Below are 115,343 nucleotides of genomic sequence, written 5' to 3'. Positions count from 1 at the left end.
CTGGACAAGCGTTTTCCGTTCCTGCGCGAGGGCCACGGCCTGTTGCTGGTGTTGACCGCGCCGCCGGTCGAGACGGCACCCGGTGAGCCCGCCGTGGACAACGAGAGCGCGGTGGCCGAAGCCCTGGAAATGGTGGCGCGTCGACGTCCTGACCTGGACATCCTCTGGGCGATGGACCGGACGCCGCCCAGCACCTCGCCGGCCGAAGCGCTGCGCGCCTTCGCCAATGTGCACATCGCCGAAGTGGCCGACTACCTGGCCTGGATCCACCTGCTGGATCGCGCGCAACTCATCCTGGCCGGCCCGGGCCTGCCATGCGAAAGCCGCCTGCTCGGCAAGCCGGTGTTGTTGGCGCGCGAGGACGGCGACGGCGATGTGCTCGACGACCACGGTTGCACGGTGATCGGGGTCAGCCCGGTCACCATCGCCGGACGCGTTCTGAGTGTTCTGAGCAACGAGCCCGAAGCCCTCAACGCCATGCAGGTGGCGGCTGCCGAGCGCCCCACCGACACCAGCAGCGGCGTGCTCGATGCGCTGCTGCGCCTGCACGGTGGCGATGTCGCCGCCGAAGGCGAGAGCGAGCCGCATCCGCTGGCTTATGGCGTACGCCAGGCCTCCTGAACCCCTTTCGATTTTTCATGCAAGCAATGAGGTAACAACCCATGGCCACGCAACTGATGACGCGACCGCTGACACCGGCGCCGGAACTGTCGGTGACCCGCGATGACGACGTGGATCTGCCCACGCTGGTGGCGACCCTGGGCGAGAACAAGCGCCTGATCCTGTTGGGTACGGCCGGCTTCTTCCTGGCCAGCCTGTTGTATCTGGCCGTGGTCACGCCGACCTACGAAGCCAACGCCGTGGTGCAGGTGGAGAACCGGCCGGCGATTCCGCCGGGCGTCAACACCACCGCCGCGATGCAGGGACCGTTGCCGGTCGCCGCGCCGGGCACCACCGAAGTGCAGCTGCTGACCTCGCGCCGCGTGCTGGGCGAGGCCATGCAGCAGCTGGATTTGGACATCGACATCAAACCGGTGCGCCTGCCGTTGGTGGGTGACTTCATCGCCCGCCGTTACCAGGCTTCGCATCCGGGCACGCTGGCGTCGCCGTGGCTGGGCATGCAGGGCTATGGCTGGGGCGGCGAGGACCTGCAGATTGGCAAGTTCGAGGTGCCGCGCGATCTGATCGGCGCGCCGCTGTCGCTGGTCGCCGGCCAGGCCGGCCGCTACATCCTGACCACCTCCGACGGCCGCGTGCTGGTGCAGGGCAGGGCAGGCAGCACCACCCAGAGCAATGGCGTGACCCTGCAGGTGGAAAAACTTGCCGCCCATCCGGGCATGCGCTTCGACGTGACCCGCCGCGATCCCAACACGGTGATGGCGCAGCTCAAGCAGGACATCAGCGCCACCGAGCAGGGCCGCAACTCCGGCGTGATCAACCTGACCTACGCCAACGCCGATCCGGAGCGTGCGCGTCAGGTGCTGGATGAAGTTACCACCGCCTACGTGCAGCAGAACGTGCAGCGCACCTCGGCCGAAGCGGCCAGCCGGCTGAAGTTCGTCACCGAGCAGCTGCCCAAGGTCCGCGATGAACTGGCCAAGGCACAGGCGGCCTTGAATGCGTTCCAGACCCGCACCCAGACCCTGGACGTGGCGGTGCAGAACCGCGCCTTGCTGGATCAGTCGATCGCACTGGATTCGAGCATCCAGCAGCTTCGCATCCAGATGACCGAAGTGGCCAACCGCTTCACTCCGTCGCATCCGACCTACAAGGCGCTGCAGCAGCAGATCAACCAGTTCCAGGGCGAGCGCAATGGCCTGCAGGGGCAGATCAAGCATCTGCCGGATACCCAGCAGGGCCTGTTCCGCCTCAATCGTGACGTGGAAGTGACCAACGCCACTTACGCCACCCTGCTCGATCAGGCGCAGCAGTTGAACATCGCCAAGGCCAGCGCGGTCGGCAATGCGCGGGTGATCGATCCGGCCGCGGTCAATCTCAACAGTCCGGCCTGGCCCAAACCGATCCCGGTGCTGCTGGCCGGCACGGCGATTGGCGCGGTGCTGATGATCGCGCTGGCGCTGATGCGCCAGCTGTTCCGCCGTGGCGTGGAAGATCCGGTCGACATCGAGCTGCTCGGCCTGCCGGTGTACGCCTCCATTCCCTTCAGCGAGCGTGGTCGCGAACTGACCCAGAGCCGCCATCACCACCGCAAGGATCGCCGCCAGCGCCTGCTGGCCCTGAGCGCGCCGACCGATCTGGCGATGGAAGCCCTGCGCACGCTGCGCACCAGCCTGCATTTCGCGCGCATGAAGACCCGCAACAACCTGCTGATGATCACCGCGCCCAGCCCCGGCGTGGGCAAGACTTTCGTCTGCGCCAACCTGGCGGTGACCATCGCCCAGACCGGTCAGCGGGTGCTGCTGATCGATGCCGACATGCGCCGCGGCACCCTGCATGACGCCGTGGGCGTGCGCTGGGAAAACGGCCTGTCGGATCTGATCCTGGGCCGGATCGAACTGGACGAGGCGATCCGCAAGGTCCAGGGCGCCGAGAACCTGTCCTTCATCTCGCGCGGCGCGATTCCGTCCACGCCCTCGGAGTTGCTGATGCATGACAACTTCGACGCCATGCTCAAGACCGTGGCCAAGGAGTTCGACATCGTGCTGATCGATACCCCGCCGGTGCTGGCGGTGACCGATGCCGCGGTGATTGGCCAGCATGCCGGCACCTCCCTGCTGGTGGTGCGCTTCGGCCTGAACCAGCAGCGCGAGATCGCGCTGGCCAAGCAGCGCCTGGAACAGAACGGCGTGGAAGTGAAGGGTGCGATATTCAACGGCGTGGAGAAGCGCGGCGCCGGCACCTACGCCTACACCTACTACGAATACCTGCCTGCGCCGAAGGCGGCGCGGGCCCGCTGAAGGAGCCTCCATGCAGATCACGATGTCGCCGTACTACGGCAAACCGGACTTCTCGGACATCGCCGCCGGCAGTGGCCGGCAAATCGACACCGTCTCGGTGGCGGATTTGCTGCGCAACGCGTTCGTCTACCCGCCGCATTCAATCTACGAGGACGTCAAACTGGTGACCTTCGGCTTCAGTCCGCAGCACGACATGCGCTCGGAGCCGTTGTTCAAGTTCAAATGGCGCAATGCCGGCGAGGTGCCGGAAGTGGCCGCGCATCCGCAGGACTGGATCGCGGTCTATCACCAGAAGCTGGTGGATGCGATCCGCCACAGCTGCGCGTCGATGCAGTCGCCGTGGTTGCTGCAGAGCGGCGGCAAGGATTCCACCACCCTGGCGATCGCCCTGCGCGACGCCCGCCCGGACGTCACCTGCATCACCTATCTGGGCGGGCGCGAGGAAAACGAGATCGAATCGGCCAGCGCGGTGGCCGACAAGCTCGGCCTGCGCCACGAGGTGCTGATCTGCGATCCGGGACGCGCCTACGATCGTTATCTCAACCTGGTGGCCTCGATGCCGCTGCTGACCGCCGACTTCGCGCTGCTCTCGTACGCCGACCTGGGTACCGAGATCAAGCTGCACGGCGGCGATGGCATCATCGACGGCCTCGGCTCGGACAGCTATTTCGGCACGCCCACCGATCGGCAGCACTGGCTGCTGGCGCAACTGGCGCGCGGCCTGCGCATGCCGCTGGACATCACCGCCTTGCCTGGTTTGGAACGCAACTTCCAGCTGTGCTTCCTGCTGGGCACCTTGCAGATGCACCCGATCGAGCGGGTGTTTCCAGGCTCGCGCTTCAGCGACGCCGAGGTCGATGAACTGTTCGGTGCGCCGATGGCCGAGCGCTCGCACGCGCGGCTGGCGCTGTTCCGCGAGGAGATTGGTTCGGCCACCACCTCGTGGGAATGGCGCGACATGTCGATGTCGATCGCCGGTTCCGCCGGCGCCTTCGCCAAGGGCCTGTACACCTCGCACGCACTGGGGCTGGAGGCGGCCTACCCGTTCTGCGATCCGGACCTGCGCGAATGGGTGCACCACGAAGTACCGCGTCGGCAGAAGGTGGATCCGGAAACCGGGGTCAACAAGATGCTGATTCGTCGCCATATCGCCAGCCACTTCGGCGAGCTGCCGTACGTGCAGCGCAAGGGCAGCTTCCGTTTCGATGTGAGCGGGCTGGCGGCGCAGCGCTTCGACCAGGTGCGCGATTTCGCCGTGCGCCTGGACGATCTGCTGCCGGGCGCCACCCGTTGGCTGGATCGCAATCGCCGGCGCCTGGACAACAAGTACCACGCCTCCAAGTTCTATCTGCTGGCGATCGTGCTGCCGTGGCTGCTGGCGCGTCGTGCCGAGGCCGGTCTGGCGGCGGCGCACGCGCGGCACTGACGGCGCGGCATGCAGGCACCGCAGATGGATTCGCCCGGGCACTGGTCGCACCCGACCCAGCGGGATCGCCGCCGCATGCTGCAGATGCTGGCGCTGCTGCCGGCGCTGCCGTGGCTTGGCGCAGCTGCCGTCACGCCGTCGGCGCGACAGCGTGGCGCGGCGGTGATCGACGTGCGCAAGTTCGGCGCCAGCGGTGCCGGCCGCGACGATGAGACCCGCTTCCTGCAGGCGGCCATCGACGCGCTGCCGGAAGCCGGCGGTACCGTTCGTGTGCCGGCCGGTCATTACCTCGTCAATGCGCTGCGCAGTCTGAAGTTGCGTGATCGCATGCACCTGCAACTGGATCCCGACGCGTGGCTGGTCGCGATTCCCAATGCGGCGCCGCGTGCGTACGTGCTGTCCCTGCATGGGGTGGAAGACGTCGAGGTCTCCGGTGGGCACATCTATGGCGAGCGTGATCGCCATCGTGCGCAGACCGGCGAGTGGGGCCACGGGATCATGGTCAGAGGCGGGCAGCGGGTCACCCTGCGCGATCTGGACATCCAGCGCTGCTGGGGTGACGGCATCTCGATTGGTGGCATCTCCGGCGTGCGCCCGCAGCCCAGTCGCGATGTGCTCGTCAGCGGCGTGGTCTGCCAACGCAATCGCCGCCAGGGCCTGACCATCGGCCGGTCACGGCAGGTGCGCGTGCTGCGGTCCTCGTTTCTGGACACCGGCGGGGTGCTGCCCGGCTGCGGCATCGACGTCGAGCCGGATCCCGGCGACGTGGCCGAGGAGGTGCTGATCCAGGAGTGCCTGGCACGCGGCAATCACGGTGCCGGCATCCAGCTCTACACCCGCAGCCGCAAGGTGCAGGTGCGCGGTTGCCAGCTGCTGGCCAATCGCGGCGCCGGCCTGCTGCTGCAGGACGCGCACGACTGCGTGATCGAAGACAACGACATCCGCGACAATGGCCTGCGCGGCGTCGCCGTGCACGGCCGCAGCAGCCAGGTCAGGCTGGCGCACAACCGCTTCAGCGGCAACGCACCGACGCTGGCGAAACAGGCGCGTGGCGAGCGCGGCTGGATGCATGTGGATGTGGCGCGCAGCGCTTCGGCGATCCAGGTGGATCGGAGCAACCAGCTGCCCTGAGCGATTGCGCGGGCAGAAGGCCACGCTTTCCCGCGCTGCCGTAGAGCCCGTGTGCCGCGGCCATCTGAACTGCGCAATGCGTGCATGAGCCCGCCGCGATTTCGCGCGACGCTAACGTTTGAGCGGACTCGGCCATTTCGGTGGGTTCACTAAAAGCGCTGGATTTGCCGCGTTTCTGAATGTCATAAGCATGTGAATTTGAGCGAGTTCACAGTTAGACCAATTGGTCATCGTCACGCGCTCGTCATCCCCTATAGTTCGGTCCGTCGCGGCTTCCGTGACGTTCTCTTCATGTCCCCCACTTGGGGACTCGACCGACAGGGGTTTGAATCAGTGAACAGCAATGCACTCGTGTGCTCCTCACACGAGGCAGGGAAGCCTCGGCGCGATTTTCTGCGCAACACTTTGATGCTGGCCGTCCCGGCCGCCATGTACACCATCGGCATCCCGAAGGCGTTCGCCGCTTACACCCCCGCCGCACGTACCCGCGGCACCGCTTCGCTCAACGTGCGCAACTACGGCGCGCTGGGCAATGGCGCCAATGACGACACCACCGCCTTCCAGGCCGCGGTCAACGCGCTGCCGGCCGCCGGCGGCACGGTCGTGGTGCCGGCCGGCAACTACGTGATCGACCCGGTCCGCAATGTCCGCCTGCGCAGCAATATGCACCTGCAGCTGCAGCCGGGCGCGATCCTGCGGGCCAAGCGCAACAACCAGGAACGCGCTTACGTGCTGATGGTCTACAAGGTCACCAACGTGGAGATCTCCGGCGGCCAGATCATCGGCGACCGCGACAACCACCTGGGCACCACCGGTGAATGGGGCCACGGCATCATGGTCCGCGGTTCGACCAAGGTGACCGTGCGCGACATCCACATCTCCAAGTGCTTCGGCGATGGCATCTCCATCGGCGGCGCCATGGTGACCGGCGCGCCGACCATTCCCTGCGACGACATCATCATCGACAACGTGGTGTCCACCGGCAACCGCCGCCAGGGTCTGACCATCGGCTGCGCCACCAACGTCAAGGTGTACGACAGCGAGTTCAGCGCCAGCAAGGGCATCGCCCCTGAATGCGGCATCGATATCGAGCCGGATGCCAACGACGGCCGCAGCACCTCGACGGTGCATATCGAGAACTGCCTGATCCGCAAGAATGCCGGCAACGGCATCCTGGTCTACAAGCGCGTCGCCGGCGTCACGGTCAAGAGCTGCACCATCGAGTACAACGGTGGCAACGGCATCCTGACCATCGGCCCGGACGGCGGCACCATCACCGGCAACACGATCCGCCACAACTACCTGCTGGGCACCAACTTCGGCAGCGAAACCAAGAACTACCAGTTCGGCGGCAACATCTCGCGCAACAACAACACCCGCCTGCATGGGGTGAACACGGTGCTCAACCCGCTGGTCTCGATGACCGGGCTGGTCGCCGGCAACCAGGGCAACGGCGCGCATGTGGCCAAGGTCAGCACGGCAACCGCGATTACAGTCAACACCAACAGCTACGCCAAGTAAAAATCGCGACAAGCCTGTGTGACAGCAAGAAGAAAAGGGCGGCCCGAACGGGTCGCCCTTTTCATTTGTCTGAGCGTGGCGTCGGGGAAGTGGTGAGCGCGTGAACGGTTTGCGCGAGGGGCACGCCTAGAATCGGCGGAACGTCCCCCACGGCGCATTGCATGAAATTCATCCTGTTCGCTAACACCGACTGGTATCTGTACAACTTCCGTCTTTCCACCGCGCTGCAACTGCAATCCATGGGCATCGACGTCGTGATGGTGTCGCCGCCCGGTGACTTTGGCGGACGCTTCGAGCGCCACGGTGTGCGCTGGCTGCCGTTGCCGATGCAACGCGCCAGCCTCAATCCGCTGCGCGAAGCCGGCACGATGCTGCGGCTGGTGCAGTTGCTGCGCGAAGAACGTCCGCAGCTGCTGCACAGCTTCACCCTGAAATGCGCCGTGTACGGCGCGCTGGCCGCGCGCGCCGCCGGAGTGCCGGCCACCGTCAACGCGGTGACCGGGTTGGGGTATGTGTTCGCCAGCGAGCAACCCAAGGCGCGCCTGCTGCGTCCATTGGTGTCCGCCTTGATGCGCGGCGCCCTCGGCGGCGAACGCTCGCGGGTGATCCTGCAGAACCCGGACGATGCCGCCGCCTTCGAAAGCGCACGCCTTGCGCCGGCCCGACAGATCCGCCTGATCCGCAGCTCCGGGGTCGACATCGCGCGCTTCCGCCAACGCGAGACCGGCGGCCCGCGCAGGCCTTTGCGCGTGCTGCTGGCCGCGCGCCTGCTGCGCGAGAAGGGCATCCACGAATACATCGACGCCGCGCTGATGCTCAAAGGGCAGGGGCGCGACATCGAATTCCTGCTGGCCGGGCAACCGGATCCCGGCAATCCGCATTCGGTCGACGGCGCGGAAATCCAGAGCTGGCACGACAAAGGCGTGTTGAACTGGCTGGGCCATGTCGATGACATGCCGGCGCTGTTGCGCAGCGTGGATGTGATGGCCCTGCCCAGCTACTACCGCGAAGGGGTGCCGAAGAGCCTGATCGAGGCCGGTGCCTGCGGCGTGGCGCTGGTGACTACCAATCTGCCCGGCTGCCGCGAGGTGGTCAGTTGCGATGGCGATGACGGACTGCATGTGGAACCGCGCAGTGCGGCGTCGTTGGCGCGAGTGCTGGCGCGGCTGGATGATGATCGCGAACTGCTGGCGCGGCTCGGCGCGCGCGCACGCGAACGCGCCCTGGCTGATTTCGACGAGCGCGTGGTCATCCGCAAGACCTGTGATGTCTACGGCGAGTTGTTGCCCATGCCCACCCTGGAAGCGGCGTGATGCAGCGCGCAATGCCCATGCCCCTGCGCCCCGCGATGACTGCGCTGTCGTTGTTGTCGCTGGCCACTGCGGCCGGCGCGGCGATGGTGTTCCTTACCCAGACCTTGCTGGCGCGTCGCTACGGGCCGGATGACTATGGTCTGTTCGCTTCCTCGCTGGCGACGGTCACGGTGATTGCGCCGTTGGCCGGCTTCGGCCTGTCGCAATACCGGCTCAAGGTATTTGGTGCGGAGGGTTGGGCGGCGCAGCGCTGGCGCGTGGCCAGCGAACGTTTCATCACGCTCACCACCGCATTGACGCTGGCGGTGCTGGTGGCATGGGCGTTGTGGGGCCCGCCGGTGGATGCGCGCACGCGCGAGTTCCTGCTGGTGCTGTCGCCGGTGGTGTTGGGTTTGCTGGCGGTGGAACAGATCGGCAGCAAGCTGCGGCTGGAAGATCGCCACGCTGCGCTGGCGGGCTGGCAATTGCTGGTGCCCGGTGGGCGCTTGCTGGTGGCCTTGCTGGCCACGGCCTGGTTGGCGATGCCGCTGATTTCAGTGGCCTGGGCCTATGCCGTGCTGGCGCTGCTGGTGCTGGCCATGGCCGCCCCGCAGTGGATCGCGATGGCGCGCGGCCGCTGGTCGCTGCATGGGCATGGCGCCTCGCTGCAAAGCAGTGACGCGCCGAAGCCGGGCATCCGCGAACTGGCCTGGCAGGCCTGGCCGTACGGGATGGCGGCGGTGTTGTACCCGGTGTTCTTCCAGATTGGCACGGTGCTGCTGAAGTATCTGGCCGGCGATGCCGCGGCCGGCCACTTCGGCATCGCGCTGGCGGTGATGACCGCGATCTACCTGTTTCCCGCCACGGTGTACCAGAAGTTCCTGATTGCCAAACTGCATCGCTGGGCGGTGCACGACCGCGCACGCTTCGATCAGGTGTATCGCTGGGGCGCGATGGCGATGCTGGCCAGCGGGCTGATCGTCGCCGCGCTGCTGTATGTCGCCGCGCCCTGGGCCACGCTGGTGTTTGGCCAGGCCTACGACGGCCTGGAGTCGCTGTTGCGGCTGTTGGCGATCTGCGTGCCGCTGCGCTTCCTGTCCACGGCGGTGGGTTCGGTGCTGTTGACCGAGCGCCATATGCGCTACCGGGTGGCGGCGATGGCGCTGGCGGCATTGGCGGCGGTGCTGTTGAACCTGGCCCTGATTCCGGCGCTGGCCGAAACCGGCGCCGCATGGGCCACCGTCGGCGCCGAGGCGTTGCTGCTAGCGCTGATGGCGTACGGAGCGCGCCGCGTACGCAAAGGGGAGCTGCGCTGATGGACAGCTCTGGCAGCCCGCCGCGTTTGCAGGGACCGCGTTCGGCCTTTACCGGTTACTACGGCATGCGCAACTTTGGCGATGACCTGTTTGGCGTGATCTGCACGCAGGCAGCGCAGCGTTGGTGGGATGCGCCCGCCTTGCTGGTGGGGCCGCCGTTGACCGGCATGGCCGGGCGCAGCACCGTGCCGGCGTTCTATCCGCCCGACTGGTATGGCGCGATGGGCGCGCTGGGCAAGAGCAGTCGGCTGCTCAGTTTTGCCAGCGCCACGTTGACCTCGGATGTGCTGGTGATGGGCGGTGGCTCGGTGATCACCGCGCGCGAATCCTTCCGCAAGCCGATGATGCAGGCCGCGCGCCGTCATCGCGGCCTGCAGTTGGCGGCCGTGGGCGTATCGATTGGTCCTTTCAGCGAGCCTGCGCAGGAAGAAGCGGCCGCCTCGTTCCTGGATCGCTTCCAGTACCTGTCGGTCCGTGACCAGCGTTCGTTCGAATGGACGCGCCGGATGGGCCTGTCCGCGCAGACCCACGCCGGCTGCGATCTGGCCGCGCTGTTGCCGTCGCTGGAGGCGATTCCGAAACGCGAGCCGCGCCGACCCGGCGATCCGCTGCGCATTGGCGTGGCGCCGTGCAACTACAACGAAGCCGGCGCCTATCCCGCACCGTCCCAGGCCGCCTGGCAGCAGGCACTGGTGGACGTGGTGGCGCGCTGGTCGCGGCAGCGCGAAGTGGTGGTCGACGTATTCAGCCTCAACGAGCATCCGCAGCATGGCGACGCCGCCCTGGCCGATGCCCTGGCTGCACAGCTGCGCCAGCACGCCGTGCCGGCCAACGTATTGAACTACACCCGGCCCGATCCGCTGGCGATGGTCGCCGCGATCAACCGCTGCGACGCGATGATCAGCGCACGCCTGCACGGCGCCATCGTCGCCTGGCTGTGCGGGGTGCCGTTCGCGATCGTCGACTATCACCGCAAATGCCGCGACTTTGCCGATGACATCGGCCTGCCGGCGCATCGCCGCATCACCACCGAGCAGGGCGAATCCTTCAGCGACGTGATCATTGCCTTGCTGAAGGAACGCGAGGTGGGCGCCGCTTCACCCTCCGTATACACCCGCAAGGCGCAAGAGATCTTCCTGTGCGCGCCGTGGGCGCGGGAGCACGCCGACGCATGACCAGCCAGCCTTCCCGACGCATCGCCCCGATCAGCGTGGTCATTCCCTGCTATCGCTGCGGCGACACCATTGCCGCCTCGGTGGCGTCAATTGCCGCGCAGACCCGCCCGGTGGCGCAGGTGTTGCTGGTGGATGACGCCAGCCCGGATGACACCCTGGATGTCCTGCATGCGCTGGCGCAGCAGTATCCGGCCGGCTGGGTCGAGGTCATTGCCAGTCCGGAAAACGGTGGCCCGTCGCGCGCGCGCAACCTGGGCTGGGCCGCGGCCAGCCAGCCTTACATCGCCTTCCTCGACGCCGACGACACCTGGGTGCCGGAGAAAATCGATCTGCAGATGGCGGTGCTGGAGGCCGACCCCGAGCTGTCGTTGATCGCCCATCGCATGGCCGTGCGCGAGCGTACGTTGCCGGTGCCGCCGCTGCGCATGCCGATCAAGACCGTATCGATTGGACGCAAGCGCTTCCTGCTCAACAATCCGTTTCCGACCGCCTCGGTGATCCTGCGCCGGGATCTGCCATTCCGTTTCAATGAAGATTTCCGCCGCGTCGAGGACTTCCTGCTGTGGGCGCAGATCGGTTTCTCCGGCTACCGCTGCGCCAAGATCAATCAGGTGCTGGCGTACTGGCACAAGCCCACCTATGGTGCCAGCGGCCTGAGCGGCGACCTGGCCGCGATGCATCGCGCCGGTCGTGAAGTGCGCCACGAGCTGCTGCGCCAAGGCCTGGTGACCCGCAGCGAACACTGGTTGGCGCGTGGCTTCGGCATCCTGCGGCGTGCGCGCCGACGGCTGTTGCTGGCGATGCGATCGCAGCAGCCCCGGGAGGTGTCATGAGATCCGTGCCGGTCAGGGCCTTGCACGCCGCGCCGCCGCCGCACGTGCGCAATGCCGGCGAGGTGCAGGCCAAACGCTGGCTGGGGCTGTTGCTGGTGCTGGTGGTCGGCTTGTTCGGCTGCTGGCTGGTGGGCACGCGCTCGATCGAGACCGGCACCGATACCGAAACCTACGCCAACTTCTTCGACGCGCTCAACGGTGGACTGCCGGAAACGCGGCTGGAGCCGGGCTTCGTCTATCTCAGCTATCTGTTGAACCGCCTGGGCCTGAACCTGGTCGGCTACCAGATGGGCCTGTTCGCCTTGCTGCTGGTCGGCGTGGGCATCGCCATCCGCAACTACCGCCGCTATCTGGACACGCCGGTCAGCTGGCAGACCCTGTACTGCGCCAGCCTGATGCTGCTCTTCATCTCGCCAATGTTCACCAATGCGGCGATCAACGCACTGCGGCAGGGTCTGGCCGCACCGCTGGTGTTTGCGGCGTTGCTGGCCTTTCACCGCCGGCGCTGGGGCGGCTTCCTGCTGTGGGGCGCGGTTGCCACCAGCCTGCACCTGTCCTCGCTGATGTACCTGCTGTGCGCACCGGCGTTGTTGTTGAGTACGCGCTGGCTGCGCGTGGTCGCGGTGACCGCGTTCGCGCTGTACGTCTCCGGTGGCTCGATGCTGCTGGTGCGCGCGGCTTCGCCAGCCTTTTATGACCTGGTGATGGAATACACCGCCAATACCCTGTACCGCTCCGGTGTGCGGGTGGACTTTGCCGTGTTCACCGGCTTCTGGTACCTGCTGGTGCACATGCTGGCGCCACTGGTGCAGGCGCAATGGCGTCAACGCGTGCTGGACAGCGCCAATGTCTACCTGGTGATGGTGATGCCGTTCTTCATCATTGGCTGGGGCTATTTCTCCAACCGCTACCTGCTGCCGGGCTGGCTGGCGGTGTCGATGATCCTGGCGGCGGTGCTGTGCCATGCGCGCATCGCGCCGCTGCGCAATCCCTTGGTGCTGCGCTGCGGTTTGTTGTTCTCGTGCCTGGTGTTCTTCGTGTTTGTCACGCGGGGGATCGTCATATGATCGCCGTGGCGCTGCGCGAACTGATCGTCTCGTTGACCTATCCACCCAGCCTGACCCTGCTGTTGTTGGCGGTGGGCGGCTGCCTGCTGCTGCTCAAGCGCCGGCGACTGGCGGCCGGCGTGGCGGTGATCGGCGTGGCCTGGTCAGTGCTGTGGTCGTTGCCGGTCATCTCCGAAGGCGGGCGGCAGTTGCTGGAACGACGCTATCCGGTGGTGAAGGAGGCCAGCGCCTTGCCGACCGCCGACGCGATCGTGGTGCTGGGCGGCGGCAGTTCCTATCGATGGATGCACCGGCCGGACGTGGACGCCGAGGATCTGCAGTACAGCCGCCTGGCTGCCGGCGCGCGTGCGTGGAAGGCGGGCAGGGCGCCGGTGATCATCCTCAGTGGCGGCGGCAACAAGCAGGTGACCGAAGCCGAGCGCATGGCCGAAGCCATTACCCGCCTGGGCGTGCCGCGTTCGGCACTGCGGCTGGAAGAACACAGCAATGACACGCGCGACAACGCCACCAACTCGATGGCGCTGGCGGGCGGCCCGTCGCGGCATGTGCTGCTGGTGACCTCGGCGTTGCATATGCCGCGGGCGGCGATGCTGTTTCGCGAAGCGGGTGCGGAGGTGACCGCGGTGCCGGTACCGGAGGGGCGCTCGCGCAACGGCGTCATCAGCCGCTGGGTGCCATCGCCGCGCGCGCTCTGGCGCAGTGGACGGGCGCTGAAGGAATACGTCGCGCTGCTGGCGGTCTGTGTTCGCGATTGATCACGGGAACCATCCCAGCGAACTCGACGACAGCAATCGAAGCGCGAAAACCCCCGCATTCACCCGCCGTTTTGTGAATGCCATCGCGCTCTTCACGTCGTGCTTGCCACTCTGTCCCCGATGAGTCGCCACACACCGCAAATCCCCCGAAGGCAAAACAAGAGGTGCCTGGAGTGAAACTTCAACTGACGTCGCTGGCGTTGATGGCGGGCCTGCTGGCCGGCTGCGCCGGCCAGAGCATGACCCACAGCAGTGCCAGCGCAGGCGGTACCGTCGAAGGCAGCGATGCACGCATGATCGCGATCACGCCCGAACTGGTCGCCGCCCCGCGCACCGCGGTGAACCTGCCGCCCACGCTGGCCCAGTACAAACCGCAGGCCTACCAGATCCATCCCGGCGACACGATCCTGGTGACGGTCTGGGATCACCCCGAACTGACCACGCCCGCAGGCAACCAGCAGCAGGCCGTCACCAACGGTCGCCTGGTCCAGCCGGATGGCACGTTCTTCTATCCTTACGCGGGCAAGATCAACGTCAATGGCATGACCATCGAAGATCTGCGCAGCACCCTGGCCAGCAAGCTCGGCCAGTACCTGCGTTCGCCGCAGGTCGACGTCAACGTGGTGGGCTATGGCGGTCGCGTGGCGGTGGCCGGTGCATTCGTCGACACCTCACCGCAGGAATTCAATACCGTGCCGCTGACGCTGGCGCAGGCGGTGGGCAAGGCGCGCATTGATGTGGAGCAGGCCGACCTGGCCGGTTTCGTGCTGAGCCGCGATGGCCAGGACTATCCGCTGGATCTGGACGCGCTGAACCGGGATGGCAAGGTCGCGGCAGACATCTACCTCAAGCCCGGCGATCGCCTGTACCTGCCCTTCAATGATCGCAAGGAAGTGTATGTGCTGGGCGAAGTGATCCGCCCGCAGGCGATCAACTTCAAGACCACCGACATGAGCCTGACCCAGGCGCTGGGCCGCAGTGGCGGCTTGAATCCGGTCACCTCCAAGGGCAGCGCGGTCTACGTGATCCGCGGCATGGAAGATCTGCAGCGCGAGCCGGCGACGGTGTATCACCTGGATGCCGGATCGCCTGCGGCGTTCGCGCTGGGCGATCGCTTCCATCTGCGTCCCGGCGACGTGGTCTGGGTGGGTCCGGCCGGCGTGACCCGCTGGAACCGCTTCCTGTCCCAGCTGCTGCCGCTGTCGGGCATCATCAGCAACGCCGCGGCCGCGCAATACAACATGGATCGCTAGCCGGGCACGCAATCCTGCCCACTCCCCGGCGCGGGAGTGGGCCGGCAGGCGCAAGGGGAGGCGGAAAACAAAAGGCGATGTCCAAGGACATCGCCTTTTGCTCGACAAGGTGCGGAGAACCGAAGGTCATTCGATGAGACGACCGGCCGTCACACGGGCGAGAGCTCCCCGGTGTCGGTTCTCCCGTGGCGGCCGATGGTCAGACTTTCCACCCGGAAACTGCAAGAAACGGGTGTATCGAAATATCGGCGGGACCGGCGGTTCGTCAAAGGAGGGTAGGCCGGCGCCACGGGGACCACTGTGCCAGCGCGGACGAGAAAAGCAGGTGCACGCAGCGTCGAGTGTTTGTTATTCAGCGCGGATTTGACGATCTCAACACAGCCGTTACGGTATCAGTAAGCCCCGTCAGTCAAAGGAAGCTCTGCAAATGGGGATGTCACCGAATCTGCTCACTCGCGCGGGTTATCGCTGCGAAGTCGTCGACGTGCACGCGGAACTGAAGTACTGGAAGCAATGCGTGGCCGAGCATGCGTTCTACGAGGCCGGCACGCCGTTCTCGCGCTACGAGCCGCTGCTGCGGTTTTCCTACGATGCCTATCTGCGCTATTACGCGCAGCCGCTGGAAGAGGTGGTCGACTCGATCCGACACAAATACGTCGAGCAGTTCGACGAGTGGCACAACCCGCCGTGGGCCAAGGTGGAGCCGGTGCTGCAGGAAGTCTGGATGCGCATGGGCGCGCCGACCGGCGCCATCGGCAGCAGCTGGCGCAACGCGCGTCGCGAGGCCCACGTCGCCTGATCGGGCCAGTGTCGATAAGATGCGGGGCATGTCGATAGCCGAGACTGCCCTGACATGATGCGTTACCTGGCGTATGCCCTGTGCCTGCTGTTTACCGCGATCTCGCTCGCGCTGAGCCTGCGCTGGCCGGGTTGGGGCTGGTCGGCGGCGGTATTCGGCGCCCTGAGCGTGCTGGGTACGGTGGATCTGCTGCAGATCCGCAGTACCCTGCGCCGCAACTATCCGGTGCTGGCGCATTTCCGCTACGGCCTGGAGTCGGTCGGCCCGGAAATCCGCCAGTACTTCATCGAGGGCGACACCGCCGAAGTGCCGTTCTCGCGCCAGCAACGCTCGCTGGTCTACCAGCGCTCCAAGGGCGTGATGGACGTGGTGCCGTTCGGCAGCCAGCAGGACGTGTACGGGCTGGACTACGAATGGATCAACCATTCGATGGCGCCCACCCAGGTGGATTCGCACGACTTCCGCATCGTCATCGGCGGCGAGAGCGCGCAGCCGTATTCGGCCAGCGTATTCAACATCTCGGCGATGAGCTTTGGCGCGCTGTCGGCCAACGCCATCCGCGCGCTCAACGAAGGCGCGCGGCGCGGCAATTTCTACCACGACACCGGCGAAGGCTCGATCTCGCCGTATCACCGCGAAAAGGGCGGTGACCTGGTGTGGGAAATCGGTTCGGGTTACTTCGGCTGTCGCGACGAGCAGGGGCGCTTCGATGAAGCGCGCTTCGTCGAGAATGCATGCACGCCGCAGGTCAAGATGATCGAGATCAAGCTGTCGCAGGGCGCCAAGCCCGGCCATGGCGGCGTGCTGCCGGCGGCCAAGGTCAGCGCCGAGATTTCCGCCACCCGCGGCGTGCCGATGGGCCACGACTGCGTGTCGCCGTCTCGGCATTCGGCGTTCTCCACGCCGATGCAGTTGCTGGAGTTCGTCGCACGCCTGCGCGAGCTGTCCGGCGGCAAGCCGACCGGCTTCAAGCTGGCCATCGGCCATCCCTGGGAATGGTTCGGCATCGCCAAGGCCATGCACGAAAGCGGGGTGTTGCCGGATTTCATCGTCGTCGACGGGGCCGAGGGCGGCACCGGCGCGGCGCCGGCGGAGTTCATCGACCACGTGGGCGTGCCGATGCACGAGGCCTTGCTGCTGGTCCACAACACGCTGGTGGGACTGGGTCTGCGCGAGCGCATCCGGATCGGCGCGGCGGGCAAGATCATCAGCGCCTTCGACATCGCGCGCACGCTGGCGCTGGGCGCCGACTGGTGCAACGCCGGGCGCGGCTACATGTTCGCGGTGGGCTGCATCCAGTCGCAGAGTTGCCACAACGATCGCTGCCCGACCGGCGTGGCGACGCAGGATCCGAGCCGGTGGAAGCATCTGGACGTGGCGGACAAGTCGGTGCGGGTGCAATTGTTCCATGACAACACTTTGAAGGCGTTGCGGGACATGCTGTGTGCGGCGGGTCTGACCCATCCGCAGCAGTTGGGGCCGGAACATATCCTGCGGCGGGTGTCGCCGATCGAGGTGCGTTCGTTGGCGGCGTTGTATCGCTATGTCAATCCCGGCGAGTTGTTGAGTGGGGTGCCGGAGCATGCGGTGTTCCAGAACTTCTGGGCGGATGCGCGCAGTGATTCGTTTGCTGCTCCCTCCAAGGTTCGGGCTTTGCAGGAGAGCAAGAGCTGACGATCCGGGCATGAACGCATTCCACTCTGTCATGTGGATGCAGTAAATCCCTAACCAAATTTCCACATGAGCTCGCGTATCTTTCCCGCACGCCCCGCTATCGCTGCGACCGATACTTCTCTCCCATCGGTCGCAGCCATCGCGGGCGACCAGACTCTCCGACTCGCCTGGCCGCGTTCACCGCGACACCTTACGCAGGCGCAGTACGACCCAGCCAATCGATGACGCCGCGCGCCGCGCGGCGGCCGCTGGCATAGCTGGCGGTCAGCAGGTAGCCGCCGGTGGGCGCTTCCCAGTCGAGCATCTCGCCGGCGGCGAAAACGCCCGGCAGCTCGCGCAGCATCAGGTGCTCGTCCATCGCTTCCAGGCGGATGCCGCCTGCGCTGCTGATCGCTTCTTCGATGGGGCGTGGCGCGGTCAGCAGCAGCGGCAGTCGCTTGATGGTGCGGACCAGGGTGGCGGTGTCGTGCAACGCCGGCTTGTCCAGCACTTCATGCAGCAGGGCCACGCGCAGCGAATCCAGGCCGGCGTGGCGACGCAGGTGTTCGCTGAGGCTGCGCGAGCCCCGCGGCTTGCCGAGTTCGCGCTGCAGGCGGGCTTCGTCGCGGCCGGGGGCCAGGTCCAGGGTCAGTACGGCCTGGCCGTCGCGGCGGATGGTGTCGCGCAACATCGCCGACAAGGCGTAAATCAGACTGCCTTCGATGCCGTGGCGGGTGATCACGCATTCGCCCTGCAGCGACTGTGCGTGGCCGTGGGCATCGTGCCAGTGCGCCACCACCGGTTTGAGCGGAGCGCCGGCATGGCGCTCGGCGAGGAAGGGGCTCCAGGCGATGTCGAAGCCGCAATTGGCCGGTTGCAGGGGCGCGATGTCGACACCGCGTTCGGCCAGCGGCGCCAGCCAGTCGCTGTTGCCGCCCAGTTCCGGCCAGCTGGCGCCGCCCAGCGCGAGCAGGACGGCATCGGCCTGCACGGTGGTTTCGCCGGCAGGCGTGGCAAAGCGCAGCGCCCCATCGGGCTGCCAGCCGGTCCAGCGATACTGCACATGGAAGCGCACGCCCTGTTCGCGCAGGCGCCGCACCCAGCCACGCAGCAGCGGCGCGGCCTTGAGATCGGTGGGGAAGACCCGCCCGGAGCTGCCGACAAAGGTTTCCACGCCAAGGCCCGCTGCCCAGTCGCGCAGGGCCTGGGCGTCGAAATCCTGCAGCCAGCTCGCCACTTCGCCGGCGCGTTCGCGATAGCGGCTGGCGAACAGCGGCGCGGGGTCGGAGTGGGTCAGGTTGAGGCCACCCTTGCCGGCAATCAGGAAGCGCCGGCCGACCGAGCCCTGAGCCTCGTACAGATCCACGGCCAGCCCGGCCGCGCGCAGGGTTTCGGCGGCGAACAGGCCGGCGGGGCCACCGCCGATGACGGCGACAACCGGGGTAGGGGAGGCTGACATGCCGTCATTATGCCCGTGTCGCCGGCACCGACCCGGCGGCGGTGACAATCGGCACGGGGACGCAGGCGCCGGCCTGTCGTATGGTGGATGGTCGTGATCGCTTGCGGGAAGCCAAATCCATGTTGAAAGCCACGCGCGTCGGCCAGGCCGGCGCCCTGATGTTGTCGTTCGGCCTGTGCGTGTCGTGGGCCCGGGCGCAGGAAGCCGCCGCACTGCCGGCGCAGTTGCAGGACTTCGATGCCTATGTCGAAGCCGTGCGCAAGGAATTCGACGTGCCCGGCATCGCCGTGGCCATCGTCCAGGACGGCAAGGTGGTGCTGGAGCGCGGCTACGGCGTGCGCGAACTGGGCAAGCCGGCCAAGGTGGATCAGGACACCCTGTTCGCCATCGCCTCCAATACCAAGGCCTTTACCGCCACCTCGCTGGAGATGCTGGTCGACGAGGGCAAGTTGAGCATGGATGACCGGGTCATCGATCATCTGCCCTGGTTCCGCATGTCCGACCCCTATGTCACCCGCGAGATGCGCATCCGCGATCTGCTGGCGCACCGCAGTGGCCTGGGCCTGGGCGCCGGCGATCTGCTGTATTGGCCCACCACCAGCTACAGCAACCGCGAAGTGGCCGAGCGGCTGAAGGACGTGCCGCTGACCGGTGGCTTCCGCGCCCAGTACGCCTACGACAACATCCTGTTCGGCGTGGCCCAGTTGGTCATTGAGCAGGTGAGCGGGGTGAGCTACGAGCAGTTCCTGCGCACGCGCATCCTGCAGCCGCTGGGCATGTCGAGCACGCGTTTCAACAGCGACTTCCTCAAGCCCAACGACAACGTGGCCACCGGCCATGCCAAGGCCGATTTCAAGGATCTGCAGCCGGCCCCGCGCATGACCTGGTCGAACGTGGCCGGCGCCGGTGGCATCTACTCCAGCGTGCACGACATGGGCAAGTGGATGAACGCGCAACTGGCCGGCGGCGTCTACACCGATGCGCGCGGCCAGCAGCAGAAGCTGTTCACCCCGCAGCGGCAGCGCGACATGTGGTCGATGGTGACGCCGATTCCGGTGTCCGAATCGAAGATCGAAACCCTCAAGCTCGCCCAGCCCAACTACCTCGGTTACGGCGAGGGCTGGATGCTGTCCGACTACCGTGGCAGCAAGCTGGTCTGGCACACCGGCGGCTGGCCGGGCATGGTCTCGCGGGTGACGCTGGTGCCGGAAAAGAAAGTGGGCGTGGTCGTATTGACCAGCCAGGAAGTGGGCGCGGCCTTCAATGCGGTGACCCTGCGGGCGCTGGACGCGATGCTCGGCGCGCCGCAGACCGACTGGCTGGGCGCCTACGCCGAGGCGGTGAAGAAGCAGCACGACAACGCCGACGAAAGCTGGCAAAAGCATGTGGCGGCGCGCGATGCCAGCTCCCGGCCTTCCTTGCCGCTGGACAAGTACGCCGGCACGCTTCGCGACCCCTGGTACGGTGATGTGACGATTGCGCGCGAGGGCGACAAGCTGGTGCTGCGTTTCAGCAAGACCGCCGAACTGGTGGGTGATCTGAGCCACTGGCAGCACGACACCTTCGTGGTGCGCTGGCGCGAGCGCTGGTTGAACGCCGATGCGTTCCTCAACTTCTCGCTGACGCCGGATGGCGCGATCCGCGAAGCGCGGATGGAAGCCATCTCGCCGTTGACGGATTTCAGCTTCGACTTCCAGGATCTGCGGTTGGCGCCGGTCGCGCCGGTCGCGAAACGCTGATCAGCGCTGGATTGTCCATCTGCAGGACGTCGCGCCAGTGTGCGCGACGTCCGCAGCGTCGGTGACGAAGCCAACGCTATTCAGTGCGGCTTGACGTCCAGCAACTCCACTTCGAACACCAGCGATGCATTCGGCGGAATCACCCCACCACCCGCGCCGTCGCTGCCGTAGCCCAGGTTCGCCGGTATCAGCAGCGTGCGCTTGCCGCCCACCTTCATTCCGGCCACGCCTTCATCCCAACCGCGAATCACCTGGCCCGCACCCAGCAGGAAGGTGAAGGGTTCGCCGCGATCCACCGAACTGTCGAACTTCTCGCCACGCTGATCCGGCTTGCGCGCGTCATACAGCCAGCCGGTGTAGTGCACGGTCACATCCATGCCCGACGTGGCCACGGCACCGGTGCCAGCCTGCTGTTCGACGCGCTGCAGTTCCGCCACGCTGCCGCCCGGCGGCGGTCCGGGATCGGCGCAGGCGGTCAATCCGGCAATCAGGCAGGCAAGCAGTAGTCGGCGCATGGTGGATCCACGAAATTGGTGAGCCATCAGCTTAGCCGAAGCCTGCCATTGCCCGGCGCCGCGGCCCTCGCGTTGCCGCTGCACGTTCGACCCGGTGCGTCCGGCAGGCTAGGATCACGGCATGTCCAAACGTCTGTTCAATCTGCGCAACGTGCCCGCCGACGAGGCCGACGACGTCCGCGCCCTGCTCGATGAGGCGCATCTGGCCTGGTACGAGACCCCGCCCAGCCCCTGGGGCATCTCGCATGGCGCGGTGTGGCTCAAGCATTCCGAGGACTGGAGCAAGGCCAAGCAGTTGCTGGACGACTACCAGCGCCAGCGCGGCGAGGCCGCGCGACTGGCGCATGCGCAGGCCGTGAGCGAGGGCCGCGAGCCCACGTTTGCGCAGCTGCTCCGGCAACGGCCGGTGTTCGTGCTGGCCACGCTGGCGGCGATGGTGCTGATCGTGGTGCTGACCCTGGCCTTGCCCTGGTTCCTGCTGCGCTGAGCCAAGCCTGATCCGCGCGGCCGCGTCTCAGCGGGACGTGGGCGCGGACCGGCTAAAATCAGCGCCATGATCGTCAATATCGCCGCCTACCATTTCGTCACCATTGCCGAGCCCGCGCCGCTGGCCGAGCGGATCCTGGCGCGCTGCCAGGCGCTGGAACTGCGCGGCACCGTGCTGGTGGCGGGCGAGGGCGTCAATCTGTTCCTGGCCGGTGGCGACGCCGCCATTGCCGATTTCCTGGCCTGGCGGCGCGAAGACCCGCGCTTTGCCAATCTGGTGGTGAAGTTCAGCCGCAGTCGCGCGATGCCGTTCGCTCGGCTCAAGGTCAAGCACAAGCCGGAAATCATCAGCTTCCGTCGCGACGACGCTTCGCCGCTGCAAGGCCGCGCGCCCACGGTGGAGCCGGCCACGCTGGCGCGCTGGTTGCAGCAGGGCACCGATGACCAGGGCAAGCGGGTGGTGATGCTGGACACGCGCAATCACCAGGAAGTCAGCCACGGCACCTTCACCGATGCGCTGACCCTGCCGATCACCACCTTCACCGAGCTGCCGGCTGCGCTGGAAGCGCATCGCGAGTCGCTCAAGGACGCCACCGTGGTGAGCTTCTGCACCGGCGGCATCCGTTGCGAAAAGGCCGCGGTGTGGATGCGCGCCGACGGCATGGACAACGTGCTGCAACTGGAAGGCGGCATCCTCAACTACTTCGAGCAGGTCGGCGGCCTGGGCTACGACGGCCGCTGCTTCGTCTTTGATCAGCGCGTGGCGCTGGACCCGCAGCTGCAGCCGCTGGTCGATCCCGCTTGAGGCGCGCGTGCTGACGTTGCGCTACGACAACGCCTTCGTGCGCGAACTGCCCGGTGATGCCGAGCAGGGCGGGCGTCGGCGGGAAGTGCTGGGTGCGGCGTGGTCGGCGGTGGCACCGACGCCGGTCAGCGCGCCGCGCCTGCTGGCCTGGTCGCGCGAGATGGCACAGACCCTGGGCCTGAGCGAAGCCGACCTGCAGGATCCCGCGTTTGCACAGGTGTTTGCCGGCAACGCCCTGTGGCCAGGCATGCAGCCATTTGCGAGCAACTATGGCGGCCACCAGTTCGGCGCTTGGGCCGGACAATTGGGCGATGGCCGCGCGATCAGCCTGGGCGAGGTCATCGACGCACACGATCAGCGCTGGGAACTGCAGCTCAAGGGCGCCGGCCCCACGCCGTATTCGCGCACCGCCGATGGTCGCGCGGTATTGCGATCCTCGATTCGCGAATTCCTCTGCAGCGAAGCCATGCATCACCTCGGTGTGCCGACCACGCGCGCCCTGTGCCTGCTGGCAACCGGCGATGCGGTGGTGCGCGACATGTTCTACGACGGCCACCCCAAGGCCGAACCCGGCGCGATTGTCTGCCGCGTCGCACCTTCGTTCCTGCGCTTTGGTCACTTCGAATTGCCGGCCTCGCGTGGTGATACCGACCTGCTGCGGCAACTGGCCGACTTCTGCCTGCGCCGCGACTATCCGCAGCTGCTGGCGCTGCCGGAAGGCGAAGCCCGCTACGCGGCGTGGTTTGCCGAAGTCGCCCGCCGCACCGCCGTGCTGATGGCCGAGTGGATGCGCGTGGGTTTCGTGCATGGGGTGATGAACACCGACAACCTGTCCATCCTCGGCCTGACGATCGACTACGGCCCGTATGGCTGGGTAGATGACTACAACCCCGACTGGACGCCCAACACCACCGATGCCGGTGGCGGCCGCTATCGCTTCGGCTGGCAGCCCAAGATCGGCTACTGGAACCTGACCCGGCTGGCGCACGCCCTGTCGCCGCTGTTTGCCGAGGTGGAGCCGTTGCAGCAGGGCCTGCAGGTCTATGTCGACACCTATTACGCCGCCGAGCGGGACACCACTGCGCGCAAGCTCGGCCTGGGCGAAGCCGGCGAAGACGACATGGCGCTTGTGCGACGCCTGCACGAACTGCTGCAGGCCGGCGAAGTGGACATGACCCTGTTCTATCGCGCGTTGATGGACATCGACCACGCTGCGCCGAGCCTGGCGCCGTTCGAAGCCGCCTTCTACGACGCCGCCAAGCGCGACGCCATCGGCAACGACCTGCTCGACTGGCTGCGCGCCTACGCGGCGCGCATCGGCACGGATCCGCTGTCGCAGGAGGCGCGGCGCGAACGCATGCGCCTGGCCAACCCGCGCTACGTCCTGCGCAACTACCTGGCGCAGCAGGTGATCGACCGCGCCGAAGCGGGCGATGCCAGCGGCATCGCGGAACTGCTGGACGTGATGCGCCGGCCCTACGACGATCAACCCGGCAACGAACGCTTCGCCGAACGCCGGCCTGACTGGGCGCGCGATCGCGCCGGCTGCTCGATGCTCTCCTGCAGCTCCTGAGCCGCCCCGGCTAAGATGCAGCCTTCCCCCGGAGGCGCGCCGATGATCACCGTCCATCACCTCAACAACTCCCGCTCCCAACGCGTGCTGTGGCTGCTGGAAGAACTGGGACTGGACTACACGGTGGTGCGCTACCAGCGCGACCCGGCCACCATGCTCGCCCCGCCGTCGCTGCGCGCCGTGCATCCGCTCGGCAAATCACCGGTACTGGTGGACGCCGACAACATCCTGGCCGAATCCGGCGCGGTGCTGGAATACCTGGTCGAACGCTACGACGCCGCCCGCACCTTCGCGCCATCCCCCGGCACCGCCGAACACCTGCGCTACCGCTACTGGCTGCACTACGCCGAAGGCTCGGCGATGCCACCCATGCTGCTGAGCCTGGTGTTTGCCCGCATCAAGAAAGCGCCGATGCCCTTCTTCGCCCGACCCATTGCACGCTCCATTGCAGACAAGGCCCTGCGCGGCTTCGTCGGCCCGCAGCTCAAACTCCACCTCGACTACATGGAAGGCGAACTCGGCAAGAACCGCTGGTTTGCCGGCGAAAACTTCAGCGCCGCCGACATCCAGATGAGCTTTCCCATCGAAGCCGCCGCCGCCCGCGCAGGACTGCAGAACCACCCCCGCCTGGCCGACTTCCTGACCCGCATCCACGCCAGACCCGCCTACCAGCGCGCCCTGGAGCAGGGCGGCCCCTTCGATCTGTTGAGCTAGGCCGCAGAGAAACACCAGCGGCGACAACACCGCTTCAAAAAAGGCAGCGGCAATGCCCGGAGAGCGGGGACAGGCCCCTGGCGACAGGGACTGGAGCCCTTGCCGAGAGAGTTTCCGGTCGCACGAATGTGGATTCCAGGGCCTGTCGCCAGGGGCCTGTCCGCGCTCACACGCACACACACACAACGCCCAAATCTTTTCGGAATGGTGAATCCCGCAAATTCCCCTTCCATCACCCACCCACAGCCCCCAAGACGATCCCATCGTCTTGTCCGGACCCCCGAATGACTCCGTACTCCCTGCTGGACCTCGCCCCCGTCTGCGAAGGCAGCGACACCACCCACGCCTTCGCCAACATGCGCGACCTCGCCCAACACGCCGAACGCTGGGGCTACCACCGCTACTGGCTGGCCGAACACCACAACATGCCCGGCATCGCCAGCGCCGCCACCGCCGTGCTGATTGGCCATGTCGCCGGTGCCACCTCGCGCATCCGCGTCGGTGCCGGCGGCGTGATGCTGCCCAACCACGCACCGCTGCAGGTGGCCGAACAATTCGGCACCCTGGCCTCGCTGTATCCCGGCCGCATCGACCTGGGCCTGGGCCGCGCCCCCGGCACCGACCAACCCACCGCACGCGCCCTGCGCCGCTACTTCGACAGCGCCGAACAATTCCCCCAGGACGTGCAGGAACTGCTGCGCTACTTCGAACCCGCGCAACCGGATCAAGCCGTGCGCGCCGTACCCGGCGCCGGCATCGACGTGCCGGTGTGGCTGCTGGGCTCCAGCTTGTTCAGCGCGCAGCTGTCGGCGGCGCTGGGCCTGCCGTTCGCGTTCGCCTCGCACTTCGCCCCCGATGCCATGGACCAGGCGCTGATGGTCTATCACCGCGATTTCCGGCCTTCGGCGCGACTGGCGCAGCCGTACGCCATCCTGGCCTTGAACGTGGTCGGCGCGGAAACCAACGAAGAAGCGCGTCGACTGTTCACCACCCAGCAGCAAGCCTTCGTCAACCTGCGCCGTGGCAAGCCCGGACTGGTGCCGCCGCCGATCGACGACATCGAAAGCTTCTGGCTGCCGCACGAAAAAGCCGGCGTGGCGCAGGCGCTGGCGTGCTCGGTCATCGGCGATGTCGACACAGTGCGCAGCGGCGTGCGGGCGTTCGTGGATCGTCACCGTCCCGACGAGATCCTGCTGACCGCCAACATCTTCGATCACGACAAACGCCTGCGTTCCTTCGAACTGGCCGCGCAGGCCTTGTCCGCCAGCTGATCGATCGAGCGCAGGCTCAGACCGCCATGCCGGCGGCGTGGCCCGAGGCCCAGGCCCACTGGAAGTTGTAACCGCCCAGCCAGCCGGTGACATCGACCACTTCGCCGATGAAGAACAGGCCCGGCACGATGCGCGACATCATCGTGCTGGACGACAGGCCGTCGGTATCGACACCGCCCAGGGTGACCTCGGCGGTGCGATAGCCCTCGGTGCCGCTGGCGGTCAATGGCCAGGCCTGCAGCAGGGCCGACACTTCGCGTAGCTGCGGCTCGTTGTACTGGCGCAGCGGGCGGTTGGGCAGCCACACCTCGCACAGGCGCTGGGCAAAACGGCGTGGCAGCGCGTCGCCCAGCACCGTCTTGAGTTCGGCGGCGGGGCGCTGCGCTTGTTGTTCGAGCAGCCACGCATGCGCATCCTGGCCGGGCAGCAGATCCAGTTTGAGTTCTTCGCCCGGTTGCCAGTACGAGGAGATCTGCAGGATCGCCGGCCCGCTCACGCCGCGGTGGGTAATCAACATGAAATTGCGGAACGCCTGTTTGCCGTGGCGCGCTTCCACCGGTAACGCCACGCCACTCAAATCCTGCAGCCGCTCCTGATGCTTGCCACTCAGCGTCAACGGCACCAGCCCGGCGCGCAACGGCAGTACCGTGTGACCGAACTGTTTGGCCAACTCGTAACCGAAGCCCGTGGCGCCCATGCTGGGGATGGACAATCCACCGGTGGCCACCACCAGCGATGGCGCGGCAAAGTGCCCCTGCGAGGTATCCACGCGGAAACCCCCTTCGACCTGCTGCACCGCGTGCACCTGGCATTGGGTGTCGATGCGCACCTGCGCGGCGCTGCACTCGTCCACCAGCATCTTGACGATCAGCTTGGACGAGACGTCGCAGAACAGCTGGCCGAGTTCCTTCTCGTGGTAGGCGATGCCATGGCGCTCGACCAGCTCGATGAAGTCGGCCGGGGTATAGCGGGCCAGCGCCGATTTGCAGAAGTGCGGATTGGCGGAAAGATAGTTGGCCGGGGTGGCGCCGGTGTTGGTGAAGTTGCAGCGGCCACCGCCGGACATCAGGATTTTCTTGCCGACTTTGTTGGCGTGCTCGACCAGCAATACCCGCAGGCCGCGCTGGCCGGCGGTCAGCGCGCACATCAGGCCCGCGGCGCCGCCGCCGAGGACGATGACGTCGTGGCTGGGCAGCATCAGGCCACCAGGCTGGCCGACTGCTGGCGCGCGCGCGGATGCAGCGCCAGGGTGTTGCCGGACTCATCGATGATCTGCACTTCGCCGTCCTGGATCAGCACGTTCCAGCGGAAACCCCGCGCATGCCAGGCCGCCAGGGCGTCGGCCTGTTCGGCCGGCAGATCCAGCACGGTGAGATTGCGCAGGCGCGACAGCCCCGCGCCCAGCTTGTCCCACCACAGATCGGCGGCGCGGCCCCCGTAATTGAGCACCACCACCTCGCGAGCGCGCCCGGCGGCCTTGCGCAGGCGGCTTTCCTCGGGCTGGCCCAGTTCAACCCACAGGGCGATCTCGCCGTCGTATTCGCGGCGCCAGAGATCCGGGTCTTCATCGGTACTCAGACCGCGGCCGAATTCCAGGCGTTCATGGGCGAACAGGGCAAAGGCCAATACCCGCACCATCAGCCGGGTTTCGGTTTCGGAGGGGTGCTGGGCCAGGGTCAGCCCATGGCTGGCGTAATAACCCCGATCCAGGTCGCTGATCTGCAGTTCGGCCTTGACGATGGTGGCCTTGAGCGCCATGGGGGGAGTCCGGGAAAAAGGGGGGCGGTATCATAGACCGGCCGCGCCAGAAACCGTGCTGGAAACGGTTGCAGGGGCTTTGACCCCCTGAATCGGCGATTGACGGCGGAAAATTGTCGCTTTTGTGCGGCAAGCCTTGTACAGTGCCCGGACTGTGATTGCCAGGGTCACGGTGGATCGTGAGCCTGATGCGGTAGTTCCACTGCTACATCTTCCGCTTTACCAACGCCTGCAAACTCAGTCTCGGGCCGGAAATGTTTCCGGTATCCGCGATGTATCCCACCCAAAAAAATCTGTTTCAGGAGTTAGTAAAGATGTCTGAGCGTCAGACCGGAACCGTCAAGTGGTTCAACGATGCCAAGGGCTTCGGCTTCATCACCCCGCAGAGCGGCCCGGACCTGTTCGTGCATTTCCGCGCGATCCAGGGCACCGGCTTCAAGTCGCTGAAGGAAGGCCAGGCCGTCACGTTCGTGGCAGTGCAGGGTCAGAAGGGCATGCAGGCCGACCAGGTGCAGCCGCTGTAATCCAGCGCTGAACCCAAGGTTCGCATAAGACGCCGGAGCGAAAGCTCCGGCGTTTTTGTTTGCGCGGATGAAGCGCGCTTCTGCGCGCTCGCAATCAAATCCGCCGCACGCGGAAGTTGCGGCCCTTGATGCGTCCCTTGCCCAGCCGCTCGAGCGCCTGCGCCGCCTTGTTGCGATCCACCGAGACGTACGAGCGGGTGGGATAGATCGCGATCTTGCCCACGCTGGCGCCGGCCAGGCCGGCGTCGCCGGTCAATGCGCCCAGGATGTCGCCGGGGCGCAGCTTGTCGGTCTTGCCGGCATCGATACGCAGGGTGACCATCGGCGCCGGCGGCGCGGTCTTGCCGCGCGGTGCGGCAGGAATCTGCTTCTGCCAGCGCAGCGGCTGACCAATTCGCTCCTCGATGGCGGCGGTGCGCGGCACTTCGCGCGGCGTCACCAGGCTGATCGCCGCGCCGGTTCGTCCGGCGCGCCCGGTGCGGCCAATCCGGTGCACGTAGGTATCCACGTCGCTGGGCAGGTCGTAGTTGACCACCAGCGCCAGGTCTTCGATATCCAGGCCACGGGCGGCCACGTCGCTGGCGACCAGCACGTTGCAGCTGCGGTTGCTGAAGCGCACCAGCACTTCCTCGCGGTCGCGCTGTTCCATGTCGCCATGCAGGGCCAGCGCGGAAAAGCCGTAGTGCTGCAGCGAGACCGCCACTTCGTCCACGTCCTTGCGCATGTTGCAGAACACCACCGCGTTGTCGCTGCGTTCTTCCGCCAGCAAACCGGCGAGGGTGGGTTGCTTGCGCGCCGGATCGACTTCAAGGAAGCGCTGTTCGATCACCGGCGCCTGCGCGTGGCCTTCCACGGTCACTTCCACCGGCTCGCGCATCACGCTGCCGGCGATGGCACGGATGCCATCGGGGAAGGTCGCCGAGAACAGCAGGGTCATGCGCTTGGGCGGGGTCTTGCCGATGATTTCGCGGATGGGTTCTTCAAAGCCCATGTCGAGCATGCGATCGGCTTCGTCCAATACCAGCGTCTTGACGCCGCCCAGGTGCAGGATTTTCTTGCGCATCAGTTCCTGCACGCGGCCCGGCGTGCCGACCACCACGTGCGGGTCGTGCGCTTCCAGCGAGGCGATCTGCGGCGCGAGCGGCAGGCCGCCCACGAGCTGCAGGACTTTCAGGTTGGGCATGCCCAGCGCCAGCTTGCGGATCTGCTGGGCCACCTGTTCCACCAGTTCGCGGGTGGGGCACAGCACCAGCGCCTGTGCGCGCTGTTCGCCCAGCTCCAGTCGCTGCAGCAGGCCCAGGGCGAAGGCGGCGGTCTTGCCGCTGCCGGTAGGCGCCTGCGCGATGACATCGCGACCGTCCAGGATGGGCGGCAGGCTCTGGGCCTGGATCGGCGTCAGTGTGGTGTAGCCGAGGGCGTCGATGCCGGGGCGCAGGCCATCCGCCAGCGGCAGGGTCGAGAAGTCAGTCATGCGGGATCAGGTCGCGAAGCGGAACGGCGGAAGGGAACGTACGGGTGAACGCGCGCGGATTCGGCGCGGGTTCGGGCGCGGGTCACAGCGCGGCGGTCGCCATTGTCGCCGCAAACGGCTGCTCAGTCTTCCTCATCCAGGGCCACGAAGGCCCAGAAGGGTACGTTCTGGGCGATCCAGAACTGGCTGGCGTCCTCCAGCACCTCCAACAAGGTGTTGATGCTGGCCCCGTCGCGCCGGCGCAGGGCACGGGCGTCGTCGAGCAGCAGCACGTAGCCTTCGCCGCCCAGCCATTGCAGGTCGCGCAGGCGATCGGTCAGTGCATCCCAGTTGCGGCCGGTGCTGTCGGGAAAATCCAACTGGGTGGAGAAGCGCAGCAGCAGCGCATGCTTGCCTTCGCAGCCGGACAGGTCGACCCGGCGCACGATCAGGCCGGCATCGCGGCCGGCCGCGCCGAGCGAGTCCAGATCGCTGGGCGCGACGAAGTACACGCCGCCCTGGGCCGCATCGCCCAGGCCCAGATCAAAGCCACTGCCGGTCATCGTGCCTCCGGCAGGTCGTACTCGAAGCGGCGGAAGCTGTCGTAGTGATCGTCACTGTAATAGAACTCGGCGGGCGGATTGCCGCCGGTGACGATGCGGCGCGCACCGCGGTGACCCAGGTTCGGCGTATCCACCGTGTACTCGTGGTAGTAGCCCTTGGGCTGGCGGGGCAGGCGACCTTCGCGATTGCCGAACACGCTGCCGTCCTGGCGGTGCGGGTAAGGACCACCGCGCGCAATCAGTTCCAGCGTCTGGCGTGCTTCCGGCGGCAGGTAGGTGGGCAATGCGTCGGCGGCCGGAGCGCCGGCGGCCGAACGGTTGCCGGCGCTCGGGTTGGCTGCGGCTGGCGGCGGCAAGGTCGCTGGCGCCGTCACATCACCCGGCGCCGTGCTTTCCACCGGCGGCAGCGGCAGGCTGGCTTCGCTGCGGCCGTCACTGCTGATCGTCGCCGGCGCCTGCGCCTCCGGCGGGGCATCGCCGCGTCCGAACCACCAGTAGCCGCCGCCCACCAGCAAGGCCAGCACGACCAGTATCAGCAGCGGCTTGCCCCAGGCAGTGCCGCCACCACGGCGACGCGAACGACGCGGCATCAGGTTTACTCCGTCAGATAGCGACCACAGCCGCTGTAGGTTTTTTCATCCACCACCAGGCTGGCGGTGGCCGGAAAGTCTTCGCCACTCATCGCGTCCTGGCAGGTCTTGCGCTGCACGCTCAGGACGACATTGGCGCCTTCACTGCTGCGACCGGTCCATTGGCCGTCGCCGGCATCGGCCTGGGCGATATCCAGCACGCGGTCACCATAGTCCAGTTCCGCATGCACGCTGGGCGTGGCGCCCGCGCCCACTTCCACCAGCCAACCCGGTTCATTGCCGATGGCGCGGAAGGCCAGTCCGCGCGAACGCGCGGAATCCCACGGCGTGGCGGTGTCGATCTGCCGGCAATCCACGGCGGTCTTGCCGGCCAGGGTCAGGCGCGCTTCGCGGCCCTTGTTCCAGAATTCGTTGTTGAACTTGTCGCTGTAGCGCGCACCTGATGCCGAGGTGGTCTGGGTGAGCACCAGCGGTTGTTCGCCGAAGCTCAACGTGACCGTGTTGGCCGGTTCCGGATCAAAGCGCGCGGCCAGACGCTGCTCGCCGCACAGCCAACGCGTATCGGTCATGTGCGCGCGTGCATCGGCGGGCACCCGCACCAGCGTGACCTGCACCGGCGCGCTGCTGCCCGGGGTGGCGGGGGTATGCGTATCGGTGACGAACCACAGTCGGCCGTCGCCGTCGCGCAGGCTGGCATGCAGGCCGTATTCGCCATTGGCGCGCAGCTTGCCCGGCTCGAACGGCAGCTGGAAGGCAAAGGGCGGACCCTGCGTCGCCGGAATGTCGATGCTGGCCACCACGGCGGCAGGCGAGTCGGCCAGTTGCCGATCCACCAGTTGCACCTGCAGCTGGGATCCGGATGGCAGATTGATGCGCTCGCGATAGCTGGCGGTGCCCTCGATGAAGTTCTGCTGGCGGACCTGGCCGGCGCTGGCCGCTTCGGGAACCGGAGCAGGCGGCGTGGGTGGCGCAGGCTGACAGGCCGCCAGGGCGAGCGAGAAACAGGCAACGACAGTGGCTCGACGCATTGAGTGGTTTCCTCGCAAGGCGCGGCCAGAGTAGCCGCAGTGAGCTTCATGGATCGTGATGGATGCCGCCGCGGCGATCTTCTGCCGCGTACCGTCAGCGCGCTACAGTGCCGGCATCTTCGCCTTGGCAGGGAACATGAGCCAGCACGATCCGCGCATAGATGCCTATATCGCCCGTTCCGCCGAGTTTGCGCAACCCATCCTGGAGCGCGTGCGGGCATGGGTCCACGAGGCCTGCCCGCAGGTGGAGGAAACGTTGAAGTGGGGCATGCCCACCTTCGTCCATGCCGGCGCCATCCTGTGCGGCATGGCGGCGTTCAAGCAGCACGCCACCTTCGGCTTCTGGCGCCACGCGCAGGTGCTGGGCGAAGGCGAACCACGCGAAGGCATGGGCAGCTTCGGCAAGCTCACCCGGCTGTCGGACCTGCCGCTCAAGAAAGATCTGCTGCCTCTGATACGCAAGGCGATGCAGTTGAACGAGGCGTTGGCGCAGGGCAAGGCGCCACGCAAGAGCTCCACGGCGCGGCCGGCCTTGCAGGCGCCGGAAGATCTGCTCGCCGCCCTGGCCAGGAATGCCAAGGCGCAGGCGACCTATCTGGCCTTCAGTCCCAGCAAGCAGCGTGATTACATTGAATGGGTCACCGAAGCCAAGCGCGAAGACACCCGCCTGCGCCGCATCGCCGAGGCGGTGGCATGGATGGCCGAAGGCAAGAGCCGCAACTGGAAGTACGAACGCTGACCGCCGGTCTGGTCCGCTGTGAACGGTCTGGTCAGCGAACGGCGTTAGTATCGGAAAGACCGGCCATGACGGAGCTGCGTCACCGATGAACCGCGTTCTGCAACCGCTGGCATTCCGACACGCGACCGCCTGGCCGTACCTGGCCGGCAGCGGCCTGATTGTCGCGATCAGCCTGTGGTTGCTGGCGTGGGCGCCGGAGCAGGCCAGCGGTGCGATGGCCGGCTGGCGTGGTGGCGCTCTATGCGCCCTGGCGACTGCCTTGGGTGCGCTGCCGGTATTGGTGGTGCGCGGGCTGCCGCAGCGCCTGGCCGACGGTCTGCTGGGCTTCGGCGCGGGGGTGATGCTGGCGGCCACGGCCTTTTCGCTGGTGCTGCCGGGTTTGAATGCCGCGCGCACTGTGGGCTTCGACGCCTGGGGCGCGGCGGCGGTCATCAGCGGCGGTGTGTTGATGGGCGCGCTGGCGCTGCTGGCGCTGGATCGCGTACTGGTCGACGACCCGCGTGATGCACAGCGCCCTGGCGCGCCGCTGGTGCCGGCGCGGGTGCTGGTGTTCGTGTTCGCGATCATGCTGCACAACGTGCCCGAGGGCATGGCGGTGGGCGTGGCCGCGGGTGGTCACCTGGCCGGCGCGGAGGGCCTGGCCATGGGTATCGCGCTGCAGGACGTTCCCGAGGGCTTGGTGGTGGCGCTGATCCTGGCCGGCGCGGGCATGGTGCGGGCCAAGGCGGTGTTCATCGGTGCGTTCTCCGGCGTGGTGGAGCCGGTGGCAGCGGTGCTCAGTGCATGGGCGGTGACCGTCTCTGCCTTGTTGCTGCCATGGGGGCTGGCGTTCGCCGCCGGCGCCATGCTGACGGCGGTGGCGCACAGCGTCATTCCGGAATCGAACCGGAATGGGCATGGCGGTTATGCGACCCTGGGCCTGGCATTCGGGTTCTGCCTGATGATGACCTTGGATACCGCATTGGGCGGCTGACAGCAAAAAAGGGGGTCAGAGCCCCATTTTCGTCGCAGGAGATCCGGACGCAGCCTGATCCGCGTACTTGAAAACGTACTCTGACCCCTGTTTCTTAAAGTGCCTGGTCCACTCGGTACACGGGATACAGGTTGAAGCGCTCATCCCAGGAAGGATGCAGCCGGTAGAAGAACTCCAGGCGTGCATTGGGATCCTTGGCAAACGCCGGATCGGTCTTGAGCTTCTCGTCGAAGCGGGCCTTGATCGCGGGGTCATTCAGCATCTGCCGCGCCACGTCCTCGGCGACGTAATCTTCCATGTACTCCTTGCGTTCGAACGCCGCGTTGAACTCGCCCCAGGCGGCGAGGGAATCCGGCGCCTGCGGTTCCAGCAGCGCCATCACCAGCCGCGATTTGGCCTGCGCGATCGGCACGAACAGCGAGCCGGCCGGCAGATCGCGCGTGTCCGTCGACCATGCGCCTTCCAGCGTCAGGCGCTGGTGCGTTTCCACCGGCTGCGCGGCGAACTGGGTCTTGCTGGCGCGGAAACTCTGCACGCTGCTGTGCGGGTGCGCAGTGATGCGACGGAACTCGATGCCGTGCTGGCGCAGTTTCTCGCCCACCCAGACTGCGTGGGCGGCAGGCACCACGTAGCCGGCGGCGGGCGCGGGTACGGTCAAGGCAGGCTGGATGTCATCGCGCATCGGCACGGTCCAGATCTGCGGAGTCTTTTCGTCGTAGCGCGTCATCAGCGCACCGGACACGTCCGACGGCGTGCGCGTGTACGCATAGCCGCGGAACTGCACCGGGTGGCTCTTGTCGCTGGCGGCCCAGTTCAATGCCACGGGCTGGCCGCCGAGTTTGGCCGCGTCCACATCTGCTTGTTCGGCCAGGGCCAGCCATTGCTGGCCGTGTGCGGCGACCTGATCCAGCACCGAGACGATGGTGTTGCGGGTAATCCGCACGCGCACCGGATATTCCTTCCACGAGTGCGTTTCCACCAGCATGCCGATGCGGTTGCGCCACTGGAAGTAGCCGTGCGAGAAACGCGGCGGCGCCACGCTGTCTTCGAAGCCAGAGCTGGGATCGTCACCGACCACGAACGACGGGTAATACGGCAGCGGCAAGGAGCCTTGCTTGGCGAGGTCCGCAATCACGCCATCACGCAGGGCGACACCGGCGCCGCGCAGGTTCGCATCGCCCGCGTGCACGGGCTCGACCTGGATCGAGATGTCGTGTTCGAACTGGGCGCCATCGGTGGCGTGCAGATCCACGTAGACCAGCGGGTTCCAGTCTTGCACCAGACGCAGCATCGCCTGCATTTCCGGTGCGTCGGCCTTGACGTAGTCGCGGTTGAGGTTGAAGTTCTGCGCGGTCACGCGCCAGCCCATTTCTTCCGGGCCGCGCTGGTTGGGACGGTTCCAGGCGCCGAAGCGCTCGTGGCCATCGACGTTGAACACTGGCACGAACACCCATACCTGCTTGTCGAGCGCGCCGGCCGCGGCCTGGCCTGCCAGCACCTCGCGCAGCGCCAGGAAGCCTGCATCCTTGCCATCGATCTCGCCGGCATGGATGCCGCCCTGGATCACCACCACCGGCAGCTTGCGACGGCGCGCCTGATCGGCGGTGAGCGCGCCACTGGTGGAGACCACCAGCGCCTTCATCGGCCGGCCTTCGGGCGTGGTGCCGAAGTCGATGCAGCGCACCGCTTTCGGGTAGGCCTTGGCGTAGCGATTACACAGGGCGATGACTTCGTCGTAGCGGCCCGTGCGCAGGAAGCCGGATTGCTCGGACAGCGTGGTCAGGCCGGCAGTAGGCGCGGCCTGGGCGTGGGCGGGCAGGGTGAACGCGGCGTGGGCGCCGGCGATCAGCAGGGCAGCGCAAAGCGGACGAAGCATGGGCGCGGACTCGTGCAGGTGAAAGGAACGCATGATGCCTGCCTGAAGCCGCTGCGCACACCCTGACGGAGGAGGTTCGACCCCTCCGGGCGAATCCGGTACCCTTCAGCCAATTTGCCAGCGGAACACCGGATGAGCACTCCTCTTGAAGCCAGCGCGGGCAGGTTGCCGCGGCAGATCCCGTACATCATCGGCAACGAGGCCTGCGAGCGCTTCAGCTTCTACGGAATGCGCAACATCCTGGTGCAGTTCTTGACCAGCAGCATCCTGCTGGCCTACCTGCCCGAAGCCGAACGCGCGGGCATGGCCAAGGATGTCTTCCACAGCTTCGTCATCGGCGTGTATTTCTTCCCGCTGCTGGGCGGTTGGCTGTCGGATCGCTACTTCGGCAAGTACAACACGGTGCTGTGGTTCTCGCTGATCTACTGCGCCGGCCATGCCTGCCTGGCGGTGTTCGAAGGCGACCGCACCGGTTTCTATAGCGGCCTGTTCCTGATCGCGCTGGGCTCGGGCGGCATCAAGCCGCTGGTGGTGTCGTTTGTCGGCGACCAGTTCGACCAGAGCAACAAGGGCAAGGCGAAGATCGTCTTCGATGCGTTCTACTGGACGATCAACTTCGGCTCGTTCTTCGCCTCGCTGCTGATGCCGCTGATCCTGAAGAAATTCGGTGCGGCCTGGGCGTTCGGCATCCCGGGCATCCTGATGTTCATCGCCACCTTCATCTTCTGGCTGGGGCGCAAGCAGTACGTCAACGTGCCGCCCGACAATGCCGACCCGGACTCGTTCATGCGCGTGGTGTTGAGCGCCTTGCGCACGCAGCGCAGTGGCGAGGCCAGGCCGGGTTACCTGGTCGCGGTCGCCGGCGTGGTCCTGGCGGTGGCGATGCTGTTGGGCTGGGCGCTGACGGCGACCGGGCTGGTATCGGGAATCTGGCCGGAATCGTTCGGTTTCGTCATCACCGCCTGTCTGTCGCTGGGCGCGTTGATCGCCTTCGGCGGCTGGGGCGCATCGCTGCAGCTGGAACGTGCGCGCGGGCTGCATCCGGACGCGGCAGTGGACAGCGTGCGCGCCGTGCTGCGCATCCTGATCGTGTTTGCGCTGGTGACGCCGTTCTGGTCGCTGTTCGATCAGAAGGCATCCACCTGGGTACTGCAGGGCAAGGAGATGGTGATGCCGCACGACGCCTGGTGGTGGCCGAGCTGGCTGGTCAGCGAAGCCGGCCAGCTGCAGGCGCTCAACCCGGCGATGGTGATGCTGCTGATCCCGTTCAACAATCTGGTGCTGTATCCCTGGCTGCGCCGGCTCGGCTTCGAGCCCACGCCGTTGCGCCGGATGGGCTGGGGCATCGCGTTTTCCGGCCTGGCCTGGATTGTGGCCGGCGTGCTGCAGCTGTGGATGGATGGCGGCGATGCGGTGTCGCTGGCCTGGCAGATCCTGCCGTATGCCTTGCTGACCTTCGGCGAGATCCTGGTGTCGGCCACCGCGCTGGAATTCGCCTACAGCCAGGCCACCCAGGCCATGAAGGGCGTGATCATGGCGTTCTGGTACCTGACCAGTACCTTCGGCGGTCTGTGGGTGTTGCTGACCAATGCCGGTGTGCGCAACGAGACCGTCACCGCCCACATCGCCAGCACCGGCCTGAGCGAGAATGCCTTCCTGATGTTCTTCTTCGCCGGCTTCGCCTTCGTGGCGGCGCTGGCGTTTGCCCTGTATGCGCGGCGTTATCCGATGCAGGACAATTACCGCGTCGCCTGAGGATTCTTGATGCAAGCCCCGATTACCCTGTTGCTGATCGCCGTCACCACGATTGTCTCGCTGCTGGCGTTCAAGACGCCCGGTCTGGCGGGCCGGTTGATCCTGTGGCCGCCGGCGATTGACCGCAACAAGCAGTACGACCGCCTGGTGACCTACGGTTTCATCCATGCCGATTACTGGCACCTGCTGTTCAACATGCTCACGCTGTTCTTCTTCGGCCGTTTCATGGAGCCGATGATGGCGCAGCTGTCCGGCCACATCTGGGCGTTTCCGCTGCTGTACCTGTCGGCGCTGGTGGTGTCGATCCTGCCGACCTACCTCAAGCACCAGAAGGATCCCAACTACCGCGCGCTGGGCGCTTCCGGCGCGGTGTCGGCGATGTTGTTCGCGTTCATCCTGCTGCAGCCGTGGGCGCGCATCTACGTCTTCGTCATCCCGATGCCGGCCATCCTGTTCGCCGTGTTGTACGTGGCCTACAGCATCTGGATGGACAGGCGCGGTGGCGACAACATCGCGCACGGTGCGCATCTGGCGGGCGCGGCCTATGGCGTGCTTTTCATGCTGGTGATGCAGCCACAGGTACTGGGACACTTCCTGCGCGAACTCGGTATCGGCGGTTGAGTGGTGCGCATGCTCACTTGATTTGAAGATCGGCTGTGTTATCCACGGATGCAACGCAACCCGTGGAGCAGAGCATGGCAACACGCGCACGCAAGACGGCCGGTGGCAGCACCGGCGCAAAGAGCAAGTCCACCCGCAGCGCGACCGGCAAGGCCAACAAGCAAGCCGCACGCAAAGTGGCAGCGGTCAAGAAGGCAGTGAGCAAGGCCGCCGGCAAGGTGATTACGGCAGCCAAACGGGCGGTCGGCCGGGTCACCGGCAGTGCGACGAGCACACGCAAACCGGTCGCGAAGAAGGCGCCGGCCCGCAAGACAGCCGCTGGCAAGAACGCCGCCAAGTCGGCCGCCAGCAAGACCAGCACGCGCAAGAGCGCGGCCGGCAGCACGCGCCGCGCGCCGGCCAGGAAGGTTGCCGCCAAGCAGGCGACCAGGAAGACAGCGAAGAAGTCAGTGAACGCGTCGACGGCCAGGAAAGCGCCCGCCAGGAAGACTGCGGTCAAGAAGTCTGCGGTGAAGAAGGCGGCGGTGAAGAAGGCTGCAGTGAAGAAGACAGCGGTCAAGAAGTCTGCCAACAAGAAAACCACCGCCAGGAAGGCGGCTCCCGGCAAATCCGCCGTCAAGAAGACTGCCGTCAGGAAGTCACCCGCAACGAAGTCAGCCGCACGCAAAACCACACGAACGCCAGCGAAGAAAGCGGCGCCGCGCAAGGCCTCTCAGCGCAGCGGCGCGGGTCAGGCCACGCGCCGGTCAACCACGCATTCGGCACCGGCCACCCAGGTCGCGGCAACGACGCCGACTGCGGGCGTGACGGTCAAGAAGACCACCGCCAACAAGCGCGCGGGCCGTCGCGGTACGACGCGCAAATCGGTGACTCCGGCGCAGGCGTTGGCCAAGACCCAGGCACTGCTGGCCCGCAAGCGCCAGCATGACCGTGAGCCGGCGCCGTGGCAGCAGTTGGATCACGGTCACAATGCCGCTGCACCGAAAGAAAGCGGCGCACAGTCGCCGGCAGCGGCGAACAAACAGGTGGAATTGCATGCGGCCGAAAGCCGGATGAAGGCCATCCAGGGCAGCATGAGTGCGCGCGATCGCCGCAGTCAGGGCAAGCGCGATCATCGGGGAGACGAGTGAACCAGGACGCGGCATCCGCGGTGCGGGATTGCGCTGGCGAGTCCGGCGACCATGCCGGTCGCCGCTTGCAGCAACGTCATTGCGACCTCTCCGCCGCGGGGCGGGGAGGCCGGTGGGCGGTATCAGCCCACCATGCTCTTGGAAATCTTGGCGCTGCCGATTTCTTCCATGGCATAGCTGGACAGCAGACGCTCGTAAACCGCATTGTTCAGGCGTTCGAACTCCCAGTCCTGGGTATGCCCGGTCACGGTGAGCTGGAACAGGCCTTCGAGCAGCGTGGAATCGCTGGCGAGGGCCGCTTCGGGCGCTTGGTCGATGGCACTCATCGGGTGTCTCCGTACGTCAAGGGTCGTGCCCGTTACACGCAGGGACCGTGCCAACTTTCGAAAACCGTATGAACCATGTGAAAGCGAGTCGGACGTCGTCTTTTTGACGTGACCCAAAGTGACGTTACGCGTCGACTTCTGTCCGTTCAGGCAAAACCAACGCGAATTCAGAGGCTTAACAGCGTGACAGACATCACGATTCACCATGACTCCGCCGCCCGGCGCTTCTGGACTGAAGTGGAGGGAGAGCAGGCCGAACTCGTCTATCGGCAACTGCCGGACCGCATCAGCATTGACCATACCGGCGTTCCACCGGCGATCGGCGGGCGGGGCATCGCCGGCGCTTTGGTGAAAGCGGCCCTGGAGTATGCGCGGCAGCAGGGATGGAAAGTGATTCCGGCATGCTCCTATGCCGCTGATTATGTGCAGCGCCATCCGGAGTACGCCGACGTGCTTGCCTGAACCGGCAGCGCGCGCCATCTGGAGGGCTGCTGCGCTGCGCCATACACTGGCGCCGTGCCATTGGTGGACAAGGAGCCCCACATGCAAACGCATCTCCGCAACGCCGTGTTGATCGCCGCCATCGGCGTCGCCCTGACCGCGTGCAAGCGTGGCGACGACGCCGCGCCGGCGGCCACACCGTCAACTCCCGCGCCCGCCGCCACCACGCCGCCTGTCGCCGCGCCTGCGACCGGTACTCCCGTCCTGAAGGACGTGCTGGAAACCTCCGACCGCATGGTGGTGGGCATCACCTATCCGGTGGGTTTGGAACGCTATCCGGGCCTGGTCGAGGTGTTGGCCAAGTACTCGCAACAACGACGCGATGAGCTGAAGGGCGAAGTGGACGCCCTGGGCAACGACCGGCCCACCGTTCCTTACGACTTGACCCTGAGCTACCAGAAGCTCGCTGAAACGCCGGACCTGGTGGCCATTGCCGCCGACGGCGACCTCTATAGCGGCGGCGCCCATGGCCAGCCGCTGGTCATGCGCTATGTCTGGCTTGTCCGCGACAGCCGCCTGCTGACTGCCAGTGATTTGATCCCCACGGCGGCAGGCTGGACTGCGGTCAGCAGCTACGCGCGTGCGCAGCTGAAGATTGCATCGCAGGAGCGCGCCAGCCAGGACAGCGCATTGACGCCCGAGGAACTGGCGCGGGTTCTGAGTGACGACGCCAAGTCCATCGATGAGGGTGCAACGGCCAAGCCGGAAAACTTCGAGCACTTCGAACCGTTGCTGGATGGTAACCAGAAGATCCGCGGCTTGCGCTTCGTGTTTCCGCCGTACCAGATTGGTCCCTATGCCTACGGTGTGCAGAATGTCGATGTGCCGGCGTCGGTGCTGAAGCCGCATATCGCGCCAGCCTACCGCGATCTGTTCTCTCCCTAGCCAGGTCTCGTGCCATGCCTGACCGCGTCGCCCGGAAAGTCCAAGGACTGCTGGCCGAGGCGGATGTGCGGATTGGCCAGCAGCGGGACTGGGACATCCAGGTTCACGACCCGCGCTTTTACGGGCGTGTGCTGAGCCAGGGTTCGCTGGGGCTGGGCGAAAGCTACATGGACGGCGACTGGGATGCGCGCTCCCTGGATGGCGTGCTGTATCGCCTGCTGCGCGCGCATGTGGACGAGCGCGTCCGCGCAGGCGACCTCCTCGATGCGCTGTATGCGCGCTGGTTCAATCCGCAGACGCGCGCGCGCAGTCGTCAGGTAGGCGAGCGTCATTACGATCTGGGCAACGACCTCTATCGCGCCATGCTGGGCCAGCGCCTGGTCTACAGCTGCGCATACTGGCGCGATGCGCAGACGCTGGACGCGGCGCAGGAGGCCAAGCTGGATCTGGTTTGCCGCAAGCTGCAGTTGCAGCCGGGCATGCGGGTGGTCGACATCGGCTGCGGCTGGGGCGAAGCACTGAAGTTTGCCGCCGAGCACTACGGCGTAAGCGGCGTGGGCATCACCATCTCGCGCGAGCAGGCCGACTACGCGCGGGACCTGTGCGCTGGCCTGCCCATCGACATCCGCCTGCAGGATTACCGCGATCTGAGTGAGCGCTTCGACGCCGGCTTCTCGCTGGGGATGTTCGAGCACGTCGGACAGAAGAACTACCGGACCTATTTCGAAGTGATGCGGCGTTTGCTGCCCGCGCAGGGCTTGTTCCTGCTGCACACCATCGGCGGCAATGTCTCGGTGCGCCGCACTGATGCGTGGATCAACAAGTACATCTTCCCCAACTCCATGCTGCCTTCGGCAGCGCAGATCAGCCAGGCCAGCGAAGGCTTGTTCGTGCTGGAGGATTGGCACAGCTTCGGCGCCGACTACGACCGCACACTGCAAGCCTGGCGATCCAATGTGGAAGCCGCATGGGAGCACCTGGACGCGCGCTACGATGAACGCTTCCGGCGCATGTGGCGGTACTACCTGTCGGCGTCGATGGGAGGATTCCGTGCGCGGCGGTTGCAGCTGTGGCAAATCGTGTTTTCGCCGTCGGGTCGTGCCGGCGGCTACATCGCGGCGCGCTAGGCTGCGAGTGGGGTGTGCTGACTCTCGCGCCTAACAAGCACGCGCTAATGGACTCGTGGGAATGCGCGTCATGTAGCTTGCTGCTTGATGTATGTTATGCCTTCATCTGTCGTCTGGCGGAGTGCTCGTCCCATGTTGCAGGCAACAGCAGAGCTTGCGATCCTGAAATCAATTCCCGGCAGATACCTCTTGCTGGGGTTCCTCGGCACATGCGTCTTTACGTCCAACGCAGGCGCGCCGACATTTGTGCCCATCGAGCAAGTCTTCATGCACGCCGATAAGTACGATGGACAAATCGTCCAGGTCGCCGCTTGCTTGAATGCCACCCGGCATGGAATGGCGTTGGTTGCATGCAACGGCAACAGCACACAGGTGGAGTTCGAGGAAACGAAAGGGTTCGAAGCGGATTTCAAGAGAATCCTCGACCTCGGCTTCAACAATCTCGACAAGGACCCGGTGCGCTTGCGTGTCTCGCTTGAAGGCGTCTATCACCGAAGAAGCGAGGCGGGTCATGCGTGGCATGCCCTCGACGTACGCAGCGTTTCTCTGGCTGAAGTCAGGTAACGACCCATCGTCATCCCAGCAAAAACCATCACGCCACCCGAAGGTGGCGTGCTGGCTGTTGCGACGAGGAAGGTGACGCTTACTTGCCGGGTGCGGTCAGGCCGCGCTTTTCCAGCAGGGGCTCGATCTTGGGATCGTGGCCGGCGAAATCATGGAACAGCTTCATCGCGTCTTCGCTACCGCCACGCGAGAGCAGGGTGCTGCGGAAGTGGTCGCCATTGGCGCGGGTCAGCCCGCCGTGTTCCTCGAACCATTTCTGGCTGTTGGCGTCCAGCACTTCCGACCAGATATAGGCGTAGTAGCCGGCCGAATAGCCGCCCATGATGTGGCTGAAATACGGCGTGCGGTAACGCGGCGGCACCGGCTTGTAGTCGATCTTGTCGGCGGCCAGCGCATCGGCCTCGAACTTGATCACCCCGGCGGCGTTCGGAATCTTGTCCGCGCCGACCTGGTGCCAGCGCTGATCCAGCATGGCCGCACCCAGGTATTCGGTGGTGGCAAAGCCCTGGTTGAACTTGGACGCGGCAATCACCTTGTCCAGCAACGCCTGCGGCATCGGCTCGCCGGTCTTGTAGTGCTTGGCGTAGTTCTTCAGCACCGACGGCCAGTCGGCCCACATCTCGTTGACCTGCGAGGGGTACTCGACGAAGTCGCGCGGCACGTTGGTGCCGCTGAAGTAGGGGTACTCCACGTTGGAGAACATGCCGTGCAGCGCATGGCCGAATTCGTGGAAAGCGGTGGTCACTTCATCCCAGGTCAGCAGGGTCGGCTGGCCGGCCGGCGGCTTGGGAATATTGAGGTGGTTGGCCACCACCGGCTTGAAGCCGGTCATCGCCGACTGCGACACGTACGAGTTCATCCACGCACCGCCACGCTTGGAATCGCGTGCATACATGTCGGCGATGAAGATCGCCAGTTGCGTGCCGTCGGCGTTGTAGACGTCGTAGATGGTGGTGTCGGGGTGGTACAGCGGCAGGTCGGTGCGCTTCTTGAAGGTCAGGCCGTAGAGCTGGTTGGCGGCGAAGAACACGCCGTTCTCCAGCACGTTGGTCAGTTCGAAGTAGGGCTTGAGCTGGCTTTCGTCATAGCTGAACTTGGCCGCGCGGACCTTCTCGCTGTAGAACGACCAGTCCCAGGGCTCGAGCTGGAAGCTCGGCTGGCCCTTGGCCTTCTGTTCCTGGTCGATCACCGCCTGCAGATCCGCGGCTTCGCGCTTGGCGTTGGTCACCGCGGCCGGGGCCAGCTTGCCGAGCATGGCGTTCACCGCCTGCGGGGTCTTGGCGGTTTCGTCTTCCAGCACGTAGGTGGCGTGGTCGGGATAGCCGAGCAGCTTGGCGCGTTCGGCGCGCAGGGTCATGATCTTCGAAATCAGCTCGCGGTTGTCGAACTTGCCGCCGCGGCTGCCACGCGCCACCGAGGCCTCATGCAGGCGCTGGCGCAGGGCGCGGTCGGTGAGCTGGGATTCCGGCGGCTGGCCGGTGGTGTTGAGCAGGGTCAGCACGTACTTGCCGTCCAGCTTGCGCGCCTTGGCCACATCGGCAGCGGCGGCAATCTGCTGTTCGGTCAGGCCGTCGAGCTGCTTGACGTCATCGACCACGATGGCCGAGTCGTTGACCTCGGCCAGCACGTTCTGGCTGAACTTGGTGCCCAGATCCGCCAGTTGCGCATTCATCGCCTTGAGCTTGGCCTTGTCGGCGTCGGAGAGCTTGGCGCCGGCGCGGACGAAATCGGTGTGGTACTTCTCGATCAGGCGCACGCCTTGGGCGTCCAGGCCCAACTGGGCGCGCTGGTCATACAGCTTCTGCACGCGCGCGAAGAGTGCGCCGTTGAGGTAGATCGCATCGCGGTGGGCAGCGAACTTGCCGGAGTAGTCGGCCTGCAGCTGTTCGCGGGTGTCGTTGGTGTCGGTGCCGACCAGGTTGTAGAACACGGTCTGCGCACGGTCCAGCGTGCGGCCGCTCTTCTCCGCCGCCAGGATGGTGTTCTCGAAGGTCGGCGCGGCACTGTTGTTGGCGATCGCGTCCATTTCCTTCAACTGCTCGGCCATGCCGGCGTCGAAGGCCGGCGCGAAGTCGCTGTCCTTGATCTTGTCGAATTGCGGGTAGTGCAGCGGCAGCGGGCTGTCGGCGAAGAAGGGGTTGCTGGCCTTGGCGGCTTCGGTGGCCGCAGGCGTGGCGGCTTGGCTGTAGGCGGGCATGGCGATTCCAAGGGTCGCGGCAAGCGCGAGGGCAAGGCGGGTCATCAGTGCAACTTCCTTCCAGATAGGGCTCCGGGCAGGCTAACCCAAGCCCCGCCGATGGGGCGCGTGACGAATGGCCTATTGGGAGCGGGCCGGACAGGCGTTAGGGGCTCCGGCCGGGACGAGGCTCTGCGTGGCCGGGCGCCGCGGTTACAGGGTTTCGAATTCGCGCGCGATCCAGAGCCACTGGTAGAGCAAGGCCAGCACCGCGAACGTGGCGTGGTAGCGCGGGCTGCGGGTGATCATGGCGATCACGCAGCCGCCGATGTACAGCAGGTTGCGCAGCACATACTCCGGGCCAAAGCTGTGGAAGTAAGCCGGCCCCTTGATCCAGGTGTCGACGAAATCGACCACGAACACCAGCGCCAGCAGCCCGAAGAACCATTGCCGGCGCTGGTAGTAGTAGTCGCGGTAGTCGGCGTAGTCGTCCAGGCTTTCCGGGAAAATCAGCGCGCACAGCAGGTACAGCAGCAGCGCGAACAGCGCCACGAAGAAATACAGGTTGAAGTTCCAGTGCACCAGGTGCGAAAGCCGGTATTCCCACCACCAGAACCACAACAGGTACGAGAACATGAAGAGCGCCCACAGCAGGTGCACGCTGTAGACCTTGTAACGGCGCGGCCGTTCGATGATGCGGGCGAAGTGGCGCAGCAGATGGGTCAGGCCCAGGCCGACCACGAAGCCCATCAACACCCGCACGTGCAGGTAGACGGTGGCCATGGAGGCGGCGTCGGACGCATGGGGCGAAGGCTGCATGCCGCACTCCCGGTCGAAAGAATGGGCCAAGACTAATCCATGCCAGGGCCCTGTAGCGGCAGCTTCTTGTTTACCATGGCAGCCAATCCCCCCGGAGACCTGCCATGACCACCGCCTACGATTTTTCCGCCACTGATATCGATGGCAAGGTCCGGTCGCTGGATGAGTACCGCGGCAAGGCGCTGCTGATCGTCAACGTGGCGTCCAAGTGCGGCTTCACCCCGCAGTACGAGGGGTTGGAAAAACTCTGGCGCCAGTACCGTGACCAAGGGCTGGTGGTATTGGGCTTCCCCTGCGATCAGTTCGGTCACCAGGAGCCGGGCGACGAGGCGGAAATCAAGAACTTCTGCTCGCTCAGCTACGACGTGACATTCCCGATGTTCGCCAAGGTGGATGTGAACGGAGACGCCGCGCATCCGCTGTGGCAGTGGCTCAAGCAGGAAAAGAAGGGCTTCCTGGGCACCTCCGGGATCAAGTGGAACTTCACCAAGCTGCTGGTCGGTCGCGACGGCCAGGTGCTCGAGCGCTTCGCGCCCACCGACAAACCCGAATCGCTGGCCAAGGACATCGAGGCTGCACTGGCCTGATCCGATGTCGCACGTCCCCGAGTCGCCGTACCGCATCCGCTTCAGTTCCACCGACTTCGGCCTGAAGGCGCATGTGCAGGGCGTCAACGGCCGGCTCGACACCACGCTGGCCTATTGGCGCGAGATCGCCGATGAAGTCCGCCGCGTGCAGGCGCCCTGCCTGCTGGTGGTCGATGACATGGAAGGCGAGCCGCCGCCGCCGGAGCACTTGCTGGAATTCGTCCAGGCCATGCGCGGCCTGGGCATGGAGCAGGTGCGGGTGGCCTATGTGGAAAAACACCTGGAACAGATTCCGCAGGTGGAGCTGGCCAGCATCTTTGCCAGCGAACATGGCTTCCAGGGCCGTGTGTTCGCCGACGAGCGCAGTGCGGTGACCTGGCTGCGCTACGGCGAGCGCTGAGGCTTACTTCTCGACGAAGGCGCGCTCGAACACGTACTGGCCGGCGGTGCCGATGCGCGGCGCGGCGGTGAAGCCACGGCCATCGAGCAGGGCGCGGAAGTCGGCCAGCATCTGCGGGCTGCCACAGATCATGGCGCGATCATGTCCGGCATCCAGCGCAGGCAGGCCCAGGGTTTCCATCATCTGGCCGCTGGCCATCAGATCGGTCAGGCGCCCGTGGTTGGGGAACGCTTCGCGGCTGACCGCCGGGTAGTACAGCAGCTTGTCGCGGATCATTTCGCCGAGGAACTCGTGCTGCGGCAGTTCCTTTTCAAAGTAATCGCGATACGCCAGGTCCTGCACGCTGCGCACGCCGTGGGTCAGGATGACCTTGTCGAAGCGTTCGTAGGTTTCCGGATCCTTGATGATCGACAGCCACGGCGCCATGCCGGTGCCGGTGCCCAGCAGGTACAGGTTGCGGCCCGGATGCAGGTCGCTGATCAGCAGGGTGCCGGTGGGCTTGCGCCCGATCAGCACGCTGTCGCCGGGCTGGATGTCCTTCAGCCGCGAAGTCAGCGGGCCGTTCGGCACCTTGATGCTGAAGAACTCCAGCTGCTCTTCCCAGTTGGCGCTGGCGATCGAGTAGGCGCGCAGCAGCGGCTTGCCCTCGGTCTGCAGGCCAATCATCACGAACTGGCCGTTGTCGAAACGGAAGCCGTCATCGCGGGTGGTGGTGAAGCTGAAGTAGTCGTCGGTCCAGTGACGGACGTCCAGCACCGTCTCGGTGCCATAGGCGGATGACATGGGGGACGTAGGGGGATGGTGAACTCAGTCTCGCATTGTAGCGGAGCCGGCGGCGGGCGCCTGCGGAGCCGATTGTCGCAGCGCCGCGCCGGCGCCGCGGTCGCCGCGCCGATGGAAGTACAGCTGTTCGGCAAAACGCCGCAGCGCCGGGGTTTTCAGGGCCAGATTAAACACGGCGTCGGATTGCAGATGGTCGAGTCCCCAGCGCAGCACGCGCTTGCTGGTGAAGCGGGACACGGCCTGCTGCGCGAAGCGCCGTGCATGACGGGCGTCCAGGCCAGGATCGCGGTCCGACGCGCCCAGCCATCGACCCAATGCGCTGCCGTGGCGCAGGGCCGAGTGGATGCCGCCGGCAGTGACCGGCGAGACTACCCCGGCGGCATCACCGAGCAGGTGCGCGCGATTGCGTGACAGCCCCTTGACCGCGCCGCCGCAGGGAATCAGCCCGGCGCGCACGCTGTCGGCGCGCATCGGCAGCGTGCCCATTACGGGTGCGACATGACGCAGAAAGGCGCGGATATCCGGCAGGCGCGGCGCACCCGCGTGCGCGCGGTGAGCCAGGCCTGCCTGCACGCCGGTGGGGGTCTGCGCGACCCAGCCGATGTAACCGCGTGCGAAGCGTCGGCTGACGAAGCAGTGCAGGGCGTCCGCATCGGCCAGGCGTGCATCATCGAATTCGAACTCCACGCCGTGCAGGAATTCAGTGTTGCGGCTCAGGCCGCAGCGTTCGGCCACGCGCGATCGCGCGCCGTCGGCGCCGACCAGATCGCGGCAGCGGCCGATGCCGGGCAGATGCCAACCTTCGGCATCGCGATGCGCTTCGCGGAACGAGGTGCCAAGACGCAGTTCAACACCGGCCGCAGGCAGTTTGCCGGCCAGCCAGCGCATCAGCGCCGGCGTGTCGGTGGTGTGGAAGGCATGTCCGTTGCAATGTAACTGCAGCCGCCGCAGGTCCGGTGCATACAGGCTGATCTGCGGCACCGCACGCAGCAGGGAGTGCGGCACGTCGGCCAGCAGCGGATGGGCCAGCGCCTGCGGAACGAGGATGCCGGTAGTGTGCAGGCGTTCGCCTGGATCGTGTTTGCGTTCGAGCACGCACACCGACAGGCCTGCGGCTGCCGCTTCGAGCGCGCAGGCCACGCCGGCGAAACTGGCGCCGACAACGATCAGGTCATAACGGGATTCCACGCCACACTCGCTCCATGTAATAGATGCGTAGCAGCGTGTTGGGGCGCGGTGGTGGGCGTTTGAAGCGAGGGTGAAGGCTGCGCCCGCGTACAGCCCGGAAACAGACAAGGCGCCCGCAGGCGCCTTGTCGTGATGCATCTCGCCTCAGCGATCAGCCGTGGTGTCCACCGCCGCCGCCGCCGCGCGGGCCGCGTTGGCCGCCGCCACCGGGACGGCCCGACGGGCCGCGGCCACCGGGCGGACGACCACCCGGACGCGGACCGGCGCCGTGCGGCTTGTTGCCGCCGGGACGACCGCCACCGGGACGGGCCTGCTGCGGACCCTGCGGTCGCGGACCGCGGGTAGGCACCTGGCCATACGGGTTGTAGCCGGGGTTGGCGTGATCCGAGGGGAAACTGGGTGCATTGCCCGGATGGCCATAAGGACGGGCCGCGCGTTGCGGCTTGCCGGCACCGCCGCCTGCGCCCTGACCGGGGCCGCGCGGACCGCGCGGGCCACGGGCATCACCGGCAAAGCCGCCACCGGCATAACCGCCACCAGCGTCCTGACCGTACGGCGAACCGCCCTGCGGACGGCGACCGGCGGGCTTGCCCGCGCCGCCACCGGGTCGACCGCCGCCGCCGCCCGGCTTGCCGCCGTAGGGCTTCTTGGCGCCGCCGGGGCCGGCGTTGCGATGACCGGCCGGGCCGGTATCCACGCCGTCGGGCACGTACCAGCTGCGGAACGCGGCCGGGTTGCCATCGGGCAGGGGCTTGGGACCCTTCATGGTGCGCTGCTTGAACGGACGCTGCGACTGCTTGGCGGCGGCTTCGCCGCTCACCGTCAGGCCGCCATGGGGCTTCTTGCCACGGCCACGGCCGCGATCTTCGCGCACGTGATCGAAGCGGCGCAGCTCACGACCTTCATCGGCGGTGTTGTGGCCGTTGACGTAGCCCTGGCTGCGGCCTTCGCGCGACACATGCACGGTCGACTTGGCGGCGCGGCGCTGGCCGATCACTGGCTGCAGGGTCAGTGCGGCGGGCGCGCCGTCTTCCAGCCCCAGCTCCTTGCGCAGGCTTTCCACCTGCGCATCGGACAGTTCCTGCGACTGGCCGCGCAGCAGCGGCTGCGGCAACGCGATCTTGCCGTAGCGGGTGCGCTTGAGGCGGCTGACCTGGCAGCCCTGCGATTCCCACAGGCGGCGCACTTCGCGGTTGCGGCCTTCCTTGACGACCACGCGGAACCAGTCATGCGAGTCGGTGCCGCCAATGCGTTCGATTTCGTCGAACTTGGCCGGGCCGTCGTCCAGTGCCACGCCGCGCGCCAGGCGATCGACGATGGCGTCCGGCACGGTTTCCTGGCCTTCCGGTGCGCGCACGCGGACCACGTATTCGCGCTCGACTTCGTAGGACGGATGCATCATCGCGTTGGCCAGCTCACCGTCGGTGGTCAGCAGCAGCAGGCCGGTGGTGTTGATGTCCAGGCGACCGATGGCGATCCAGCGCGCGCCCTTGAGCACGGGCAGGGCCTCGAACACGGTCGGGCGGCCTTCGGGATCTTCGCGGGTGGTCACTTCGCCTTCGGGCTTGTTGTACATCAGCACGCGCGCGGCTTCGGTCAGCGCGCTGGCGACGAACTGGCGGCCGTCGAGTTCGATCTTGTCGCCGCTCTTGACGCTCATGCCGACCTGCGCGACTTCGCCATTGACCTTGACCAGGCCATCGGCGATGCGCTGCTCCAGCGCGCGGCGTGAACCCAGGCCGGCCTGCGCCAGCACCTTGTGCAGGCGTTCTTCCAGCTTGGAGGCGGGAGCTTCGGCGGCGGCTTCGCGCTTCAGCGACAGTTTGTTGCGTGGGGTATTGCTCATGGTTTCTGCTCCGACGAGGCTTCCGCGTCGTCATCTTGTGGGTCGTGTGAGGTGTCGTCGGCGCTGTCGCCGGTGTCCTCGGGTTCTTCGTCGGCGGCGAGGGCGTCCTGCGGCTCGTCACCGGATTGGGTTGCGGCGTCGTGGTCGGGGTGTTCCCCGGCTTCGGCGTCATTGGCAGCGGCATCCGTGTCCGCTGTTTCGGCCGTGTCGGCCGGAGTTGGCTGGGCTGCATCGGCCGGCGATTCGGCGTCCGCGTCGGTATGGGCATCGGCTTCGGCATCAGCGCCGTCATCGGCGATGGCCACGCCGCTGGCGGGCAGGGGCGCCTCATCCAGGGGCAGCTGCGGCTCCAGCTCGCCGATCTCCTTGAGTTCGGACAGCGGCGGCAGTTCGTCGAGGCGCTTGAGGCCGAAGTAATCCAGGAAGATCTTGGTGGTGCCGAACAGCGCCGGCTTGCCGGGCACGTCGCGATGGCCGACCACGCGAATCCATTCGCGCTCTTCCAGCGCCTGGATGATGTTGCTGCTCACCGCCACGCCGCGCACCTGCTCGATCTCGCCGCGGGTGATGGGCTGGCGATAGGCGATCAGCGCCAGGGTTTCCAGGGTGGCGCGCGAGTACTTGGTCTTGCGCTCGGTCCACAACCGGCTCACCCAGCCATGCACTTCGGCCTTGACCTGGTAGCGGAATCCGGACGCCACTTCCAGCAGCTCGACGCCGCGATCTTCGCAGGCGTCCTTGAGCTGCTCGAGGGCGCGCTCCACGCTGCCGGCCGGCGCGGGTTCGTCTTCCGGGAACAGGCCATGCAACTGCGCCAGGGTCAGCGGTTGGGTCGCCGCCAGCAGGGCGGCTTCCACGATGCGATTGATGAGGCTTTGATCCATCAGCTTGGGTTCTGCTCTTGGTCCGTGTGGTTCGCCAGCGCCAACGTCTCCCAATCGGCGGGTGGCAATGGTCTGTCGCGGTGGATCAGACTTCTTCGTTGGCGGCGTCGGTATCGTCGAATTCGCTGGAAAACTGCAGCGGCTCGTTGGTGTTGTTCAAGGCCAGCGACTTCATGTAAATCGGCGCCAGCGGCGCTTCCTGCACGATGTCCAACAACTGCTCCTTGGCCAGCTCCAGCATCGCCAGGAACGTGACCAGCACGCCCAGCTTGCCTTCCTCGGCGGTGAACATGGACTCGAAGCGGTGGAACTTGCCGTCGTCCAGGCGCGCCAGCAGATCACCCATGCGCTGGCGCACGCTCAGCGCCTCGCGCTTGATGGCGTGGCCGCTGAACAGTTCGGCGCGCTTGAGCACGTCGTACAACGCCAGCAGCATTTCTTTCATGTCCACCGGCGGCGGCAGGCGGACCGAGGCGCGCTCGGGCACATCGGCCTGCACCGGCGTGGTGTCGCGGTCCTGGCGGGGCAGGGCGTCCAGATCCTCGGCGGCCTGCTTGAAGCGCTCGTACTCCTGCAGCCGGCGGACCAGCTCGGCGCGCGGGTCGGTCTCTTCGCCTTCCTCGCTGACCGGACGCGGCAACAGCATCCGCGACTTGACCTCGGCCAGAATGGCGGCCATCACCAGATACTCGGCCGCCAGTTCGAAGCGCAGCTCCTGCATCACGTTGATGTAGTCCACGTACTGGCGGGTGATTTCCGCCACCGGGATGTCCAGCACGTCCAGGTTCTGTCGCCGGATCAGATACAGCAGCAGATCCAGCGGGCCTTCGAAGGCCTCCAGGATCACTTCCAGCGCGTCCGGCGGGATGTACAGGTCCTGCGGCATCTGCAGGACCGGTTGCCCATGCACTACCGCCAGCGGCATTTCCTGCTGCTGCGGTTGCACTGCCTGGCTGGTGGGGTTCGCGTCTTGCGCGAGTTCGGAGCTCATCAAGTAACAGCCGTCATGCGAGTCACTGTGACCGGGAATGCCTTGCACGCGCGAACTGCACCGGTCATGGGATCAACCGGGCCTCGTGGGGCAGGTCATGCCTTTCGTTGCCAAACATCAAAATAATCAGGCACGCCGCGGAAGTGGCGGCGGCCGACAGCAAGGAGGTCGTCAGGCACGGGCGGAGGGGGGCAGCGAATCGGTCGTCAGGTCGGTTCGATGGTCGGGATGCGCTTCCGAACCCGTGGGTTCCGATGCATCACCGGGGGAATCCCCAGACGGGCCGCTGCTTCCGGCCGTGCAGTGGGGACAGAGTAAGCGCTGGATCGGGCGGTGTCCAGCCGGTGGCTGAACCCCGGCACCGTACAATCGGCTTCTTTGCTGACGGAGATGCCGCATGTGGTACGCCATCGAAGGCTATGACGCCGCTGACGCCCTGCCCAAGCGCCTGGCCGCGCGCCCGGCCCATCTGGCCCGGCTGACCGCGCTGCGCGATCAGGGCCGCCTGCTGCTGGCCGGTCCGTGTCCGGCCATCGATGCCGAAGACCCGGGCGAGGCGGGCTTCAGTGGCAGCATCGTGATTGCCGAGTTCGAGTCGCTGGACGCCGCGCGTGCCTGGGCCCAGGCCGATCCCTATATCGAAGCCGGCGCCTACGAACGGGTGGAAGTGCGCCCGTTCAAGAAGGTCCTGCCGTGAGTGCGGAACGGGTCGAGCGTATCCGCCAGTTGCTGCAAGCCGCCTTCGCGCCCGACCGGCTGGAGGTCGTTGACGACAGCGCCCGCCATGCCGGCCATGCCGGCGCCCGCGATGGCCGCGGTCATTTCAATGTCGAGATTGTCAGCCTGGCCTTTGCCGGCCTGGCGCCGCTGGCCCGCCATCGCAAGGTCTACGCCGCGCTGGGCGAGATGATGACGACCGACATCCATGCGCTATCGATTATGGCCAGGACGCCGGACGAAGCCGGGTAGGCATTGCGCTCCCTCCTCCGCCCGCGGGGAACCGAACCCGCATTCCGGCGCTTTGCGCCCAGCGCTGGAAACGTTTACATTCCGGCTCCTGCATTTCCGGGAGGTGGAAACAGTGAAGAATCGAGCACCCTTGCGCGCGCCCTTGCGTGCATTCCGACGTGGCCCCGCCAAGTGGGTCCTGACCGCCGCCCTGGCCACGGTCCTGGCCGGCCCGGCCCTGGCCGCGCGCCAGCCGACGCCGCCGGCCAATGAAAAAGCCTTCGTCGAGGCCTTGCTGGCCAAGATGACCCTGGAAGAAAAGCTCGGCCAGCTCAACCAGCCGCCCGCCATCGGCAATGACACCGGCGCGGCCGCGCAGGCCGGTGGCGAGGACGAAATCCGCCGCGGCGAGATCGGCTCCTTCCTCGGCACCCAGGGCGCCGAGCTGACCTGCCGGCTGCAGAAGATCGCAGTGGAAGAATCCCGCCTGGGCATCCCGTTGTTGTACGGCTACGACGTGATCCATGGCTACCGCACGATCTTCCCGGTGCCGCTGGGTGAGGCCGCCAGCTTCGACCCGGTGGAAGTGCAGAACGCCGCCCGGATTGCCGCGTACGAAGCCGCCGGTTACGGCATCCACTGGACCTACGCGCCGATGGTCGACATCAGCCGCGAACCGCGCTGGGGCCGCATCGTCGAAGGCGCGGGCGAAGATCCGTATCTGGGCTCGGTGTTGGCCGCCGCGCGCGTGCATGGTTTCCAGGGCGATGACCTGCGCCGCGACGACACCCTGATGGCCACGGTCAAGCATTTTGTCGCCTATGGCGCCGCCGAAGGTGGCCGCGACTACAACGTCGCCGACATTTCCGAACGCACCCTGCGCGAGATCTACCTGCCTCCGTTCGAAGCGGCGGTCAAAGCCGGTGCGCAATCGGTGATGGCCTCGTTCAACGAGATTGGCGGCGTGCCGATGCATGCCAACGCCGATCTGATTGAAGGCGTGCTGCGCAAGGAATGGGGCTTCGACGGCGTGCTGGTCAGCGACTACACCGGCGTGGAAGAACTGATGAAGCACGGCATTGCCGGCACCAAGGCCGATGCCGGCGTGGCCGGCCTGAAAGCCGGCGTGGACATCGACATGGTCAGCCGCATCTATGTGCGTGACGTGGCGGCGGCGGTGCGCGACGGCAGGTTGAAGCAGTCGTACGTGGACGAATCCGTGCGCCGCGTGCTGCGGGCCAAGTACCGGCTGGGCCTGTTCGAGGACCCGTATCGCTATTGCGACGTGGAGCGCGAAAAAGCCCGCACGTTGACGCCGGAAAACCGCGCCGCCGCGCGTTCGATGGCGCGCAAGTCGCTGGTGCTGCTGGACAACGACGGCACCTTGCCGCTGTCGAAGAAAATCAAGACGCTGGCGGTGATCGGGCCGTTGGCCAATCTGCAGCGCGCCATGCTCGGCAACTGGGCCGGCGCCGGTCGCGACGAAGACACCGTGACGCCGCTGGCCGGCATCCAGGCCGCGGTGGGCGACAAGGTCAAGGTGGTCTATGTGGAAGGCACGACGCTGGAAGGTGGCGAGACCACCGGCATCGCCGAAGCGGTGAAGCTCGCCAAGCAGGCCGATGCGGTGTTGCTGTTCCTGGGCGAGCATCCGGACATGAGCGCCGAGGCACGCAATCGCACCAGCCTGGATCTGCCGGGCGCGCAACAGGCGCTGGCCGAGGCCGTGGCCAAGGTCGGCAAGCCGACGGCTGCGGTGCTGCTCAATGGCCGTCCGTTGTCGATTGGCCCGCTGCGCAAGCAGGTGCCGGCAATCCTGGAAGCCTGGTTCCCCGGCGTGGAAGGCGGCAACGCGATCGCCGACGTGGTGTTTGGCGACTTCAATCCCTCCGGCAAGTTGCCGGTGACCTTCCCGCGCAACGTCGGCCAGGTGCCGATCTACTACAACCACAAGAACACCGGCCGTCCGCCGCGCGAGGAAGAGCGCTACACCTCCAAGTACATCGACGTGCCGTGGACGCCGGAGTACGTGTTCGGTCATGGCCTGAGCTACACCCGCTTCAAGTACAGCGACCTCAAGCTCGCACAGCCGCGCATCGGTACGCAGGGCAAGCAGCAGGTCAGCGTGACGGTGACCAACAGTGGCCAGCGCGCGGGCGATGAAGTGGTGCAGTTGTACGTGCGCGATGACGTCGCCTCGATCACCCGACCGGTGCGCAGCCTGCGTGGCTTCCAGCGCGTGTCGCTGCAGCCGGGCGAGTCGAAGACGGTCAACTTCACCCTCGGCTTCGACGACCTGTCGTTCTACAACGCGGCGATGAAGAAGGTGGTCGAGCCCGGCAGCTTCACCGTGTTTGCGGGCGGCGATTCCAGTGCCGCGCTGGAAGCGAAGTTCGACGTGGCCGCGCCGTGACCCTGGCTTGACCCACCTGCGCGCGGGTCGGGACAAAGCCTGTCCCGCGCGCCGGATCAGTGACCGATTCCACGCATCTATTGCAGCGCAGCACGCCGAATCGGCAAGGGGTCGTCGCGCAAGTTGTTGATTTCAAAGTGCCGACGACGTGAAATAACTGGAGCTTTACATTCAGTTTTGGAAACGTTTACAGTCCGCAGCACATAGCAGTCTTGACCGCGGAGGGGCGGATCAATGGCGCGAACGGCCGTCACCATCAAGGACGTGGCGCGGGAGGCGAAGGTATCTGTCGCCACCGTTTCACGGGCACTGAACGGACACGACAACGTGGCCGAGTCGGTGCGTCAGCTGGTGATCGCCACTGCCGATCGCCTGCGCTATCAGCCGCACGCCGCCGCCCGCAGCCTGAGCAGTCGGCGTACCCAGACCATCGGCGTGGTGCTGCCCGACCTGTACGGCGAATTCTTCTCCGAGCTCATCCGCGGCATCGATCAGGTCGCACGCGCCCACCGCCAGCATCTGCTGGTCTCCAGCTATCACGGTCATCCGGAAGAGCAGGGCGAAGCCCTGCGCGCCATGCGCGGCCGCGTCGACGGCCTGCTGGTGCTGTCGCCGTACGTGGATCGGCCGGGCTTCCTCACCGAGAACCTGCCGGCCTACCTGCCGGCGGTCTTGATCAACACCCATCTTGAAGACGCCGCCTATCCGGTGCTGAGCATCGACAACTATGGCGGCGCGGTCACCATGACCCGGCACCTGCTGGACGCGGGCCATCGTCATATCGCCTTCATTGGCGGACCCGACGACAACTTCGATGCACGCGAGCGCCTGCGTGGTTTTCGCGACGCCATCAAGGCCGGCGATGCGCAGGCGATGGAACTGCCCGGCGACTTCAGCGAGGCCAAGGGCTACGAGGCGGGCAAGCAGTTGCTCGCCGCCAGCGAGCGCCCGCATGCGGTGTTCGCCGCCAACGACATGATGGCCCTGGGCTGCCTGTATGCCTTCAATGAAGCGGGTGTGCAGGTGCCCGGCGATATCGCCCTGGCCGGCTTCGACGACATCCCGCTCGCACGCTTCGTTCACCCGCCTTTGACAACGATGCAGGTCAGCATCGCAGAGCTGGGAGGACACGCGATGACGCGACTGCTCGAAGGAATCGAAGCGACGGAAGCGCAACCGGCCACCACCCACACCCTGGTGCCGGAACTGATCGTGCGCGATTCGAGTGCTCGCAACAGCCCGCAACGAAAACGTTAGGCCCGCGGCCCAGGCTTTTTTTTGGCCGCAGATGTAACCGATTTCAGCTTTGCAGTTCCATCCACAAAAAAATTTGCCACTGGTACACCTGTTGATTGCCCTTGGAGGGAGAGAGGTCATGAGTAAGTCGAACAAGAATCCGCGTCGGATCAACCGCAGCCTGCTGACCGTCGCGTTGGCGAGCTGCCTGATGGTCACCGCCCCCGCGGTGCTGGCGCAGTCGTCCAATGCCACGCTGCGCGGCAAGGCGCCCACCGGCAGCAGCGTCACCGCCACCAACACCGCCACCGGCCTGACCCGCAAGGTCGCGGTCGGCGCGGACGGCAACTACGCACTGGTCGGCTTGCCGCCGGGCACGTATCGCGTCAACGCAGGCGAGGGCACGGAGAAGACCGTGACCTTGTCGGTCGCCACCTCGGTGACATTGAACCTGGCTGCGGGCGGAGCGGCACCGGCGCCGACCGGCGATGCCACCAACCTGGACACCGTGCAGGTGACGGCGCCGCCGCTGCAGGAAGTGAAGACCTCGGAAGTGGGCACCAACGTGTCGCTGAAGCAGATCAACACGGTGCCGCAGCTGACCCGCAACTTCCTCGAGTTCGCGGATACCGTGCCGGGCATGCAGTTCGAGACATCCACCACCGGCAACAGCCAGATTCGTGGTGGCGCGCAGACCACCTCGGCAGTGAACGTGTTCATCGATGGCGTGGGCCAGAAGAGCTACCTGTTCGGCGGCGTCTCCGGCCAGCAGGGCAGCGCGGGTAATCCGTTCCCGCAGCTGGCCATCGGCGAGTACAAGGTAATCACCTCCAACTACAAGGCCGAATACGACCAGGTGGGTTCGGCGGCGATCATCGCGCAGACCAAGTCCGGCACCAACGAGTTCCATGGTGAGGTGTTCGGTCGCAAGACCACCACCAGCTGGCGTGCGCAAACCCCGGCCGAAGAGGCGGCGAACAAGAAGCAGCCCACCCACCAGAATGAGTACGGCGCATCGTTTGGCGGCCCGATCATCCAGGACAAGATGCATTTCTTCGTGGCGTACGAAGCGAAGGATTTCGTCATCCCGGTGGATCCGGTGCAGCTGCCCGACAACTTCCGCGCCACGCTGACTGACGATCTGCCGCAGAGCGCGCGTGACCAGCTGGGCCCGGTCTCGCGTCCGTTCTCCGAAGATCTGTATTTCGGCAAGATCGACTGGGACGTGGGTGAAAACGATCGCCTGGAACTGTCGGCCAAGGTCCGCCGCGAAACCGGTCGCGACGACGTCGGCAACCAGACCGCCGTGTCCGCTTCCAAGAACATCAAGAACGACGAAGAACGTTACGACCTGCGCTGGCAGCATTACGGCGAGGGCTACTTGAACGAAGCCCGCATTTCGTACGAAGACGTGCTGTACAACCCCACCGCCTACACGATGGGCAACCAGACGATCTACACCAACGCCCTCAACGATGGTGACCAGCTGCTGCGCGTGGACGCCACCAGCGGCCTGGCCATCCAGCGCAAGGCGCAGAAGGGACCGTCGTTCCAGAACGACATCACCTTCAGCTCGCTCGAGTGGGCCGGCAGCCATGTGATCAAGGCGGGCGTGAAGTACAAGGACATCGAGCTCACCCAGAGCGAGAACTCCACCGCCAACCCGTCCTTCTACTACGCGGTGGCCGACGGCCAGGGCACCAATCCGACTCCGTACCAGGTGCGCTTCAACCTGCCGTTCAGCGGTGCGTCGCCGATCGTCACCACCAAGGCCAAGCAGTACGGCATCTACATCCAGGACGACTGGGATGTGAATGACAAGCTGCAGTTGAACCTGGGTATCCGCTACGACTACGAAAAGATTCCGTCGTATCTGGATAATGTCACCCCGGCCGAAGTCGTTGCTGCGTTGACCGGCCCGGGCACCGATCCGGCGATCAGCGCCACGTATGCCGAGCAGCTGGCCAAGGGCGGCGTCAACCTTTCCGACTACGTCAGCAACGGCGGCAACCGCAAGGCCGACAAGAACAACTGGGCGCCGCGCCTGGGCTTCTCGTATGACTTCAACGGCGACGAATCCTTCGTGCTGTTCGGTGGCGCGGGCCGCAGCTACGACCGCAACCTGTACGACTACATGGGCCTGGAACAGGTCAAGTCGGCGCTGTCGGGCTACACGCTGCGCTTTGTCGAAGGTGGTGGCTGCGAAACCGCAGGCGAGGGCAACTGCTTCGCCTGGAACCCGGCCTACCTCAACGGCATCGAAAACCTGACCGGGCTGGTGCCGAGCAATGTCCGCACCGGTGAAATCGATCTGCTCAACAACGATCTCGTCACGCCGTATTCGGATCAGTACTCGTTGGGTATCCGCAACGTCATCGGCGAGTGGAACACCTCGGCCACCGTGGCCTATGTGCACAGCAAGGAAGGCTTTGTCTTCACCCTGGGCAACCGCTATCCGAACGGCGATTTCTGGCAGAACGGCAGCCAGCCGTGGGGCCACAATCCGCCGGGCTTCGGTGGCCTGATCCTGGGCGACAACGGCATCGAGACCAAGACCACCCAGCTGCTGCTGTCGGCGGACAAGCCGTACACCAAGGAATCGCGTTGGGGCTTCACCGGTGCGTACACCTACTCGCACTCCAAGGGCAACCGCGGTGGCGACGAGCACTACGCGTTTGATGCCGCCACCATCGAAGACTATCCCTTCATCAACCTCAAGGCCGTGCCGGAACATCGGTTCGTGTTCACCGGCATCTATGACCTGGGCTGGGATATCACCGCCTCGGCCAAGCTGACGCTGGCGACCACGCCGCCGATGAACGAAGTGGCGCCGGGTTCGTACTTCGGCGGTATCCCGCGTCCTGCGGCAATCAACGACATGCCGGGACAGAAGTTCATCATCGGTGGCGACATCTGGGGTACGCGCCAGCTGGATTTGTCGCTGTCCAAGGACATGCACGTCACCGACACGGTTACCGTGCAGATCCGCGGCGACTTGATCAACGCCACCAACGCCAAGAACTACAACAGTTTCACCGCGATCTGGGGCGATGGCACCAACTACAACCCCTACGCCACGTTCAACACCGGCGGCGGCATGTACACGCCTTCGCGCACGTTGTTCATGAGCGCGCGGGTGTTCTGGTAAGCAACAGGCAAAGCTCCTCGGCGTCGGCGGAACCCGTGTTGCACGGGTTCCGCCGGGGCATTCGGGAACTTGGCCAGCTCTTCGCACCACATAGATTGCTGATATGAGTGAACGCGCCCCCCAATCCATCACCATCGTCGGCGGCGGCACCGCCGGCTGGATGACCGCTGCGGCGCTGTCGGCGACGTTGCCGCGTGGTTACACGATCCGCCTGATCGAGTCCGAGCAGATCGGCACGGTGGGCGTGGGCGAGGGCACCATTCCGCATATCCACCTGTTCAACCAGCTGCTGCGCCTGGATGAAGCCGACTTCATCCGCAGCACGCAGGGCACCTTCAAGTTGGGCGTGCAGTTCAAGGACTGGCGCCGCGTGGGTGAACGTTACATGCACGGCTTCGGCAGCAGTCTGGGGCCGGGTTTGAACCTGTTGCCGTTCCACCAGTACTGGGTCAAGGCCCGGCACGCGGGACGCGCGCAGGCGCTGGATCGCTATGTGCTGGCCGCCTCTGCCGGCCCCGCAGGCAAGTTCATGACCTCGGCCCGTGACGTGCCCGCCACGTCGCCGCTGGCCAATATTTCCTATGCCTATCACTTCGACGCCGGCTTGTACGCACGCTATCTGCGCAGCTACTCCGAACAACGCGGCGTGCAGCGCAGCGAAGGCATCGTCCGCCAGGTCAAGCAAACCGACAACGGCGACATCGCCTCGGTGGTGCTGGACAACGGCGAAGAGATTGCCGGTGATCTGTTCATCGATTGCTCCGGCTTCCGCGGCCTGTTGATCGAAGAGACCCTCAAGACCGGCTACCACGACTACAGCCAGTGGCTGCCGTGCAACCGCGCGCTGGCCGTGCCGACGGAAAACGCCGGCCCGCCGACGCCCTATACCCGCTCGACCGCGCGCCAGGCGGGTTGGCAATGGCGCATTCCGCTGCAGCACCGCACCGGCAACGGCTACGTGTACTGCAACGACTTCATCAGCGACGACGAAGCTACCGCGACACTGCTGGCCAATCTGGACGGCAAGCCACTGAAGGATCCGATGCCGCTGCGTTTCGTCACCGGCCGGCGCAAGCAGTTCTGGAACCGCAACGTGGTGGCCATCGGCCTGTCCAGCGGCTTCCTGGAACCGCTGGAAGCCACCAGCATCTATTCGATCCAGACCGGCATCACCAAGTTGTTGGCGCTGCTGCCGCAGGACCGCGACTACGCCGTGCTGGCCGAGCGCTACAACACGCAGATGAGCTTCGACTTTGATCGCATCCGCGACTTCCTGATCCTGCATTACAAGGCCAACCAGCGTGAGGAGCCGTTCTGGCAGCGCTGCGCGGCGATGGAGATTCCGCAGGAGTTGCAGGAGGTCATCGATCTGTTTGCCGACAGCGGCCGCTTCTTCCGCCAGGGCGAAGAAATGTTCGCCGAAATGAGCTGGGTGCAGGTGTTGATCGGGCAGGGCGTCCTGCCGCGCCACTGGCATCCGTTGGTGGATCAGGTGCCGGACGAAGACGTGTGGCGCTTCATCGACAGCGTCGGCTCCACCATCGAGCGCTGTGTCGAAGCGATGCCGATGCAACAGGCCTTTATTGATCGCCACTGCGCCGCACCGCGGCTGGCGATGGATTTACCGCGTGAGCCGGTGAGCGCGTAAGCGCCCGGCCCTTTTTTTACCCCGCTATGTAAACGGTTACAGGCTGAAGAACGCAATGATGAAAGGGTTCCGCAAGCAAGCCAACTGGGTGGTCATGACGGCCGTGATCTGTGTGCTCGCCGCCTGCCAGCCGCAGGACGACGCCGCCAAGCGCAGCGCCGCCACACCGGCGGTGGCGCCCAAGCCGCCCGAAGCCAAACCCCCGGAACCGGTCAAGCCGCCGCCGTTGCCGCCGCTGTTCCGCGATATCGAACGCCGCACCTTCCAGTTCTTCTGGGACACCAGCAACGAACTCAACGGCATGACCCCGGATCGTTATCCGTCGCGGCCATTCGCCAGCATCGCCTCGGTGGGTTTCGCATTGACCGCGTATCCGATTGGCGTGGAGAACGGCTGGGCCAGCCGCACGCAGGCGGTGGACCGCACGCTGGTGACGCTGCGCTTCCTCAAGGATCTGCCGCAAGGTCCGCAGGCGGAAGGCAAGGCCGGCTACAAGGGTTTCTATTACCACTTCCTCGACATGCAGAGCGGCCAGCGCTATGCGAGCTGGGTGGAGCTGTCGAGCGTGGACACCACGCTGCTGATGATGGGCGTGCTGTTCGCGCAGTCGTACTACGACCGCGACGAACCGCGCGAAAAGGAAATCCGCGAGCTTGCCGACACGCTGTACAAGCGCGTGGACTGGAGCTTCATGCAGAAGAACAAGCCGCTGGTGGCGATGGGCTGGTTCCCCGAGAGCGGCACCATTCCGCACGACTGGAAGGGCTACAACGAAGCCATGATGCTGTACATCCTGGCGCTGGGTTCGCCGACTCATCCGGTCAAACCCGAAGCCTGGGAAGTGTGGACGCGCACCTACGGCGAATCCTGGGGCGTCTACCAGGGCCAGGAATACCTGACCTTCGGTCCGCACTTCGGTCACCAGTACAGCCACGTCTGGATTGATTTCCGCGGCATCCAGGACGCGTACATGCGCGAGCGCGGCATCGACTACTTCGAGAACAGCCGGCGCGCCACCTACGCGCAACGCCAGTACGCCATGGAAAACCCGATGAAGTGGCGCGACTACGGCGAGAACGTCTGGGGCCTGACCGCCAGTGACGGGCCGCAGCAGACCCTGCAGGAATACCGCGGCGAACAGCGCCAGTTCCGTCATTACTCGGCGCGCGGCGTCGGCTTCCGCGAGAACTTCGACGACGGCACCATCGCCCCGACCGCGGCGATCGCCTCGCTGCCGTTCGCGCCGGAGCTGGTGATTCCGGCGACCGAGGAAATGCACAAGCGCTACGGCGAGTACCTGTATTCCAGCTACGGCTTCCTGGATGCGTTCAACCGCAGCTTCGACTACGAGATTCCGCTCAAGAGCGGGCGCATCGTGCCGGGCGAGGGCTGGGTGGCCAGTGACTACATCGGCATCGACCAGGGACCCATCCTGACGATGATCGCCAACTACCGGAACGGCTTCGTGTGGGAGGTGATGAAGAAGAACCCCTACATCCGCGAGGGCCTGCTCAAGGCCGGATTCGAGGGCGGCTACCTGACCCCCAAGGAAGCGCCGATCCAGATTCCCGCCAACGCCGATCCGGAAGCTGCGGCGGCGCGCGCGCTGGGCACCGCCGAGTCGCGTGCGGCCCAGGCCGGCGAACAGCAGGACAACCCCCCACGCAACCAGGTGCCGAAGTAAGCTGGCGGCATGCAGAGCAGCCGGCAAGACCGACCTTCGGCAGAGCCCGGGCAGGGCGTGGATCACACGCCCGCTCCGCTGCGCCTGTGGGCCCGCATCGCCGGGCTGACCGTCCTGCTGATGGGCCTGTTGCTGCTGGGCGCGTGCCAACGCCCACCGGCCAAAAAGCAGACGGTGGATTTCTGGGCGATGGGCCGCGAAGCCGAGGTGGTGCTGGAACTGGTCGACGACTTCGAACGCCTGCATCCGGACATTGATGTGCGGGTGCAGAACATCCCCTGGACCGCGGCGCACGAGAAGCTGCTGACCGCCTTTGCCGCCGACGGCCTGCCGGACATCTGCCAACTCGGCAACACCTGGCTGCCGGAGTTCGCCGCGCTCGATACGCTGGAGCCGCTGCAGCCGTTCGTGCAGGGTTCTTCCGTCGTCGATCGCCGCGACTATTTCCCGGGGATCTGGGATACCAGCGTGGTCGATGGACGCCTGCTGGGCGTGCCCTGGTATGTCGACACGCGGCTGCTGTTCTACCGCAAGGATCTGCTGCGCAAGGCCGGCTTCGCGCAACCGCCGCGCACCTGGGCCGAGTGGGAACAGGCCATGGCCGCGATCAAGCGCCAGGGCGGCCAGGATCGCTACGCCATCCTGATGCCGGTCAACGAGTTCGAACAACCCTTGTCGCTGGCCCTGCAGATGCCGGACCCGCTGCTGCGCGATCACGACAACCGCGGCAATTTCAGCAGCCCCGGCTTTCGCAAGGCGCTGGGTTTTTACGCCAACGCATTCGAGCAGGGCTGGGCGCCGAAGATGTCCGAAACCCAGGTGTCCAATGTCTGGGATGAATTCTTCAACGGCCTGTACGCCTTCTACTTTTCCGGTCCGTGGAATATCCGCGAGTTCAAACAGCGCGCGCCGGCGGCGTTGGCGGACGAGTGGGGCACCATGCCGCTGCCGGGTCCCGATGGCGGACCGGGCGCGGGTATCGCCGGCGGCACCAGCCTGGTGATCTTCAAAAGCTCCGAGCGCAAACAAGCCGCGTGGCTGCTGATCGAATACCTGTCGCGGCCCGAGGTGCAGGCGCGCTTCCACGCCCTGATTGGCGATCTGCCGCCGCGCCGCAGCACCTGGGATCTGCCGCAACTGGCCAACGACGAATACGCACGCGCCTTCCGCGATCAGCTGGAACGGGTCAAGCCGACGCCCAAGGTGCTGGAGTGGGAACGCATCGCCCAGGAAATGCGCCTGGTCACCGAACAGGTGGTGCGTGGCGGCCTGCCGCAGGATCAGGCGGTGCGCGATCTGGACCATCGCGTAGACGCCATTCTCGAGAAGCGCCGCTGGCTGTTCGAGCGCGAGCAGGCTGACACCGCGAACGCCGGCGGAGCGGTGCCATGAGGCCCACCCTGGGCCGCAAGCTGATGCGCACGCCCGTGGCGGGCTGGGTATTCGTGGCGCCGGCGCTGATCATCCTGGCGGTGTTTTTCGGCCTGCCGGTGTTCGCCGCGTTGCTGCTCAGCCTGACCGACTTCGATCTCTACGCCTTGGCCGATGCCGACAACCTGCGCTTTGTCGGCCTGGACAATTATCTGGATCTGCTGCAGACGGCGATCTTCTGGAAGTCACTGGGCAATACGCTGTACTTCGTCATCGTGGGGGTGCCGCTGTCCATCGCCGTTTCGCTGGGCGCGGCGATGCTGCTGCATGCGCCGCTGGCGCGCTTCAAGGCGCTGTTCCGCACCGCGCTGTTTGCGCCGGTGGTGACCACGCTGGTGGCGGTGGCGGTGATCTGGCGTTACCTGTTCCATACCAGCTACGGCCTGGTCAACTGGGCGCTCGGTCATCTGGGCATCGCCCCGATCGACTGGCTGGGCGATCCGCGCTGGGCCATGCCGACCATCATCCTGTTCGCGGTGTGGAAGAACTTTGGCTACAACATGGTGATCTTCCTGGCCGGCCTGCAGACCATCCCGCAGGATCTGTATGAGGCCGCGCGCATCGACGGCGCTTCCAAATGGCGGCAGTTCCGCCACATCACCCTGCCGATGCTCGGGCCGGTGCTGCTGGTGGTAGCGGTGATCACGGTGTCGGGTTACTTCCAGCTGTTCGCCGAACCCTACGTGATCACCCGCGGCGACCCGCTGCAGAGCACGGTCAGCGTCCTGTACTTCATGTTCGAGGAAGGCTTCAAATGGTGGAAGCTCGGCCGTGCCTCGGCCGTGGCCTTCCTGCTGTTCGCGATCATCCTGGCGGTCACCACGGTGATGCTGCGCCTGGGCAAGCGCAGGGATTTGATATGACACTGCCATCCGCCCCGCGCGAAGTCGGCGCCACCCGAGGCCAGGCGTGGCTGATCAACGGCGCCTTGCTGCTGCTGGCCATCATCAGCCTGGCACCGCTGCTGTGGATGCTGTCGGTGTCGTTCATGCCGGCCGGGCAGGCCAGCCGCTTCCCGCCACCGCTGCTTCCCTCCGGCGTGACCCTCGACAACTACCGCATGCTGTTCGGCCGTACCGGCATGGCGCACAACTTCGCCAACAGCCTGCTGGTGTCGGTGGCGATCACGCTGGGCTCGCTGCTGGTCAACACCATGGCCGGCTACGCCTTCGCCAAGCTGCGCTTTCGCGGACGCCAGCGGATCTTCCAGGTCCTGCTGGCGGCGCTGGTCATTCCGGCGCAGGTGGCCATGCTGCCGCTGTTCCTGTTGATGAAGCAGCTGGGGCTGGTCAACAGTTTCGGCGGGGTGATCGTGCCGGCGCTGGCCACGGTGTTCGGCATCTTCCTGGTGCGGCAGTACGCACGCAGCATTCCCGATGAACTGCTGGAAGCGGCGCGCATCGACGGCGCCAGCGAGTTGCGGATTTTCTTCCGCATCGTGCTGCCCATGCTCAAGCCGGTGCTGGTGACGCTGGCGATTTTCACCTTCATGGCGGCCTGGAACGACTTCATGTGGCCGCTGATCATCCTCACCGACCAGGAGCATTACACCTTGCCGGTGGCCCTGGCGTCGCTGTCGCGCGAACACATCATGGACGTGGAAATGATGATGGCTGGCGCGGTGATCACGGTGTTGCCGGTGCTGCTGCTGTTCCTGCTGCTGCAGCGCTATTACCTGCAAGGGCTCACGCTGGGCAGCGTGAAGGGCTGAAAAGAAAACAGGGGTCAGAGTACTTTTTATCATTCAGTACTCTGACCCCTGTTTTTACTGCGCGCGCAGGTGTCCATGAAACCGCCAGGCTTGCAGAATCGGCTCGGGGCGCACGCCGGCCTCCCGTTGTGGCCGCTGCCGCTGGCGATCACGATGGTGTTTCTGGTGGCCGTGCATCTGGCCTATGCCTTGTCCATTCGCGACGGCTGGGTCGAAGCCTGCGTGCCGTACCTGGAAGGCTGCGTGTCGATCAGTCGGGCGGCGCGACATGGCGTCGGCAACCAGGTCTTCCGCTGGCTGGTGATTCCCTGTGCGGCATTGCATGTGGTCGTCTGGTGGCTCGCGGCGCGCTGGTTCGCTGCGCCATCTTCCAGGGTCGTCACGACGATGCGCTGGCTGGGAACTGTCTCCGCCTGTGCGCTGGCGGTGTACGCATTCTTCCTGGGTACGCAGGGTGAGGTGTACGGCTTCCTGCGCCGCTATGGCGTGACCGTGTACTTCGGATTCGGCTTCCTGGCGCAGCTGCTGTTGCTGCGCGTGGCGGCGCGACGTCACGCGATCGGCGTGACACTGCGGCGATGGATGGCGGTGATCTGCGTGTGGATGCTGTTGCTGGGCGTGGCCAATGTCATCGCCGGACTTGCGCTTGTTGACGAAGTCTTGCGCGACCGGGTGGAGAACGCGCTTGAGTGGCAGCTGGGCTTGTTGCTGGTGGGGTGGTTCGCTTTGCTGGCGCTGGCGTGGAAGCAGGCGGCATTGCGATGGCATTCCATTGCCATCCGTGACGCTGGGGGTGGTCGGGACTGAAGTCCCTCCTACCTGGGTACCCGATGCTTGCTGGACGCGGGCTTGGCGGGCCGTTCTGCCGACTGCTGCGGCTTAGCCGCGCACGCGCTTGACGATCGCCGCGGCCTTGGCCGAGCTGTCGCGCACCTTGTCCCATTCGCCCTTGGCCAGCCAATCCTTGGGCACCATCCACGAGCCGCCGATGCACACTACGTTGGGTTGCGAGAGGTAGTCGGCGGCGGTGTCTTCGCCGATGCCGCCGGTGGGGCAGAGCTTGAGTTCGGCCAGCGGACCGGCCAGGCCCTTGATCATCGCCAGCCCGCCCACGGCATTGGCCGGGAACAGCTTGCAGACGCGGAAGCCATGCGCCATCAGGGTCAGCAGTTCGGTTGGCGAGGCCGCGCCGGGCACAACCGGAATATCGGCTTGCGCCAGCGCCGAGGCCATCTCGGCGGTCGTGCCCGGAGTGACCAGGAAATCCGCGCCCGCATCAATCGACTGCTGCATCTGTTCGACGGTCAGCACGGTGCCGGCGCCAATCACGATGTCCGGCAGCTCGCGCTTGAGCATGGCCAGCGCTTCCATCGCCACCGGCGTGCGCAGGGTCAGTTCAATCGCCGGCAGGCCACCTTCCAGCAGCGCCTGCGAGACCTTGCGCGCCTCGTCCAGCGAGTTGACGGTGACCACCGGCAGGATGCCGGCCGCGCGGAGGAGGGATTCGGCTTTCTGGGTGCGGGCCTGGATCGACATGGGGCGGAATGCTTCCTGGAGTGAGAGGTGCAGGCAGACGATGGACGCTGGGTCAGGCGGGTCCGGCAAGCGACGCGGGCGTGCAGCCGGACGTTTTCGCGTTACGCGTCTTTCGACTCATGGGGCGCCGCGGCAGCCTCTGCCGTCTCGCCCAGTTCGTATTCGGAATCGTACTCCCAGGTGCCGTTGTGATACGGCGGGCCGCAGGAAATCGACAGCGCGCCCTGATCGGCCGGGGTGACCACGTCGCGGCTGACCGCGAACAGGTTGCGGCCCAGATCCAGCGCGGCCGGCGAAGTGTTCGGAGCCAGTTCGCGCGCGTTCCACTCTTCGGCCGACACCAGCGCTTCCAGGATGCCGTTCTCCGCATCCAGGCGAATCAGATCGCCTTCGCGCAGCTTGGCCAGCGGACCACCGCGCGCGGCTTCGGGGGTGAGGTGGATGGCGGCGGGAATCTTGCCCGACGCGCCCGACAGGCGACCGTCGGTGACCAGCGCCACCCGCCGGCCCTGGTTCTGCAGCAGGCCCAGCAGCGGCGCCAGCGAATGCAGTTCCGGCATGCCGTTCGAACGCGGGCCCTGGTAGCGCACCACCGCGACGAAATCCTGCGGCAGCAGACCGGCAGCGTGCAGCTTGTTGAGTGCGCGCGGATCATCCACGACCACGGCCGGCGCTTCGATGTAGCGGTACTCTTGCTTCACCGCCGAGGTCTTGATCAGCGAGCGGCCCAGGTTGCCGCGCAGCAGGCGCAATCCGCCCTGCGATTCGAACGCGTCACTGACCGGACGCACCACCGCGGTGTCGGCGCTCTCGGCGATGCCGGGCGCATAGGCCAGCTTGCCGTCCTGCAGGCGCGGCTCTTCGCAGAAGGCGCGCATGCCGCCGGCGACAATCGTCGGCAGGTCGTGCATCAGGCCGGCGTCGAGCAGTTCGCGGAACACGAACTGGGTGCCGCCGGCCGCGGCAAAGCGGTTCACGTCGGCATCGCCATTGGGATACACGCGCGCCAGCAGCGGCACGGTCTGGCTGATGACGTCGATATCGTCCCAGGTCAGCACGATGCCGGCGGCGCGCGCCACCGCGACCCAGTGGATGGTGTGGTTGGTGGAGCCACCGGTGGCCATCAACGCGGCAATCGCATTGACGATGGCGCGCTCATCGATCAGATGGCCGATGGGGCGGTAGTCATCGCCCAGCGCGGTGATCGCCAGCGCCTGTTCGGCGGCGGCGCGGGTCAGCACGTCGCGCAGCGGTTGATCCGGATTGACGAACGAGGTGCCCGGCATCTGCAGGCCCATCGCTTCCAGCAGCACCTGGTTGGAATTGGCGGTGCCGTAGAAGGTGCAGGTGCCGGCGGCGTGGTAGCTGGCGGCTTCGGCTTCGAGCAGCTCCTCGCGGGTGGCTTCGCCGGCGGCATAGCGCTCGCGGACTTCGGCTTTTTTCTTGTTGGGGATGCCCGGCGTCATCGGGCCGGCCGGAACGAACACCGCCGGCAGGTGGCCGAAGGCGAGGGCGCCGATCAACAGGCCGGGGACAATCTTGTCGCACACGCCCAGATAGAGCGCGGCATCGAACATGTCGTGGCTGAGCGAAATCGCCGTGGCCTGGGCAATGGCGTCGCGCGAGAACAGCGACAGCTCCATGCCGGGACGGCCCTGGGTGACGCCATCGCACATCGCCGGCACGCCGCCGGCGACCTGGGCGGTGGCGCCGAGATCACGCGCCAGCTGGCGGATGATTTCCGGATAGTGCTCGAACGGCTGGTGCGCCGAGAGCATGTCGTTGTAGGCGTTGATGATGCCGAGGTTGGCGGTGACGTCGGCGCGCAGGCGCCCCTTGTCGGTCGGCCCGCAGGCGGCAAAGGCATGTGCCAGGTTGCCGCAGCTCAAGCGCGAGCGCTGCGGTCCGTTGGCATTGGCCGCGTCGATGCCGGCCAGGTAGGCGCGGCGCAGCGGCAGGCTGCGTTGGCGGATGCGTTCGGTGACTTCTTGGATGCGCGGATGCAGGCTCATTGGCGTCGGCTGTACTGCGGAATACCGCCAGTGTGCGCGTCACTGCCGTGCAGTTAAAGTGACCAATGGGAGACCAGCGTCGCTTGCGGGCACCCGAAAACGCGGGTTTTCCGCAGTAAACGGCGTCGCCGTCAATCAGCCCGGATAGCTTTCCACGGCGATCGCGGCCGCGCCCAGCAGGCCCGGGCGCGGATGCACGATGGCCAGGGTCGGGATGCGCCCCATCGTGGCGGAGAAGCGTCCCTTGTGCTCGAAGCGCTGGCGGAAACCCGAGTGCTGCAGCGAGGTCAGCAACTTGGGCACCAGGCCACCGGTCAGGAACACGCCATCCCAGGCGCCCAGCGTCAGCACCAGATCGCCGGTGACGGCGCCGAACACCGCGCAGAACACATCGATGGCATTGGCGCTGCGCACATCGCCCATCGCCGCGCGGGCGGTGACGTCGGCCGGCTGCAGGTTGCCGGGATCCTCGCCGGCGATTTCGCACAGCGCGCGATGCACGTTGACCAGGCCGGGACCGCAGATCAGGCGCTCGATCGAGACGCGGCCGAACTGCGCCGACAGCTGCTTGAGCACGTCGATCTCCTGCGGCGTGCCCGGGGCGAAGCTGACATGGCCACCTTCGGTTTCCAGCGGGAAGGTATGGCCGTCGCGGATGATCAGGCCACCCACGCCCAGGCCCGTGCCGGGACCAATCACGCCGTAGGTGCAGTGCTGCGGCCTGTGTTCCGGCGCCCACTCCGGAATGCCGATGCTGACCACGTCATCGCGGCCCAGCCAGGGCAGGGCCATGGCCTGCGCGGCAAAATCGTTGACCAGGCGCAGGCCGTCGAAGCCCAGCGCGTCGCGGGTGCGCGACAGGCTGATCACCCAGGGATGGTTGGTGATGCGGGCTTCGTCGCCATCGACACGGCCGGCCACGGCGAACACGCCGTTGCGCACTTCGATGTCGCGGCTCTTGTCGGCGGCGTCCTCGTCGGCAATCTCTTTGAGATAGTGCGCGGCGGCGTCGGCCAGCGACGGGAAGTCCGCCACGGCGAAGCCGCGCACGCTGTCATCCAGCAGCGGCGAGGGCGCCTGCGTATCGGCCAACGCAAAGCGCGCGTTGGTGCCGCCGATATCGGCGAGCAGTACCCGCTTCTCGCTGCTCATGCGGCGCGCTTCTTGGAGGTGGATTCAGTACCGCAAAAAGTCGTTCGCCGCATTCGGGTCAATCATCCTCGTTGGCCAGTGCCTCGCCGTGGCTGGCCACGACCGACGCATAATAGCGTGCGCTGTCCTTGGGTGTGCGGGTCTGGGTTTCGAAGTCCACGTGGACGATACCGAAGCGTTTGGAGTAGCCCAGCGACCATTCCAGGTTGTCCAGCAGCGACCAGACGTAATAGCCCTGGATGTCGCAACCGGCCTCGATCGCCTTGTGCACGGCGCGCAGGTGCTGGCGCAAGTAACTGACCCGCAAGGGGTCGCGCACGCGGCCGCGCTCGGCCTTGGGCGGATCGAAGAAGGCCGCGCCGTTTTCCGTAATGAAGACTTTCGGATTGCCGTAGCGCTCCTTGACCCAGGTCAGCGTGTCGGTCAGGCCCTGCGGGAAGACCTCCCAGCCAGTCTCTGTATACGTATGCTGGGTCTGCCGGACCGGCGACACCTTGAGCGGCCAGTTGGCCTCGTCATGGCGGGCGACGTTGCGGGTGTAGTAGTTGACGCCGATGAAGTCCAGCGGCTGGCGGATCAGATCCATGTCCGCCTGCGGCCATTCCGGCCAGGCTTCGCCGAAGATCTCGCGCAGTTCTTCCGGATAGGTGCCGAAGAACACCGGGTCCAGGTACTGCCGGTTCATGTAGGCCTCGGCGCGACGGGTCGCGGCGAGGTCTTCCGGGCTCTGGCTGGCGGGGTACTTGGGCTCGATGTTCACCACCAGCCCGACTTCGTGCTTGCCCACGGCGCGGTACACCTGCACCGACTTGCCATGCGCGCGCAGCAGGTTGTGCGAGGCGATGGGGGCTTCGAAGCGGTTGCGGTGGCCCGGCGCGAGCGCGCCATGCAGGTAGCCGCCGTCGGTCACCACCCAGGGTTCGTTGAGCGTGGCCCAGCGCTTGATGCGCCCGTCCAGGCGCTTGTACATCACCTCGCTGTACTCGCCGAACCAGTCGGCGATGTCGGGGTTGAGCCAGCCGCCACGATCATCCAGCGCCGCCGGCAGATCCCAGTGGAACAGGGTCGCGGTGGGCTGGATGCCGTTCTCGAGCAGGGTGTCCACCAGCCGCTCGTAGAAGTCCAGCCCCTTGGGATTGACCCGGCCGCGGCCCTCGGGCATCACCCGGCTCCAGGACACGCTGAAACGATAGCCCTGCATGCCCAGCTGCTTCATCAGGCCTACGTCATCGCGCCAGCGGTTGTAGTGATCGCAGGCGACGTCGCCGTTGTCGTCATTGAGCATGCGCCCGGGCGTATGCGCGAAGCGCTGCCAGATGCTGGGACCGGCGCCGTCGGCGAGCGGCGAACCTTCGATCTGGTAGGCGGCGGTGGCGCTGCCCCAGAGAAAGTTTTCGGGAAAACGGTACTGCTTCGACATGGCCCCTCCGGCGTGTCGTAAGTTGGTCCAAGTGTTGTATGAAAACGGTTACATGGCAGAATAACCCAAGTCTGGACGTCATGCAGCACACTCCAGCCTGTGTCCGTCAGGACATCGCACTGCAACGGGAGGGGCCCGGGGCAGCACCCAGTTGACGGCGGCCGTGGCCGCCCCGGAGATGGAATGGCAAGCGTCAGGCTGGACAACGTCCGCAAGGTCTATGGCAACGGCCAGGTCGCCGTGCATGGCGCGAGCTTCGAGATCGCCAATGGTGAACTGATGGTGCTGGTGGGGCCGTCGGGCTGCGGCAAGTCGACCTTGCTGCGGATGATTGCCGGACTGGAGGAAATCTCCGACGGCACGCTGTCCATCGGTGATCACGTGGTCAACGACACCGCGCCCAAGGATCGCGACATCGCGATGGTGTTCCAGAACTACGCGCTGTATCCGCACATGACCGTGGCCGAAAACCTCGCCTTCGGCCTGAAGTTGCGCGGCCATGCCAAGGCGGTGATCGAAACCCGCGTGCGCGAAGCAGCGCAGACGCTGGGGCTGGAAGCGATGCTGGACAAGCTGCCGCGCGAGATGTCCGGTGGCCAGCGCCAGCGGGTGGCGCTGGGTCGGGCGCTGGTGCGCGATCCGGCCGTGTTCCTGCTGGACGAACCGCTGTCCAACCTGGACGCCAAGCTGCGCCATTCGATGCGCACCGAGATTGCCCGCCTGCATCGGCAACTGCGCGCAACCATGGTGTACGTGACCCATGATCAAGTCGAAGCGATGACCCTGGGCCAGCGCATCGTGGTGCTCAACGAAGGCCAGGTGCAGCAGATCGATACGCCGATGAACCTGTACCAGCGGCCGGCCAATCTGTTCGTGGCCGGCTTCCTCGGCAGCCCGGCGATGAACGTGGCGTACGGACGCGTGGCCCGTGCGGATGCCCTGATGCTGGTGCTGGACGACGGCGGCCTGTTGCCGCTGCCCGTGACCCCGGCGCTGGAGCGGGTGCTGGGGGAGCGGATCGCCCTGGGCTTCCGCCCCGAGCACCTGCAGCCGGCGGGCGAGGGCGGGGCTGGCTTCGATGTGCTGGTCGAAGGCGTGGAGCCGGTGGGCAACGAGGTTTTCCTCAATCTGGCCTACGGCACCCAGGCGCTGGTGGCGCGCGTGGCGCCAAACGCGATGCCGCGCGCGGGCGAGCAGCTGCGCATGGCGATCGATGGCGCGCATCTGCATTTGTTTGATGCGGAGTCTGGCCGGCGCCTGTAGTGCTGAAGCCCCTCCTGCAACAGAACCCCATCCGCGAAGAAACAGGCGGCCCAGGTCTCCCCCGACTGCGCAAAGAAAAAGGGAGGCCGTCGCCTCCCTTCTTTCCTTGCATCAACGACCGCAGCGAATCAGCCGCGGCTCACCGCGTACACCGCTGCAGCCACCTTCGGCAGGCTCTGCTGGCTCAACGCCGCCACGCAGATGCGACCGGTGCCCACGGCATAGATGCCGAACTCGTCGCGCAGGCGATCCACCTGCGCCTTGCTCAGGCCGGAATACGAGAACATGCCCGCCTGCTGCTGGATGAAGCCGAATTCCGGCGCACCCAGCTCGGCCAGCTTGCTCACCAGGCCCGCACGCAGGGCGTGGATGCGCTCGCGCATGCCGCCCAGTTCCTGCTCCCAGCGCGCACGCAACTCGTCGCTGCCCAGCACGCCGGCCACCAGCGCGCCGCCATGGGTGGACGGGCTGGAGTAGTTGGAACGGATGGTGCGCTTGATCTGCGACTGCACGCGCTTGGCTTCCTCGCGATCCGCGGCGACGATCGACAGCGCGCCGACGCGCTCGCCGTACAGCGAGAACGACTTGGAATACGAACTGGCGACCACGAACGCGGGGATGCCGGATTCGCCGAACAGGCGGATGGCGGTGGCGTCGGCTTCGGTGCCGACATCAAAGCCCTGGTAGGCGATATCGACGAACGGCAGCAGGCCGCGATCCTTGACCAGCGCGACCACCTGCTGCCACTGCTCCAGGCTCAGGTCGGCGCCGGTGGGGTTGTGGCAGCACGCATGCAGCAGCACCACGGTGCCCGGTTCCAGCGCGCCCAGGTCGGCCAGCATGCCGGCGAAATCCAGGCCGTGGCTGTCGTTGTCGTAATAGCGGTAGTCGATGACCTCGAAGCCGGCGGTGCCGAACACCACGCGGTGGTTTTCCCAGCTCGGGTTGCTGATCGCGATCTTGGCGTTGGGCAGGGCGCGCTTGAGGAAGTCGGCGCCAATGCGCAGGGCGCCGCTGCCGCCCACGGTCTGCGAGGTGGCCACGCGGCCGGCCTCGAGCAGCGGCGAATGGGTGCCGAACAGCAGCTTCTGGGTGGCCAGGTTGTAGGCGGCCAGGCCGTCGATCGGCAGGTAACCGCGGGGTTTCGCATCGGCCGCCAGTTTCTGTTCGACTTCGCGCACGCAGTCGAGCAGGGGAATTCGGCCCTGTTCGTCGTAATAGATACCCACGCCCAGGTTGACCTTGTCAGGGCGGGAATCGGCGTTGTAAGCCTCGGTCAAGCCCAGGATGGGATCGCCCGGAACCAGTTCGACGGATGCAAAAAGAGACACGGCAGTCATTGTCCGATGGAGGAAGGGAGTGCCCGCGTAGCGGGCCCGACATCCTAACAGGGCCAAGAATGCCCCCTTGCTTCGCTTTGCTCCTTCTCCCGCTTGCGGGGGAGGGTGGGGGTGGGGGCGAGACGCTCGCGGGAAGCTTGGTCGGCCCCACCTTGCCCCCATCCCAGCCTTCCCCCGCAAGCAGGGGAAGGGGGCAGAAGCCGGCAGCGACCGCGACTCCCGGTGCCGGGGAACCAGCCCCGCCTCCGCCTCACAATCCCCGTTATACTCAGCGGTCGCGATGCGGCGAAAGCCGTTCATGATTGCCAGCATAATCAGTGGGTTGGCACTCAAACCTCAACCTATTTCAACGCAGGCAGCGAGCCGTGACCACGGCCGCGCCGCCAGGAAGACCTTCGCCGCATGCGCCTTTCGACCATCAAGCTGTCCGGTTTCAAGTCCTTCGTCGATCCCACCACGCTGCACCTGCCCACCAACATGACCGGCATCGTCGGTCCCAATGGCTGTGGCAAGTCCAACATCATCGATGCGGTGCGCTGGGTGATGGGCGAGAGCTCGGCCAGCCGCCTGCGCGGCGACTCGCTGACTGACGTGATCTTTTCCGGCAGTTCGGTGCGCAAGCCGGTGTCGATGGCCCAGGTCGAGCTGATCTTCGACAACAGCGATCACACCATCGCCGGCGAATTCGCGGCCTTCAACGAGATCTCGGTCAAGCGCCAAGTCAGCCGCGACGGCCAGAGCAACTACTACCTCAACGGCACCAAGTGCCGTCGCCGCGACATCACCGATCTGTTCCTCGGCACCGGCCTGGGCCCGCGCAGCTACTCGATCATCGAGCAGGGCATGATCAGCCAGATCATCGAAGCGCGCCCGGAAGACCTGCGCATCTTCCTGGAGGAAGCCGCCGGCATCTCCAAGTACAAGGAACGCCGCAAGGAAACCGAAACCCGCATCCGCCACACCCGCGAAAACCTGGATCGCCTGACCGATCTGCGCGAGGAAATCGGCAAGCAGCTCGAGCACCTCAAGCGCCAGGCCAAGCAGGCCGAGCAATACCAGGCCTTGCAGGAAGAGCGCCGAATCAAGGATGCCGAGTGGAAGGCACTGGAATTCCGCACCCTGGACGTGCAGCTGCAGGGCCTGCGCGAGAAGCTGGCGCAGGAAGAAACCCGCCTGCAGCAACTGATTGCCGAGCAGCGCGAAGCCGAGCGCAACATCGAAACCGATCGCGTACGCCGCGAGGAATCGGCCGAAGCCTTGAACAAGGCGCAGGCCGAGGTCTACCAGGTCGGCAGTACCCTGGCGCGGCTGGAGCAGCAGATGCAGCATCAGCGCGAACTGGGTGAGCGCCTGAAGAAGGCGCGCGATGAAGCCAACAGCGCGCTGCAGGAACTGGGCCTGCACATCAGCGGCGACGAAACCCGCCTGAACGTGCTGCGCGAAAGCGTCAACGAGGCCGAGCCGCGGCTGGAGCAGTTGAAGGAAGAGGACATCTTCAAGCAGGAAAGCCTGCAGGAGGCCGAAGCCAAGCTGGCTGACTGGCAGCAGCGCTGGGAAACCCATTCGCGCCAGTCCGCCGAAGCCGCGCGCGCCGGCGAAGTCGAGCGCACCCGCGTGGACTATCTGGACCGGCAGGCGCTGGAATCGGATCGCCGTCGCGAGAGCCTGGTGAACGAGCGCGGTGGCTTGGATCTGGATGCGCTGGCCGAGGCCTTCGAGAACCTGCAACTGCAGCACGACACCCAGAAAGAATCGCTGGACACGCTGAGCGAGCAGGTCGAGGCGCGCAAGGAATCGGCGGCCGGCGTGCAGGAACAGCAGCGCGCCAGCCAGGGTGAACTGTCCGAAGTGCGGAAGCGCGCGCAGGAAGCCCGCGGCCGTCTGTCCTCGCTGGAGACCCTGCAGCACGCCGCCCTCGGCCAGGAGCAGGGCGCGGCCATGAGCTGGTTGAAGGCGCGCGGGCTGGATTCGGCCACCCGCGTGGGCGAACGCCTGCGGGTGGAAGCCGGCTGGGAAAACGCGGTGGAAAGCGCGCTGGGCCAGTTGATTGAAGGTGTGCTGGTGGACGCCCCGGAAGCACTGGTCGATGCGCTCGGCGAACTCGGCGACGGCCGCATCGCGCTGGTGTCGGACAGCCAGGAAGCGTTGAACGTGGCGCCCACTTCGCTGGCCGCCAAGGTCGAAGGCCCGGTCGCGGTGCGCCGCCTGCTGGCGCGGCTGCACGTGGCCGAGGACCTGGCCGAAGCGCGCCGTTTGCAGGCGCAGCTGGGCGAGGGCGATTCGGTGATTACCCGCACCGGCGAGCGCCTGGGCGCGGGCTGGGTGCGCGTGCTGCGCTCCGGCGCAGCCAAGCAGGGCGCCCTGCTGCGCGAGCGCGAAATCCAGAGCCTGCGCGCGGAAATCGAAACCCTGCAGCAGCGCGAAGCCGAGCTGGAACACCGCCTGGCCAGCCTGCGTGATCAACTGCTGGCCGCCGAGCAGCAGCGCGAAGACGCCCAGCGCGCGCTGTACATGGCGCACCGCAGTGTCTCCGAACTGGCTGGCCAGCTGCAGAGCCAGCAGGGCCGGGTGGAATCGACCCGGCAGCGCATCGAGAAGATCGATCTGGACATCGCCCAGCTGGTCGAAGCGCTGGACGGCAGCCGCGAGCAGGCCCGCGAAGCCCGCGCCCGCCTGGAAGACGCGGTCACCTCGATGGGTGATCTGGAATCAGAACGCCAGGCGCTGGAAGCCGAACGTCGCCGCTTCGTGGAGACGCGCGACCTGGCGCGCGAAGCCGCGCGTGCCTCGCGCGACGCCACCCATGCGCTGATGCTGACGCTGGAATCGCAGCGCACCCAGATCGTCGCGCTGAGCCAGGCGCTGGATCGCATGAGCGGCCAGCGTGGCCAGCTCGATACCCGCCTGGAAGAACTGACCCTGCAACTGAGCGAAGGCGATTCGCCGGTGCAGGAACTGGACGCACAGCGCCAGGCCGCCCTGGAAGAACGCGTCAACGCCGATCGCCGCCTGGCCGAAGCGCGCGCTGCGCTGGAAGGCATCGACAACGAACTGCGCAGCTACGAGCAGACCCGCCACCAGCGTGACGAGCAGGCTCTGGTCCAGCGCGAGCGCATCTCCCAGCGCAAGCTGGACCAGCAGGCCTTCGCGCTGAAGGGCGAGCAGCTGTCCGAAGCGGTGGTCAAGGCCGGCTTCGTGATGGAAGACGTGATCAATACGCTGCCGGAAGTGGCCGATGCGCGCGAGTGGGAGCAGGCGGTCTCGCAGATCGACGGCCGCATGCGCCGGCTGGAACCGGTCAACCTGGCCGCCATCCACGAATACGGCGAGGCGGCGCAGCGCTCGGAGTACCTGGATGCGCAGAACACCGACCTGACCACCGCGCTGGAAACGCTGGAAGAGGCGATCCGCAAGATCGACCGCGAGACCCGCGGCCGCTTCAAGGACACCTTCGACCGCGTCAACGCCGGCGTGCAGAGCCTGTATCCGCGCCTGTTCGGCGGTGGTCATGCCTACCTGGAACTGACCGGCGAAGACCTGCTCGATACCGGCGTGGCGATCATGGCGCGCCCGCCCGGCAAGCGCGTTTCCAACATCTCGCTGCTGTCCGGCGGCGAGAAGGCGATGACCGCGGTGGCGCTGGTGTTCGCGATCTTCCAGCTCAATCCCGCGCCGTTCTGCCTGCTGGACGAAGTGGACGCGCCGCTGGACGAGGCCAACGTGGGTCGCTTCACCGCGATGGTCAAGGAAATGAGCGAGAAGGTGCAGTTCCTGTTCGTCAGCCACAACAAGGCGACCATGGAAGCTGCCTACCAGCTCAGTGGCGTGACCATGCGCGAGCCGGGCGTCAGCCGCCTGGTGTCGGTGGATCTGGAGGAGGCCGCGCGCCTGGCCGGCGCCGCCTGATACCCATGCGTTGGATCGGCCCGGGCCCGCCGCACTCGCGTCGGACTCGGTCCAGGTTGTACGCTTGTCCCAATACCTTGCCGGAGAAACCAACGTGTCCGACATGGCAATGCTTCGAATCGGCATCCTGATTGCCGGCGCCATCCTCATCGCAGCGATCATCTTTTTCGGTCGCCCCAAGAAAGCCAGCCAGGGTCGCCGGCTGGAGCCGACCGAGCGTGACAACGCGCGGGTCGAGCCCAGCCTGGCCAACGACGAGGCGGCCTACGAGACCGACCGCGACTACTCCGGCGAGGCGGTCAGCCAGGCCGAACTGGGCCTGGGCGGCGGCACCGGCGCGGACAATCCGCTGGGTCGGCGCGCCAACCAGGATTTCGACCGCATCGTCTCGCTGTACGTCGCCGCCAAGGCCGGCCAGGTGCTGCGTGGCGAAGACGTGGTGGTGGCCGCGGAAAAGACCGGGCTGACCTTTGGCCACATGAATGTCTTCCACCGGCTGATTGAAGGCCACCCCGAGCGCGGCCCGATTTTCAGCATGGCCAACATCATGCAGCCGGGCAGCTTCGACATGGCCAACATCCGCGAACTGCAGACCCCGGCCATCGCGTTCTTCCTGACCCTGCCGGCGCCGATCAGCGCGCTCGAAGCTTGGGAAAAGCTGCTGCCCAATGTCGAGCGCATGGCCGAACTGCTCAATGGCGTGGTGCTGGATGACAGCCGCAACACCCTGGGTCGGCAACGCATCCAGCACATCCGCGAAGAGCTGCGCGGCTACGACCGCCAGCACGAAGCACCGCCGTTGACCAAATCGCCACGCTGGTGACCGGACCGGCGCACGCGCCATCGCAAGCGCCGGCAACCGTCGGCAGCCGGCCCTTGCAGATCTACCAGGGCGCCTGCCATTGCGGCGCCGTGCGTTTCGAGATCAGCACCGATTTTCCCGAGCTGACCACCTGCGACTGTTCGATCTGTCGCCGGAAGAATGCGCTAATGGTCAAGGTCCATGAGAGCCACTTCCGCCTGTTGACGGATCCGTCAGCGCTCAGCGAATACCAGTTCCATACGCATACCGCGCGCCACTACTTCTGCAAGACCTGCGGCATCTATCCGTTCCACCGCAAGCGGGTGACACCGGACCACCTCGGCATCAACGTGTTCTGCCTCGAAGGCGTGGACCTGCAGGGTATCCCGGTGCGCCAGACGGTCGGGGCCGGCATGCCGTAGATACACTTCCTGACGGTGGCTGGCCGTAGAATCGCGGCATGACTGCGACCACCCCCGCCGAGCGCGCCATCGAGCTGCGCCGCCAACTGGAAGATGCCAACTACCGCTACCACGTGCTCGATGAGCCCAGCATCCCGGATGCGGAGTACGACCGCCTGCTGCGCGAGCTGGACGAACTGGAAGCGGCCAATCCGGATCTGGTCACCGCCGATTCGCCGACCCAGCGCGTGGGCAACGCGCCGTCGAGCAAGTTCGCCGAAGTGCGCCATGCCTTGCCGATGCTGTCGCTGGGCAACGCCTTCACCGATGAGGAGGTGCAGGACTTCGTTCGTCGCATCGACGAGCGCCTGGAGCGGCCGCATCTGTACTTCTCGGTCGAGCCGAAGCTGGATGGCCTGGCGATCAGCCTGCGCTACGAAGACGGCCGGTTCGTGCAAGGCGCCACCCGTGGCGACGGCGCCACCGGCGAGGACGTCACCGCCAACCTGCGCACCATCAAGGCAATCCCGCTGACGCTGCGCGGCAGCGGCTGGCCGCGCGTGCTGGAAGTGCGCGGCGAGGTGTACATGCCGCTGGCGACCTTCCACGCCTATAACGAACGCGCACTCAAGGAAGGCGGCAAGGTGCTGGCCAATCCGCGCAATGGCGCGGCCGGTTCCCTGCGTCAGCTGGATCCGCGCATGACCGCGCAGCGGCCGTTGTCGTTCTATGCCTACGCGGTGGGCGCGGTGGAGGGCGGCGAATTGCCGGCCAGCCATTCGCAGACCCTGGCGCGGCTGCGCGAATGGGGTTTTCCGGTCAGTGCCGAGAACGATGTGGTCGATGGCGTGGATGGACTGCTGGCCTACTACCGCCGCATCGGCGAGAAGCGCGATGTGCTGCCGTTCGATATCGATGGCGTGGTCTACAAGCTGGACGACTACGAAGGCCAGCGCGAGATGGGTTTCGTCTCGCGCGCGCCGCGCTGGGCGATTGCGCACAAGTTTCCGGCGCAGGAACAGATGACGGTGCTGGAATCGATCGAGGTCAACGTCGGCCGCACTGGCGCGGTGACGCCGTGGGCGCTGATGCAGCCGGTGCAGGTGGGCGGCGTCACCGTCACCCGCGCGACCTTGCATAACGCCGAGCAGATCGCGCGCCTGGACGTGCGCAATGGCGATACGGTGATCGTGCGTCGCGCCGGCGATGTCATTCCGGAAGTAGTGCGGGTGGTGGAAGACAAGCGTCCGCCCGGCACCCAGCCCTGGGTAATGCCCAGCCATTGCCCGGTCTGCGGTTCGGAACTGGTGCGCGAAGAGGGCGAGGTGGTCTGGCGTTGCTCGGGCGAGCTGACCTGCGCCGCGCAGCGCAAGGAAGCCGTGGGCCATTTCGCCTCGCGCCGGGCCATGGATATCGAAGGCCTGGGCGAACGCTACATCGAAGTGCTCAGTGATCTGGGTTACGTCACCTCGGTGGCTGATCTGTACAAGCTGGATCTGGACGCGCTGCTGGAGATGAAGCGGCGGGCCGACGAGCGCGACGGCACCACGCCCGAAACGGTCAAGGCCGGCAAGGTGGCGACCAAATGGGCCGACAACCTGATCGAGGCCATCGAGCGCAGCAAGGACACCACGCTGGAGCGTTTCCTGTTCGCGCTGGGCATCCAGCATGTCGGCGAGAGCACGGCCAAGGCGCTGGCGCTGTGGTTTGGCGATCTGGAGCTGATCCGTCACTTGCCCTGGCCGCTGTTCAAGCGGGTGCCGGATATCGGGGGGGAAGTGGCGCGCTCGCTGGGGCATTTCTTTGATCAGGCGGGCAACCAGCAGGTGATCGACGACCTGCTCGCACGCGGCGTGCGCATCAACGACAGCCATCCGCCACACGCCAAGCTGCGCGCCGATCTGACGGTGGCCAGGTTGCTGGCGGATCTGGAGATTCCCAAGATCACCGGGGTGCGCGCAGAGCAGCTGGCCAGCGCATTCCCGCGCATTGATGCGCTGCTGGATGCGCCCGTGCACGCGTTTGTCAGTGCAGGCTTGCCGAACGAGTCGGCCAACGCCTTGGCGCAGTGGCTGGAGGAAGGCGAGCATGCCGCATTGCTGGGCAAGTCCGCAGTCGCGCTCGATCAGTTGTTGGCATTGACGCCGACCAGCGACGAGAGCGTCGCCGGTCCGCTGGAAGGCAAGACCGTCGTGCTGACCGGCAGCCTGGAAGCGATGAGCCGCGACGAAGCTGGCGCCAGGCTGGAAGCGCTGGGTGCCAAGGTCGCCGGCAGCGTGTCGAAGAAGACCCATCTGGTGGTGGCGGGCGAGGCGGCCGGTTCCAAGCTGGCCAAGGCGCAGGAGCTGGGGATCGAAATTTGGGACGAGGCCCAACTGCTGGCCTTCCTGGAAAAGCACGCGAACTGAAGCCCTGTAGGAGGGGCTTTAGCCCCGACCGCTTCAGCGGTCGCGACTGAAGTCGCTCCTACAAAAGGGCCAGACCTTTGGAAATGACGGTATGAATTGGCAACCTTCCGCCCGCTTTGAAGCCCTGCGCCTGCGCGCGCGACTGAACGCGACCATCCGCGCGTTCTTCGCGCAGCGCGAGGTGCTGGAAGTCGAAACCCCGATCCTCTCGCAAGCCGGCAACACCGACCCGAACATCGCTTCCTTCTCGCTGCAGTTCGGTGGCCATGTCGATGCCGGTCCACGCCAGCGCTGGCTGCGCACCTCGCCGGAGTTTCCGCTCAAGCGTCTGCTCGCCGCCGGCTTTGGCGACTGCTACGAACTGGGCCGGGTGTTCCGTGATGGCGAAGCCGGCGGTCGCCACAATCCCGAGTTCACCATGCTGGAGTGGTATCGCCTCGGTTGGGATCACCGCCGACTGATCGAAGAGACCGCGGCGCTGGTGCAGGAGGCGCTGCAACTGGTCGGCTGCCAGGCCACCCTGCAGCTGATCAGCTATCACGATCTGTATCGCCAGCAGCTTGGGCTGGACCCGGCCACCGCCAGCGATGAGCAGCTGCGCGCGGCACTCGGCGACATCGTGATCGATCCACAGGGTCTGGGTCGCGATGACTGGCTCGACCTGCTGATGACCCATCGCCTGCAGCCTGGCTTCGCCGACGATCAACTGCTGGCGGTGTACGACTATCCCGCCACCCAGTGCGCGTTGGCGCGTCTGCGCCACGACGATGTGCCCGTGGCCGAACGCTTCGAGCTGTACCTGGGTCCGCTGGAACTGGCCAATGGCTACCACGAGCTGGCGGACGGCTCGGAACAGCGTCAGCGATTCGTCCGCGATTCGCAGGTCCGGCAATCGCGCGGGGAATCGTCACCGGCGTTGGACGAACATCTGCTCGCGGCATTGGAGGCGGGCTTCCCCCACTGTGCCGGCGTTGCCTTGGGTGTGGACCGCTTGCTGATGGCGATGTTGGGTACACCGCGTATCGCCGACGTGCTGGCCTTCGACTTCGCGCGAGCCTGAGCAAACACCCAACGACAAGGCATCCTCCCGCGCTGGAAACGGTTTTCTTGAATTCACGTTCAGCAGGTTTGCGTAGATTCGTGTCAAACCAACAGGAGTGGCTGCCATGCGTCGACGCATCATCTTGATGTCCGCCTTTGTGTTGTCGGTGCTGGCGACGCAGGCCCAGGCCGCGCCGCAGGAGGCGCGCTACGGCAATGGCTATGGCAATGGCTACGGCCAGACGCTGCGCTGCGAATCGAACGACAACAAGTTCCGCCATTGTCCCGCCGATACGCGTGGCGGCGTGGAGCTGACCCGCGGCCTGTCCAAGACGTGGTGTACCGAGGGCCAGAACTGGGGCTGGGATCGCAACGGCGTCTGGGTGTCCGGCGGCTGCCGCGCCGAGTTCCGCGTGTATGGCCGCGGCAATGGCAACGGCAACGGTAATGGCGGTGGTTGGGGCAACAGCAGCCAGATCATCCGTTGCGATTCCAATGACAACCGCTACAAGGCCTGCGCGATCCCGCGCGGAAGCCAGGTGCGTTTCAACCATCAGGTTTCCAAGAGCCGCTGCACCGAAGGTTACAGCTGGGGCAGGGAACGCGATCAAGTGTGGGTGTCGCGCGGCTGTCGCGCCGAGTTCGAGGTGCGCGGCGGCTGGGCCGGTGGCGGCAATGGCGGCTATCCCGGCCATGGCGGCGGCTATCCGGGCAATAGCGGGCAGGTCGTGCGTTGCGACTCCAATGACAACCGCACCCGCCGCTGCGATGCCAACATCCGCCGTGGCGCCGACCTGCAACGGCAGGTCTCCAAAAATGCCTGTGTGCAGGGCCGCACCTGGGGTTGGGATCGCGGCGGCATCTGGGTCAGCGGCGGCTGCCGGGGCGAATTCCGGGTCTGGTAGGGCAGGTACAATGCGGGCATGAACGACGCCTTCGATTACGCCCGCTACGACCGCATCCGTCCGATCCGCTGGACCGGCGACGCGCTGGAACTGCTGGACCAGCGCAAGCTGCCTTTCACTGTGGAGTACCTGCGCTGCACCAGCAGCGATGAAGTGGCCGCGGCCATCCATGCGCTGGCCGTGCGCGGTGCGCCGGCCATCGGCATCTCGGCGGCGTGGGGTGTGGTGCTGGCGGCGCGCGAGGTGCAGGCAGCCGACGGCCCTCAAGCCGATGCCCTGCTGGAACCGGCGCTGCAACGCCTCAACGCGGCGCGTCCCACGGCGGTGAACCTGGCCTGGGCGCTGGCGCGCATGCGTGCCTCGCTGTTGACGGCGGGAAGCGACTGGCAACAGGTGCTGGAACAACAAGCCCAGCGCATCTCCGATGAAGACCTCGCCGCCAACCGCCACATGGGTGAACTGGGCGCGGCGCTGATCGCGCCCGGCAGCGGCGTGCTGACCCATTGCAATACCGGATCGCTGGCCACCGCCGGCTTTGGCACCGCGTTGGGCGTGATACGCGCCGGCGTGGCGCAGGGGCGCATTGGCCAGGTCTATGCCGGCGAAACCCGCCCCTGGCAGCAGGGCGCGCGGCTGACCGCATGGGAGCTGCAGCAGGACGGCATCCCCGCCACCCTCATAGCCGACTCCGCTGCCTCGCATCTGCTCAAGACCGGCGCGGTGCAATGGGTGATCGTCGGCGCGGACCGCATCTGCGCCAATGGTGATACCGCCAACAAGATCGGCACCTATCAGCTGGCCATCGCCGCGCGCCATCATGGTGCACGCTTCATGGTGGTGGCGCCGTCCTCGACCGTGGACATGGCCACGCCCAATGGCGAGGCCATCGAGATTGAAGAGCGCGACCCGGCCGAACTGCTCGGCATCGGTGGCGTGCGCACCGTGGCCGAGGGCATCAGCGCCTGGAACCCGGTGTTCGATGTGACCCCGGCGGATTTGATCGACGCCATCGTGACCGAGAAGGGCGTTGTCGAAAAACCGACACTGGCGCTGATGCAGCAGGCGTTTTCCTGACTTGAGCTCATCGGCAACGGGCCATCCGGATACAGCATTCCCGGACAGGGGCGCCCCACAAGCGTGACCTGGCCCGGCACGCTTGGCCGCTGCCGGGCGCTGTGTTGGCCTATAGCGTCCGCATGGCCGTTTCCGACCGCCTAACTGCTTGTTTCCGAGGCCAAAAGGCGGGCCTTGGAGGGCCTCGTCTGCTATACTCCGCAGGTTGCGAAAACCTGCCCGAAACCCCGCCTGACGACGCCTTGCCTCACTCGCTGCGGCAGGCCGGTTTCGGCTCGAAAATTCTGAGAATACGGAAACCGAATGGCTGATCTCGCCAAGGAAATCATCCCCGTCAACCTCGAAGACGAGATGCGAAAGAGCTACCTCGATTACGCCATGAGCGTGATCGTGGGGCGCGCCCTCCCGGATGTCCGGGACGGGCTCAAGCCGGTGCATCGTCGCGTGTTGTTCGCGATGCATGAACTGGGCGCCCACAGCAACAAGCCGTACTACAAGTCGGCGCGTATCGTCGGTGACGTGATCGGTAAGTACCACCCGCATGGCGACCAGTCGGTCTACGACACGCTGGTGCGCATGGCGCAGCCGTTTTCGCTGCGCTACCTGCTGGTCGATGGCCAGGGCAACTTCGGTTCGGTCGACGGCGACAGCGCGGCGGCGATGCGTTACACCGAAGCGCGCATGTCGCGCCTGACCCATGAGCTGATGGCGGACATCGACAAGGAAACCGTCGATTTCCAGCCCAACTACGACGAGAAGGAACAGGAACCCACGGTCATGCCGACCCGGTTCCCGAACCTGCTGGTCAACGGCTCGGCCGGCATCGCCGTCGGCATGGCCACCAACATCCCGCCGCACAACCTGTCGGAAGTGGTCAACGGCCTGCTGGCCCTGATCGAAGACCCGGAAATCGACGTCGACGGCCTGATGCAGTACATCCCCGGCCCGGATTTCCCCACCGCCGGCATCATCAACGGTACCGCTGGCATCATCGCCGGTTACCGCACCGGTCGCGGCCGCGTGCGCATGCGCGCCAAGGCCGACATCGAAGTCGATGACCGCACCGGTCGCGAAGCCATCATCGTCACCGAGATTCCGTACCAGGTGAACAAGGCGCGGTTGATCGAGAAGATTGCCGAGCTGGTCAAGGAAAAGCGCCTGGAAGGCATCAGCGAGCTGCGCGACGAGTCCGACAAGGACGGCATGCGCATCTACATCGAGGTCAAGCGCGGCGAGTCGGCCGAGGTGGTCCTCAACAACCTGTACTCGCAGACGCCGATGGAATCGGTGTTCGGCATCAACATGGTCGCCCTGGTCGATGGCCGCCCGCAGCTGCTCAATCTCAAGCAGATGCTGCAGGCCTTTGTCCGCCACCGCCGTGAAGTGGTGACCCGCCGCACCATCTTCGAACTGCGCAAGGCCCGCGCCCGCGCGCACATCCTGGAAGGCCTGACGGTCGCGCTCGCCAACATCGACGAGATGATCGAGCTGATCAAGACCTCGGCCAATCCGCAGGAAGCCAAGGAGCGGATGCTGGCCAAGACCTGGACCCCGGGTCTGGTCGGTGCGCTGTTGGCGGCCACCGGCGCCGAATCCTCGCGTCCGGACGATCTGCCCAAGGGCATCGGCCTGGTCAACGGCGCTTACCAGTTGAGCGACGTGCAGGCCCAGCAGATCCTCGAAATGCGCCTGCACCGCCTGACCGGCCTGGAGCAGGAAAAGCTCACCGAGGAATACAAGCAGCTGCTGGAGACCATCGCCGGTCTGATCAACATCCTGGAAAACCCGGAAGTGTTGCTGCAGGTTATTCGCGACGAGCTGCTCAACGTCAAGGCCGAATTCGGCGACGCCCGCCGCAGCGAAATCCGCCATAGCGAAGAAGATCTGGACATCCTTGACCTGATCGCGCCAGAAGACGTGGTGGTGACCCTGTCCCACGCCGGCTACGCCAAGCGCCAGCCGGTCAGTGTGTACCGCGCGCAGCGTCGTGGTGGCCGTGGCCGCAGTGCGGCGGCGACCAAGGACGAGGATTTCATCGACCAGCTGTGGCTGGTCAACACCCATGACACGCTGTTGACCTTCACCAGCAGCGGCAAGGTGTTCTGGCTGCCCGTGCACCAGTTGCCGGAAGCCGGCCCGAATGCGCGCGGCCGTCCGATTATCAACTGGATTCCGCTGGAAGAAGGCGAGAAGGTGCAGGCGGTACTGCCGGTGCGTGCGTACGAGGAAGACCGCTTTGTGTTCTTCGCCACCCGCAACGGCACGGTCAAGAAGACCCCGCTGACCGAGTTCGCCTTCCGCCTGGCGCGCGGCAAGATCGCCATCAACCTGGACGAGGGCGACGCCCTGGTCGGGGTGGCGCTGACCGACGGCCACCATGACGTGCTGCTGTTCGCTTCCAACGGCAAGACCGTGCGCTTTGGCGAAGACAAGGTCCGCTCGATGGGCCGTACCGCCACCGGCGTGCGCGGTATCCGCCTGGCCAGTGGCGAGGAAGTGGTCAGCCTGATCGTCGCCGAGTCCGCAGCGGGCGTGGCCGGCCTGCTCGGCGCGGACGAGAGCGAAGGTGAGGAAGATGCCGCCGAGGACGTGGTGGAAACCAATGGCGATGACGCCGTGGTCGACACCTCCAACGAGGCCGAGGGCGTGGCCTATATCCTGACCGCCACCGAACGTGGCTACGGCAAGCGCACCCCGCTGGCCGACTACCCGCGCAAGGGGCGCGGCACCCAGGGTGTCATCGGGATCCAGACCACCGAACGCAATGGCAAGTTGATTGGCGCGGTGTTGTTGAGCGGCAACGATGAAGTGCTGCTGATTTCCGACGGCGGCACCCTGGTGCGTACGCGCGGTTCGGAAATCTCGCGCGTCGGCCGCAATACCCAGGGCGTGACCCTGATGCGCCTGTCCGAGGGCGAAGTGCTGCAGGCGGTGGAACGCCTGGACGCCTCGCTGGACGAGGACGAAGGCGAAGGCGAGGGCGCCAGCCCGACGCCGGAGCCGGTGGCTCCTTCACCGGAAGCCTGAGCATCACGAGCAGTAAAAACCCCGGCCTGGCGCCGGGGTTTTTTTTCGTCAACGCATATACTGATCGCGTCCGGGAAAACGAACCCACATGGAGTCGGCAGTGAATCTTCGCAGCCTTGTTCGTGCACGCGCGTCTGTCTTTTTCTTCGCCGTCCTGATCGCTTCGCTGGCCATCACCGGCTGCAAGCGCAACGACACCGGGCAACTGCCGGCCGCCAGCGGTGAAGCGGTCAAGGCCGAGCGACCCAAAGTGGAAGGCTTCGCCCTGGTCAGCAGCTATCCGGATCAACTCGACGGCAGCTTGAGCATCGCGCTGGAGTTCAGCCGGCCGCTGGTGTCGTCGCAGGATTTCGATTCTCTGCTGGCAGTGACCGGGCCGAATGGCGCCACGGTCAAGGGCAGCTGGGTACTGGATGACAAGGGCGCGATCCTGCGCTTCCCGTCGGTCGAAGCAGCCCAGGATTACGAGGTGCTGGTGCGCGCGGATCTGCTGGCGGCCGATGGCAATCGGCTGGGCAAGGAACTCAAGTTCAAGGTGCACACCGGGCAACTCGATCCGGCGGTGGGTTTTGCTTCGCAGGGCAGCGTCTTGCCGGCGCGCGAAAGTCGCGGCTTGCCGGTGGTGTCGATCAACGTGCCGGAAGTGGACGTCGAGTTCCTGCGCATCAAGGAAAAATCGCTGCCGCAGTTCTTTTCCGAATACCAGCGCGGCGGCCGTCGCGGCAGCTGGGAACTGGACAGCGACTACGGCGACAAGAGTCCCATCGGCCGGCTCGCCGAGCCGGTTTACGTCAATCGCTTCCTGCTGGGCGGCAAGCCCAACGAGCGCCTGCTGACCTACCTGCCGATCCAGGACATCGAAGAACTGCAGGAACCGGGCCTGTATTTCGCGGTGATGAAGCGCGCCGGCAGCTTTGCCGATCAGTTTGAGACCGCCTTCTTCACTGTCAGTGATCTCGGCCTGCATACGCGCGCCTACAAGGATCAGCTGTTCGTGCATACGGCCTCGCTGCGTGATGGCGGTGCGGTGGGCGGCGTGGAGTTGCGCGTGCTGGATGGCAAGGGCGAGTCCATCCTCACCGGCAAGACCGACAGCAACGGCAATGCGCTGCTCAAGTACACGCTCGATGCCGGCCATGTGCTGATCGCCAAGCGCGGCCAGGATGTGTCGATGCTGCCGTTCAACCAGCCGGCGCTGGATCTGTCCGAGTTCGCGGTGTCCGGCCGCAGCCAAGCTTGGTTCGATGTGTTTGCCTGGTCCGGTCGCGATCTGTATCGCCCGGGCGAGACCGTGCGCCTGTCGGCGCTGCTGCGCGACAACGATGGCAAGCCGGTCAAGGCGCAGCCGATTTTCCTGCGCCTGCTGCAGCCGGATGGCAAGGTGTTCCGCGAAACCCGCCTGCAACCGGGCGAGCAGGGCTATTTCAACTTCGAGCAGGTGATTCCGCAGGAAGCGGCGACCGGCCGTTGGAAGGTGGAGTTCCGCACCGATCCGGCCAGCAAGGAAGCGGTGCAGGGCATGGACCTGCGTATCGAGGAATTCCTGCCCGAACGGATGAAGCTGGATCTGGAAGCGGCCACGCCCACGCTGGCGCCGGGCCAGGCCTTCCCGCTGCGCGCGAGCGCCGCCTACCTGTATGGCGCGCCCGCTGACGGCAATCGCTTCACCGCCCGCCTGGCGGTGGCGGTGGAACAGCATCCGGTGGAGTCGCTGCCCGGCTATTTCTTCGGCGACCCCACGGTGGAATTGCCGCGCGAAGCCAAGGACGTGGTCGACGCCGCCTTCGACGCGCAGGGCAAGTACAGCGAAGACATCACCTTGCCGGCCGAAGCACGTCCGGTGACGCCGATTGCGGCGGTGGTATCAGGCAGCGTCTACGAAACCGGCGGCCGCACGGTCACCCGCACATTGAAGAAGGTGATGTGGCCGGCGAATGTGCTGGTGGGCGTGCGTCCACTGTTCAGCGACGAAGACGGCGCCGACGCCAACAGCAACGCCGGCTTTGAAATCCTGCGCGTGGACGCGGCCGGCAAGCCACAGGCCGGCAAGGGCCTGAAAGTCACGCTGGTGCGCGAGCATCGCGACTACCACTGGAGCCATGGCGATTCGGGCTGGGATTACGACTTCACCCGCCGCTACGAAAACCTGGAGAGCAAGGTGGTCGATGCCGGCGCCACCGCCGTGCGGGTCAGCTATCCGGTGGAGTGGGGCGAGTATCGCCTCGATGTATTCGACCCGGCTTCCGGCCTGACCACGCGCTATCCGTTCCGCGCGGGCTGGAGCTGGGATGACGAGAACCGCGGCCTGGATGCGCGCCCCGACAAGGTCAAGCTGGCGCTGGACAAGACCGGTTACCGGGCCGGCGACACGCTCAAGGTCACGCTGACGCCGCCGCACGCAGGCAAGGGCCTGTTGATGGTGGAAGCCGATCGCATGCTGTATGTGCAGGAGATCGATGCCAAGCCGGGCAGCACCTTCTCGATTCCGGTCACGCCGGAGTGGGAGCGCCATGACGTGTACGTCACGGCGCTGGTGTTCCGCGGTGGCTCGGCGCCCAGCAAGATCACTCCGGCGCGTGCAGTCGGCGTGGCGCATGTGCCGATGGATCGCAAGGCGCGCCGCGTCGCCGTGGGCCTGTCCGTGCCCAAACAGATGCGACCGGAACAGGATCTGCCGGTCACGGTCAGCGCCCCCGAACTGGCGGGCAAGCTGGCGCACGTGACGGTGTCGGCGGTGGATGTGGGCATCCTCAACATCACCCGCTTCCCGGTGCCCGACGCCAACGGCCACTTCTTCGCCCAGCGCCGATTGGGCGTGGATGCCTACGACATCTACGGTCGCGTGATTGAAAGCTTTGCCGGCGAGAGTGCAAAGATCCGCTTCGGCGGCGATGTCGGCCTGGCGGCGCTGCCGCAGGCCAAGCGGCCCACGTCGCGCGTGCAGACGGTGGATCTGTTTGCCGGTCCGGTGAAGCTGGATGCCAAGGGCAATGCACGCATCAAACTGCGCGTGCCCGACTTCAACGGCACCTTGCGCGTATCGGCGCTGGTGTACTCGGATGAGCGCTACGGCAACCGCGATCGCGAGACCGTGGTGCGTGCGCCGATCGTGGCCGAAGCCAGCCTGCCGCGCGTGCTGGCCCCCGGTGATCGCAGCACGGTGACCCTCGATGTGCAGAACTTCACCGGCAAGGCCGGCGAGTTCAAGCTGCGGGTGGAAGGCGAGGGACCGTTGGCGATCAGCGAGGGCACCCGCAGCGCGAAGCTGGCCGTCGACGGCAAGACCACGCTGAGCTTCCCGCTGCTGGCCGAAGAGGGCTATACGACCGCCAAGGTGCGCGTGCGGGTGGAAGGAAACGGCTTCAACGTGGATCGTCGTTACGACCTGCCGGTGCGTGCCGGCTGGCCGTCGGTGATGCGTTCGCAGACGCGCGTGCTGGAGGCGATGACGCCGGTGGAGATGAATTCCAGCCTGGCCGATGGGCTGATGGCCGGTTCGGTGAACGCGCGGATGCTGGTCAGCGCATTGCCGCCGATTCCGTTCGCCGCCGCCATCCAGGGCGCGCTCGAGTATCCCTATGGCTGCGCCGAGCAGACCACCAGCAAGGGCTATGCGGCGCTGCAACTGGATGAGGCCACGGCCAAGGCGCTGGGCGTGAGCGGACTGGATGCCAAGAAGCGGCGCGAGCGCATGGAAGGCGCCTTCGCCCGGCTGACCTCGATGCAGATCGGCACCGGCCATTTCTCGATGTGGGGCGATGATGACTACGTCAATCCCGCACTGACGCCGTACATCACCGAGTTCCTGCTGGACGCGCGCCAGGGCGGCTTCGCGGTGCCGGAAGCGGTGTTGCAGAAGTCGCTCAATCGGCTGAGCGAGGATCTGCTCGCCGGCGGCGCATCGTTCTATGGCTACCAGCAGCGCGACCACCTCAAGTTCGCCAACCAGGCCTACGCCGGCTTCGTGCTGGCGCGGGTCAATCGGGCGCCCTTGGGCACGCTGCGTGCGCTTTACGACAACGAGCGCGGCAAGAGCATGACCGGCCTGCCGCTGGTCCACCTGGGCATCGCGCTGAGCCTGCAGGGTGACAAGTCGCGTGGCGCCAAGGCCATTGCCGAGGGATTCGCCAAGAAGAGCGATCGCGACACCTACCTGGGCGACTACGGCACCAACCTGCGTGACCATGCGCTGATGATTGCGCTGGTGCACGAGCACAAGCTGTCCAAGTCCGATTACGACGCGCGCGCCGTGTCGTTGGGTCGCGAGCTGGATGCGCGTCGTTCGCGTGGCTGGATGTATCTGAGCACGCAGGAACAGGTGGCGCTGGCGCGGCTGGGCAAGGCCTTGCTGGTGGACCAGAAGAAACTGGTGGGCGGTGAGTGGAGTTTGGGTGGCGAGAGTGAAACGGTGGCCCCGGCCAAGTTGTTCGGTCGCAGCCTGGACGGCGCGGCGCTGGCGCGTGGCGCACGCTTCACCCCGCAGGGCGAGCCGCCGCTGTACGTGAGCCTGGATGTGACCGGCATCCCGCGCAACGCACCGGCGCCGGACAGCCGCATGATCAATGTCGAGCGCAGCTACTACGGCACCGACGGCAAGCCGTGGACCAGCGGCACGCTGAAGGAAGGCGAAGCGCTGATCGTGCGGGTCAACGTCACCGCGCTGGACTACATTCCCGATGCACTGCTCACGGATCTGCTGCCGGCCGGCCTGGAAATCGAGAACTTCAACCTGGGCGACGCCAAGCAATGGGCCGACGTGGTGGTGGATGGCATCGCCATCAATGACCGTTCGGACGCGGCCGACGTCAAGCACGAGGAGTTCCGCGATGACCGCTACGTGGCGGCGCTGAAGCTGGAGAACCGCTCCACGGCACGGCTGTTCTACCTGGTGCGTGCAGTCACGCCCGGCACCTACACCGTGCCGCCGCCACTGGTGGAGGACATGTACCGGCCGGAGCTGCGCGGCGTCGGCAAGTCGCCGATGACCACCATCAAGGTGGTGCAGCCGTAAGCTTGTGTTGAAGATGGGTGCATGCCATGGGTAACCACAACATCGGTTGCCCGTGGCGCGGCTCCTACAATTCCACCCTGGTTCTGACGCCGAATCTTGATGCAGGCATCGCAGCAAAACTTTACATGAGCCTTCGTCGCCACTGGCTACCCGTCCTGCGCTGGACCACCGTGGCGGTGCTGCTGTCACTGCTGCTGCTCGACTTCGCCTTTCCCCTTCCGCTGCCGAAGGCGCGCGACACCAGCACCCTGGTGGTGGCGCGCGATGGCACGCCGTTGCGTGCCTTTGCCGACCACGACGGCGTATGGCGTTACCCGGCCACGCCGGACAGCGTGTCGCCGCTGTACCTGCAGGCGCTGCTGAATTACGAAGACCGCTGGTTCTGGAAGCATCCGGGCGTAAACCCCTGGGCGATGCTGCGCGCCGGCGGGCAGTGGCTGCGCGGCGGCCATATCGTGTCCGGCGGTTCCACCCTGAGCATGCAGGTGGCGCGCATCCTGGATCCGCACAGCCGCACGCCGTGGGGCAAGCTCAAGCAGGTACTGCGCGCCCTGCAACTGGAAGCGCATCTGTCCAAGCGCCAGATCCTGACGCTGTATCTGGAGCGTGCCCCGTTCGGCGGCACCATCGAAGGCGTGGAAGCGGCCAGTTGGGCCTATCTGGGCAAGCCGGCCACGCAGCTGTCGCACGCCGAAGCCGCCTTGCTGGCGGTGCTGCCGCAAGCGCCCAGCCGGCTGCGCCCGGATCGCCATCCCGATGCCGCGCGCGATGCGCGCGACAAGGTGCTGGCGCGCATGGCGAGCCTGCGCGTGTGGTCGCCCAGCGTGGTCACCGAAGCGCGTGTGGAGCCGGTGGTTGCGCGATCACTGCAGCCGCCGCTGAGCGCGGCGTTGCTGGCCGAACGCCTGCGCCAACAACAGCCGCATGACGCGCGCATCGAATCGACCCTGGATGCGGATCTGCAACGCACGCTGGAGGAACGCGTCACCGCTTACTTCTCCCAGCTGCCGGCGCGCACCTCCGCCGCCTTGCTGGTGGTCGACAACGCCAGCATGGAGGCGCGCGCATATGTCGGCTCGGTGACCTTTGCCGACAAGGATCGATTGGGCCACGTCGACATGGTGCAGGCGTGGCGTTCGCCGGGTTCGACCTTGAAGCCGTTCCTGTACGGCCTGGCGATGGACGATGGCCTGATCCATTCGGAAAGCCTGCTGGTGGATGCGCCGCAATCGTTTGGCGGTTATCGGCCGGGCAACTTCGACGCCGCCTTCAATGGGCCCATCGGCGCAGCGGAAGCCTTGCGCCTGTCCTTGAACGTGCCGGCGGTGGATGTGCTGGATCGCATCGGGCCGGCGCGCTTTTCCGCCCGGCTGGCCAATGCGGGGGTGAATTTGCGCTACCCGCGCGGCGCCGGACCCAACCTGGCGCTGATCCTCGGCGGCACCGGTGCGCGGCTGGAAGATCTGGTGGGCAGCTTTGCCGCCTTCAATCGCGGCGGGCTCGCCGGCCGCGTGCGATACACCGCGCGCGACGAAGCGCAGGATCGCCGCCTGCTGTCGCCCGGCGCGGCGTGGATCGTGCGCGAGATCTTGCAGGCCAATCCGCGCCCGGGTTATGGCATGGGCGCGTTCGATACCGGTACGCGTCCGCGCGTGGCCTGGAAGACCGGCACCAGCTACGGCTTCCGCGATGCGTGGGCCTTGGGCAGCACGTCGCGCTACACGGTGGGGGTCTGGGTCGGGCGACCTGATGGCACGCCCTTGCCCGGCCAATACGGCGCGGTCACCGCGTTGCCGCTGATGTTCGAAGTGATCGACAGCCTGCCGCGTCTGCGCGGCGACAATGCGCAATCGCCGGCGCCGGCCAGCGTGGCTGAAACGGACATCTGCTGGCCGCTGGGCACCGCGCCGGATCCGGCGATGCCCGAGCTGTGCCAGCGGCGCATGAAAGCCTGGACGCTGGATGGCGCGATACCGCCCACGTTCGCCGAACGCGATGCACGGCTGTGGAGCGCAGGTATCGAGCAGTTCGAAGTGGATGCACGCAGCGGATTGCGCCTGTCGGCCGAGTGCGCGCAGCCGCACGCGGCGCAGACGGGCACGATTGCGCGTTGGCCCGCATTGGCCGCCCCCTGGTTGAGCGCGCAGACGCGCGCGCAGTCGAGGCTGCCGGCCTTGTCGCCGGATTGCGCCGACGACGGCCGCGGGTCACGCGAGGAATTGCGCATCGAAGGCGTGAATGATCGCGCCACCCTCGCGCGCGCACCCGGCAGCACGCATGGCGTGCGCCTGCAACTGCGCGCACTCGGCACCGAGTCGCGCGTGCACTGGGTGCTCGACGGCCGCTGGCTCGCCGAGACCCAAGGTGCGCGCACGCTGATCCACGATTTCGACGAACCTGGTCGCCACGTGCTGACGGCCATGACCGACAGCGGCGCCTGGACCCGCAGCGAGTTCGTGATCCTGCGTTAGCCCAGCGCTTCGAGCATGTGTTCGGCCGAAGACACCTTGTATTCGCCGGGCGCTTCCACGAACAGCTGGCGCACCACGCCGTCTTCCGCATACAGGGCGAAGCGGCGCGCGCGGATGCCCATGCCGTAGCCGCTGGCGTCCATGTCCAGGCCGAGCGCCTTGACCAGGTCGGCATTGCCGTCGGCCAGCATCTGCAGGCCATCGGGCACGTGCTGGGACTTGCCCCAGGCCTGCATCACGAAGGGATCGTTGACCGACACGCAGAACACCTCGATGCCGCGCTTGCGGAAATCGTCGAAGTGCTGGACGAAGCCGGGCAGGTGCTTCTCGGAACAGGTGGGGGTGAAGGCGCCCGGCACCGCGAACAGCACGGCCTTGCGGCCATCGAACAGGGCGGTGGTGTCGACGGTTTCCACGCCTTCGCGGATGCGCTTGAGGATGACTTCGGGGATGCGTTCGCCGATCTGGATGCTCATGGGGGTGTCCTGTGCGGTAAGGCCGCCAGTGTAGCGTCCCGACCTTCCCGGACGCCGGCCTACACGTTCACGCCGACCGCCCCCCGGTAGAATGCGCGACTGGAAAATACGCCGCGCGGCCCCATATCACGGCCCTGGCCCCTGTCCGCGCGGCCCTGATTTGGTGGAGCCCCCATGCAGTTCAAGGATTACTACTCGATACTCGGCGTGGAGCCCTCGGCGGGCGACGCGGAGATCAAGACCGCCTATCGCCGGCAGGCGCGCAAGTATCATCCCGATGTCAGCAAGGAAGCCGGCGCCGAGGATCAGTTCAAAGCGGTCAACGAGGCCTACGAGGCGCTGCGCGATCCGCAGAAGCGCGCCGCCTACGATCAGCTGCGCGCCCGTGGGTATCGTCCGGGCGAGGAATTCCGTCCGCCGCCGGATTTCGGCCAGGGCGGTTATGGCGGCCAGCAGTTCGATTTCGACGAGGTGTTCGGCAGCACCGGCGGTGGCAACGGCGGCTTCAGCGATTTCTTCGAAGGCCTGTTCGGCCGGCGCGGGCGCCCGGATGGCGGCGCCAGCCGCGGCCCGACCGCCACGCGCGATTCACGCGCCAAGCTGGCGGTTCCGCTGCAGGCGGTGCACGACGGCGACAGCGTGCGGGTCAACGTCAACGGCAAGCAGTTCGACGTGCGCGTGCCCAAGGGCGTCAAGCCGGGACAGGTGATCCGCCTGAGCGGACAGGGTAGTCACGGCGGCAACCTGCTGTTGGAAATCGAGTACGCCGCGCACCCGCAGTTCGAAGTGGATGGCCGCAACATCATCCACGTGCTGGCGGTGACGCCCTGGCAGGCGGCGCTGGGCGCGACCCTGAGCGTGCCGACACTCGGTGGCGATGTGGAGCTGAAGATCCCGGCGGACTCCGAGGCCGGCCGCAAGTTGCGACTGCGCGGTCGCGGCTTGCCCGGCAATCCTCCCGGCGATCAGATCGTCGAGCTGGAAATCAACGCGCCCAAGGCCGCCACGGAAGAACAGAAGCAGGCCTACCGCGACCTGGCCAAGGCGTTCGGCGAGAAAGCCTGACCGCCAAGCCCCTTCCCCCGCCTGCGGGGGAAGGTTGGGATGGGGGCGCTCTTCGCGCGCAAAAAAAAGCAGGCCGTAGCCTGCTTTCTTCTCATGCTCTGAAGCCTTGCCTCAGGCCGTCGGCGCATCCGGCAGTTCGCGCGCGTTGAACACGCGCTCGATGATTTCGGCCAGTTCGTCTTCCGAGAACGGCTTGGTCAGATAGGCCTTGGCGCCCTGCCGCAGTCCCCACATGCGGTCAGTGTCCTGATCCTTGGTGGTCACCAGGATCACCGGGATGTGCTTGGTGCTGGCCTCGCGGCTGAGCTGGCGCGTGGCCTGGAAGCCGTTGAGATTGGGCATGACCACGTCCATCAGCACCATGTCCGGCAGTTCGCGCTTGGCGACTTCGACACCGGCGGCGCCGTCTTCGGCGGTCAGAGATTCATGCCCCAGTTTTTCGATGATGCGCTGGATGCCCAGCAGCTGCGAAGGCGAGTCATCGACGATCAAAATTCTTGCCATGGAGTTCCCCAAGTTGTCCCCGCGTTCGATTGTAGGGACGGGATTGGGAGAAAGAAACGGGGGGCCACCGGACAGGCTGCCGGGAAAAGCCTGACAGCCCGCTGGCGGCGCCCGGCTCAGGCGATTTTGACCAGCGTGCGGCCAAAGGAACCGCCCGCGAGCATGGTGCGGAACACCTCCGGGAGCCCGTCCAAGCCGATTTCCCGGGTGCAGATGGCGTCCAGGCGGTCCGGTTTCCAGTCGTCGGCCAAATGGCGCCAGATATCGTCGCGGATGTCGCGCGCCGTGCCGGCCGAAGCGACCCCGACCAACGACACGCCACGGATGATGAACGGCATGACGGTGGTGTCCAGTTCGTGCGTCGCGGCCAGGCCTGCGCTGGCCACGTTGCCGTAGGGCGCGGTCTGCGCGAGCAGGCTGGCCAGCATGGTGCCGCCGACATTGTCCAGGCCACCGCCAAAGCGCGCCGATTCCATCGGCCGCTTCGTCGCCAGCGCCTCGCGGCCCAGCACGTCGCTGGCGCCCAGCGACTTCAGGAAGTCCGCATGCTCGGCCTTGCCGCTGATCGCGTGCACCTGGTAGCCGGCCTTGCTGAAGATGTTGACCGCGAGCGAGCCGACGCCGCCGGTGGCGCCGGTCACCGCCAACGGCCCCAGTTCGGGATGCTGACGGTTGTCCTGCATGCGATGAAGCGCCAGCGCGGCGGTGAAGCCGGCGGTGCCCAGGATCATGCTCTCGCGCAGGCTCAGGCCCTTGGGCAGCGGGATGACCCACTTGGCTTCCAGCCGTGCGTACTCGCCGTAGCCGCCATCGCGGTGCTCGCTCAGGCCGCAGCCGGTCACCAGCACTTCGTCGCCTTCCTTGAAGGCCGGGTCTGTCGAAGCCACCACATGGCCGGCCACGTCGATGCCGCCCACCAGCGGAAACGTGCGCAGGATCTTGCCTTCGCCGGTGCCGGCCAGCGCGTCCTTGAAGTTGACCGAGGAGTAGGCGGTCTTGATCACCACCTCGCCGGGATTCAAATCATCCAGCGTGATCGACTCGATGCCGCTGCGATAGCCGTTGGCGTCGTTGTGGATACGGAAGGCGTTGAAGGAGGTGGGCGTGGTCATGACGAATCCTGCGCGGATGATTCAGCGCACAGGATAGCGAATGCAGGCAGTGCGACTACCCTTCTTTTGTAGGAGGGCCTTCAGGCCCGACCGTGGATTCGAGATTTCCGGTCGGGCCTGAAGGCCCTCCTGCAACAACCGTCAGCGCAGCGAGTTGCGGCGCTTCTCGTCCATCCACTTGGTCGACTGCGCCGGCGCGTAGTCGCGCATCCACTGGAACAACGCATCCAGGTTGTCGCCGTGCCACAGATCCTGGCGCTGATCCGGATGCAGGAAGCGCTCTTCGACCATGCGGTCGATCATGCCGATCAGCGGCGCGTAGAAATCCTCGACGTCGAGGAACGCGCAGGGCTTCTGGCCAATGCCAAGCTGACGCCAGGTGAGCATCTCGAACATCTCGTCGAGCGTGCCGAAGCCGCCGGGCAGGGCGACGAAGCCGTCGGACAGGTCGAACATGCGCATCTTGCGTTCGTGCATGTTGGCGACGACTTCCAGCCGGGTCAGGCCCTTGTGCGCGACTTCCCAGTTGACCAGTTGCTCGGGAATCACGCCGATCACTTCGCCGCCGGCCGCGAGCACGGCATCGGCCACCACGCCCATCAAGCCGACATTGCCGCCGCCGTAGACCAGCGCCATGCCTTCGCGGGCGATGCGATCGCCCAGCGCGATGGCTCGCTCGGTGTACGCCGGCTTGCTGCCGGCGTTGGATCCGCAGTAGACGCAGACGGATTTCAAGGGCTCAGTTCGCCTTGTGGATGGCGCGCTTGCTCACCGCCATCGCGGCGTCGTGGATGGCTTCGGACAGGGTCGGGTGGGCGTGGCAGATGCGCGCCAGATCGTCGGCCGAACCGTTGAACTCCATCGCCAGCACGCCTTCGTGGACCAGTTCCGAAACGCCCACGCCGACCAGGTGCAGGCCGAGGATGCGATCGGTTTCCTCATGCGCGATGACCTTGACGAAGCCGGCCGGCTCGCCCATCGCCACCGCGCGAGCAATCGCCGCGAACGGGAAGCTGCCGGTCTTGTACGGCGTGCCTTCGGCCTTGAGCTGCTGCTCGGTCTTGCCGACCCAGGCGATTTCCGGCTCGGTGTAGATCACCCACGGCACGGTGTCGAGATTGACGTGGCCGGGCAGGCCGGCAATCAGTTCGGCGACGGCAATGCCTTCCTCGAAGCCCTTGTGCGCCAGCATCGGCCCGCGCACGCAGTCGCCGACGGCCCAGACGCCATCGACGCCGGTGTGGCAGTGATCATCGACTTCGATCTGGCCACGCTCGTTGACCTTCACGCCGGTGCCCTCGGCCAGCAGGCCCTTGGAGGCGGCGCGACGGCCCACGGCCACCAGCAGTTTGTCGACGGTGAGGGTCTTGTCGCCTTCGCCATCGGTGTAGCTGACCACCACTTCCTTGGCCTTGCCCTTGCCAGTGATCTCGGTCTTGCTGACCTTGGCGCCCAGGCGGATGTCCAGGCCCTGCTTCTTGAATTCGCGCGCGGCGGTCTTGGCCACTTCGGCATCGGCGGCGGCCAGGAAGTCCGGCAGCGCTTCCAGGATGGTGACCTCGGCGCCCAGGCGCTTCCACACGCTGCCCAGTTCCAGGCCAATCACGCCGGCGCCGATCACGGCCAGGCGCTTCGGCACGGCGGTGAAGTCCAGGGCGCCGACGTTGTCGACGATGTACTCGTTGTCGAACTTGGCGAACGGCAGCTCGATCGAATCCGAGCCGGCGGCGATCACGACGTTGGTGCCCTTGAGCTCCACTTCGCTGCCGTCATGCTGCTTGACCTTGACCACGTTGCCCGGCTGCAACTGACCGAAGCCGTAGAACGGCGTGATCTTGTTGGCCTTGAACAGCATGGCGATGCCGCCGGTGAACTGCTTGACGATCTTGTCCTTGCGGCCAACCATCGTGGCGATGTCGATCTGCGCATCCTTGGTGGTGATGCCGTGTTCGCCGAACAGGTGCTGCAGGTTGTAGTACTGGCGCGAGCTGTCGAGCAGCGCCTTGGACGGCACGCAACCCACGCGCAGGCAGGTGCCGCCCAGCGCCGGCTTGCCATCCTTGCCCAGCGCGGCATCGATGCAGGCGACCTTCATGCCCAGCTGCGCGGCGCGGATGGCCGCGTGGTAACCGGCCGGACCGGCACCGATGACGACGACGTCGAAATTCTGTTGCTCGCTCATGCGGAAGTCCTGTTTGTTTTTTCCCCTTCTCCCGCTGGCGGGAGAAGGTGGCGCGTAGCGCCGGATGAGTGCAGGCGAGGGAGCAGGCCCTCACCCCAACCCTCTCCCGCACGCGGGAGAGGGGCAGTGGATTACATGCCCAACAGCATGCGATGCGGATTTTCCAGCTGGTTCTTGATGTCGACCAGGAACAGCACCGCGTCCTTGCCGTCGATGATGCGGTGATCGTAGGACAGCGCGATGTACATCATCGGCGCGGCGATGACCTGTCCGTTCTCGACGATGGCGCGTTCCTTGATCGCGTGCATGCCCAGGATGGCGCTCTGCGGCGGGTTGACGATCGGGGTGGACATCAGCGAGCCGAAGGTGCCGCCGTTGGTGATGGTGAAGGTGCCGCCCTGCAGATCATCCAGGCCCAGCTTGCCGTCGCGCGCCTTCTTGGCGTATTCGGCAATGCCCTTTTCGATGTCGGCAAAACCCAGGCGCTCGACATTGCGCAGCACCGGCGTGACCAGGCCCTTGTCGGTGGACACGGCGATCGAGATGTCGGCGTAGCCGTGATAGATCACGTCGTTGCCGTCGACCGAGGCGTTGACCACCGGGTGGCGCTGCAGCGCGTTGGCCGCGGCCTTGGCGAAGAAGCTCATGAAACCCAGCTTGATGCCATTGGCCTTCTCGAACGACTCGCCCAGCTCCTTGCGCATGGCCATGACCTTGCCCAGGTTGACTTCGTTGAACGAGGTCAGCATGGCGATCGAGTTCTTGGACTGCATCAGGCGCTCGGCGATGCGCGCACGGATGCGGGTCATCGGCACGCGCTCTTCCGGACGGGCGCCAGCGGACACGCCGGCGGTCTTGCCGCTGGCGTAGTTGACCAGGTCTTCCTTGGTCACGGCGCCACGGCGGCCGGTGCCTTCGACCTGCGAAGGGTCGATGTTCTGCGTCACGGCGGTGAAGCGTGCACCCGGCGGCAGCGCGTCGGTGGCACTGCTGCCTGCGGGCGCCGGCTTGGTGCTGGACGGGGCCGCGGCGTCGCTCTTGGCGGCTTCGGCCTTGGGCTGCACTTCCTGCGCGCCGGCGGCGGGCTTCTTCTCCTCGGCGGCCGGGGCCGGCGCGGCCGCGGCGGCGCCTTCCTCGATCACGGCCAGCAGCTGCTGGCTGGTGACGGTGTCGCCTTCCTTGAACTTGATTTCCTTCAGCACGCCATCGACGGGCGAGGGCACTTCCAGCACGACCTTGTCGGTTTCCAGGTCCAGCAGGTTCTCGTCGCGCTTGACCGCATCACCCACCTTCTTGTGCCAGGTGGCGATGGTCGCGTCAGACACGGATTCGGGGAGAACGGGAACTTTGACTTCGGTGGCCATGGGTGAAGACGTCCTGTTGTGGTTCGTATGCGGTAAGAGGGGCGAGCGTCGCGATTATTCGGCGACGACGTCGTTGTTGAAGGAATTGACCAGCGCGTCGGCGACCAGCTTGAGCTGTTCTTCCACGTGCTCGGCAAAATGGCCGGCAGCCGGCGAGGGCGAACGCGAACGGCCGGCATAGTGCAGGCTCTGCTTCTCGGCCAGGCAGGCGTTGAGGTGGTGGCGGATCTGGTACCACGCACCCTGGTTCTGCGGCTCTTCCTGGCACCAGACCACGTCAGCGGCCTTGTTGAAGCGCTTGAGCTCGGCGGCCAGCGCTTCGCGAGGGAACGGATACAACTGCTCCACGCGCACGATGGCCACGTCGTCCTGGCCGCGCTTCTGCTGGTCTTCGAGCAGGTCGTAATAGACCTTGCCCGAGCAGAGCACGACGCGCTTGACCTTCTTCGGGTCGGCCGAGGCGTCGCCAATCAGGTGCTGGAATTCGCCGTTGGCCAGTTCGTCCAGGCTGGACACGGCCAGCTTGTGGCGCAGCAGCGACTTGGGCGTCATCACCACCAGCGGCTTGCGGGTGGTCATGCGCATCTGCCGGCGCAGCATGTGGTAGCACTGGGCCGGCGTGGTCGGCACGCAGACCAGCATGTTTTCCAGCGCGCACATCTGCAGGAAGCGTTCCAGGCGGGCCGAGCTGTGCTCCGGGCCCTGGCCTTCGTAGCCATGCGGCAGCAGCAGGGTCAGGCCGCTGATACGACCCCACTTGGCTTCGCCGGCGGCGATGAACTGATCGATCACCACCTGCGCGCCATTGGCGAAATCGCCGAACTGCGCTTCCCACAGGCACAGGGTGTTGGGATCGGTGGTGGAGAAGCCGTACTCGAATGCCATCACCGCTTCCTCGCTCAACAGCGAGTCGATGACGGTGGCCTGTTCCGGCGATTCCACCAGCTGGCGCAACGGCAGGAAGTAGCTGTCGGTCTTCTGGTCATGCAGGATCGCGTGACGGTGGAAGAACGTGCCGCGGCCGGCATCCTGGCCGACCAGGCGCAGGCCATGGCCTTCGGCCAGCAGGGTGGCGTAGGCGAGGTTTTCGGCAAAGCCCCAGTCGCCCGGCAGTTCGCCGGCCGCCATCTTGACGCGGTCTTCGTAGATCTTGGCCACGCGCGGATGCAGCGCCACGCCGGTCGGGATGGTGGTGATGATCTTGGCCAGCGCGTCCAGCGACTTGCGCTTGACCTTGGTGTCGACCTTGTCGGTCAGCTTGCCGGTCAGGTACTTCGACCAGTCAATCGCCAGCTCGTCACCCTTCTGCTTGGCCAGCTCGGTGGTGTATTCGCCGGAGTCCAGCTTGTCGCGGTACTGATCCACCAGCGCCTTGCCGCCGTCGGCCGGCACCACGCCCTCGGCTTCCAGCTTGGCCGCGTAAAGCTCGCGCGTGGTCGGATGCTTGCGGATGGTCTGGTACATCAGCGGCTGGGTCGCCGCCGGCTCGTCGGCCTCGTTGTGGCCGTGGCGGCGGTAGCAGACCAGGTCGATGACCACGTCCTTCTTGAACTGCTGACGGAAGTCATAGGCCAGGTTGGCGCAGAACACCACGGCTTCCGGGTCGTCGCCATTCACGTGCAGCACCGGCGCGCCGATCATCTTGGCCACGTCGGTGCAGTACAGGGTGGAGCGCGCGTCATCGCGGGCGCTGGTGGTGAAGCCGATCTGGTTGTTGATGACGATGTGCAGGGTGCCGCCGACGGCAAAGCCGCGCGCCTGCGACATCTGGAACAGCTCCATCACCACGCCCTGGCCAGCGAACGCGGCGTCGCCATGCATCAGGATCGGCAGGACCGCCTGGCGTTCGGTATCGCCACGGCGTTCCTGGCGCGAACGGACGCTGCCGACCACGACCGGGTCGACGATTTCCAGGTGCGAGGGATTGAACGCCAGCGCCAGGTGGACCGGGCCACCGGGGGTGGCGATGTCGGCCGAGAAGCCCATGTGGTACTTCACGTCACCGGCGTGGGCCAGTTCGTTGTCGTGTTCGAACTTGCCTTCGAACTCGTCGAACAGCTTGCGCGGGCTCTTGCCCAGGGTGTTGACCAGCACGTTCAGGCGGCCGCGGTGGGCCATGCCCACCACCATGTCCTTGACCTGGCCCTGGCCGGCGCGGCGGATGACCGTGTCCAGCAGGGGAATCAGCGAGTCGCCGCCTTCCAGCGAGAAGCGCTTCTGGCCGACGTACTTGGTGTGCAGATAGCGCTCCAGGCCTTCGGCGGCGGTCAGCCGCTCCAGCGTGCGCTGCTTGGCGGCCGGGTCCAGGCCGTAGTTGCCGGCGGCCGATTCCAGCCGCTGGTAGAGCCACTGGCGCTGCTCGACTTCCGGGATATGCATGAACTCGGCGCCGATCGCGCCGGCATAGGTCGCCTTCAGGCGGGCCAGCAGGTCACGCAGCTTCATCCGCGGCTGGCCGGCCAGATTGCCGGTGCTGAACTCGCTGTCCAGGTCCTTGTCGGTCAACTGGTGGAAGTCCAGGCCCAGATCGGCGGTGGCCATGGGCGGGGTGAGGCCCAGCGGGTCCAGATTGGCGCCCAGGTGGCCGCGCGAGCGATAGGCGGTGATCAGACGGCCAACATTGCGCTCGCGCTCGTCGCCGCCAGCGGCCGGGGCCGCGGCATAGCCGTTGTTGGCCGCCTGGCGCGAGGCCTGGGCGATCTGATCGATGACCACCGAATGCGGCACATCGCCCGATTCACGGCCCTTGAAACCGTCGAAGTACGCTTTCCATTTCGGACCCACGCTGTCCGGATCGACCAGGTATTGCTCGTACAGGTCTTCGACGTAGGAGGCGTTGCCTCCGTTGAGCTGCGAGGATTGCGCAAACTGCTTCAGGAGATTGTCCACGATGGCGATGGCGTGTTGCTTCTGTGGGGAAGTTTGGTGGACCAGGGCATGAAATCCCGGTCCGGCGGATTCGATGTGGGTCCGGAGAGGCCGGACACAACCACAAAATTATACCCGTATGACGGGGAGCGGGCATAAAGGGATTGGACTAAAGACGAAGGGATTCGCGGTCTTGGCCGCGAATCGCACCTTTTCGGGCCTGTTCGACAGGGCCATGACAGGCCTGTGTCAGCGGAACGACAGCTTGCGTATCGTCTCTGGCAACGTGGCCTAGATTCCCAACGCCCGATATTCGGTGCAGGCGCGTGAGCGCTCCCATATGCGAGCAAACTCCTCGCGCAGCTGGCGTGCACGACCGGCACCGTCCAGCTCGGCCTCGCCATCGAAACGGTTGCCCAGCGGCCGGAAGTAATAACCGCCGGCATCGTTGGCCACGTACGCCGACGGATAGTTGCGATCCACCGGGTCGTCGATTTCGCGGAACAGGAACGTGCTGGGCAGTCGCTGCGCCAAGGGCAGCAGCGGCGCCAGCAGACGCTGCGGTGTGCCGGCATCCTGCAACAGGACGCGGATTTCAACCGGTTCGGCGCGGGTGGCCAGCCGACGCAGCGCATCCAGCACGATCGGCTGGTCGAACAAGCCGGGGTCCAGATCCCGCGAATAGATCACCAACTGGCGCCTGGCCTGGCTGATGAGCGCCGTCAGCAGTCCACGTGCGGCATGCACGTCGTCAATGGCGGTCGGCGAACCGAGCCGGCGACGCATGGCCTGGTGCTCGATGCCGGCTTCCTGGAACCGCGGCCCGTGCGCGACAAAGCCGTGCCGTGCGTAGAAGGATTCGGCGCTGACCTGGGCATTGAGGCTGACCTCAGGCCAATGGCGCTGCCTGGCTTGTTCCACCAGCGCTGCCAGCAGCGCATCGCCCACGCCCTGGCCGCGCCATGCGCTCAGCACGGCCATGCGGCCGATCTTGTGCTCGGGCGTGAGTCGGCCAGTGCCAATGGGCTGGCCCTGGGCGTCGCGGGCCAGCACGTGATGGCACAACGGGTCCAGAGCGTCCCACTCCAGTTCCACCGGCACCTGCTGTTCCTGCACGAACACCGTCTCGCGCACCTGCCGCAAGTCCTGCAGCGCGTTGGCGTAGTCGACGGGTTCGACCTGGAAGCGAGGCTGATTCATGGAGAGGGAAGTCTGCCGGTTCTGTCAGCGGCCATCGTCCATGTCTGGCTCGTCCTCGTCCAGCGCCAACTGGTAGTGGCCCTGCGCCATCAGGGCGAAGACCGCGTCACGTCCAGCCTGCGAGAGCGACTGGTACAGCGGTCCATCGATGCGTTCGGCCTGGGCCAGTCGTTGCGCGTCCTTGACCGGCAACGTGTAGTCGACGCCACTGCAGAACAAGGTGGCCTGCTTGCGCGCGCGCCGCCAGGCCAGACGCGAGAACGGATGGCGCAACAACTGCGCGCCCTGCTCCAGATCCCACTCCACCTCGATGCGCGAGCGCTGGGTGGGCGCGGGCGCCACATCGCCGGAAGCGCGGTAGGTCGTGATGAAGCGGCCAAACCAGTCGCCCAGCTTGTCCGGGTCGTTCATGCGCAGGGCATTGAGCGCCTCGACCACGCGGGTCATCGCGACCGCGTCGATTTCGTAGGGATCCTGCGGCGGGGTCAGGTCTTCGTCGTGGTAGCGGATGGCCTCGTCGGCGTCGCAGACCAGCGTGTCCAGATAGTCGCTGATCAACTCCGAAGCGGCCGGTGCGCGCATGCCGACCGAGATGGTCAGGCAGGGATTGACCGCCACGCCGTGGTGCGGCACCTCCGGCGGCAGATACAGCATGTCGCCCGGGTTGAGCACCCACTCATGGCTGGGCGTGAACTCGCGCAGCAGTTTGAGTTCCACGTCGTCGCGGAAACCCAGCGGCGGATTGGGTCCGGCATCGATCATCCATTTGCGCTGGCCCTGGGCCTGCAGCAGGAACACATCGTAGTGATCCACGTGCGCGCCGACCGAGCCGCCGGTGGCGGCGAAGCTGATCATGATGTCGTCCAGTCGCCAGCGCGGCAGGAACGGAAAATGGTCGAGCAGGGCGCGGACGTCCTGGTCCCACTTGTCGACGTCCTGCACCAGCAGGGTCCAGTCGTGATCGGGCATGCCCGGGAAGTCTTCTTCCTGGAACGGACCGCTGCGCAGGCTCCAGGCATCGTTGGCGCGGTCATGACTGACGATGCGCGCCAGCACGCCTTCCTCGCAGGCCAGGCCGGCGAGATCCTCGGGCTGGATGGGTGATTGGAAATGCGGAAAGGCATTGCGGATCAGCAGCGGCCGCTTGTGCCAGTAGTCGCGCATGAAAACGGCGGGCGTCATGCCCAACGGCGGCAGTTGGGAGGCGTCGATTTCGATGGGCAGCGCGGTCTTGCGGCGGGTCATGGCGGTACTCGGTAATACGGAAAAGGGAAGGGAGTCGCAGCGACAATCAGCTGGCTATCTCATCGTAGCCACGCCCGGTGAACTGCAGCAGGCACCAGCCATGACCCCAGGGATCATGGAGGGTGACGATGCGGCCCCAGGCGGCGTCGCGGATGGTGGTCTCGGCGCGCAGGCCGGCGGATTCGGCGGTGCGCAGCGCAACGTCCAGATCCGGCACGACCACATCCAGATGGATGGGCGTCCAGTGCCGCTGGTAGTGGCGCGGCTGTGCTGCGGTGCCTTCGCTGCCGGCGTCGGCCAGCAGCAGGTAGATGGGCGCCTGCGCGCCCAGCAGTTCGCGCGCCGCATGGCCGAACCGACGCCCTGGCGTCAGGCCGAAGGCGCGTCGATAGAGCGCTTCGGCGGCGTCGAGATCCGGCACATCGATGTTGATCAACAGGTCCATCGGCAGTTAGGTCACCGGGTGATGGCCCTGGCTGGCGACGCCCGGGCTGGATCAGATCGCGCGCGCCAGGCGTTCGGCCAGGCCCACATACGACCCTGGCGTCAGGTCGCGCAAGTTCTGCTTAGCTTCTTCCGGCAGGTCCAGGGTTTCAATGAAGCGGCTCATTGACTCGGCGGTGATTCCCTGACCTCGGGTAAGCGCCTTGAGCTGTTCGTACGGGTTGGGCAGGCCATGGCGACGCATGACCGTCTGCACCGCTTCGGCCAGCACTTCCCAACTGGCGTCGAGATCAGCCTGCAGGCGTTCCGGCGAGACGGTCAGCTTGCCCAGGCCCTTGAGCAGGGAGTCCAGGGCCACCTGGCTGTGGCCAAACGCCGTGCCCAGCGCGCGCAGGACGGTGGAGTCGGTCAGATCGCGCTGCCAGCGGCTGATCGGCAGCTTGGCGCTGAAATGCTCGAACAGCGCGTTGGCCAGGCCGAAATTGCCCTCGGCATTTTCGAAGTCGATCGGGTTGACCTTGTGCGGCATGGTGGACGAGCCGACTTCGCCTTCCTTGAGCTTCTGCTTGAAGTAGCCCAGCGAGATGTAGCCCCAGATATCGCGCGCCAGATCGATCAGGATGATGTTGGCGCGGCGCGCGGCGTCGCCGATCTCGGCGACGTTGTCGTGCGGCTCGATCTGGGTGGTGTAGGGATTGAAGACCAGGCCCAGGCTCTCGACGAAGCGCTGGGCGAACTGCGGCCAGTCCACCTGCGGATAGCTGATCAGGTGGGCGTTGTAGTTGCCGACCGCGCCATTGATCTTGCCGGTGATTTCCACCGCGGCAATCTGCGTGATCTGGCGATCCAGGCGGGCCACCACGTTGGCGATCTCCTTGCCCAGGGTAGTCGGCGAGGCGGTCTGGCCATGGGTGCGCGAGAGCATCGGTGCCGCCGCCTGGGCATGGGCCAGGCTGCGCAACTGGCTGGCGACGTTGCGCAGACTGGGCAGCAGCACGTCGCGGCGCGCCTTTTCCAGCATCAGCCCGTAGCTGAGGTTGTTGATGTCTTCGCTGGTGCAGGCGAAATGCACGAATTCGAGCGACGGCGCCAGTTCGGCATCGTCCTTCAGGCGTTCCTTGATGAAGTACTCCACCGCCTTGACGTCGTGGTTGGTGGTGCGTTCGATGTCCTTGACGCGGGCGGCATCGGCGACCGAGAAGTCCTCGGCCAGGGCGCGCAGGCGCGCGGTGGCGGCCTCGGAGAACGCCGCCAGTTCGCTGATGCCGGGCTCGGCGGCCAGGGCCAGCAGCCATTCCACTTCCACCTTGATGCGCGCGCGGATCAGGCCGTACTCGGAAAAAATCGGGCGGAGGGCGTCGACCTTGGCGGCATAGCGGCCATCGAGCGGAGACAGGGCGAGCAGGGCGGATTCCGACATGGGCTTGGGGGCGCTGAAAGGGAGCGTTCTAGTTTACCGCGAGACGCGTCGGGACCCGCTTGGCGTATCCTCGAAGGCTCGCCAGCGGCCGGTCCTTCGGCGCCAGCCGCCCCCAAGGAGACGGTGATGAGCAAGACTTCCGCCGCGGGTCGTACCCGCATCGAGCACGACAGCATGGGCGAGTTGCGGGTTCCCGCGCAGGCCTTGTGGGGTGCGCAGACCCAGCGCGCCGTGCAGAACTTCCCTATATCCGGCCGACCGATGCCGCGCGGTTTCATCCGCGCGCTGGGATTGATCAAGGCCGCCGCCGCCGACGTCAACGCCGGCCTGGGCCTGTTGCCGGCTGGCGTGGCCCGCGGGGTGCGGGCAGCCGCGCTGGAAGTAGCCGCGGGTGAGCATGACGCGCACTTCCCGATTGACATCTATCAGACCGGCTCCGGCACCTCGAGCAACATGAATGCCAACGAGGTCATCGCCAACCTGGCCACCCGCGCAGGCAAGGGCGGAAAGGGCGGCGTACACCCCAATGATCACGTCAATCTGGGCCAGAGTTCCAATGACGTAATCCCCACGGCGATCCGGGTGTCGACGCAACTCGCGGTCGTTGAAGACCTGCTGCCGGCGATCAAGCACCTGCGCAAGACCATCGATGCGCGTGGGCGCCAGTTGGCGCGGGTGGTCAAGACCGGGCGCACCCACTTGATGGATGCCATGCCGTTGACCTTTGGCCAGGAATTCTCCGCCTGGTCGGCGCAGTTGGCTTCGGCCGAAGGGCGCTTGGACGACAGCCTCAAGCGTTTGCGCCGGTTGCCGCTGGGCGGTACCGCCATCGGCACCGGCATCAATGCCGATCCGCGCTTTGGCCCGCGCGTGGCCAAGGCCCTGTCAACGCTGACCCGCACTCGTTTTGAAAGCGCCGGCAACAAGTTCGAAGGCCTGGCCGCGCAGGACGATGCGGTGGAAGTGTCCGGTCAGCTCAGTGCCTTGGCCGTGGCGTTGACCAAAATCGCCAACGACCTGCGCTGGATGAATGCCGGGCCGCTGGCGGGGCTGGGTGAAATCGAATTGCCAGCGCTGCAGCCGGGCAGTTCGATCATGCCGGGCAAGGTCAATCCGGTGATTCCGGAAGCCACGGTCATGGCCTGCGCGCAGGTGATGGGCCACCACACAGCCATCACGGTCGCGGGGCAAACGGGCAACTTCCAGCTCAACGTCACCCTGCCGTTGATTGCCGCCAACCTGCTGGAGTCGATCCAGTTGCTGGCCAATGTGTCGCGGCTGCTGGCCAACGACGCCATCGCCGGCCTGAAGGTTCGCCAGGATCACATCCAGCAGGCGCTGGGCCGCAATCCGATCCTGGTGACCGCCTTGAATCCGGTGATTGGTTACGAGAAGGGCGCGGCGATCGCCAAGCAGGCCTACAAGGAAAACCGGCCGGTGCTCGATGTGGCAAAGGAAGTGACCGGCCTGCCGGAGAAGACGCTGAAGGCCTTGCTGGACCCGGCCGTGCTGGCCAAGGGCGGCATCCATGGCAAGCCGGGTGGCGGTGGCGGCTGACCCGTCGCGGGCCAGGCACCGCCGTCCATGAAAAAACGGCGTGGCGCCTTTGATGGGCGCCACGCCGCAGGTTTCAAACAGCGGCTCGCACCGCCTGACGGACTCAGCCTTCGTCCTCGTCCTTGCCGCAGTCGTCGATGTCCTGCTGGTCGATGTTCGCGTAAGGGCGGAACTCGGGCAGCTGCGCGGCCAGGGCATCCTGGGCCTTGCGCAAGCCGCTCAGGTGCGTGCAGATCTGCTTGGCTTTCGCCTCAATCTGCTTGGCCTCGGCTTCGACTTTGTTGCCGATCTGGTCGGTATCGCCGGACAGCACGCCGCGCATGGCTTCGCCCACGGCCTTGCCGGCCAACTGCGCGCCTTGCTTGCCGATCGCGATGCCGGCCTGGGTGATGCCATCCAGTTCCTTGTAGTAGGCCGTCGTCAATGCGCGTTGCTGCGCATCGAGCGAAACCGCCTTGCCATCGATGGTGAGGTCGCCGTTGGCGCTGATCGTCGCCTTGGGTACGCCGTCGGACTGCAGCGTCAGCACGCCGTTGCCCAGACGGGCGATTTTTCCGGTATCGGTATTGACGGTGGTGTCGGGCTTGCACGCGGCCAGCGCCAGTACCAGCGGGATCATCAGCAGTGCACGTTTCATGGTCAGTCCCCTTGATGGTTTTTCGGCAGCGAGACTTCGCCGGCAACTCCGGTGTGCCGGACGCCACCACTGCCGATCTTGTCAACTTTCAGGCCACCGCGCACATCGCGCACGTCGACGTCACCGGAACCGATGCTGCCGACCCAGACCTGGCCGCCTACGCCGCTCAGGGTGGCGTTGCCGGAGCCAATGGATTTGATGCGCACGTCACCCGTGCCGCGCTCGAGATCGAAGTCGCCGGATCCGATGTCGCCCACGTCCACCGAGCCGCGGATGCCATGAGACTCGATGTCACCGGAGCCGATGGTGATGACCTTCAGCGAGCCGGCGTCATCCACTTCGATGTCACCCGAACCCACTTCGGCGGCGACCAGTCCGCGGGTGTTACGCACGCGGGCATCACCGGATCCCACGTCGGCGCTGACAATGGCCGCACCGCTGATTTCGGCATCGCCGGAACCCACGATCAACTGCACCGGCAGGTTGTCGGGCAGGCTGCCCGTCACATCCAGATAGGCGTAGTGATCGCCAAACAACTTGAAGGTGGGGCCGGCGCGATGCAGCTTGACCAGCAGCTTGTCGCCCTGCCGGGCCTGGGTGACGGTCAGTTCTTCCAGTGCCTTGGCGTCGTAGGCGCAGGCGCGGCCGGTGATCTGGCCCTTGGCGCCAGCACTGGCGTTCAGGCGCAGGTCGTGCGATTCGACTTCAAACACGACCGCCTTGACGCCAGCCAGGTCCAACGCAAGCGTGCGTGGCGCGCTGTTGGCGCAGGGCTGGGTAGCCAGGGCGGTGAGGGGGCTCAGCAGGCCCAGGCTTGCGAGGGTGACGAACTTCTTGCGTGAAAGCATGGCGTACTCCGGGATCAAAACAAAGGCGCCGGGACTTGCCCGGCGCCGGTTGGATTATTCGCTTTCGCGCCAGCGGCGCAGGTAGATGGCCGCGACAATCAACGCAGCACCGACTGCGGCGCCGATCCACAAGTCCGCCGTAGCGAAAGCCTGCCAAGTCTGGCTCATGTCGACGACGCGGGCGACGTCATCTGCGCTGTGAACGTCCACATTGACAGCCTTGGCATGCACTTCGGGCAATGCGTATACCGACATCGGATTCACGCTCAGCAGGCCGCGATAGACCACCACGTACCACAACATGCCGAACGGGAAGTCGAAGTGGCTTGCGCTGCCCACGATGGCGGCGACCAGGCTGATCATCATGCAGGCCAGCACCGGCACCAGCACCGCCCACAGGAAGGGCAGGCGACGGGCCCAGGCCGAGCAGAACATCAACCAACCCACCGCCGGCAGCGCCCACAGCGCATACACCGGGATGACCGCGAGGATGTTGACCAGCATGCGCAGCGGATGCGAGTGGGTCACCACGGCCCAGGCCGAAGGCAGTCCGTTGATCGCGGCGGTGATCGAGGTGATGCCCCACAGGGCCACACCGATGACGGCGCCCACGGCCATCGCCACGATCGGTGCCAGCAGCAGCGCCCAGGCGACCTTGGACAGCACGGTGTGGGTGTCGCTGACCGGCATCGACTTCCAGAACAGCACGCTGCGGTCGCGGCGGTCGTCGTAGAGCGAGCCCAGGCTGTAGAAGAACACGACGAACGAGAGCACGGTCATGGCCAGGCCGATGCCGATCAGCAGCGACACATCGCCGGCGTAGCCCAGCGCCTGCGGCGTGATCGAATCACCGGCGCCGCCATGCTCGGAATGCATGACCGTGGCCAGGCCCATGCCGATCAGTGTCATCACCAGGAAGATGGCGCCGGTGATGGCGGGCGCCCAGACAAAGCCGCCGCGGTTTTCCCAGAATTCGCGCTTCAACAGCCACTTGAAGGCCGTGCTTTTCGGTGCATGCACAGTGGTGGTGTTCATGCGTAGGTTCCTTTCATGATGGCGACGAAGAGATCGGCCAGGCCGGGATTGCGTGTCTCGCCCAGTTGCGCGAGCGAGGCGCGGCTGGCGCCGTCATACAGCAACACGGTCTTGCCGAAGGGCAGGGCGCGCTCGTCGATCGGACGCAGGGCGCGGGCTGCTTCCACTTGATCGGCGGAAACCAGCAGTTCGGTGTAGCGCTCGGCCACGTCTTCCATCGGCGCGGTCAACACGATCTTGCCGTCGCGGATGAACATCACGTCGGTCAGGATGTGCTCGATTTCCTCGACCTGGTGGGTGGTGACGATGATCGTCTTCTGCTCGTCGAAGTAGTCTTCCAGCAGGCGCTGGTAGAACTGCTTGCGATACAGGATGTCCAGGCCCAGGGTGGGTTCGTCCAGCACCAGCACCTTGGCGTCGATGGCCATCACCAGCGCCAGATGCAGCTGCACGATCATGCCCTTGGACATCTCGCGCACGCGCAGGTTGGGCTTGAGCTGGGTGTTGGCGATGAAGCGTTCGCACTTGGCGCGGTCGAAGCGCGGATGCACGCCGGCGACGAACTCGATGGCTTCCTTCACCCGGATCCAGCGCGGCAGCACGGCCACGTCGGCGATGAAGCAGACATCATTCATCAGCAGATCGCGGTCCTTGCGCGGGTCCAGGCCCAGCACCTTCAGGTCGCCTTCGAAGGGCGTCAGGCCGAGCATGGCTTTCAGTGCCGTGGTCTTGCCTGCACCGTTCGGGCCGATCAAGCCGACGATGCGGCCAGCCTGGATCTCGAAGCGGGTATCGTCCAGGGCCAGCTTGTTCTTGTACGCCTTGCGCAGTCCGCGGGCAGAGACCACGGTGTTGGGCGTCTCGTGGTGGGTGACGGCACTCATTACTTGTTCCCCTTGGCTTTGAGCAGTTCTTCCATAGACAGGCCTAGACGCTCGATGCGTTCGGCCACGGCCGGCCATTCGTCGTGCAGGAAGCGCTCGCGCTCACTGGTGAGCAGCTTGTTGGAGGCTTCGTTGGTCACGAACATGCCCAGGCCGCGACGCTTTTCCACGATGGCTTCGTCAGCCAGCTCCTGATAGGCGCGGGAAACGGTGATCGGATTGAGCTGGTATTCGGCCGCCACCTGGCGGACGGACGGCAGGGCATCGCCTGGTTTGAGGACACCGTCTAGCATCATGGCAATCACGCGATCCTTGAGTTGGCGATAGATGGGAGCGCCATCGCTCCACTGGATGTCGGCCATAAGTCAGCCCCGGGGGCGCAGCGACTGCGCAAAAGAGAAATAGGGCATCGACAGGGTGGCGCGGGCGCGGCGGCGCGGTTGCGCTTCTGCGACCTCGGCGCTGGTGTCGATGGTGGATTCGATGCCGGCCAGCGGACTGCCATCCTTGGCGCTCGGCTGCAGGCGGGCTTGAGGGTCGACGCAGAGCAGACCCAAGGTCAGCAATGCGCCACTGGCTGCCAGGCCGGACAGTGTGTTGAGCAGTTTCGGGTTCATCGGGCCCCCCCTTCATTGGGTGAGTGGTGTTGTATTGAACTATAACACCAAATCACAGGCCGTCAACTGCCTTGGGCACTTTTCCCACCCAACTAAAGGCATACTTCCCCCG

The 115,343-nt window shown here is 66.0% G+C and carries 93 protein-coding genes and 2 pseudogenes (1 of these 95 cut by a window edge); 56 read left to right on the top strand and 39 right to left on the bottom strand.

The annotated features are described in order from the left end of the window. From B5X78_RS01000 to B5X78_RS00935, 14 genes are all read left to right on the top strand, one after another. On the top strand, positions 1–621 hold the final stretch of the coding sequence (locus tag B5X78_RS01000) for a UDP-N-acetylglucosamine 2-epimerase (RefSeq protein ID WP_079722634.1). It extends 1,734 nt beyond the left edge of the window; the window shows 621 of its 2,355 coding nt (coding positions 1,735–2,355); its start codon lies beyond the left edge, outside the window; it ends in the stop codon at positions 619–621. A gap of 41 nt (positions 622–662) precedes the next feature. Continuing rightward, positions 663–2,918 carry a polysaccharide biosynthesis tyrosine autokinase gene (locus B5X78_RS00995; RefSeq protein WP_229730978.1) on the top strand — a complete coding sequence of 752 codons (2,256 nt, stop codon included), beginning with the start codon at positions 663–665 and terminating at the stop codon, positions 2,916–2,918. A 10-nt stretch (positions 2,919–2,928) separates the two neighbouring features. Continuing rightward, a complete protein-coding gene (locus B5X78_RS00990; protein ID WP_079722633.1) occupies positions 2,929–4,344 on the top strand; it encodes an asparagine synthase-related protein in 1,416 nt (471 codons plus the stop codon). A gap of 24 nt (positions 4,345–4,368) precedes the next feature. After that, positions 4,369–5,475, top strand: a complete 1,107-nt coding sequence (locus B5X78_RS00985) for a right-handed parallel beta-helix repeat-containing protein (protein WP_176140747.1) — start codon at positions 4,369–4,371, stop codon at positions 5,473–5,475. A gap of 408 nt (positions 5,476–5,883) precedes the next feature. Beyond that, positions 5,884–6,996 (top strand): right-handed parallel beta-helix repeat-containing protein, encoded by a 1,113-nt coding sequence (locus B5X78_RS00980; protein ID WP_176140746.1) that lies wholly within the window; start codon positions 5,884–5,886, stop codon positions 6,994–6,996. 161 nt (positions 6,997–7,157) lie between these two features. Next, entirely contained in the window at positions 7,158–8,309 is a 1,152-nt protein-coding gene (locus B5X78_RS00975; protein WP_079722630.1) for a glycosyltransferase family 4 protein, read from the top strand. A gap of 17 nt (positions 8,310–8,326) precedes the next feature. Continuing rightward, positions 8,327–9,604 carry a lipopolysaccharide biosynthesis protein gene (locus B5X78_RS00970; protein WP_176140745.1) on the top strand — a complete coding sequence of 426 codons (1,278 nt, stop codon included), beginning with the start codon at positions 8,327–8,329 and terminating at the stop codon, positions 9,602–9,604. Then, entirely contained in the window at positions 9,604–10,779 is a 1,176-nt protein-coding gene (locus tag B5X78_RS00965; RefSeq protein ID WP_176140744.1) for a polysaccharide pyruvyl transferase family protein, read from the top strand. Before B5X78_RS00970 ends, B5X78_RS00965 begins: the two co-directional genes overlap by 1 nt. Beyond that, the gene (locus B5X78_RS00960; protein ID WP_079722627.1) at positions 10,776–11,612 is read left to right on the top strand and encodes a glycosyltransferase family 2 protein; all 837 of its coding nucleotides are present in this window, start codon (positions 10,776–10,778) and stop codon (positions 11,610–11,612) included. Before B5X78_RS00965 ends, B5X78_RS00960 begins: the two co-directional genes overlap by 4 nt. Then, complete coding sequence (locus B5X78_RS00955) at positions 11,609–12,679, top strand: EpsG family protein (RefSeq protein WP_079722626.1); 1,071 nt, start codon at positions 11,609–11,611, stop codon at positions 12,677–12,679. Before B5X78_RS00960 ends, B5X78_RS00955 begins: the two co-directional genes overlap by 4 nt. Beyond that, positions 12,676–13,434 carry a YdcF family protein gene (locus B5X78_RS00950; protein WP_079722625.1) on the top strand — a complete coding sequence of 253 codons (759 nt, stop codon included), beginning with the start codon at positions 12,676–12,678 and terminating at the stop codon, positions 13,432–13,434. Before B5X78_RS00955 ends, B5X78_RS00950 begins: the two co-directional genes overlap by 4 nt. Before the next feature lie 173 nt (positions 13,435–13,607). Next, positions 13,608–14,687 carry a polysaccharide biosynthesis/export family protein gene (locus tag B5X78_RS00945; RefSeq protein WP_229730975.1) on the top strand — a complete coding sequence of 360 codons (1,080 nt, stop codon included), beginning with the start codon at positions 13,608–13,610 and terminating at the stop codon, positions 14,685–14,687. 427 nt (positions 14,688–15,114) lie between these two features. Continuing rightward, positions 15,115–15,486 carry a hypothetical protein gene (locus B5X78_RS00940; RefSeq protein WP_139381341.1) on the top strand — a complete coding sequence of 124 codons (372 nt, stop codon included), beginning with the start codon at positions 15,115–15,117 and terminating at the stop codon, positions 15,484–15,486. Between the two features lie 54 nt (positions 15,487–15,540). Next, on the top strand, positions 15,541–17,160 hold the full coding sequence (locus B5X78_RS00935) for an FMN-binding glutamate synthase family protein (RefSeq protein WP_079722623.1): 1,620 nt from the start codon (positions 15,541–15,543) through the stop codon (positions 17,158–17,160). Between the two features lie 190 nt (positions 17,161–17,350). On the opposite strand, the gene B5X78_RS00930 is transcribed toward B5X78_RS00935, so the two are convergent. After that, complete coding sequence (locus B5X78_RS00930; RefSeq protein ID WP_079722622.1) at positions 17,351–18,598, bottom strand: TIGR03862 family flavoprotein; 1,248 nt, start codon at positions 18,596–18,598, stop codon at positions 17,351–17,353. A 158-nt stretch (positions 18,599–18,756) separates the two neighbouring features. On the opposite strand from B5X78_RS00930, the gene B5X78_RS00925 reads away from it, so the two are divergent. Then, entirely contained in the window at positions 18,757–20,337 is a 1,581-nt protein-coding gene (locus B5X78_RS00925) for a serine hydrolase (protein ID WP_176140827.1), read from the top strand. An 80-nt stretch (positions 20,338–20,417) separates the two neighbouring features. On the opposite strand, the gene B5X78_RS00920 is transcribed toward B5X78_RS00925, so the two are convergent. Continuing rightward, complete coding sequence (locus tag B5X78_RS00920; protein WP_079722621.1) at positions 20,418–20,852, bottom strand: FKBP-type peptidyl-prolyl cis-trans isomerase; 435 nt, start codon at positions 20,850–20,852, stop codon at positions 20,418–20,420. A gap of 121 nt (positions 20,853–20,973) precedes the next feature. Between B5X78_RS00920 and B5X78_RS00915 the strand changes: the two genes are divergently transcribed. From B5X78_RS00915 to B5X78_RS00895, 5 genes are all read left to right on the top strand, one after another. Then, positions 20,974–21,339 carry a DUF6164 family protein gene (locus tag B5X78_RS00915; RefSeq protein ID WP_079722620.1) on the top strand — a complete coding sequence of 122 codons (366 nt, stop codon included), beginning with the start codon at positions 20,974–20,976 and terminating at the stop codon, positions 21,337–21,339. A gap of 66 nt (positions 21,340–21,405) precedes the next feature. Continuing rightward, positions 21,406–22,143, top strand: coding sequence for a sulfurtransferase (locus B5X78_RS00910; RefSeq protein WP_079722619.1), 738 nt, complete (start codon positions 21,406–21,408; stop codon positions 22,141–22,143). A 7-nt stretch (positions 22,144–22,150) separates the two neighbouring features. Next, positions 22,151–23,716, top strand: a complete 1,566-nt coding sequence (locus tag B5X78_RS00905; RefSeq protein ID WP_079724362.1) for a protein adenylyltransferase SelO — start codon at positions 22,151–22,153, stop codon at positions 23,714–23,716. A 42-nt stretch (positions 23,717–23,758) separates the two neighbouring features. After that, entirely contained in the window at positions 23,759–24,430 is a 672-nt protein-coding gene (locus B5X78_RS00900) for a glutathione S-transferase (protein WP_079722618.1), read from the top strand. A gap of 284 nt (positions 24,431–24,714) precedes the next feature. Then, complete coding sequence (locus B5X78_RS00895; protein WP_079722617.1) at positions 24,715–25,701, top strand: LLM class flavin-dependent oxidoreductase; 987 nt, start codon at positions 24,715–24,717, stop codon at positions 25,699–25,701. A gap of 16 nt (positions 25,702–25,717) precedes the next feature. On the opposite strand, the gene B5X78_RS00890 is transcribed toward B5X78_RS00895, so the two are convergent. Together B5X78_RS00890 and B5X78_RS00885 are read right to left on the bottom strand one after the other, a co-directional pair. Continuing rightward, complete coding sequence (locus tag B5X78_RS00890; protein ID WP_079722616.1) at positions 25,718–26,899, bottom strand: BaiN/RdsA family NAD(P)/FAD-dependent oxidoreductase; 1,182 nt, start codon at positions 26,897–26,899, stop codon at positions 25,718–25,720. Continuing rightward, complete coding sequence (locus B5X78_RS00885; protein ID WP_079722615.1) at positions 26,899–27,459, bottom strand: YaeQ family protein; 561 nt, start codon at positions 27,457–27,459, stop codon at positions 26,899–26,901. The genes B5X78_RS00890 and B5X78_RS00885 overlap by 1 nt, the downstream gene beginning before the upstream one ends. A gap of 314 nt (positions 27,460–27,773) precedes the next feature. Between B5X78_RS00885 and B5X78_RS00880 the strand changes: the two genes are divergently transcribed. Further along, the gene (locus B5X78_RS00880; RefSeq protein ID WP_079722614.1) at positions 27,774–27,983 is read left to right on the top strand and encodes a cold-shock protein; all 210 of its coding nucleotides are present in this window, start codon (positions 27,774–27,776) and stop codon (positions 27,981–27,983) included. A gap of 94 nt (positions 27,984–28,077) precedes the next feature. On the opposite strand, the gene dbpA is transcribed toward B5X78_RS00880, so the two are convergent. The 4 genes from dbpA to B5X78_RS00860 all read right to left on the bottom strand — a co-directional run bounded on the left by dbpA (position 28,078) and on the right by B5X78_RS00860 (position 31,614). Next, positions 28,078–29,454 (bottom strand): ATP-dependent RNA helicase DbpA, encoded by a 1,377-nt coding sequence (gene dbpA / locus B5X78_RS00875; RefSeq protein WP_079722613.1) that lies wholly within the window; start codon positions 29,452–29,454, stop codon positions 28,078–28,080. 122 nt (positions 29,455–29,576) lie between these two features. Then, entirely contained in the window at positions 29,577–29,996 is a 420-nt protein-coding gene (locus B5X78_RS00870) for a barstar family protein (protein WP_079722612.1), read from the bottom strand. Then, positions 29,993–30,586, bottom strand: a complete 594-nt coding sequence (locus B5X78_RS00865; RefSeq protein ID WP_079722611.1) for a guanyl-specific ribonuclease — start codon at positions 30,584–30,586, stop codon at positions 29,993–29,995. Before B5X78_RS00865 ends, B5X78_RS00870 begins: the two co-directional genes overlap by 4 nt. 5 nt (positions 30,587–30,591) lie before the next feature. Next, complete coding sequence (locus tag B5X78_RS00860; RefSeq protein WP_079722610.1) at positions 30,592–31,614, bottom strand: MliC family protein; 1,023 nt, start codon at positions 31,612–31,614, stop codon at positions 30,592–30,594. 58 nt (positions 31,615–31,672) lie between these two features. On the opposite strand from B5X78_RS00860, the gene B5X78_RS00855 reads away from it, so the two are divergent. Further along, positions 31,673–32,353 carry a YdeI/OmpD-associated family protein gene (locus tag B5X78_RS00855; RefSeq protein ID WP_244898543.1) on the top strand — a complete coding sequence of 227 codons (681 nt, stop codon included), beginning with the start codon at positions 31,673–31,675 and terminating at the stop codon, positions 32,351–32,353. Between the two features lie 85 nt (positions 32,354–32,438). Then, positions 32,439–33,326 (top strand): ZIP family metal transporter, encoded by an 888-nt coding sequence (locus B5X78_RS00850; RefSeq protein WP_079722609.1) that lies wholly within the window; start codon positions 32,439–32,441, stop codon positions 33,324–33,326. 94 nt (positions 33,327–33,420) lie between these two features. Here the strand turns inward: B5X78_RS00850 and B5X78_RS00845 are convergent, their stop codons facing one another. Continuing rightward, positions 33,421–35,202, bottom strand: coding sequence for a M14 family zinc carboxypeptidase (locus B5X78_RS00845; RefSeq protein ID WP_079722608.1), 1,782 nt, complete (start codon positions 35,200–35,202; stop codon positions 33,421–33,423). Between the two features lie 132 nt (positions 35,203–35,334). Here B5X78_RS00845 and B5X78_RS00840 point away from each other — a divergent pair, with 132 nt between their 5' ends. From B5X78_RS00840 to B5X78_RS18845, 3 genes are all read left to right on the top strand, one after another. Further along, positions 35,335–36,957 carry a POT-type proton-dependent oligopeptide transporter gene (locus B5X78_RS00840; RefSeq protein WP_079722607.1) on the top strand — a complete coding sequence of 541 codons (1,623 nt, stop codon included), beginning with the start codon at positions 35,335–35,337 and terminating at the stop codon, positions 36,955–36,957. A 9-nt stretch (positions 36,958–36,966) separates the two neighbouring features. Beyond that, positions 36,967–37,578, top strand: coding sequence for a rhomboid family intramembrane serine protease (locus B5X78_RS00835; protein ID WP_079722606.1), 612 nt, complete (start codon positions 36,967–36,969; stop codon positions 37,576–37,578). A 197-nt stretch (positions 37,579–37,775) separates the two neighbouring features. After that, positions 37,776–38,708, top strand: a complete 933-nt coding sequence (locus B5X78_RS18845) for a hypothetical protein (RefSeq protein ID WP_139381340.1) — start codon at positions 37,776–37,778, stop codon at positions 38,706–38,708. Between the two features lie 122 nt (positions 38,709–38,830). On the opposite strand, the gene B5X78_RS00825 is transcribed toward B5X78_RS18845, so the two are convergent. Beyond that, positions 38,831–39,034, bottom strand: a complete 204-nt coding sequence (locus B5X78_RS00825) for a hypothetical protein (protein WP_079722605.1) — start codon at positions 39,032–39,034, stop codon at positions 38,831–38,833. Between the two features lie 183 nt (positions 39,035–39,217). Between B5X78_RS00825 and B5X78_RS00820 the strand changes: the two genes are divergently transcribed. From B5X78_RS00820 to B5X78_RS00805, 4 genes are all read left to right on the top strand, one after another. Beyond that, positions 39,218–39,496, top strand: coding sequence for a GNAT family N-acetyltransferase (locus B5X78_RS00820; protein ID WP_139381339.1), 279 nt, complete (start codon positions 39,218–39,220; stop codon positions 39,494–39,496). Positions 39,497–39,577: 81 nt separating this feature from the next. Further along, positions 39,578–40,420: a DUF3298 and DUF4163 domain-containing protein gene (locus tag B5X78_RS00815; protein WP_079722604.1), complete on the top strand. Its 843-nt coding sequence runs from the start codon at positions 39,578–39,580 to the stop codon at positions 40,418–40,420. Between the two features lie 14 nt (positions 40,421–40,434). Beyond that, entirely contained in the window at positions 40,435–41,547 is a 1,113-nt protein-coding gene (gene cfa, locus B5X78_RS00810) for a cyclopropane fatty acyl phospholipid synthase (RefSeq protein WP_079722603.1), read from the top strand. Positions 41,548–41,679: 132 nt separating this feature from the next. Beyond that, complete coding sequence (locus B5X78_RS00805) at positions 41,680–42,111, top strand: hypothetical protein (RefSeq protein ID WP_079722602.1); 432 nt, start codon at positions 41,680–41,682, stop codon at positions 42,109–42,111. Between the two features lie 79 nt (positions 42,112–42,190). Here B5X78_RS00805 and B5X78_RS00800 read toward each other — a convergent pair whose 3' ends face one another. Continuing rightward, the gene (locus tag B5X78_RS00800; protein WP_176140826.1) at positions 42,191–44,356 is read right to left on the bottom strand and encodes a M3 family metallopeptidase; all 2,166 of its coding nucleotides are present in this window, start codon (positions 44,354–44,356) and stop codon (positions 42,191–42,193) included. A gap of 144 nt (positions 44,357–44,500) precedes the next feature. Next, on the bottom strand, positions 44,501–45,106 hold the full coding sequence (locus B5X78_RS00795) for a hypothetical protein (RefSeq protein WP_217698628.1): 606 nt from the start codon (positions 45,104–45,106) through the stop codon (positions 44,501–44,503). A 104-nt stretch (positions 45,107–45,210) separates the two neighbouring features. On the opposite strand from B5X78_RS00795, the gene B5X78_RS00790 reads away from it, so the two are divergent. Together B5X78_RS00790 and B5X78_RS00785 are read left to right on the top strand one after the other, a co-directional pair. Continuing rightward, positions 45,211–45,693 (top strand): glutathione peroxidase, encoded by a 483-nt coding sequence (locus tag B5X78_RS00790; RefSeq protein WP_079722600.1) that lies wholly within the window; start codon positions 45,211–45,213, stop codon positions 45,691–45,693. A gap of 4 nt (positions 45,694–45,697) precedes the next feature. After that, positions 45,698–46,093 carry a hypothetical protein gene (locus B5X78_RS00785; protein ID WP_079722599.1) on the top strand — a complete coding sequence of 132 codons (396 nt, stop codon included), beginning with the start codon at positions 45,698–45,700 and terminating at the stop codon, positions 46,091–46,093. A 3-nt stretch (positions 46,094–46,096) separates the two neighbouring features. Here the strand turns inward: B5X78_RS00785 and B5X78_RS00780 are convergent, their stop codons facing one another. From B5X78_RS00780 to B5X78_RS00760, 5 genes and pseudogenes are all read right to left on the bottom strand, one after another. Then, positions 46,097–46,876: a ferredoxin--NADP reductase gene (locus B5X78_RS00780; protein WP_079722598.1), complete on the bottom strand. Its 780-nt coding sequence runs from the start codon at positions 46,874–46,876 to the stop codon at positions 46,097–46,099. Between the two features lie 24 nt (positions 46,877–46,900). Beyond that, positions 46,901–48,064, bottom strand: coding sequence for an NAD(P)/FAD-dependent oxidoreductase (locus B5X78_RS00775; RefSeq protein WP_079722597.1), 1,164 nt, complete (start codon positions 48,062–48,064; stop codon positions 46,901–46,903). Positions 48,065–48,215: 151 nt separating this feature from the next. Continuing rightward, positions 48,216–49,910 carry a pseudouridine synthase gene (locus B5X78_RS00770; RefSeq protein WP_079722596.1) on the bottom strand — a complete coding sequence of 565 codons (1,695 nt, stop codon included), beginning with the start codon at positions 49,908–49,910 and terminating at the stop codon, positions 48,216–48,218. 11 nt (positions 49,911–49,921) lie between these two features. After that, positions 49,922–50,794, bottom strand: a pseudogene (scpB, locus tag B5X78_RS18835) (SMC-Scp complex subunit ScpB); the annotation flags it as partial. Between the two features lie 85 nt (positions 50,795–50,879). Next, positions 50,880–51,785, bottom strand: a complete 906-nt coding sequence (locus B5X78_RS00760; protein ID WP_079722594.1) for a segregation and condensation protein A — start codon at positions 51,783–51,785, stop codon at positions 50,880–50,882. A 397-nt stretch (positions 51,786–52,182) separates the two neighbouring features. On the opposite strand from B5X78_RS00760, the gene B5X78_RS00755 reads away from it, so the two are divergent. From B5X78_RS00755 to B5X78_RS00705, 11 genes are all read left to right on the top strand, one after another. Next, positions 52,183–52,482 carry a YciI family protein gene (locus tag B5X78_RS00755; protein WP_079722593.1) on the top strand — a complete coding sequence of 100 codons (300 nt, stop codon included), beginning with the start codon at positions 52,183–52,185 and terminating at the stop codon, positions 52,480–52,482. Then, entirely contained in the window at positions 52,479–52,754 is a 276-nt protein-coding gene (locus B5X78_RS00750; protein ID WP_079722592.1) for a BolA family protein, read from the top strand. The genes B5X78_RS00755 and B5X78_RS00750 overlap by 4 nt, the downstream gene beginning before the upstream one ends. A 112-nt stretch (positions 52,755–52,866) precedes the next feature. After that, complete coding sequence (locus B5X78_RS00745; RefSeq protein ID WP_229730971.1) at positions 52,867–55,146, top strand: glycoside hydrolase family 3 N-terminal domain-containing protein; 2,280 nt, start codon at positions 52,867–52,869, stop codon at positions 55,144–55,146. Positions 55,147–55,380: 234 nt separating this feature from the next. After that, entirely contained in the window at positions 55,381–56,403 is a 1,023-nt protein-coding gene (locus tag B5X78_RS00740) for a LacI family DNA-binding transcriptional regulator (protein ID WP_079722590.1), read from the top strand. Positions 56,404–56,521: 118 nt separating this feature from the next. Then, positions 56,522–59,530: a TonB-dependent receptor gene (locus tag B5X78_RS00735; RefSeq protein WP_079722589.1), complete on the top strand. Its 3,009-nt coding sequence runs from the start codon at positions 56,522–56,524 to the stop codon at positions 59,528–59,530. A gap of 103 nt (positions 59,531–59,633) precedes the next feature. Then, complete coding sequence (locus B5X78_RS00730; protein ID WP_079722588.1) at positions 59,634–61,178, top strand: tryptophan halogenase family protein; 1,545 nt, start codon at positions 59,634–59,636, stop codon at positions 61,176–61,178. Positions 61,179–61,272: 94 nt separating this feature from the next. Then, positions 61,273–62,862, top strand: coding sequence for a glucoamylase family protein (locus B5X78_RS00725; protein ID WP_079724358.1), 1,590 nt, complete (start codon positions 61,273–61,275; stop codon positions 62,860–62,862). A 120-nt stretch (positions 62,863–62,982) separates the two neighbouring features. After that, positions 62,983–64,254 carry a sugar ABC transporter substrate-binding protein gene (locus B5X78_RS00720; RefSeq protein ID WP_079724357.1) on the top strand — a complete coding sequence of 424 codons (1,272 nt, stop codon included), beginning with the start codon at positions 62,983–62,985 and terminating at the stop codon, positions 64,252–64,254. Further along, on the top strand, positions 64,251–65,156 hold the full coding sequence (locus B5X78_RS00715) for a carbohydrate ABC transporter permease (protein WP_425478681.1): 906 nt from the start codon (positions 64,251–64,253) through the stop codon (positions 65,154–65,156). Before B5X78_RS00720 ends, B5X78_RS00715 begins: the two co-directional genes overlap by 4 nt. Beyond that, positions 65,153–66,004 carry a carbohydrate ABC transporter permease gene (locus tag B5X78_RS00710; RefSeq protein WP_079722587.1) on the top strand — a complete coding sequence of 284 codons (852 nt, stop codon included), beginning with the start codon at positions 65,153–65,155 and terminating at the stop codon, positions 66,002–66,004. The genes B5X78_RS00715 and B5X78_RS00710 overlap by 4 nt, the downstream gene beginning before the upstream one ends. Before the next feature lie 75 nt (positions 66,005–66,079). Continuing rightward, positions 66,080–66,811: a hypothetical protein gene (locus tag B5X78_RS00705; protein WP_139381337.1), complete on the top strand. Its 732-nt coding sequence runs from the start codon at positions 66,080–66,082 to the stop codon at positions 66,809–66,811. Positions 66,812–66,883: 72 nt separating this feature from the next. Here the strand turns inward: B5X78_RS00705 and B5X78_RS00700 are convergent, their stop codons facing one another. The 4 genes from B5X78_RS00700 to B5X78_RS00685 form a co-directional block, all read right to left on the bottom strand. Next, positions 66,884–67,540, bottom strand: coding sequence for a bifunctional 4-hydroxy-2-oxoglutarate aldolase/2-dehydro-3-deoxy-phosphogluconate aldolase (locus B5X78_RS00700; RefSeq protein WP_079722585.1), 657 nt, complete (start codon positions 67,538–67,540; stop codon positions 66,884–66,886). A gap of 101 nt (positions 67,541–67,641) precedes the next feature. Further along, positions 67,642–69,552, bottom strand: a complete 1,911-nt coding sequence (edd, locus tag B5X78_RS00695) for a phosphogluconate dehydratase (protein WP_079722584.1) — start codon at positions 69,550–69,552, stop codon at positions 67,642–67,644. A 135-nt stretch (positions 69,553–69,687) separates the two neighbouring features. After that, a complete protein-coding gene (glk, locus tag B5X78_RS00690; protein WP_079722583.1) occupies positions 69,688–70,704 on the bottom strand; it encodes a glucokinase in 1,017 nt (338 codons plus the stop codon). A 58-nt stretch (positions 70,705–70,762) separates the two neighbouring features. Next, positions 70,763–72,124, bottom strand: a complete 1,362-nt coding sequence (locus B5X78_RS00685) for a GH1 family beta-glucosidase (RefSeq protein WP_079722582.1) — start codon at positions 72,122–72,124, stop codon at positions 70,763–70,765. A gap of 183 nt (positions 72,125–72,307) precedes the next feature. Between B5X78_RS00685 and B5X78_RS00680 the strand changes: the two genes are divergently transcribed. Beyond that, positions 72,308–73,387, top strand: a complete 1,080-nt coding sequence (locus tag B5X78_RS00680; RefSeq protein ID WP_079722581.1) for an ABC transporter ATP-binding protein — start codon at positions 72,308–72,310, stop codon at positions 73,385–73,387. 128 nt (positions 73,388–73,515) lie between these two features. Here B5X78_RS00680 and B5X78_RS00675 read toward each other — a convergent pair whose 3' ends face one another. Then, positions 73,516–74,718: an amino acid aminotransferase gene (locus B5X78_RS00675; protein ID WP_079724355.1), complete on the bottom strand. Its 1,203-nt coding sequence runs from the start codon at positions 74,716–74,718 to the stop codon at positions 73,516–73,518. 411 nt (positions 74,719–75,129) lie between these two features. Here B5X78_RS00675 and smc point away from each other — a divergent pair, with 411 nt between their 5' ends. The 10 genes from smc (at position 75,130) to pbpC (ending at position 95,773) form a co-directional block, all read left to right on the top strand. Next, the gene (smc, locus tag B5X78_RS00670; RefSeq protein WP_079722580.1) at positions 75,130–78,633 is read left to right on the top strand and encodes a chromosome segregation protein SMC; all 3,504 of its coding nucleotides are present in this window, start codon (positions 75,130–75,132) and stop codon (positions 78,631–78,633) included. A 94-nt stretch (positions 78,634–78,727) separates the two neighbouring features. Further along, entirely contained in the window at positions 78,728–79,456 is a 729-nt protein-coding gene (zipA, locus tag B5X78_RS00665) for a cell division protein ZipA (protein ID WP_079722579.1), read from the top strand. Next, a complete protein-coding gene (locus B5X78_RS00660; RefSeq protein WP_217698627.1) occupies positions 79,453–79,857 on the top strand; it encodes a GFA family protein in 405 nt (134 codons plus the stop codon). The genes zipA and B5X78_RS00660 overlap by 4 nt, the downstream gene beginning before the upstream one ends. 38 nt (positions 79,858–79,895) lie before the next feature. Next, the gene (ligA, locus tag B5X78_RS00655) at positions 79,896–82,244 is read left to right on the top strand and encodes an NAD-dependent DNA ligase LigA (RefSeq protein ID WP_079722577.1); all 2,349 of its coding nucleotides are present in this window, start codon (positions 79,896–79,898) and stop codon (positions 82,242–82,244) included. A 91-nt stretch (positions 82,245–82,335) separates the two neighbouring features. After that, positions 82,336–83,304, top strand: coding sequence for an EF-P lysine aminoacylase EpmA (gene epmA / locus B5X78_RS00650; RefSeq protein WP_079722576.1), 969 nt, complete (start codon positions 82,336–82,338; stop codon positions 83,302–83,304). A gap of 106 nt (positions 83,305–83,410) precedes the next feature. Further along, positions 83,411–84,190: a DUF3011 domain-containing protein gene (locus B5X78_RS00645; protein WP_079722575.1), complete on the top strand. Its 780-nt coding sequence runs from the start codon at positions 83,411–83,413 to the stop codon at positions 84,188–84,190. An 18-nt stretch (positions 84,191–84,208) separates the two neighbouring features. Continuing rightward, the gene (mtnA, locus tag B5X78_RS00640; protein ID WP_079722574.1) at positions 84,209–85,264 is read left to right on the top strand and encodes an S-methyl-5-thioribose-1-phosphate isomerase; all 1,056 of its coding nucleotides are present in this window, start codon (positions 84,209–84,211) and stop codon (positions 85,262–85,264) included. 303 nt (positions 85,265–85,567) lie between these two features. After that, the gene (gyrA, locus tag B5X78_RS00635) at positions 85,568–88,291 is read left to right on the top strand and encodes a DNA gyrase subunit A (protein WP_079722573.1); all 2,724 of its coding nucleotides are present in this window, start codon (positions 85,568–85,570) and stop codon (positions 88,289–88,291) included. A 154-nt stretch (positions 88,292–88,445) separates the two neighbouring features. Beyond that, the gene (locus tag B5X78_RS00630; RefSeq protein ID WP_425478707.1) at positions 88,446–93,302 is read left to right on the top strand and encodes an alpha-2-macroglobulin family protein; all 4,857 of its coding nucleotides are present in this window, start codon (positions 88,446–88,448) and stop codon (positions 93,300–93,302) included. Positions 93,303–93,427: 125 nt separating this feature from the next. Further along, entirely contained in the window at positions 93,428–95,773 is a 2,346-nt protein-coding gene (pbpC, locus tag B5X78_RS00625) for a penicillin-binding protein 1C (protein WP_079722571.1), read from the top strand. Here pbpC and B5X78_RS00620 read toward each other — a convergent pair. Next, positions 95,770–96,249 (bottom strand): peroxiredoxin, encoded by a 480-nt coding sequence (locus B5X78_RS00620; RefSeq protein ID WP_079722570.1) that lies wholly within the window; start codon positions 96,247–96,249, stop codon positions 95,770–95,772. The genes pbpC and B5X78_RS00620 overlap by 4 nt on opposite strands. Positions 96,250–96,423: 174 nt before the next feature. On the opposite strand from B5X78_RS00620, the gene B5X78_RS00615 reads away from it, so the two are divergent. Continuing rightward, a complete protein-coding gene (locus tag B5X78_RS00615; protein ID WP_079722569.1) occupies positions 96,424–97,314 on the top strand; it encodes a DnaJ C-terminal domain-containing protein in 891 nt (296 codons plus the stop codon). A gap of 111 nt (positions 97,315–97,425) precedes the next feature. On the opposite strand, the gene pilH is transcribed toward B5X78_RS00615, so the two are convergent. The 10 genes and pseudogenes from pilH to purB all read right to left on the bottom strand — a co-directional run bounded on the left by pilH (position 97,426) and on the right by purB (position 109,653). Further along, positions 97,426–97,818 (bottom strand): twitching motility response regulator PilH, encoded by a 393-nt coding sequence (gene pilH, locus B5X78_RS00610; protein ID WP_079722568.1) that lies wholly within the window; start codon positions 97,816–97,818, stop codon positions 97,426–97,428. 116 nt (positions 97,819–97,934) lie between these two features. Continuing rightward, positions 97,935–98,930, bottom strand: a complete 996-nt coding sequence (locus B5X78_RS00605; RefSeq protein WP_079722567.1) for a YhdH/YhfP family quinone oxidoreductase — start codon at positions 98,928–98,930, stop codon at positions 97,935–97,937. 141 nt (positions 98,931–99,071) lie between these two features. Next, a complete protein-coding gene (locus B5X78_RS00600) occupies positions 99,072–99,665 on the bottom strand; it encodes an LOG family protein (protein WP_079722566.1) in 594 nt (197 codons plus the stop codon). Positions 99,666–99,669: 4 nt separating this feature from the next. Then, positions 99,670–101,112: a dihydrolipoyl dehydrogenase gene (lpdA, locus tag B5X78_RS00595; protein WP_079722565.1), complete on the bottom strand. Its 1,443-nt coding sequence runs from the start codon at positions 101,110–101,112 to the stop codon at positions 99,670–99,672. A 131-nt stretch (positions 101,113–101,243) separates the two neighbouring features. Further along, positions 101,244–102,476, bottom strand: a complete 1,233-nt coding sequence (sucB, locus tag B5X78_RS00590; RefSeq protein ID WP_079722564.1) for a dihydrolipoyllysine-residue succinyltransferase — start codon at positions 102,474–102,476, stop codon at positions 101,244–101,246. Positions 102,477–102,530: 54 nt separating this feature from the next. After that, positions 102,531–105,365, bottom strand: coding sequence for a 2-oxoglutarate dehydrogenase E1 component (locus B5X78_RS00585; protein ID WP_079722563.1), 2,835 nt, complete (start codon positions 105,363–105,365; stop codon positions 102,531–102,533). Positions 105,366–105,635: 270 nt separating this feature from the next. Beyond that, positions 105,636–106,544: a GNAT family N-acetyltransferase gene (locus B5X78_RS00580; RefSeq protein WP_079722562.1), complete on the bottom strand. Its 909-nt coding sequence runs from the start codon at positions 106,542–106,544 to the stop codon at positions 105,636–105,638. 33 nt (positions 106,545–106,577) lie between these two features. Next, positions 106,578–107,789: pseudogene (locus tag B5X78_RS00575) on the bottom strand (ribosomal protein uL16 3-hydroxylase); the annotation flags it as partial. Between the two features lie 46 nt (positions 107,790–107,835). Next, on the bottom strand, positions 107,836–108,234 hold the full coding sequence (locus B5X78_RS00570) for a VOC family protein (protein ID WP_079722560.1): 399 nt from the start codon (positions 108,232–108,234) through the stop codon (positions 107,836–107,838). Positions 108,235–108,285: 51 nt separating this feature from the next. Next, entirely contained in the window at positions 108,286–109,653 is a 1,368-nt protein-coding gene (gene purB, locus B5X78_RS00565; protein WP_079722559.1) for an adenylosuccinate lyase, read from the bottom strand. 126 nt (positions 109,654–109,779) lie between these two features. Here purB and B5X78_RS00560 point away from each other — a divergent pair, with 126 nt between their 5' ends. After that, entirely contained in the window at positions 109,780–111,210 is a 1,431-nt protein-coding gene (locus tag B5X78_RS00560; RefSeq protein ID WP_139381336.1) for a class II fumarate hydratase, read from the top strand. A gap of 103 nt (positions 111,211–111,313) precedes the next feature. Here B5X78_RS00560 and B5X78_RS00555 read toward each other — a convergent pair whose 3' ends face one another. Genes B5X78_RS00555 through B5X78_RS00530 form a run of 6 tightly spaced genes read right to left on the bottom strand, consistent with a single transcriptional unit; the run spans position 111,314 to position 115,231 of the window. After that, entirely contained in the window at positions 111,314–111,847 is a 534-nt protein-coding gene (locus B5X78_RS00555; protein WP_079722558.1) for a DUF2884 family protein, read from the bottom strand. A 2-nt stretch (positions 111,848–111,849) separates the two neighbouring features. Beyond that, positions 111,850–112,695 carry a DUF4097 family beta strand repeat-containing protein gene (locus tag B5X78_RS00550; RefSeq protein WP_079724353.1) on the bottom strand — a complete coding sequence of 282 codons (846 nt, stop codon included), beginning with the start codon at positions 112,693–112,695 and terminating at the stop codon, positions 111,850–111,852. 54 nt (positions 112,696–112,749) lie between these two features. Next, positions 112,750–113,730, bottom strand: a complete 981-nt coding sequence (locus B5X78_RS00545; RefSeq protein ID WP_079722557.1) for an ABC transporter permease — start codon at positions 113,728–113,730, stop codon at positions 112,750–112,752. Further along, entirely contained in the window at positions 113,727–114,614 is an 888-nt protein-coding gene (locus B5X78_RS00540; RefSeq protein WP_079722556.1) for an ABC transporter ATP-binding protein, read from the bottom strand. Before B5X78_RS00540 ends, B5X78_RS00545 begins: the two co-directional genes overlap by 4 nt. Continuing rightward, positions 114,614–114,976 (bottom strand): GntR family transcriptional regulator, encoded by a 363-nt coding sequence (locus B5X78_RS00535; RefSeq protein WP_079722555.1) that lies wholly within the window; start codon positions 114,974–114,976, stop codon positions 114,614–114,616. Before B5X78_RS00535 ends, B5X78_RS00540 begins: the two co-directional genes overlap by 1 nt. A gap of 3 nt (positions 114,977–114,979) precedes the next feature. Further along, a complete protein-coding gene (locus tag B5X78_RS00530) occupies positions 114,980–115,231 on the bottom strand; it encodes a hypothetical protein (protein WP_079722554.1) in 252 nt (83 codons plus the stop codon). Positions 115,232–115,343: the final 112 nt, after the last annotated feature.

It is taken from the genome of Pseudoxanthomonas indica, assembly GCF_900167565.1.
Taxonomy (GTDB): Bacteria; Pseudomonadota; Gammaproteobacteria; order Xanthomonadales; family Xanthomonadaceae; genus Pseudoxanthomonas_A; species Pseudoxanthomonas_A indica.
The sequence above is the reverse complement of the archived record's forward strand: the minus strand, read 5'-3'. Positions and strand labels throughout refer to the sequence as shown.

Excerpts from the sequence above, each read along its gene's own strand:
- B5X78_RS00995 (WP_229730978.1), top strand. The coding sequence starts at position 663 with ATGGCCACGCAACTGATGACGCGACCGCTGACACCGGCGCCGGAACTG.
- B5X78_RS00990 (WP_079722633.1), top strand. The coding sequence starts at position 2,929 with ATGCAGATCACGATGTCGCCGTACTACGGCAAACCGGACTTCTCGGAC.
- B5X78_RS00985 (WP_176140747.1), top strand. The coding sequence starts at position 4,369 with ATGGATTCGCCCGGGCACTGGTCGCACCCGACCCAGCGGGATCGCCGC.
- B5X78_RS00980 (WP_176140746.1), top strand. The coding sequence starts at position 5,884 with ATGCTGGCCGTCCCGGCCGCCATGTACACCATCGGCATCCCGAAGGCG.
- B5X78_RS00975 (WP_079722630.1), top strand. The coding sequence starts at position 7,158 with ATGAAATTCATCCTGTTCGCTAACACCGACTGGTATCTGTACAACTTC.
- B5X78_RS00970 (WP_176140745.1), top strand. The coding sequence starts at position 8,327 with ATGCCCCTGCGCCCCGCGATGACTGCGCTGTCGTTGTTGTCGCTGGCC.
- B5X78_RS00965 (WP_176140744.1), top strand. The coding sequence starts at position 9,604 with ATGGACAGCTCTGGCAGCCCGCCGCGTTTGCAGGGACCGCGTTCGGCC.
- B5X78_RS00960 (WP_079722627.1), top strand. The coding sequence starts at position 10,776 with ATGACCAGCCAGCCTTCCCGACGCATCGCCCCGATCAGCGTGGTCATT.
- B5X78_RS00955 (WP_079722626.1), top strand. The coding sequence starts at position 11,609 with ATGAGATCCGTGCCGGTCAGGGCCTTGCACGCCGCGCCGCCGCCGCAC.
- B5X78_RS00950 (WP_079722625.1), top strand. The coding sequence starts at position 12,676 with ATGATCGCCGTGGCGCTGCGCGAACTGATCGTCTCGTTGACCTATCCA.
- B5X78_RS00940 (WP_139381341.1), top strand. The coding sequence starts at position 15,115 with ATGGGGATGTCACCGAATCTGCTCACTCGCGCGGGTTATCGCTGCGAA.
- B5X78_RS00935 (WP_079722623.1), top strand. The coding sequence starts at position 15,541 with ATGATGCGTTACCTGGCGTATGCCCTGTGCCTGCTGTTTACCGCGATC.
- B5X78_RS00930 (WP_079722622.1), bottom strand. The coding sequence starts at position 18,598 with ATGTCAGCCTCCCCTACCCCGGTTGTCGCCGTCATCGGCGGTGGCCCC.
- B5X78_RS00925 (WP_176140827.1), top strand. The coding sequence starts at position 18,757 with ATGTTGTCGTTCGGCCTGTGCGTGTCGTGGGCCCGGGCGCAGGAAGCC.
- B5X78_RS00920 (WP_079722621.1), bottom strand. The coding sequence starts at position 20,852 with ATGCGCCGACTACTGCTTGCCTGCCTGATTGCCGGATTGACCGCCTGC.
- B5X78_RS00915 (WP_079722620.1), top strand. The coding sequence starts at position 20,974 with ATGTCCAAACGTCTGTTCAATCTGCGCAACGTGCCCGCCGACGAGGCC.
- B5X78_RS00910 (WP_079722619.1), top strand. The coding sequence starts at position 21,406 with ATGATCGTCAATATCGCCGCCTACCATTTCGTCACCATTGCCGAGCCC.
- B5X78_RS00900 (WP_079722618.1), top strand. The coding sequence starts at position 23,759 with ATGATCACCGTCCATCACCTCAACAACTCCCGCTCCCAACGCGTGCTG.
- B5X78_RS00895 (WP_079722617.1), top strand. The coding sequence starts at position 24,715 with ATGACTCCGTACTCCCTGCTGGACCTCGCCCCCGTCTGCGAAGGCAGC.
- B5X78_RS00890 (WP_079722616.1), bottom strand. The coding sequence starts at position 26,899 with ATGCTGCCCAGCCACGACGTCATCGTCCTCGGCGGCGGCGCCGCGGGC.
- B5X78_RS00885 (WP_079722615.1), bottom strand. The coding sequence starts at position 27,459 with ATGGCGCTCAAGGCCACCATCGTCAAGGCCGAACTGCAGATCAGCGAC.
- B5X78_RS00880 (WP_079722614.1), top strand. The coding sequence starts at position 27,774 with ATGTCTGAGCGTCAGACCGGAACCGTCAAGTGGTTCAACGATGCCAAG.
- dbpA (WP_079722613.1), bottom strand. The coding sequence starts at position 29,454 with ATGACTGACTTCTCGACCCTGCCGCTGGCGGATGGCCTGCGCCCCGGC.
- B5X78_RS00870 (WP_079722612.1), bottom strand. The coding sequence starts at position 29,996 with ATGACCGGCAGTGGCTTTGATCTGGGCCTGGGCGATGCGGCCCAGGGC.
- B5X78_RS00865 (WP_079722611.1), bottom strand. The coding sequence starts at position 30,586 with ATGCCGCGTCGTTCGCGTCGCCGTGGTGGCGGCACTGCCTGGGGCAAG.
- B5X78_RS00860 (WP_079722610.1), bottom strand. The coding sequence starts at position 31,614 with ATGCGTCGAGCCACTGTCGTTGCCTGTTTCTCGCTCGCCCTGGCGGCC.
- B5X78_RS00855 (WP_244898543.1), top strand. The coding sequence starts at position 31,673 with ATGGATGCCGCCGCGGCGATCTTCTGCCGCGTACCGTCAGCGCGCTAC.
- B5X78_RS00850 (WP_079722609.1), top strand. The coding sequence starts at position 32,439 with ATGAACCGCGTTCTGCAACCGCTGGCATTCCGACACGCGACCGCCTGG.
- B5X78_RS00845 (WP_079722608.1), bottom strand. The coding sequence starts at position 35,202 with ATGCTTCGTCCGCTTTGCGCTGCCCTGCTGATCGCCGGCGCCCACGCC.
- B5X78_RS00840 (WP_079722607.1), top strand. The coding sequence starts at position 35,335 with ATGAGCACTCCTCTTGAAGCCAGCGCGGGCAGGTTGCCGCGGCAGATC.
- B5X78_RS00835 (WP_079722606.1), top strand. The coding sequence starts at position 36,967 with ATGCAAGCCCCGATTACCCTGTTGCTGATCGCCGTCACCACGATTGTC.
- B5X78_RS00825 (WP_079722605.1), bottom strand. The coding sequence starts at position 39,034 with ATGAGTGCCATCGACCAAGCGCCCGAAGCGGCCCTCGCCAGCGATTCC.
- B5X78_RS00815 (WP_079722604.1), top strand. The coding sequence starts at position 39,578 with ATGCAAACGCATCTCCGCAACGCCGTGTTGATCGCCGCCATCGGCGTC.
- cfa (WP_079722603.1), top strand. The coding sequence starts at position 40,435 with ATGCCTGACCGCGTCGCCCGGAAAGTCCAAGGACTGCTGGCCGAGGCG.
- B5X78_RS00805 (WP_079722602.1), top strand. The coding sequence starts at position 41,680 with ATGTTGCAGGCAACAGCAGAGCTTGCGATCCTGAAATCAATTCCCGGC.
- B5X78_RS00795 (WP_217698628.1), bottom strand. The coding sequence starts at position 45,106 with ATGCAGCCTTCGCCCCATGCGTCCGACGCCGCCTCCATGGCCACCGTC.
- B5X78_RS00790 (WP_079722600.1), top strand. The coding sequence starts at position 45,211 with ATGACCACCGCCTACGATTTTTCCGCCACTGATATCGATGGCAAGGTC.
- B5X78_RS00785 (WP_079722599.1), top strand. The coding sequence starts at position 45,698 with ATGTCGCACGTCCCCGAGTCGCCGTACCGCATCCGCTTCAGTTCCACC.
- B5X78_RS00780 (WP_079722598.1), bottom strand. The coding sequence starts at position 46,876 with ATGTCATCCGCCTATGGCACCGAGACGGTGCTGGACGTCCGTCACTGG.
- B5X78_RS00770 (WP_079722596.1), bottom strand. The coding sequence starts at position 49,910 with ATGAGCAATACCCCACGCAACAAACTGTCGCTGAAGCGCGAAGCCGCC.
- B5X78_RS00760 (WP_079722594.1), bottom strand. The coding sequence starts at position 51,785 with ATGAGCTCCGAACTCGCGCAAGACGCGAACCCCACCAGCCAGGCAGTG.
- B5X78_RS00755 (WP_079722593.1), top strand. The coding sequence starts at position 52,183 with ATGTGGTACGCCATCGAAGGCTATGACGCCGCTGACGCCCTGCCCAAG.
- B5X78_RS00740 (WP_079722590.1), top strand. The coding sequence starts at position 55,381 with ATGGCGCGAACGGCCGTCACCATCAAGGACGTGGCGCGGGAGGCGAAG.
- B5X78_RS00735 (WP_079722589.1), top strand. The coding sequence starts at position 56,522 with ATGAGTAAGTCGAACAAGAATCCGCGTCGGATCAACCGCAGCCTGCTG.
- B5X78_RS00730 (WP_079722588.1), top strand. The coding sequence starts at position 59,634 with ATGAGTGAACGCGCCCCCCAATCCATCACCATCGTCGGCGGCGGCACC.
- B5X78_RS00725 (WP_079724358.1), top strand. The coding sequence starts at position 61,273 with ATGACGGCCGTGATCTGTGTGCTCGCCGCCTGCCAGCCGCAGGACGAC.
- B5X78_RS00720 (WP_079724357.1), top strand. The coding sequence starts at position 62,983 with ATGGGCCTGTTGCTGCTGGGCGCGTGCCAACGCCCACCGGCCAAAAAG.
- B5X78_RS00715 (WP_425478681.1), top strand. The coding sequence starts at position 64,251 with ATGAGGCCCACCCTGGGCCGCAAGCTGATGCGCACGCCCGTGGCGGGC.
- B5X78_RS00710 (WP_079722587.1), top strand. The coding sequence starts at position 65,153 with ATGACACTGCCATCCGCCCCGCGCGAAGTCGGCGCCACCCGAGGCCAG.
- B5X78_RS00705 (WP_139381337.1), top strand. The coding sequence starts at position 66,080 with ATGAAACCGCCAGGCTTGCAGAATCGGCTCGGGGCGCACGCCGGCCTC.
- B5X78_RS00700 (WP_079722585.1), bottom strand. The coding sequence starts at position 67,540 with ATGTCGATCCAGGCCCGCACCCAGAAAGCCGAATCCCTCCTCCGCGCG.
- edd (WP_079722584.1), bottom strand. The coding sequence starts at position 69,552 with ATGAGCCTGCATCCGCGCATCCAAGAAGTCACCGAACGCATCCGCCAA.
- glk (WP_079722583.1), bottom strand. The coding sequence starts at position 70,704 with ATGAGCAGCGAGAAGCGGGTACTGCTCGCCGATATCGGCGGCACCAAC.
- B5X78_RS00685 (WP_079722582.1), bottom strand. The coding sequence starts at position 72,124 with ATGTCGAAGCAGTACCGTTTTCCCGAAAACTTTCTCTGGGGCAGCGCC.
- B5X78_RS00680 (WP_079722581.1), top strand. The coding sequence starts at position 72,308 with ATGGCAAGCGTCAGGCTGGACAACGTCCGCAAGGTCTATGGCAACGGC.
- smc (WP_079722580.1), top strand. The coding sequence starts at position 75,130 with ATGCGCCTTTCGACCATCAAGCTGTCCGGTTTCAAGTCCTTCGTCGAT.
- ligA (WP_079722577.1), top strand. The coding sequence starts at position 79,896 with ATGACTGCGACCACCCCCGCCGAGCGCGCCATCGAGCTGCGCCGCCAA.
- epmA (WP_079722576.1), top strand. The coding sequence starts at position 82,336 with ATGAATTGGCAACCTTCCGCCCGCTTTGAAGCCCTGCGCCTGCGCGCG.
- B5X78_RS00645 (WP_079722575.1), top strand. The coding sequence starts at position 83,411 with ATGCGTCGACGCATCATCTTGATGTCCGCCTTTGTGTTGTCGGTGCTG.
- mtnA (WP_079722574.1), top strand. The coding sequence starts at position 84,209 with ATGAACGACGCCTTCGATTACGCCCGCTACGACCGCATCCGTCCGATC.
- gyrA (WP_079722573.1), top strand. The coding sequence starts at position 85,568 with ATGGCTGATCTCGCCAAGGAAATCATCCCCGTCAACCTCGAAGACGAG.
- pbpC (WP_079722571.1), top strand. The coding sequence starts at position 93,428 with ATGAGCCTTCGTCGCCACTGGCTACCCGTCCTGCGCTGGACCACCGTG.
- B5X78_RS00620 (WP_079722570.1), bottom strand. The coding sequence starts at position 96,249 with ATGAGCATCCAGATCGGCGAACGCATCCCCGAAGTCATCCTCAAGCGC.
- B5X78_RS00615 (WP_079722569.1), top strand. The coding sequence starts at position 96,424 with ATGCAGTTCAAGGATTACTACTCGATACTCGGCGTGGAGCCCTCGGCG.
- pilH (WP_079722568.1), bottom strand. The coding sequence starts at position 97,818 with ATGGCAAGAATTTTGATCGTCGATGACTCGCCTTCGCAGCTGCTGGGC.
- B5X78_RS00605 (WP_079722567.1), bottom strand. The coding sequence starts at position 98,930 with ATGACCACGCCCACCTCCTTCAACGCCTTCCGTATCCACAACGACGCC.
- lpdA (WP_079722565.1), bottom strand. The coding sequence starts at position 101,112 with ATGAGCGAGCAACAGAATTTCGACGTCGTCGTCATCGGTGCCGGTCCG.
- sucB (WP_079722564.1), bottom strand. The coding sequence starts at position 102,476 with ATGGCCACCGAAGTCAAAGTTCCCGTTCTCCCCGAATCCGTGTCTGAC.
- B5X78_RS00580 (WP_079722562.1), bottom strand. The coding sequence starts at position 106,544 with ATGAATCAGCCTCGCTTCCAGGTCGAACCCGTCGACTACGCCAACGCG.
- B5X78_RS00570 (WP_079722560.1), bottom strand. The coding sequence starts at position 108,234 with ATGGACCTGTTGATCAACATCGATGTGCCGGATCTCGACGCCGCCGAA.
- purB (WP_079722559.1), bottom strand. The coding sequence starts at position 109,653 with ATGTCGGAATCCGCCCTGCTCGCCCTGTCTCCGCTCGATGGCCGCTAT.
- B5X78_RS00560 (WP_139381336.1), top strand. The coding sequence starts at position 109,780 with ATGAGCAAGACTTCCGCCGCGGGTCGTACCCGCATCGAGCACGACAGC.
- B5X78_RS00555 (WP_079722558.1), bottom strand. The coding sequence starts at position 111,847 with ATGAAACGTGCACTGCTGATGATCCCGCTGGTACTGGCGCTGGCCGCG.
- B5X78_RS00550 (WP_079724353.1), bottom strand. The coding sequence starts at position 112,695 with ATGCTTTCACGCAAGAAGTTCGTCACCCTCGCAAGCCTGGGCCTGCTG.
- B5X78_RS00545 (WP_079722557.1), bottom strand. The coding sequence starts at position 113,730 with ATGAACACCACCACTGTGCATGCACCGAAAAGCACGGCCTTCAAGTGG.
- B5X78_RS00540 (WP_079722556.1), bottom strand. The coding sequence starts at position 114,614 with ATGAGTGCCGTCACCCACCACGAGACGCCCAACACCGTGGTCTCTGCC.
- B5X78_RS00535 (WP_079722555.1), bottom strand. The coding sequence starts at position 114,976 with ATGGCCGACATCCAGTGGAGCGATGGCGCTCCCATCTATCGCCAACTC.
- B5X78_RS00530 (WP_079722554.1), bottom strand. The coding sequence starts at position 115,231 with ATGAACCCGAAACTGCTCAACACACTGTCCGGCCTGGCAGCCAGTGGC.